This is a genomic window from Micropruina sp. (assembly GCF_047602085.1).
GTDB lineage: Bacteria > Actinomycetota > Actinomycetes > Propionibacteriales > Propionibacteriaceae > Micropruina.
This window is the reverse complement of record NZ_JASGID010000007.1, coordinates 171,083-286,425: the sequence shown is the minus strand read 5'-3', so window position 1 is coordinate 286,425 and position 115,343 is coordinate 171,083. Positions and strand designations below refer to the sequence as shown.

104 protein-coding genes, 3 tRNA genes and 2 pseudogenes (2 of these 109 running past the window's edge) are annotated in these 115,343 nt (G+C 67.6%); 35 read left to right on the top strand and 74 right to left on the bottom strand.

Annotated features, from left to right (window positions below):
• Positions 1–190 carry the start of a PrsW family intramembrane metalloprotease gene (locus QM721_RS13865; protein WP_415122983.1) on the bottom strand. It extends 1,229 nt beyond the left edge of the window, so only the first 190 of its 1,419 coding nucleotides appear in the window; its start codon is at positions 188–190; the stop codon falls past the left edge of the window.
• Between the two features lie 429 nt (positions 191–619).
• Positions 620–693, bottom strand: a tRNA-Arg gene (locus QM721_RS13860).
• Positions 694–852: 159 nt separating this feature from the next.
• Here QM721_RS13860 and QM721_RS13855 point away from each other — a divergent pair.
• A complete protein-coding gene (locus tag QM721_RS13855; protein ID WP_415122981.1) occupies positions 853–2,040 on the top strand; it encodes an MFS transporter in 1,188 nt (395 codons plus the stop codon).
• 38 nt (positions 2,041–2,078) lie between these two features.
• Here the strand turns inward: QM721_RS13855 and ppk2 are convergent, their stop codons facing one another.
• Complete coding sequence (ppk2, locus tag QM721_RS13850) at positions 2,079–3,002, bottom strand: polyphosphate kinase 2 (protein ID WP_415122979.1); 924 nt, start codon at positions 3,000–3,002, stop codon at positions 2,079–2,081.
• A 166-nt stretch (positions 3,003–3,168) separates the two neighbouring features.
• On the opposite strand from ppk2, the gene orn reads away from it, so the two are divergent.
• Positions 3,169–3,801 (top strand): oligoribonuclease, encoded by a 633-nt coding sequence (orn, locus tag QM721_RS13845; protein WP_415122977.1) that lies wholly within the window; start codon positions 3,169–3,171, stop codon positions 3,799–3,801.
• 78 nt (positions 3,802–3,879) lie between these two features.
• Positions 3,880–3,952: transfer RNA gene (locus tag QM721_RS13840), tRNA-His, on the top strand.
• Here the strand turns inward: QM721_RS13840 and QM721_RS13835 are convergent.
• The 25 genes from QM721_RS13835 to QM721_RS13715 all read right to left on the bottom strand — a co-directional run bounded on the left by QM721_RS13835 (position 3,948) and on the right by QM721_RS13715 (position 28,660).
• Positions 3,948–5,630 (bottom strand): recombinase family protein, encoded by a 1,683-nt coding sequence (locus QM721_RS13835; RefSeq protein ID WP_415122975.1) that lies wholly within the window; start codon positions 5,628–5,630, stop codon positions 3,948–3,950. The genes QM721_RS13840 and QM721_RS13835 overlap by 5 nt on opposite strands.
• A gap of 381 nt (positions 5,631–6,011) precedes the next feature.
• Positions 6,012–6,599: a hypothetical protein gene (locus QM721_RS13830; protein WP_415122973.1), complete on the bottom strand. Its 588-nt coding sequence runs from the start codon at positions 6,597–6,599 to the stop codon at positions 6,012–6,014.
• 10 nt (positions 6,600–6,609) lie between these two features.
• A complete protein-coding gene (locus QM721_RS13825; RefSeq protein WP_415122971.1) occupies positions 6,610–7,071 on the bottom strand; it encodes a single-stranded DNA-binding protein in 462 nt (153 codons plus the stop codon).
• A gap of 76 nt (positions 7,072–7,147) precedes the next feature.
• Complete coding sequence (locus QM721_RS13820; RefSeq protein ID WP_415122969.1) at positions 7,148–8,926, bottom strand: type IV secretory system conjugative DNA transfer family protein; 1,779 nt, start codon at positions 8,924–8,926, stop codon at positions 7,148–7,150.
• Positions 8,923–9,444, bottom strand: a complete 522-nt coding sequence (locus tag QM721_RS13815; protein ID WP_415122967.1) for a hypothetical protein — start codon at positions 9,442–9,444, stop codon at positions 8,923–8,925. Before QM721_RS13815 ends, QM721_RS13820 begins: the two co-directional genes overlap by 4 nt.
• A 31-nt stretch (positions 9,445–9,475) precedes the next feature.
• Positions 9,476–10,423, bottom strand: coding sequence for a hypothetical protein (locus QM721_RS13810; protein ID WP_415122965.1), 948 nt, complete (start codon positions 10,421–10,423; stop codon positions 9,476–9,478).
• A gap of 103 nt (positions 10,424–10,526) precedes the next feature.
• A complete protein-coding gene (locus QM721_RS13805) occupies positions 10,527–12,002 on the bottom strand; it encodes a VirB4 family type IV secretion system protein (RefSeq protein WP_415122963.1) in 1,476 nt (491 codons plus the stop codon).
• Positions 11,999–12,436, bottom strand: a complete 438-nt coding sequence (locus QM721_RS13800; RefSeq protein WP_415122961.1) for a hypothetical protein — start codon at positions 12,434–12,436, stop codon at positions 11,999–12,001. Before QM721_RS13800 ends, QM721_RS13805 begins: the two co-directional genes overlap by 4 nt.
• 33 nt (positions 12,437–12,469) lie before the next feature.
• The gene (locus QM721_RS13795; RefSeq protein WP_415122959.1) at positions 12,470–13,276 is read right to left on the bottom strand and encodes a hypothetical protein; all 807 of its coding nucleotides are present in this window, start codon (positions 13,274–13,276) and stop codon (positions 12,470–12,472) included.
• Between the two features lie 63 nt (positions 13,277–13,339).
• The gene (locus tag QM721_RS13790; RefSeq protein WP_415122957.1) at positions 13,340–14,809 is read right to left on the bottom strand and encodes an SCO6880 family protein; all 1,470 of its coding nucleotides are present in this window, start codon (positions 14,807–14,809) and stop codon (positions 13,340–13,342) included.
• A gap of 3 nt (positions 14,810–14,812) precedes the next feature.
• Positions 14,813–16,144 (bottom strand): conjugal transfer protein TrbL, encoded by a 1,332-nt coding sequence (locus QM721_RS13785; protein ID WP_415122955.1) that lies wholly within the window; start codon positions 16,142–16,144, stop codon positions 14,813–14,815.
• Positions 16,145–16,199: 55 nt separating this feature from the next.
• Positions 16,200–16,469 (bottom strand): DUF6112 family protein, encoded by a 270-nt coding sequence (locus QM721_RS13780; RefSeq protein WP_342373025.1) that lies wholly within the window; start codon positions 16,467–16,469, stop codon positions 16,200–16,202.
• Between the two features lie 114 nt (positions 16,470–16,583).
• On the bottom strand, positions 16,584–16,850 hold the full coding sequence (locus QM721_RS13775; protein ID WP_415122953.1) for a DUF6112 family protein: 267 nt from the start codon (positions 16,848–16,850) through the stop codon (positions 16,584–16,586).
• A complete protein-coding gene (locus QM721_RS13770) occupies positions 16,850–18,460 on the bottom strand; it encodes a M23 family metallopeptidase (RefSeq protein ID WP_415122951.1) in 1,611 nt (536 codons plus the stop codon). Before QM721_RS13770 ends, QM721_RS13775 begins: the two co-directional genes overlap by 1 nt.
• A gap of 13 nt (positions 18,461–18,473) precedes the next feature.
• Positions 18,474–19,169: a hypothetical protein gene (locus QM721_RS13765; protein ID WP_415122949.1), complete on the bottom strand. Its 696-nt coding sequence runs from the start codon at positions 19,167–19,169 to the stop codon at positions 18,474–18,476.
• 30 nt (positions 19,170–19,199) lie between these two features.
• A complete protein-coding gene (locus QM721_RS13760) occupies positions 19,200–20,186 on the bottom strand; it encodes a ParB N-terminal domain-containing protein (RefSeq protein ID WP_415122947.1) in 987 nt (328 codons plus the stop codon).
• Positions 20,186–21,118: a hypothetical protein gene (locus QM721_RS13755; RefSeq protein ID WP_415122945.1), complete on the bottom strand. Its 933-nt coding sequence runs from the start codon at positions 21,116–21,118 to the stop codon at positions 20,186–20,188. The genes QM721_RS13760 and QM721_RS13755 overlap by 1 nt, the downstream gene beginning before the upstream one ends.
• Before the next feature lie 17 nt (positions 21,119–21,135).
• Positions 21,136–21,534, bottom strand: a complete 399-nt coding sequence (locus QM721_RS13750) for a hypothetical protein (protein WP_415122943.1) — start codon at positions 21,532–21,534, stop codon at positions 21,136–21,138.
• Positions 21,531–22,178 (bottom strand): helix-turn-helix domain-containing protein, encoded by a 648-nt coding sequence (locus QM721_RS13745; RefSeq protein ID WP_415122941.1) that lies wholly within the window; start codon positions 22,176–22,178, stop codon positions 21,531–21,533. Before QM721_RS13745 ends, QM721_RS13750 begins: the two co-directional genes overlap by 4 nt.
• 50 nt (positions 22,179–22,228) lie before the next feature.
• Positions 22,229–23,146, bottom strand: a complete 918-nt coding sequence (locus QM721_RS13740) for a bifunctional DNA primase/polymerase (protein ID WP_415122939.1) — start codon at positions 23,144–23,146, stop codon at positions 22,229–22,231.
• Positions 23,146–24,210, bottom strand: a complete 1,065-nt coding sequence (locus QM721_RS13735; protein ID WP_415122937.1) for an ArdC-like ssDNA-binding domain-containing protein — start codon at positions 24,208–24,210, stop codon at positions 23,146–23,148. The genes QM721_RS13740 and QM721_RS13735 overlap by 1 nt, the downstream gene beginning before the upstream one ends.
• 233 nt (positions 24,211–24,443) lie before the next feature.
• Positions 24,444–25,280 (bottom strand): helix-turn-helix transcriptional regulator, encoded by an 837-nt coding sequence (locus QM721_RS13730; protein ID WP_415122934.1) that lies wholly within the window; start codon positions 25,278–25,280, stop codon positions 24,444–24,446.
• 140 nt (positions 25,281–25,420) lie between these two features.
• Complete coding sequence (locus tag QM721_RS13725) at positions 25,421–26,569, bottom strand: ABC transporter permease (RefSeq protein ID WP_415122932.1); 1,149 nt, start codon at positions 26,567–26,569, stop codon at positions 25,421–25,423.
• The gene (locus tag QM721_RS13720; protein WP_415122930.1) at positions 26,569–27,702 is read right to left on the bottom strand and encodes an ABC transporter permease; all 1,134 of its coding nucleotides are present in this window, start codon (positions 27,700–27,702) and stop codon (positions 26,569–26,571) included. The genes QM721_RS13725 and QM721_RS13720 overlap by 1 nt, the downstream gene beginning before the upstream one ends.
• Before the next feature lies 1 nt (position 27,703).
• Complete coding sequence (locus QM721_RS13715; RefSeq protein ID WP_415122928.1) at positions 27,704–28,660, bottom strand: ATP-binding cassette domain-containing protein; 957 nt, start codon at positions 28,658–28,660, stop codon at positions 27,704–27,706.
• Positions 28,661–28,769: 109 nt separating this feature from the next.
• On the opposite strand from QM721_RS13715, the gene QM721_RS13710 reads away from it, so the two are divergent.
• Positions 28,770–29,378 (top strand): TetR/AcrR family transcriptional regulator, encoded by a 609-nt coding sequence (locus tag QM721_RS13710; RefSeq protein WP_415122926.1) that lies wholly within the window; start codon positions 28,770–28,772, stop codon positions 29,376–29,378.
• A gap of 151 nt (positions 29,379–29,529) precedes the next feature.
• Here QM721_RS13710 and QM721_RS13705 read toward each other — a convergent pair whose 3' ends face one another.
• Entirely contained in the window at positions 29,530–30,642 is a 1,113-nt protein-coding gene (locus QM721_RS13705; protein WP_415122924.1) for an MFS transporter, read from the bottom strand.
• 50 nt (positions 30,643–30,692) lie between these two features.
• Complete coding sequence (locus tag QM721_RS13700; protein ID WP_415122922.1) at positions 30,693–33,125, bottom strand: PEP/pyruvate-binding domain-containing protein; 2,433 nt, start codon at positions 33,123–33,125, stop codon at positions 30,693–30,695.
• A 41-nt stretch (positions 33,126–33,166) separates the two neighbouring features.
• Here QM721_RS13700 and QM721_RS13695 point away from each other — a divergent pair, with 41 nt between their 5' ends.
• Positions 33,167–33,754, top strand: a complete 588-nt coding sequence (locus QM721_RS13695; protein WP_415122920.1) for a TetR/AcrR family transcriptional regulator — start codon at positions 33,167–33,169, stop codon at positions 33,752–33,754.
• 189 nt (positions 33,755–33,943) lie between these two features.
• On the opposite strand, the gene QM721_RS13690 is transcribed toward QM721_RS13695, so the two are convergent.
• Positions 33,944–35,044, bottom strand: coding sequence for a DNA cytosine methyltransferase (locus QM721_RS13690; protein WP_415122918.1), 1,101 nt, complete (start codon positions 35,042–35,044; stop codon positions 33,944–33,946).
• A gap of 309 nt (positions 35,045–35,353) precedes the next feature.
• Between QM721_RS13690 and mobF (QM721_RS13685) the strand changes: the two genes are divergently transcribed.
• Complete coding sequence (mobF, locus tag QM721_RS13685; protein ID WP_415122916.1) at positions 35,354–37,915, top strand: MobF family relaxase; 2,562 nt, start codon at positions 35,354–35,356, stop codon at positions 37,913–37,915.
• Positions 37,916–38,107: 192 nt separating this feature from the next.
• On the top strand, positions 38,108–38,824 hold the full coding sequence (locus QM721_RS13680; RefSeq protein ID WP_415122914.1) for a hypothetical protein: 717 nt from the start codon (positions 38,108–38,110) through the stop codon (positions 38,822–38,824).
• A 4-nt stretch (positions 38,825–38,828) separates the two neighbouring features.
• On the opposite strand, the gene mobF (QM721_RS13675) is transcribed toward QM721_RS13680, so the two are convergent.
• Positions 38,829–42,284 carry a MobF family relaxase gene (mobF, locus tag QM721_RS13675; RefSeq protein WP_415122912.1) on the bottom strand — a complete coding sequence of 1,152 codons (3,456 nt, stop codon included), beginning with the start codon at positions 42,282–42,284 and terminating at the stop codon, positions 38,829–38,831.
• A 184-nt stretch (positions 42,285–42,468) separates the two neighbouring features.
• Positions 42,469–42,933 (bottom strand): winged helix-turn-helix transcriptional regulator, encoded by a 465-nt coding sequence (locus QM721_RS13670; RefSeq protein WP_415122910.1) that lies wholly within the window; start codon positions 42,931–42,933, stop codon positions 42,469–42,471.
• A 102-nt stretch (positions 42,934–43,035) separates the two neighbouring features.
• Between QM721_RS13670 and QM721_RS13665 the strand changes: the two genes are divergently transcribed.
• Complete coding sequence (locus QM721_RS13665) at positions 43,036–44,373, top strand: MFS transporter (protein ID WP_415122908.1); 1,338 nt, start codon at positions 43,036–43,038, stop codon at positions 44,371–44,373.
• A gap of 333 nt (positions 44,374–44,706) precedes the next feature.
• Entirely contained in the window at positions 44,707–45,411 is a 705-nt protein-coding gene (locus tag QM721_RS13660) for a hypothetical protein (protein ID WP_415122906.1), read from the top strand.
• A gap of 298 nt (positions 45,412–45,709) precedes the next feature.
• On the opposite strand, the gene QM721_RS13655 is transcribed toward QM721_RS13660, so the two are convergent.
• The gene (locus tag QM721_RS13655) at positions 45,710–47,278 is read right to left on the bottom strand and encodes a recombinase family protein (protein ID WP_415122904.1); all 1,569 of its coding nucleotides are present in this window, start codon (positions 47,276–47,278) and stop codon (positions 45,710–45,712) included.
• 35 nt (positions 47,279–47,313) lie between these two features.
• Between QM721_RS13655 and QM721_RS13650 the strand changes: the two genes are divergently transcribed.
• Both QM721_RS13650 and QM721_RS13645 read left to right on the top strand, forming a co-directional pair.
• The gene (locus QM721_RS13650) at positions 47,314–48,336 is read left to right on the top strand and encodes a C-terminal helicase domain-containing protein (protein WP_415122902.1); all 1,023 of its coding nucleotides are present in this window, start codon (positions 47,314–47,316) and stop codon (positions 48,334–48,336) included.
• 66 nt (positions 48,337–48,402) lie between these two features.
• Positions 48,403–49,533 (top strand): hypothetical protein, encoded by a 1,131-nt coding sequence (locus tag QM721_RS13645; protein ID WP_415122900.1) that lies wholly within the window; start codon positions 48,403–48,405, stop codon positions 49,531–49,533.
• Between the two features lie 14 nt (positions 49,534–49,547).
• Here the strand turns inward: QM721_RS13645 and QM721_RS13640 are convergent, their stop codons facing one another.
• Complete coding sequence (locus tag QM721_RS13640; protein WP_415122898.1) at positions 49,548–50,552, bottom strand: DNA-processing protein DprA; 1,005 nt, start codon at positions 50,550–50,552, stop codon at positions 49,548–49,550.
• Between the two features lie 209 nt (positions 50,553–50,761).
• Between QM721_RS13640 and QM721_RS13635 the strand changes: the two genes are divergently transcribed.
• From QM721_RS13635 to QM721_RS13615, 5 genes are all read left to right on the top strand, one after another.
• On the top strand, positions 50,762–51,142 hold the full coding sequence (locus tag QM721_RS13635; RefSeq protein ID WP_415122896.1) for a hypothetical protein: 381 nt from the start codon (positions 50,762–50,764) through the stop codon (positions 51,140–51,142).
• Entirely contained in the window at positions 51,139–51,384 is a 246-nt protein-coding gene (locus tag QM721_RS13630) for a hypothetical protein (protein WP_415122894.1), read from the top strand. Before QM721_RS13635 ends, QM721_RS13630 begins: the two co-directional genes overlap by 4 nt.
• Before the next feature lie 470 nt (positions 51,385–51,854).
• Positions 51,855–53,123 carry a DNA cytosine methyltransferase gene (locus QM721_RS13625; RefSeq protein WP_415122892.1) on the top strand — a complete coding sequence of 423 codons (1,269 nt, stop codon included), beginning with the start codon at positions 51,855–51,857 and terminating at the stop codon, positions 53,121–53,123.
• Between the two features lie 335 nt (positions 53,124–53,458).
• Positions 53,459–54,271, top strand: coding sequence for a hypothetical protein (locus tag QM721_RS13620; RefSeq protein WP_415122890.1), 813 nt, complete (start codon positions 53,459–53,461; stop codon positions 54,269–54,271).
• A gap of 27 nt (positions 54,272–54,298) precedes the next feature.
• Entirely contained in the window at positions 54,299–56,881 is a 2,583-nt protein-coding gene (locus QM721_RS13615) for an AAA family ATPase (protein WP_415122888.1), read from the top strand.
• Between the two features lie 46 nt (positions 56,882–56,927).
• Here the strand turns inward: QM721_RS13615 and QM721_RS13610 are convergent, their stop codons facing one another.
• Complete coding sequence (locus QM721_RS13610) at positions 56,928–57,182, bottom strand: hypothetical protein (protein ID WP_415122886.1); 255 nt, start codon at positions 57,180–57,182, stop codon at positions 56,928–56,930.
• A 601-nt stretch (positions 57,183–57,783) separates the two neighbouring features.
• On the opposite strand from QM721_RS13610, the gene QM721_RS13605 reads away from it, so the two are divergent.
• Positions 57,784–58,044: an SDR family oxidoreductase gene (locus tag QM721_RS13605; RefSeq protein ID WP_415122884.1), complete on the top strand. Its 261-nt coding sequence runs from the start codon at positions 57,784–57,786 to the stop codon at positions 58,042–58,044.
• Positions 58,041–58,682 carry an NmrA family NAD(P)-binding protein gene (locus QM721_RS13600; RefSeq protein ID WP_415122882.1) on the top strand — a complete coding sequence of 214 codons (642 nt, stop codon included), beginning with the start codon at positions 58,041–58,043 and terminating at the stop codon, positions 58,680–58,682. The genes QM721_RS13605 and QM721_RS13600 overlap by 4 nt, the downstream gene beginning before the upstream one ends.
• A 146-nt stretch (positions 58,683–58,828) precedes the next feature.
• Here QM721_RS13600 and QM721_RS13595 read toward each other — a convergent pair whose 3' ends face one another.
• The 4 genes from QM721_RS13595 to QM721_RS13580 form a co-directional block, all read right to left on the bottom strand.
• Positions 58,829–59,392, bottom strand: coding sequence for a hypothetical protein (locus tag QM721_RS13595; protein WP_415122880.1), 564 nt, complete (start codon positions 59,390–59,392; stop codon positions 58,829–58,831).
• Positions 59,393–59,494: 102 nt separating this feature from the next.
• Positions 59,495–60,154 carry a hypothetical protein gene (locus QM721_RS13590; RefSeq protein WP_415122878.1) on the bottom strand — a complete coding sequence of 220 codons (660 nt, stop codon included), beginning with the start codon at positions 60,152–60,154 and terminating at the stop codon, positions 59,495–59,497.
• A complete protein-coding gene (locus QM721_RS13585) occupies positions 60,147–60,476 on the bottom strand; it encodes an excisionase family DNA-binding protein (RefSeq protein WP_415122876.1) in 330 nt (109 codons plus the stop codon). The genes QM721_RS13590 and QM721_RS13585 overlap by 8 nt, the downstream gene beginning before the upstream one ends.
• Positions 60,477–60,604: 128 nt before the next feature.
• Entirely contained in the window at positions 60,605–61,120 is a 516-nt protein-coding gene (locus tag QM721_RS13580) for a hypothetical protein (protein ID WP_415122873.1), read from the bottom strand.
• A 735-nt stretch (positions 61,121–61,855) separates the two neighbouring features.
• On the opposite strand from QM721_RS13580, the gene QM721_RS13575 reads away from it, so the two are divergent.
• Positions 61,856–62,590, top strand: a complete 735-nt coding sequence (locus QM721_RS13575; protein ID WP_415122871.1) for an NYN domain-containing protein — start codon at positions 61,856–61,858, stop codon at positions 62,588–62,590.
• A gap of 864 nt (positions 62,591–63,454) precedes the next feature.
• Entirely contained in the window at positions 63,455–63,823 is a 369-nt protein-coding gene (locus QM721_RS13570) for a hypothetical protein (protein WP_415122869.1), read from the top strand.
• Positions 63,824–63,986: 163 nt separating this feature from the next.
• Here the strand turns inward: QM721_RS13570 and QM721_RS13565 are convergent, their stop codons facing one another.
• Positions 63,987–64,301 carry a hypothetical protein gene (locus tag QM721_RS13565; RefSeq protein ID WP_415122867.1) on the bottom strand — a complete coding sequence of 105 codons (315 nt, stop codon included), beginning with the start codon at positions 64,299–64,301 and terminating at the stop codon, positions 63,987–63,989.
• Positions 64,302–64,582: 281 nt separating this feature from the next.
• Between QM721_RS13565 and QM721_RS13560 the strand changes: the two genes are divergently transcribed.
• Entirely contained in the window at positions 64,583–65,233 is a 651-nt protein-coding gene (locus QM721_RS13560) for a hypothetical protein (RefSeq protein ID WP_415122865.1), read from the top strand.
• 642 nt (positions 65,234–65,875) lie between these two features.
• A complete protein-coding gene (gene glsA, locus QM721_RS13555; protein WP_415122863.1) occupies positions 65,876–67,075 on the top strand; it encodes a glutaminase A in 1,200 nt (399 codons plus the stop codon).
• A gap of 42 nt (positions 67,076–67,117) precedes the next feature.
• On the opposite strand, the gene QM721_RS13550 is transcribed toward glsA, so the two are convergent.
• The 5 genes from QM721_RS13550 to QM721_RS13530 all read right to left on the bottom strand — a co-directional run bounded on the left by QM721_RS13550 (position 67,118) and on the right by QM721_RS13530 (position 71,868).
• Positions 67,118–67,720 carry an HdeD family acid-resistance protein gene (locus tag QM721_RS13550; RefSeq protein WP_415123446.1) on the bottom strand — a complete coding sequence of 201 codons (603 nt, stop codon included), beginning with the start codon at positions 67,718–67,720 and terminating at the stop codon, positions 67,118–67,120.
• Positions 67,721–68,124: 404 nt separating this feature from the next.
• Positions 68,125–68,730 (bottom strand): response regulator transcription factor, encoded by a 606-nt coding sequence (locus tag QM721_RS13545; RefSeq protein ID WP_415122861.1) that lies wholly within the window; start codon positions 68,728–68,730, stop codon positions 68,125–68,127.
• Positions 68,727–70,049, bottom strand: a complete 1,323-nt coding sequence (locus QM721_RS13540; protein WP_415122859.1) for a sensor histidine kinase — start codon at positions 70,047–70,049, stop codon at positions 68,727–68,729. The genes QM721_RS13545 and QM721_RS13540 overlap by 4 nt, the downstream gene beginning before the upstream one ends.
• Positions 70,050–70,087: 38 nt before the next feature.
• Positions 70,088–70,912 carry an ABC transporter permease gene (locus tag QM721_RS13535; RefSeq protein ID WP_415122857.1) on the bottom strand — a complete coding sequence of 275 codons (825 nt, stop codon included), beginning with the start codon at positions 70,910–70,912 and terminating at the stop codon, positions 70,088–70,090.
• On the bottom strand, positions 70,909–71,868 hold the full coding sequence (locus tag QM721_RS13530) for an ABC transporter ATP-binding protein (protein WP_415122855.1): 960 nt from the start codon (positions 71,866–71,868) through the stop codon (positions 70,909–70,911). Before QM721_RS13530 ends, QM721_RS13535 begins: the two co-directional genes overlap by 4 nt.
• Positions 71,869–72,073: 205 nt before the next feature.
• Between QM721_RS13530 and QM721_RS13525 the strand changes: the two genes are divergently transcribed.
• The 4 genes from QM721_RS13525 to QM721_RS13510 all read left to right on the top strand — a co-directional run bounded on the left by QM721_RS13525 (position 72,074) and on the right by QM721_RS13510 (position 75,074).
• Positions 72,074–72,874 (top strand): SGNH/GDSL hydrolase family protein, encoded by an 801-nt coding sequence (locus QM721_RS13525; RefSeq protein ID WP_415122853.1) that lies wholly within the window; start codon positions 72,074–72,076, stop codon positions 72,872–72,874.
• 5 nt (positions 72,875–72,879) lie between these two features.
• A complete protein-coding gene (locus QM721_RS13520; protein ID WP_415122851.1) occupies positions 72,880–74,208 on the top strand; it encodes a MurT ligase domain-containing protein in 1,329 nt (442 codons plus the stop codon).
• A complete protein-coding gene (locus QM721_RS13515; protein ID WP_415122849.1) occupies positions 74,205–74,936 on the top strand; it encodes a type 1 glutamine amidotransferase in 732 nt (243 codons plus the stop codon). Before QM721_RS13520 ends, QM721_RS13515 begins: the two co-directional genes overlap by 4 nt.
• Positions 74,937–75,001: 65 nt before the next feature.
• Positions 75,002–75,074, top strand: a tRNA-Lys gene (locus QM721_RS13510).
• A gap of 218 nt (positions 75,075–75,292) precedes the next feature.
• Here QM721_RS13510 and QM721_RS13505 read toward each other — a convergent pair.
• From QM721_RS13505 to QM721_RS13485, 5 genes are all read right to left on the bottom strand, one after another.
• Complete coding sequence (locus tag QM721_RS13505; protein ID WP_415122847.1) at positions 75,293–75,757, bottom strand: RpiB/LacA/LacB family sugar-phosphate isomerase; 465 nt, start codon at positions 75,755–75,757, stop codon at positions 75,293–75,295.
• A gap of 193 nt (positions 75,758–75,950) precedes the next feature.
• Positions 75,951–76,718, bottom strand: coding sequence for a carbohydrate ABC transporter permease (locus QM721_RS13500; RefSeq protein WP_415123444.1), 768 nt, complete (start codon positions 76,716–76,718; stop codon positions 75,951–75,953).
• Positions 76,719–76,861: 143 nt separating this feature from the next.
• Entirely contained in the window at positions 76,862–77,923 is a 1,062-nt protein-coding gene (locus tag QM721_RS13495) for a carbohydrate ABC transporter permease (RefSeq protein WP_415122845.1), read from the bottom strand.
• Between the two features lie 84 nt (positions 77,924–78,007).
• Positions 78,008–79,312: an ABC transporter substrate-binding protein gene (locus QM721_RS13490; RefSeq protein WP_415122843.1), complete on the bottom strand. Its 1,305-nt coding sequence runs from the start codon at positions 79,310–79,312 to the stop codon at positions 78,008–78,010.
• Between the two features lie 345 nt (positions 79,313–79,657).
• A complete protein-coding gene (locus tag QM721_RS13485; protein WP_415122841.1) occupies positions 79,658–79,963 on the bottom strand; it encodes a DUF3618 domain-containing protein in 306 nt (101 codons plus the stop codon).
• A gap of 236 nt (positions 79,964–80,199) precedes the next feature.
• Here QM721_RS13485 and QM721_RS13480 point away from each other — a divergent pair, with 236 nt between their 5' ends.
• Positions 80,200–80,691: a peroxiredoxin gene (locus QM721_RS13480; RefSeq protein ID WP_415122839.1), complete on the top strand. Its 492-nt coding sequence runs from the start codon at positions 80,200–80,202 to the stop codon at positions 80,689–80,691.
• A gap of 14 nt (positions 80,692–80,705) precedes the next feature.
• Here QM721_RS13480 and QM721_RS13475 read toward each other — a convergent pair whose 3' ends face one another.
• The 5 genes from QM721_RS13475 to QM721_RS13455 all read right to left on the bottom strand — a co-directional run bounded on the left by QM721_RS13475 (position 80,706) and on the right by QM721_RS13455 (position 86,510).
• Positions 80,706–82,748 (bottom strand): MDR family MFS transporter, encoded by a 2,043-nt coding sequence (locus QM721_RS13475; RefSeq protein WP_415122836.1) that lies wholly within the window; start codon positions 82,746–82,748, stop codon positions 80,706–80,708.
• The gene (locus tag QM721_RS13470) at positions 82,745–83,167 is read right to left on the bottom strand and encodes a MarR family winged helix-turn-helix transcriptional regulator (protein WP_415122834.1); all 423 of its coding nucleotides are present in this window, start codon (positions 83,165–83,167) and stop codon (positions 82,745–82,747) included. Before QM721_RS13470 ends, QM721_RS13475 begins: the two co-directional genes overlap by 4 nt.
• 101 nt (positions 83,168–83,268) lie before the next feature.
• The gene (locus QM721_RS13465) at positions 83,269–84,675 is read right to left on the bottom strand and encodes a hypothetical protein (protein WP_415122832.1); all 1,407 of its coding nucleotides are present in this window, start codon (positions 84,673–84,675) and stop codon (positions 83,269–83,271) included.
• 34 nt (positions 84,676–84,709) lie between these two features.
• The gene (locus QM721_RS13460; protein WP_415122830.1) at positions 84,710–85,480 is read right to left on the bottom strand and encodes a TIGR03943 family putative permease subunit; all 771 of its coding nucleotides are present in this window, start codon (positions 85,478–85,480) and stop codon (positions 84,710–84,712) included.
• A complete protein-coding gene (locus tag QM721_RS13455; RefSeq protein WP_415122828.1) occupies positions 85,470–86,510 on the bottom strand; it encodes a permease in 1,041 nt (346 codons plus the stop codon). Before QM721_RS13455 ends, QM721_RS13460 begins: the two co-directional genes overlap by 11 nt.
• Positions 86,511–86,602: 92 nt before the next feature.
• Between QM721_RS13455 and QM721_RS13450 the strand changes: the two genes are divergently transcribed.
• The 4 genes from QM721_RS13450 (at position 86,603) to QM721_RS13435 (ending at position 91,357) form a co-directional block, all read left to right on the top strand.
• Positions 86,603–87,070, top strand: a complete 468-nt coding sequence (locus QM721_RS13450) for a toll/interleukin-1 receptor domain-containing protein (RefSeq protein ID WP_415122826.1) — start codon at positions 86,603–86,605, stop codon at positions 87,068–87,070.
• A 462-nt stretch (positions 87,071–87,532) separates the two neighbouring features.
• The gene (locus QM721_RS13445) at positions 87,533–88,279 is read left to right on the top strand and encodes a glycerophosphodiester phosphodiesterase (protein WP_415122824.1); all 747 of its coding nucleotides are present in this window, start codon (positions 87,533–87,535) and stop codon (positions 88,277–88,279) included.
• Positions 88,280–88,673: 394 nt separating this feature from the next.
• Positions 88,674–89,372 (top strand): DUF5995 family protein, encoded by a 699-nt coding sequence (locus tag QM721_RS13440; RefSeq protein WP_415122822.1) that lies wholly within the window; start codon positions 88,674–88,676, stop codon positions 89,370–89,372.
• Between the two features lie 689 nt (positions 89,373–90,061).
• Complete coding sequence (locus tag QM721_RS13435; protein WP_415122820.1) at positions 90,062–91,357, top strand: IS110 family transposase; 1,296 nt, start codon at positions 90,062–90,064, stop codon at positions 91,355–91,357.
• A 1,096-nt stretch (positions 91,358–92,453) separates the two neighbouring features.
• Here QM721_RS13435 and QM721_RS13430 read toward each other — a convergent pair.
• The 5 genes and pseudogenes from QM721_RS13430 to QM721_RS13410 all read right to left on the bottom strand — a co-directional run bounded on the left by QM721_RS13430 (position 92,454) and on the right by QM721_RS13410 (position 100,325).
• Positions 92,454–94,253: a YcaO-like family protein gene (locus tag QM721_RS13430; RefSeq protein ID WP_415122818.1), complete on the bottom strand. Its 1,800-nt coding sequence runs from the start codon at positions 94,251–94,253 to the stop codon at positions 92,454–92,456.
• Positions 94,250–96,466 carry a YcaO-like family protein gene (locus QM721_RS13425; RefSeq protein ID WP_415122816.1) on the bottom strand — a complete coding sequence of 739 codons (2,217 nt, stop codon included), beginning with the start codon at positions 96,464–96,466 and terminating at the stop codon, positions 94,250–94,252. The genes QM721_RS13430 and QM721_RS13425 overlap by 4 nt, the downstream gene beginning before the upstream one ends.
• Positions 96,467–96,769: 303 nt before the next feature.
• Positions 96,770–97,276: an ATP-binding cassette domain-containing protein gene (locus QM721_RS13420; protein ID WP_415122814.1), complete on the bottom strand. Its 507-nt coding sequence runs from the start codon at positions 97,274–97,276 to the stop codon at positions 96,770–96,772.
• A 103-nt stretch (positions 97,277–97,379) separates the two neighbouring features.
• Positions 97,380–98,420, bottom strand: a pseudogene (locus tag QM721_RS13415) (ABC transporter transmembrane domain-containing protein); the annotation flags it as partial.
• Between the two features lie 141 nt (positions 98,421–98,561).
• A complete protein-coding gene (locus QM721_RS13410; protein WP_415122812.1) occupies positions 98,562–100,325 on the bottom strand; it encodes an ABC transporter ATP-binding protein/permease in 1,764 nt (587 codons plus the stop codon).
• Positions 100,326–100,421: 96 nt separating this feature from the next.
• On the opposite strand from QM721_RS13410, the gene QM721_RS13405 reads away from it, so the two are divergent.
• The 3 genes from QM721_RS13405 to QM721_RS13395 are packed head-to-tail and all read left to right on the top strand — an operon-like array spanning position 100,422 to position 103,310.
• On the top strand, positions 100,422–101,477 hold the full coding sequence (locus tag QM721_RS13405) for a FecCD family ABC transporter permease (protein ID WP_415122810.1): 1,056 nt from the start codon (positions 100,422–100,424) through the stop codon (positions 101,475–101,477).
• Positions 101,478–101,523: 46 nt separating this feature from the next.
• Entirely contained in the window at positions 101,524–102,522 is a 999-nt protein-coding gene (locus tag QM721_RS13400) for an ABC transporter substrate-binding protein (RefSeq protein WP_415122807.1), read from the top strand.
• Positions 102,523–102,527: 5 nt separating this feature from the next.
• Positions 102,528–103,310, top strand: coding sequence for an ABC transporter ATP-binding protein (locus QM721_RS13395; protein WP_415122805.1), 783 nt, complete (start codon positions 102,528–102,530; stop codon positions 103,308–103,310).
• Positions 103,311–103,791: 481 nt separating this feature from the next.
• Here QM721_RS13395 and QM721_RS13390 read toward each other — a convergent pair.
• A pseudogene (locus QM721_RS13390) lies at positions 103,792–104,532 on the bottom strand (MFS transporter); the annotation flags it as partial.
• Positions 104,533–104,699: 167 nt separating this feature from the next.
• On the opposite strand from QM721_RS13390, the gene QM721_RS13385 reads away from it, so the two are divergent.
• Complete coding sequence (locus tag QM721_RS13385) at positions 104,700–105,950, top strand: MFS transporter (RefSeq protein WP_415122803.1); 1,251 nt, start codon at positions 104,700–104,702, stop codon at positions 105,948–105,950.
• Between the two features lie 209 nt (positions 105,951–106,159).
• On the opposite strand, the gene QM721_RS13380 is transcribed toward QM721_RS13385, so the two are convergent.
• The 12 genes from QM721_RS13380 to QM721_RS13325 form a co-directional block, all read right to left on the bottom strand.
• Positions 106,160–106,552, bottom strand: coding sequence for a Fur family transcriptional regulator (locus QM721_RS13380; protein ID WP_415122801.1), 393 nt, complete (start codon positions 106,550–106,552; stop codon positions 106,160–106,162).
• A gap of 25 nt (positions 106,553–106,577) precedes the next feature.
• Positions 106,578–107,471, bottom strand: a complete 894-nt coding sequence (locus QM721_RS13375; protein ID WP_415122799.1) for a metal ABC transporter permease — start codon at positions 107,469–107,471, stop codon at positions 106,578–106,580.
• The gene (locus tag QM721_RS13370; protein WP_415123442.1) at positions 107,468–108,295 is read right to left on the bottom strand and encodes a metal ABC transporter ATP-binding protein; all 828 of its coding nucleotides are present in this window, start codon (positions 108,293–108,295) and stop codon (positions 107,468–107,470) included. Before QM721_RS13370 ends, QM721_RS13375 begins: the two co-directional genes overlap by 4 nt.
• Positions 108,296–108,351: 56 nt before the next feature.
• Entirely contained in the window at positions 108,352–109,293 is a 942-nt protein-coding gene (locus QM721_RS13365; protein ID WP_415122797.1) for a metal ABC transporter solute-binding protein, Zn/Mn family, read from the bottom strand.
• Between the two features lie 244 nt (positions 109,294–109,537).
• Positions 109,538–110,518 carry an ABC transporter substrate-binding protein gene (locus QM721_RS13360; protein ID WP_415122795.1) on the bottom strand — a complete coding sequence of 327 codons (981 nt, stop codon included), beginning with the start codon at positions 110,516–110,518 and terminating at the stop codon, positions 109,538–109,540.
• Positions 110,515–111,330: an ABC transporter ATP-binding protein gene (locus QM721_RS13355; protein ID WP_415122793.1), complete on the bottom strand. Its 816-nt coding sequence runs from the start codon at positions 111,328–111,330 to the stop codon at positions 110,515–110,517. The genes QM721_RS13360 and QM721_RS13355 overlap by 4 nt, the downstream gene beginning before the upstream one ends.
• The gene (locus QM721_RS13350; protein ID WP_415122791.1) at positions 111,327–112,424 is read right to left on the bottom strand and encodes a FecCD family ABC transporter permease; all 1,098 of its coding nucleotides are present in this window, start codon (positions 112,422–112,424) and stop codon (positions 111,327–111,329) included. Before QM721_RS13350 ends, QM721_RS13355 begins: the two co-directional genes overlap by 4 nt.
• The gene (locus QM721_RS13345; RefSeq protein WP_415122789.1) at positions 112,421–112,717 is read right to left on the bottom strand and encodes a hypothetical protein; all 297 of its coding nucleotides are present in this window, start codon (positions 112,715–112,717) and stop codon (positions 112,421–112,423) included. Before QM721_RS13345 ends, QM721_RS13350 begins: the two co-directional genes overlap by 4 nt.
• A 13-nt stretch (positions 112,718–112,730) precedes the next feature.
• Positions 112,731–113,618, bottom strand: a complete 888-nt coding sequence (locus QM721_RS13340; RefSeq protein WP_415122787.1) for a fructose bisphosphate aldolase — start codon at positions 113,616–113,618, stop codon at positions 112,731–112,733.
• A gap of 52 nt (positions 113,619–113,670) precedes the next feature.
• Positions 113,671–114,387, bottom strand: a complete 717-nt coding sequence (locus QM721_RS13335) for a helix-turn-helix domain-containing protein (RefSeq protein WP_415122785.1) — start codon at positions 114,385–114,387, stop codon at positions 113,671–113,673.
• A 54-nt stretch (positions 114,388–114,441) separates the two neighbouring features.
• A complete protein-coding gene (locus QM721_RS13330; protein WP_415122783.1) occupies positions 114,442–115,098 on the bottom strand; it encodes an SAM-dependent methyltransferase in 657 nt (218 codons plus the stop codon).
• A 16-nt stretch (positions 115,099–115,114) separates the two neighbouring features.
• On the bottom strand, positions 115,115–115,343 hold the 3' portion of the coding sequence (locus tag QM721_RS13325) for an ABC transporter substrate-binding protein (RefSeq protein WP_415122781.1). Its footprint extends 761 nt past the window's final position; only the last 229 of its 990 coding nucleotides appear in the window; its start codon lies off the right edge, out of view; the stop codon is at positions 115,115–115,117.

The window sequence follows — 115,343 nt, the reverse complement described above, 5'->3', positions numbered from 1 at the left end:
GCACGGGTGTGTCAGCGGTCATCAGGGCGTACTGCGACCACAGCGCCACCGCATAGAGCAGGGTGAAGACCAGGCCGATCCAGGTCCAGGCATTGGCAAGTATGCGCTTGGGCAGCGGCGCCGACAGGTCGGGTTGTGACGGAATGCCGTTCAGCATCCGGCGGTGCCGGTTGATGGTGTCCGTCGACATAGGGGCAAGACTACCGGGCGGCCGGAGCGCCCAGCCTCGCCGCACACGGGGCCAAGGTTGCGCCAGCGCATCGCAGACGCGCACCTCACTCGGCCTCGACCCACCGATCTGCGGCTTCTTGGCGCGCCTGCCGAGAAACGTGCGTATTGAGCAGCGGCAGCGCCGCAGTTCGTTCCCGCCGCGCAGATATGCGCTTTATGGCCCGCCATGATGGCCGACATAACCCTCGTTTCGGCGCACGAGGCTGCACGGAGGGCACCGTTGGGCCCCATAACCCACAAATCGCCGCGCACACCCCCGCAACCGGGTCGCCCTCACACGGAGCTCGATGCCGCTCGCTGCGCCGCCCACCGGTGGATCGAGGATCCGATCACCACCGCGACACCCCGGCCGGCTGATGCGCCGAAACGCAGCCGCACACCCCAACGGCGCCCCGGGCGAGACTCGAACTCGCGACCAACCGCTTAGAAGGCGGCTGCTCTATCCAACTGAGCTACCAGGGCACGTGGCGGCTCGCTGCAACCACTCTCGGCCAAAGTCTAGGACCGGAACGCCATCGAGCCGCACGCGCCACGGCACGCCGAGCCCACCCTCGCGGCGGGCCGACCCCGCTGGCGCGATCCGCCGGGGCGGCACCGCGGCGGCGGTATAAGTTGCCACGAGTGACCGACCACAGCCCCGCCGCACTGCCCTGGCGGCAGCTGGCGGCGTCGATCTACCTGCCGACCACCCTGTCGTTCATCGGTTTCGGCGCCATCGTGCCCCTGGTGCCGCTGACCGCTCGGGCGCTGGGGGCATCGGTCGCCGAGGCCGCCCTGGTGGTCGCCCTAATGGGCATCGGCACTTTGATCGGGGCACTGCCCGCCGGCGTGATCGCCAACCGGTTCGGCGAGAAGCGGTCACTGGTCGGGGCGATGCTGCTCGACGCAGTGTGCCTGCTGGTCTGCGCCGCAGCCAGCAGCGAATGGGTGCTGGCCGGCGCCGTCTTCGTGATCGGGCTCAGCGGCGCCATGCTCAGCCTGGCCCGGCAGTCGTATCTGACGGTGGCCGTCCCGTTGGAGTACCGGGCCCGGGCGCTGTCGACCCTGGGTGGGGTGTTTCGGGTCGGCAACCTGGTGGGCCCCCTGCTGGGTGCCGCGGTGGTCAGCCTGTGGGGACTCCAACCGGCCTACCTGGTGGCCGCCGGCACCAGCCTGATCGCGGTCGCGGTCACCCTGGCCCTGCCGGACCTGCCAGAGCACGAGCCGTCGGCCGGCGAGCAGCCGGTACGCATGCTCACGGTGTTGCGCGAACACTCGCGCACCTACGCGACCGCCGGCCTCGGGGCGTCCGCGCTGATGCTGGTGCGCGCCTCCCGTGACGCCCTGCTGCCGCTGTGGTGTGAGCAGATCAGCCTGGACGCCGCCACCACCAGCCTGATCTTTGCGCTCTCGTCCGGTATCGACATGACGCTGTTCTACGTCGGCGGCTCGGTGATGGACCGGTTTGGACGGCGGTGGGTCTCGGTGCCGTCCATGGTGATCATGGGCCTGTGCTTCGCGCTGCTGCCGCTGGCCCACAGCACACTGGCTGTTGCGATGTTCGCCGCCGCGCTGGGGCTGGGCAACGGCATTTCGGCCGGCGTGGTGATGACCATCGGCTCCGACTTCTCGCCCCGGCTCGGACGGCCGCAGTTTCTCGCCGGCTGGCGGCTCACCACCGGCATCGGGCGGGCCGCTGGGCCGCTGCTGATCACTGCGGTAGCTGCGGTCGCACCGCTGGGCCTGGCCGCCGTCGCGATCGGCGCGATCGGGTTCGCCGGCGCGGGCTGGCTGTGGCGCTGGCTGCCCTCGACCCTGGGCCCCGGCTGACCACCGGGGCTGACCGACAGCAGGGTGCAGACCCCAGGTCAGTCGTCGTTGCTCTCGCGCCCGCGCCGCACGATCAACGGATCGGGATCGTAAACCACGGAATGGTCTTTACCGTCGTAGTCGAACTGGTTGAGGAAAGCCCGCATGGCGTTCAGCCGGGCGCGCTTCTTGTCGTTGCTGCGCACGGTGATCCAGGGTGCGTGCTTGGTGTCGGTGCGCTTGAACATCTCTTCTTTCGCAGCCGAGTACGCCTCCCACTTGTCGAGCGACTCCAAGTCCATCGGGGAGAGCTTCCAGCGTCGCACCGGGTCGATCTGGCGAATGGCGAACCGGGTGCGCTGCTCGCGCTTCGACACCGAGAACCAGAACTTGGTCAGGTGAATGCCCGACTCGATCAGCATGCGCTCGAATTTGGGCGCGTGGTTCATGAATGTCTCGTACTGCTCGTCGGTGCAGAAGTTCATCACCCGCTCGACGCCGCCCCGGTTGTACCACGACCGGTCGAACAGCACGATCTCACCGTTGGTGGGAAAGTGCTTGATGTAGCGCTGGAAGTACCACTGCCCCAACTCGCTGCTTGACGGCTTATTGAGCGCCACCACCCGCGCAGCCCGCGGGTTGAGGTGTTCGATGAAGCGCTTGATCGTGCCACCCTTGCCGGCCGCGTCGCGTCCCTCGAACAAGATGATGTGCTTCAGGTCGTTGTCTTGGCCGTAGTACTGAAACTTGAGCAGCTCGATCTGCAGCAGGTACTTCTCCTGCTCATAGTCGTCGCGGCTCATCAGCTCGTCGTAGGGGTAGTCCTCGCGCCAGGTTTCGACGGCACGGCCCCCCGGGTCGATCAGTTCGGGGTCGGGCCCCTCGCTGTCGGCCACGGTGTAGCCGGCGGCAACCAGTTTGTCGATGAACTCTCGAAGGTTGTCGTCGGCATCTGGCTGGAGCTCGTCCAGGTCCGTTGTCATCTGTCCTCCCGCTTCGGCTGAGCCCAGCCTACGGGCATCGCAAGCGCCACCGCGAGAGCGACGGGCCGCCACTGGCCCCGCGTCGTCCGCCACGGTGAACATCCGCCGAACGACGCGTGAAACATCGGTGAACGACCACACCGGCGACACCACTACAGTTGGCCACGTGGGTGACCTTCTGGTGTGGATCGATTGCGAAATGACCGGACTCGACCTCACCAATGACGTGCTGATCGAAGTGGCCGCTCTGGTCACCGACGGACAGTTGAACGTACTGGGTGAGGGCGTCGACGTGGTGATCAAGCCCCCCGACCGGGCCCTCGAACAGATGGGCGACTTCGTGCGCGAAATGCACGCCAAGTCGGGCCTGCTGCCGCTGCTGGCCAACGGCGTCGACGTCGAGACCGCCGAACAGCAGGTGCTGGCCTACATTCGCGAGCACGTGCCGAACCCGCGCAGCGCTCCCCTGGCCGGCAACACTATCGGCACCGACCGCTCGTTTCTCGCCCGCGATATGCCCACCCTCGAACAGCACGTGCACTACCGCAACGTCGACGTGTCGAGCATCAAAGAGCTGGCCCGGCGCTGGTTCCCACGGGTGTACTACAACACGCCGGCCAAGTCGGGCAATCACCGAGCGCTGGCCGACATTCGCGAGTCGATTGAAGAGCTGCGCTATTACCGCGACGCGTTGTTCGTTGCGCCACCCGGACCCTCCACGGTGGACCTGAAGCGCATCGCCGCGGTGCACCAGGGTGCCCTCAGCACCCCCGAGCCGGACGAGATCGAGAACGACTGACCCTCTCGACGTCGATTGGCGCCCTTGATCAGCGGTGGCCTAGACTGTCTCAGTCGTGACGACGGTTCACGGCACATGGTGGGTATAGCTCAGCTGGTAGAGCACCTGGTTGTGGTCCAGGATGTCGCGGGTTCGAGTCCCGTTACTCACCCTGATGTGGCGAGGTTCAAACCCTCGACCAGAGTCACCGCTCTGGTTCCGGTTTGAACCTCGCCCTTTGTTTTCGCCTCGGCAGCCCAGTTCAGGGCGTTGGCCTGCACCTCGGGATCGCACAGCGTGTCGTAAGGCCGCTGGTACGTGACGCGGGGCTCGCCGTCGTCGTCAATGAAGATGGCGGTGAAGAACGCCTGGTTGCACAGACGACGGTTCGCGTCGTCGCACCGCCGGTAGATGTCCGCCGCGTGTGCGAGCAGCCCGATCGAATCCTCCAGGTTCGTGCGAGCCTCGGCGTACTGGTCGTGGTGGGCGACGATCCGGTTGTTGATCGTCTCCAACTCAGCACCGATCCGGGCTTGCTCCTGCTTGAGCAGGTCCAGCGGCACGGCGTCGGCGTAGTGCGCTTGCAGCAGCTTGACCCGCTCGTTGTCGAGACGGTCACGGTCAGCGGCGAGCCCAGCCAGCTCCTTGACATCGGCAGCCATCAGCCGGTCGAACGTGGCGTGGAGCATCCCGGCGACGTTCTGCCGTGTCTGTCCGTCGATCTGGATGGTCTCGTAGTAGCCCTCGATCAGTCGCTCCACGTCTTCGATGAGCACGGCCTGCCGGGTGCAACCGCTCGTGTCACCGTGCCGGCCCGAGCACACGAAGTACGGGTAGACCTTGCCGTGCCTGTTACGGGAATGGCAGATGAGCAGCCGGCTGCCGCACTGTCCGCAGTAGACCGTGCCCTTCAAATAGTGGTCGTGAATCTGGGTGGCGTCGGCGGCAGACCTGTGGGCATCGAGTACGGACTGGACTTGGTACCAGACCTCGCGCGGCACGATCGCTTCGTGCGTGCCCTTGTACGTGGCCCCCTTGTAGCGGATGTCGCCCTTGTAGTACGGGTTCGTGAGAATCCGATGGACGCTCGACAGTCCGATGGGTTTGGACGGCCGGTTGGGCGACGGCGGCGTGTTCAGGCCACGCCGCACGAGTTCGCGGTGGAGCTGGGTGGTCGTCCACTGCCCCGAAGCGAAGACCTGGAACGCCCACGTCACCAACTCTGCCCGCTCAGGATCGACCTGCACGGTGCGTATCTCACGGCCGCGGTCGTCACGGACTCCGACGTTGAGGTAGCCCATCGGTGCCCGGTTGATCGTGCCTCCTTGCGCCGCCTTCTGCGACAGGCCCTTGATCGTCTCGGTGGTAAGGTTGCGGGAGTAGAACTCCGCGATCGAGGACATGATGCCGTGCAGCAACATCCCCGAAGGAGTCTCATCGATGTTCTCGCTGGCTGACACCAGCATCACGCCTGCGTCGCGTAGCGCGAGATGGATCGTCACGTCGTCGGCGCGGTTGCGTGCAAGCCGGTCGACCTTGTGGACGATGCAGTAGTTGACCTGGTGCTCGGTGACGTACTGGATCATGCGCATCAGTTCGGGTCGGTCGGCCTTGCGTGCCGACTCGCCAGCGTCCACGAACTCTTCGATCACGGTTGCGCCGAGCTGTTCGGCCTTCCGGCGGTTCGCTTCGCGTTGGGCAGGGATGGAGTATCCCTCGTCCGTGCCGCCCTTCTCCGCTTGCTCCTTGGTGGAGACGCGCAGGTAGGAAACGGCCACGGCACCGCCCGTAGGCACCGATGAGGACAGCAGGCTATCGAACGCGGCCCGGTCGACTGTAAGGGTTGTCATGGCTCTTCTCCGCGAGTGGTGGTCCAGACGCCCACCGCAGAGCTGTCAACTGCGAATGTTGATTGTGAGAAGAGCCCGAAGGCTGTAGGACGAGGCCCAGGTCGGCCAAGTTCGCGTGCCCGCCGAGACGGCGGGGTTTAGGACCACAACATCCACCTCTACGGCGGACACCTTCATTCTACGACGGGTCGCTGACACCGGCCATAGCCCGGTGTTCCCGCGCCCGTGTGGCTCGCTGTTCACCAGAGTTTTGGAGCGCGAACCGGATCAGCAGCTCGGTCAGCTTGTCGAGGTCGGGGGTCTCTCTGTGCACAGCGCGCACCGACAGGTTCCGCTCCTCTCGTGACCGACGGTTGGTCTTCCTGACGTACTTGCGCGGCATCAGTCCTTCACCTCACCCGTCGCAGGATCGACGCCAGCGAAGAACGCTTCCTCGGCGGCCTGCCGGATGGCGACTTCATCGAGGACGTACCGCACAAAGTCCTCGTCGCGGTCGGCGATGGGCACCTCTTCCACTGGTTCGGCCGGTGCTTCGCCGGGCCAGGCGGTCTGGCGGGTGGGGCGGTCGCGGTCCAGGCGGGTGCCGCTGGTGGCTACCCAGTCGCGGAGGCGCTGGCGGGCGTCGGCGAAGTCGCGGTGCCAACCCAGCGGTGCTGAGCCGTTCTGCTCGGGGTCGTAGGCGCACAGCCAATGCAGGTGCAGCGCGGATAATTCCCAGAGGAGTTCGGGATGGCGGTGCCACATCGGCGGGATCACGCTGGCTGGAAGTCCGTAGGTGTGGCGGAGCCAATCGACCCAGCGGTTCAGTTCGAGCAGTTCGGCTTCCAGATCATCGGCCGACAGCAGGTTCCAGTTGATCGGCCTCGGTGGCCCGGGCAGATCGTTGCCGGGATCGAACACCGGGCGGTCATCGAACTCGTCGGGTGCTTCCGATCTTGCCGTGGGATCGGGCTTGTCGATGGGGGTCATCTCGGTCCCCTCACATTCCGACTGCCGGCGCGGTGGTCGCCTGCCGGCTCGGTGCGGGACTGGTGAACGCCGAGGCATCCCGCGCCGGCGCCTCTTGCTCAGGTCCGTTGCGCCGGGGCGAGCGGTCGACGTCGTAGCGTGTCCGGGCGGTGTCGTGGCCGATCTTCCTTGCGGTGAACTCTTCGCTCTCGACGGCCTGGCCGTCGCGCTCGTAGTTGACCGAGCGGGTGTAGCCCTCGGCGATGAAGTTGTCGCCCTTGCGGAAGCGATCATGTGCGTGGTTGGCGGATCGCCCGAACATCACCAAGTGATGGAAGGTGGGCTCCAACTGCGTGAAGGAACCGTCATCCTCCTTGCGGAAGTGCTCCTGCCCGAAGCGGAAGTAGAGCCTTGCGTCGCCCTTCTCGGTCTGCGTCAGTTGCGGGCTCGAAGCGACGAACCCGGAAACGGACTCCTGGGTGTGAATGGTCATGATCGCGTCCTTGTCTGCTCAGGCAGCCCGTCATGCTCGGGCCGCTGTGGCGGGAAGGTGCGCGATCGCCTCCTGGTCAGTTCTCAGTGCGACGCAGGAGTGCTTCGATCTCCTTGCGATCACTGGCGAGCTGCCCGGCCTCTGAGCGGCTGGGCCACGGGTGCAGGTCGGCGACGATGGGTGGTGCGGAGCGCAGCAGCACGACCCCGGTGCCGAACGGCAGTCGGCGGATGCGGTCGGGTGGGAAGATCGGGACGCGGCGCACAGATCGCTGGTTGGAGCGGGTGCCGTGATCGCCTAGCGTCACCGAGTCGGTGTACTCGTCGCGTTCCCCGACCAAGGCACTCAGGTCTTGCAGGTCGCGGGAGTTCGACGCGCCACCAAGGATGACTTTCACGATGCTCGCGTCCCAGATCGCGTTGGCTTGGTGCTCGTTCCACTTGTCTCGCGCTTGCGCGAGCGACTGCAAGACGGGCATGGTCGTGATCCCCGACCCACCGCCTTCAGCCATCAGCGTCGGCAGCGACGGCAGGGGTGAGAGGTTGGCTATCTCGTCCAGCGCCAGCAGCATCGGCGGATCGAGCCGGGCACCGGGTGAGCGTGCGGCGAGACGGCGGGCAGTCTCGATGAGGTCTTCCACCAACGCAGCCACCAGCGCCGCAGATGCTCCGGCACCCGAGCCGGTCGCCAACAGGAACAGGGTGCCGCGATCGCGGATGAACGCTTCGGGGTCGAACCCTTCTCCCTCGGCTGGCGATACGGCGTCGAGGACGCGCGGATCAGCCAGCGACCCAAGAGCGAGGGACACACCTTGCCAGATGGAGTCGCGGGTGCGGGGGTCGGAGTCGATCATCGCCTCCAAGGACTCGGCCCATCCGGTTGCGGCGCGAGTGGAGCCGGTCAGAATTGCCACCGCATCCGCGGCGGCGATGGGGTCGAGGGTCCAGCGGAACAGTTCGGCGGGTGGCCGGTTGTCGATCGCCGCCGCGTGTAGGAGCGCCTGCAACGCGGCGCGGGTCTTGCCCTCCCAGAACCCGCCGGAATCAACGCCGCCCGCCGACAGGCCGGTGCCGGCCGCGAGGCCAGTGGCCCGGATCATCGCGGTCTGTGGCGACTCGCAGCCCCGGATCGGTGACCAGCGCAGCCCGGCGGGCAGACCCTCGGCCAAGTGCTGAGGGTCGAAGATCGCCACGGGACCGATCCGGCGGCGGGCGCGCATGGTCGCGGTCAGGTTGTCGGGCCGGGTGCTGGTGACGACGACGGCGCCGGGTGCGTCGAGGATCGTCGGGATCACCAGGTGCAGGCCCTTGCCGGAGCGAGGCGGGCCGATGACCATGATCGAGTCCTCCACCGATGCCCACACCCCCACGCCCTTCGAGGAACCGAGCCGGTACCCGACATCGGTTGGTTTCGGGTCGCTCAGGCCGGGGCGGAGGTTCCCGGCGCGTCGCAGTAGCGCCTTCTCCGCTGCCGCGGTGGCGACTTCGTGGCGGGTCGCGATCCCGGCCATCCGGCGCGGGTCTTGCTCGGCCCGGTGCGTGAAGCGACGCACCCGCACCCACACGAACACCACGAGTGCTATGAGGAGCGTGAGCATGGCTCCGGTCACGACCCAGTAGACGACCGGGTTCAAACCATCCGCGTCGAGCGCGGTGCCGGGGTCGCCGGGATGTACCAGCACCCCAGCTCCGGCCGCGAGTCCGCCTTCGGGGTGAGGGGTGCCGGTGAGCCAGGCGGTGATCGTGCCGGCGGCGCGGAGGACGAGCGCGACTCCGAAGAGGGCGACCAGGCCGATCATGGCGGCGTTGGTCAGCTCGTCCCCGAACGATCCGGTCTGCCGGCCTTCGCCGGTCATGGCAGCCGCCGGATCACCGTGGCGCCCGAGATACGTCCGAGCAGCAGCACCTCGAATCGCCCTGTCGTCTGCTCCTGGAACAGGTTGGTGGGGTCGATGAGGGCGCGGGCGGTGCCGGTGTGTGCGGCATCGGTGTGGCCGGTGATGATCGCGACCGCGACATCCTCACCAGGCACGAACCCGTCGCCCTCGACCTGATGGAACACCGGCAGGGACGGCGTGGGCTTCACCTCGACCGTCTGCTCCGGTTCAGGGAGGGCGCGGCGAGGCCGTGCAGTGATGAGGTCGGTGAACACCGAGCCGTCTGCTTCGCGGACCTCGACGCGGATCGGGCGGGTGCGGTCGTTGCTGGCCTGGTCGATGATCTGCGGGAACGACTCACGCCGCCACGGCGGCGCCGACTCCGGCGGGGTGAGCGGTGCGCCGTCGAGAGTTGCGGTCAGCGTGCCGTCGTCGTGGACGATCAGCAGGACGGTCGGGAGCGCGACAGGCGTGGGATCGGGTTCAGTTCGCTTCATGCCCGGCAGGTGCACGCCCACCGGTCAGGAGCTATCGAGAGAAGACGGCTTCACCTTCGATGGCTGGTCGACGCCACGGCTGAGCATCGAGCGAATCAAGTATGGCTCGTGGGTCGGTAACGAGTCGGGCCAGCCCAACAAGTTTTGAGGGGAACACGGCGGGGGCCGCATTGAAGCCGGCCTCATCGAATCCGACCGTGAATCGCTCCCTCAATGCCAGCGGCAATCCGGTGGCAATCTCTGATTCGAGCCTGCGCGCCTCCGTCGCCAGTGCCGAGACCTCCCTGAGCCGATACCGCTGGAGTTTCCCCTTCGGCCTTGGCGCAGGCTTGGACGTGGCCTCCGACAACCGCGCAGTCGCGTCCGTCACCCACGGGTCAGTCGCATCGACGGCAAGGGGTATCGGAATCCCTTGAACGGCTCGTACTGCATCTGGTTCGATGGCCAGGGAGACGCTTGACGCGTCCTCATGAACGTTCACGTACCTGAACACATTGGTGCCGGGAGCGCACACTTCGGCCAGGTAAGCGTCGCCCACGAAGTTTGTGGGCTCCTTGTGTACGCCCGGTTCGATCACGCAGTTGGGATCGAGCTGTAGGCGGTAGAGGTAGAACTGGTCGTCAGAGCTGCCTTGGTCGTCCATGCGCCGGAGCATGTTCTCGATCGCCGCCTCGTAGGTGCCGACGTGGAGCGCCTTGGTCTTCTGCCGGCTCGCCCAGGCTCCAACTCCAGAGCCCATCGCTTCCATGCGGCGCTTGGTCACATCAGTCAACCGTGCCGCCGGGCCGAACTGCCGGTCTGGCCAGTTCTCGTGGGTGGATGAGTGATACCAGTAGAACTCCCGCACGGCCGAGTCTTCTTGCGCGGGGTCTTGAGGGTCCGCGCAGAAGTCCGGGCGGTCTTCACCTTGGCAATCAGTGCCGCAGACAGGACAGACTTCACGAGCCTGGTTGAAGCGGTCAAGCCACTGAGCGGTCACGAGCCATTCATGGCGACATGATCCACAACGCATTCGGCGGGGCCGCTCGAAGTTGATTGCTCTCTCGATCACCGCTCCAGCATCACACGAGCATCCGACATCCCTAGATCATCCGGGTGGTGGTGTCGAACAAGGCCAACTCATCGGGGTGCATCTGATGTTGGACGACGAAGGAGCGTTCTTTGATCCTCCACAGCCCTTGCCCGGTGCCGAGTCCGGGCAGGAGGTGCTGTTCGGTGCCGGTCAGGCCGAGAGTCTTGGCGGTGAGGGAGAGCTGGTCGGACTCTTGCCGGTAGATCACGCGCGTCTCGGCGTTGGCGAGCAGGCTGTTCGCCAACGAGCGCATGGCCGAGCCCTGATCGCCCACGTTGTCGAGGTCGGAGAGCTTGTGGAAGACGAGCATGTTCGCCAGCCCGTAGTGGCGGGCGAGCCTCCATTGCGCATCCATCCGGCGCAGCAGTGCGGGGTGGGCCATGAGTCGCCAGGCTTCGTCATAGATCATCCAGCGTTTCCCGCCATCGGGGTCCATCAGCGCCGCTTCCATCCACGCCGACGCGCAAGTCATCAACACGCTCAGCAGGGCGGCGTTCTCCGCGACCCGGCTCAGGTCGAGGCTCACCATCGGCAATGACGGGTCGAACCGCACAGTCGAGGGGCCATCGAACAGGCCGGCCAGGTCGCCGCCAACGAGGCGGCGCAGCGCGTGAGCGACGAGCCGGCCGTCTTCCGCCAGCCGCCCGTCCTCGTCAACGTCGGGTGCTGGGGTGAGTAGACGGTCAACGACCATCGGCAGGATCGGCACCTCCGCATCTCGCACCGCCGCCGTGAGGGCGGTGTCGATGGCGGTGTGCTCCAACGGCGACAGACCCCGCCCGAGCACGGTCTCCGCGAGCGCGCCCAGCAGCTCACGACGCCGCGATGCCAACGTGGACGCCCATTCCCGATCCGACAGACCCGAGGGCCGGTGGCCCTCATCGAGCGGGTTCAACCGGGTGCGCAGCCCGTGGCCGAGAACGATGGCCTTTCCGCCGACCGCTTCCGCGACGGCGGTGTGCTCACCCTTGGGGTCGCACGGGACATAGACCCTGCGACCGAATGGCAGTGACCGGGTGTAGAGCGACTTCGCGAGGCTGGACTTCCCGGAGCCGACGATCCCGGCGAGGATCATGTTCGGCGCGGTGATGACACCCCGCCGGTACAACTCCCACGGGTCATAGACGAAGCTCCCGCCGGAGTACATGTCCTGCCCAACGAACACGCCCTGGCTGCCCAGGCCGCCTTCGGCGAGGAACGGATACTGCGCCGCCAGCACGGCACTGGTGTCCTGATGGCGCGGAAGCCGGAACCTGCCCGGTGTCCTGAGCGCCGCCGGGCCGGGTTCGCCGGACTTCGGCAGATACGTCGTGGCCCGCCGCTCCGCCCGCTCAGCCTCGGCCTTCGCCTTGGCGGCTTCGACCTCGACGCGGCGTTGCTCGGCGACGAGCCTGGCGGCAGCCTGCCGGCGCTGCTTGCGGTACTTGCGCCGCTCCGACGCGGGAGCGACGAGCACCGAGGTGTGCAGCTTCTCCCGCTCGTTCACAGCGACCACCCCCGCGAGCGAGCGTCCGAACTGGTCGCGGAGCGATCGAACCAGGACGGGTCCGGTTCCGGGCGCGGCGGTGGCGTCTCGCTGAGGAGGGCAAGCTCGTCGGCGTTCTGCCGTGCGGCCTCGGCCGCCCACTCAGGGAACAGGCCGGCGTGCTCGACGCTGTGGCCGGGGTGGTCGATGGCGTGCTGCCGGGATTCACCGGCGGCGGCGAGATATCCGGCGAGGTCGCGCAGCGCGCGCTCGGGCGCGACGGGGGCACCGGCGCCGGTGAACAGGTCCCGGCCTTCGAGGCTCTGCCCCGTTTCTGCATCTTCCAGGCGGTAGCCATACCGCTGATGTTCACCGACCGGGCTCTCGGGCCAGACGGCCAGAGTGAGCGTGCCGGTCTGCCGGGATATGCGCGGCGTGGGGTCTGTGGTGTTCATGCCTGGCAGGTGCACCCCGGGGCACCGGCGGGCTCAGAGCGAGAGCCTGCCGCTCTGCTTGAGCGTCGTGATCGCTGCCGGCTCGAACCACGGCCCCTGCGCCTGCCGGGGCGCGACCGCTGGTTTCGGCGCGTTCGGTGACGAGTACGACACCAGCAGTTCCGGCCCGTCTTGTACCGGCCCAGGCGTCTCAGCCTCTTCGGGTTCGGGCACGGTGTGGCGGCGGAGCAGGGAGACGTGGCCGAACTGGGCGTTGACGACCAGGGCGTAGTCGCCGGAGTGCATCACCTTGTCGTACGGGCCGGCCGGGGGTTCGTCGTAGACGTATCCGTTCTCCATCGCCGCGTCGGTGGTCTCGTCGCCGTAGTCCCACTGGGCGAGGAAGTCCACCGCGTCGACGTGCCCCAGTTCCCCGAGGATGCGCAGCGGCCGGTCGGCCTCATCACCCTGCAAGAACACCACACTGATCCACCGCTCGACATCGGCGGCGGGTTGGGGGTGCCAGACGATCTTGCCGGACTGGACGAACGCGGCACTGAGCTGATCGTGCGCCTGATCCAGCAGCACCGCAGCCTGATGAAACCCATCAGCCGCGCTCAGGGCCGCAACAGCCCCGGTCGCCCGGTTGCCGTCGTCGGTGCTCACCCCGTCTTGGTGGCGCAGGTGGACACCGGCGAGCTGGTCGAGGACTTGCCCCAGGCACCGGATGCCGGCGACGACCTCGCCGATGACGCGGTAGGTGTCAGCGGGCTCGTCCCAGTCCCGGGTCGCGTGGGCCAACCCCCGCAACGCTTCGTAGGCTTCCGCGGCATCGGTGACGGGGTTCTCGTAGGTGGGCATAACGGGCCTCCTTCAGCGGGGTTCAGACACCCACCAGGTGCACCACCCACGCCCGGCGAGAGGTCAGACGGTGCGGCACAACGGCAGAGCAGCAGCGGTGAAACCGGCGGCTTGCTGGCCAACGAGTCGTCTCGTCTCGCAGGAGCTTTGGATGGCGGCTTGGGTGATCGCGGCGACGGCGGCTTCGAGGTCGTCGATGCTCGGTGCCGACACGCTGATGAGGCCGGTCACGCGCAAGACACCGTGCCCGGCGGTGAGGTCGGCTTCCTGTTGCAGCACGTCTTGGAACTCCGCTGATTGGGAGGCATCCTCGATCTGCCCGAGACGGGCACGCTGTGCGGCATCCGAGATGTATTCGACCTTCTTGCGGCGGATGTCGCGGGCGGCCTGGTCGGAGCGCATCGGCGTATAGATCAGTGAAACGGCCCGCTGAATGCCGGTGGAGAGCAGGATCGGAGCGGCGAAGCCGGGATAGACAAGGCTTCGCGGCCACTCGGAGACCCAGAGCACGGCGTGGTGGGCGGAGTCGGTGCGCAGGTTGCCCCAAGTTTCGGTGACTGCGACCGGGCCGGCGGTGGCGAGGTCGCGGCCGATCTGCCCGTGCCGCTCCAACGCGGAGGCGACCGCCGGGTCGTAGGCGGAGCGGAGGATGACGGCGATCTGACCGGCGTCGAGCCAGCCGGACGGGGCGAGGTCGGACGACCGCAACGCGGATACCAGCGTGGACATCTCCTGCCGCAGCACTCCGGCGGCGCCCTTGATGCCGCCACCGGCGGTCCTGATCTGCCGGGCGGCGGCCTTCATGTCCAGCGACAGGCTGATGGTGGTGGCGTGCCGTTCCCCGGCAGGGCCGGCACGCTCGATCAGCTCGGCGTAGGTGTCGGCGGCCCACGAGCCGTCCGGGGTGCCGTGCGCGGTCCACCACTCCGCCAGCCCTGTGCCCGAGTCGGGCAGGGTGCGTTCGAGGACTTGCAGGGTCGCGATCCTCCCGGAACGGCACACCGTCGCCAGCGCACGGCCCCAGGTCGTGACACGGCGCTCCTGCTCGCCCGGATCGAGGAGCACGAAGGCGGGGTGCGTCACCTCGCATACCACCGTGAGGGTGGCGGCGTGGGGGTCGTGGATCATGCACGCCCCAGTCTCTGGGTCGGCGTACTCGCGGAGCCTCGCCATGTCGCCGGGCAACGCGAGGGTACCGGCGGGACGAGGCCGGACGATGCGGCGGCGGTAGAGTAACTGCCCGCCCGTGACCCGCCACAGCCACCAGAACGTGACCGGCAGCCACTCCACGACCGGACGCCCGCCGACAGGTATCCAGGTCAATGCCGCGCAGAGCACCCAGACGGGGGCGGTGTAGGCGAGCAGCATCCCGCCGCCGGCGTAGAACGCGCCGATCAGGGTGAGGCCGCCGATGCCGAGGGTGACGAGTTGAGCGACCGACAACCCCAACAGGACGCCCCGGCGGGTGAGGCGGCTGAACTTCACCGGCACCAGCTCGCCCGGCGCAGCGGTCTCTTTCGCGTGGCTGGCCATCGGTCACTCCTTCGTCGGCTTGGGTGGGGTCGGGGTTGCCGGGCGCGGGCTCGGTGGAGCGGTCGGCGCAGGTGTCGAGGGCGGTGGCGGTGCGCTGGCCTGCCCGGCCCCGGCGGCGGTCGTCTCGGCGTCACCCGCCAGCATCGTCCCGGCCTTCGGCCCCGCCGTGGCGGCACTCTTCACCACCTGCGCACCGACCACGACCGCAGCCGCCGGACCCGCAGCCGCAGCGCCCGCCCCGGCTCCGGCGCCCGCGCTGGCTCCAGCTCCGGCACTTCCGCCCGCGCCAGCTCCTGCACCGGCAGCACTTGCGCCGCCGCCACTTCCCGCGGTCGGGGTGGGCTTCGGTGGTGCACCGGCACCTCCCCCTATGCCGCCGTTGGTTTGGCCGTCGAGTACCTTCTTCGGTCCGTCGCCGGACGGCTTGGAGGGAACGGGGATGGGCCGGTTCAGTGCCCGCTTGGCGTCGTCCTCGGCGCCGGCCTGGCCGTAGTAGTCGGTGCCGACGAACGCGAGGAACCGATACGTCAGATACGGGGCGAACCCCGCCAAGGCCATGAGCACGATCCCGGATAGCGGATCGGATACCGAGGCCAGGTCGAGGTCGATCGGTGCGGCGACCTGGGTGATCGCGACGAGGAAGATCACGACCAGCACGAGCTTGGACAAGATCAAGGCGATGACGAACATACCCCACTTGCCGACCCAGCCGCGTGCCGCGTCCCACGACGACCCAGAGAATGCCAATGGGGCGAGCGCGACCGCGACCAACAGCAGCGACTTGCGGATCAGCAGCGACAGCCACACGATCGCCGCTGATGCGATCGCCAGGCCGGCGAGGAAGATCATGATGATCGCTCCAACACCGGGTGCGGCGATGGACAGGCCGGACAGGGCCAGGACGAGGGCGGCGATCTTGTCGCCCATCGTCTCGGTGGTTTCGCCGGCGGCTTGGATGATGCCGACGCAGAGCTGGTCGGTGATTTCCAGCAGCAGCGCGGTCAAGGTGATGACCACGAAGGAGCCGAGCACGGACTTGCCGAGGCCGAGCGCCGCCCTGGTGAGAGCGGTGGGGTCGCGGCGGATCATGCCGGTGATGAGCTGCAAGGCGAAGAACAGCAGCATCACGAACACGGCGATGCCGAACACGAGATTGAACACCGACACGAAGCCGGGCCGCTGCACGTCCACCAGCGTGGTGGTGTCGAAGACCGACCAGACGGCCTCGAACAGCCATCCTGCCGCGCCGCCCATCGCGCTGGCGAGCCAGTCGAACGGGGCCGACACCAGCGTGGCGGCGGCTTCGCCGGCCACGTCGCAGACGGTGGAAATCACCGGGACATCGCAAATGCCCATGACAAAGACCTACCTTCCTCGCGGACGTTGCGAATCAGACGGCTTGACCGACGCCCCAGAAGAAGTTCACGAGTGCGACGCTCGCGCCGCAGATGATCGCCGCACCGCAGGACACGAGGACGCCGATCTTCCCCCGCCCGGCGAGGTGCGGGTTGCTGGAGTTGGCGCCGTAGGCCCACACGACCGCTGAGACGATCAGGGCGAGGACGGCCAGGATCAGGCCCACCGTCATCACGGCACCGACGATGGTGCGGAGCTGTTCGATACCGGGAAGGCCGGTGCCATTGGGGTCGATGTCGATCACGACGGTTCTCCATTCACGCTGAGGGTTGCTTCTGCCCACAGGTGCACCCCGCCCACCAGCGCCCGGAGAGGCGGAAGGCCCGCCCCCGAAAGGGGCGGGCCAGGAGGTCAGGGGTCAGAGTCGTTGGCCGAGAGCGATGAGCCAGTTCATCCACGCCACTCCGCCGCCGGCGAGCACCGCAGCGCCGAGTGCGACGAGCACGCCCACCCTGCCCTTGGCGGCGGCGGAGTAGTTGCCGTGCGCGGCGGCGATCGCCCAGCAGACCGCTGAGACGATCAGCATGAGTACGGCGATGATGAGCACGAACATGAACAGCGCGCCGACGACCTGTTTCAGATCGCCGATCCCGGCCAGGCCGTCGAAGTCGGGAAATACGTTCATCACGCACCTGCTTTCACCGTGACGTGCAGGTGGTCAAAATGGCCTCCGGTGACGTTGCCGGGATCGTGCATCCCGCCGCCGTTGTACGGTCGCCAGCCTTGGTCGTCGCGGGCGAGCGACCAGATTTTGCCTTGCCAGATCAGGTACTCGACGCCGAGCAGTTCGGCGTTGTCCTTCATCCAGTTCGTCACCTGCCAGCCGGCCTCCAACTGCGCCGGCGTCGGGTAGTGACCGATGGCGTTGCCGAAGGTGATGTCACACGCCCTCCCCAGCGGATGCTCGGACTTCGTGCCCGGCCTCGGCGAGTAGCAGCCCCACCCGGTGTCCGGGAACGCGGCCTTGGTCTGGGCCATGAGGTGCGCGAGCCGGGCAGTGATCTGCCCGCCACTGGTCGGGTCGTCCACCATCTGGTCCGGGTCGCCCGTGAGCGGCGACGGCGCACCCGCACTCCTGCCCTGACAACCGCTGCCCAGCCCGCCGGCGGGTTCGGGGAGGTTCGCGGCGCCGTGGGCGTTGAGCCACCCGGCTGGGTCGATCACTTCAGCGTTGGTGCCGCCGGGGCGGACCTCGAAGTGCAGATGCGCGCCCGTGGACATGCCCGAGCTGCCGACATCGCCGATGTGCTGCCCGGCCCGCACCCGGTCTCCGACCTGGACGTGGATGCCGCTCTGCCACATATGCGCGTACGCGGTCGCCACGGTCTGGCCGTCGATGGTGTGCTCGATGACGATCAGGCCGCCATAGCCACCGCTGTACTCCGCGACAGTGACGGTGCCGTCTGCGGCGGCGAGGATCGGGGTGCCATCGGCCGCGCCGAGGTCGAGTCCGGTATGAACCGAGGGCTCACCAGTAATCGGGTGGATACGCGGCCCGAAGTCGTCGGTCTTGACCCACGTTCCCTCCGGCAGCGGGAACACCACCCGCGACGACTCCGCCACACCAATGACGGGGCCGCCCCGCCCGCCGGTGCGGGTGAGAGTGTCGAGGATCGCATCAGCGACCGGCGCGTAGTTGCGATACCTGTCCGGGAACGCACTGACCTCGACCGCCTGGGCAGCCTCCCCGGGGTCCATCCGTTCCCAGCCGGGAATGTCGAGCAGGCCGCGCGGGCTCGGATAGTTGGGGCCGTCCGGGCCGCCGAAGAACGCGGCGGCTTGGTAGTTCGGGTCCATCAACTCTGCGACGGTGCCCCACCCGGCGGCGGGTCGCATCTGGAACAGGCCGAGCGAGTCGTGGTCGCCGCCGTTGCCATCGTTGGGATAGTTCGCGGACTCGGGGTAGGCGCTGGTGTTGCTGAGCATCCGCAGCGTGGACTCAGTGAGTGCCGCCATCAGCGCGACCTTCACCCCAGGCCGGCCCACGCCGTCGATCCGACCGCCGACCGTGATGATCGTCGCGGCATGGGTGAGCTGCCGCTTGTTCAGGGTGAAGGTGTAGCCGTCCGAGGTGGTCACCTGGAGGCTGTCAGGGACGTTGCCGACCGAGAGTGTGCCGGTGGTGGTGCAGGCGGCGATGGCGGCGGGGTTCATCAGCACCCCGATCGCCAGCAGCAGCATCGCGGGGCCGAAGAACAGCGCGGCGAGCGCGAGGACAGCGAACTTCTTGAACACGACAGGCCCGTCCTCATCGCAGCGGGTTGTCGAGCTGGGACAGACGTAACAGGTGACAGGTCGGATGGGTCGGGGCGCAGACGATGAACGCGGTGAACGACACCGCGTGCTCGCTGGACACGGGGTCGCCGTTCCAGAGGCCGTCGCGGTGCCGGGTGCCCTCGATCGTGTACGCGGCCGTCCCGGACGCGATCTGACCGGGTTGCGCCTGCGCCACGGCATCGGCCCACGCCTCGGGGATCACCGCGCGGTCGATGACGAGGTGTTGGCGCGTCTCGTGCTTGCGCAGCTCGATCCACGCCTCCCGCGTCGGCAGATACATCGCCAGGTCGGAGGCGAGACCCGCCTGCTCGGTGCCGGACGGGTCACCGACATCAAGGATCGCGGCCGTGTAGTCCAGTGGCATCAGACCGCTGGTGGTGTCCCACGCGAAGATCGCCTCCGCTGCGTTGCGGGCGAACGTCTCGGGGTCCGCCGACCGCGGCATGACCGGCAGCCGTGGCGACGATGGTCCGGGCGGTGTGAGCGTGTGAGACGGTGACGGCGCGGGGTCGGGTGTTCGGGTGTTGGTGGTGCGCGGGCCGAGGATGAGGCCGTACATGCCGACCCCGGCGAGGATCAGCAATACGAGGCCGGCGGCGATCAGCGCGATCAGGCGGCCATGCGGAAACGATGGAGAGGGAGAAGTCTTCATGCCCGTCAGGTGCACCCCGACCGACCACGATCCCGGCGCAAGAGGTCAGAGGGCGCGTAGGCGCGGAACCTTTGACTCTTGTTGCCGTGCTGCGTGGAGGTCGGTGGCGAACTGGCGGGTGCCTTCGGCGGTCGCGTAGAACGCTTCGGCTTGCTCGTCGGTGAGCTGGGCGGCGAGCTCGTCCAGGTCGTAGTGCAGCCACCACGAATCGAGTTCGGTCCAGGTCAGCACGAACGCCCGCACCGCATACCGGGCGTCCGGCACCACCGGCGCAACAGGCTGGGGCTTCTTCGGCTTCTTCTTGCCCTTCTTCGCCTCGGCGTCCACGCGGGCGAGGGCCTGTTCGGCCAGGTCGTGCAGATGAGCGTCGTCGCTGGCTCGGTGGATGTCGCGGATGCGCTGATACACCGGATCGACCGGCCCGCCGGCCTCGATCTTCACCAACCCCGCCTGCGCCTCAGCGCGCAACGGGTCAGGAGCGTCGGGGTCGGTGGCGAGGTGTTGCAGGTAACCGATCTTGTCCATCGTCTTGTACGACGGGGCGCCGGGGATCATCGCGGCGGCCTGCTCGCGGACCTTGCCCGGCGGGGTCAACGGGGGTGGAAAGCTTCCACCCCCGTTCCAGCGGGGCTGATTCTCGGACGAGAACTGCGTCGCCTGATCGCGGCGGGCGGCGTCCTCGGCCATGAGTTCCTTGATTTCGCGGTAGAGACCGGCGGCTTCCAACGGGGAGAGGGTCTTGTGGAGCTGGTTGTCGTCCTGCTCGGCCAGCAGGTGGCCCAACCTGTCCGAGATGGACGATCGCACCCATACGCTGACGGTGCGCCAGCCGAGCTGTCTGATCGCAGCGAGTCGCCGCACCCCGCACACCAGCAGCCCGTCTGGGGTGATGGTGATGGGTTGCAGCAGCCCGTCGCGCTCGATCGAGGCGGCGAGGGCGTCGAGGTCCCCGAGGTCTTGGCGGTGCCGGCGGCCGACCTGGATCGACTCGACGGTCCGGTCGAGTTCGATGTGTCCCGTCGCCGCGCTCATCACGCACTCCTACGTCGGGTGTGAGGCGCAGCGTGGCTGATGGTGGCCACGAGTCCGTCATCGCCCAGCAGAACGGGCAGGCCCTCGCCGATCAGCAGCCGCAGCAGGATGCCGCGTCCTTCGCCGGTCGCCCCGTAGCCGGGGGTGGTGCGGCCCAGCAGTACCCGCAGCAGTACCGTCCACGAGGCGGCGGGCACATCGAGCAGGGCGCGGGCGTGCCGGTCGCGGCGCAACGCCTCATAGGTGCCGGTGCGTGACCCGATCCGGCCGAGGGCTTCGCAGACGTGCTCGATCGCTGGGCGGGCGGTGCCCTCGGGCCAGCCCAGCAGCATGAACAACAAGATCGCGTCTTCCACAGCGCCGGTGACCGACGCCGGCTCACCGGCATCCGCATCCACCACGTCGTCGTGGTCAGGGTCGGTGACATGGAACGCCGGGTGGTAGTCCGACAGTGTGTTCTCGCGTTCAGAGAGCCGTTCGGGGTCGTGGAAGCAGGAGACGTGCGGACGCCTCGCCTGATGCACCGAGCACAGCAACCCTTGGCCACGCTCTTCGGCAATGCAAGTGATCCGCACCGCATGAGTCACGACGCCCCAAGGGTCGTCGGCCTCGCGGGCGGCGCGGGTGCGCATCACGTCGAACGCCGCCGACGCGGCCTCCCACGGGTCCAGGCCGTGCTTGCGCGCCAGCGGCGTGTACTTCTGCGCCGCATAGGTCATCAGCTCGGCGGCTACCGGGTCGTGCTCCCACGCCCCGGGGCCGGCGGGGTGGAGCCGGTTCAGCAGGGCGCGCAGGCCCTCGCCGCTGGTGTAGTCCTCACCCGCAGGATCGGTCGCCGTCGTTGTCGTCGTGGTCATGGTCGAGGCACCTCCTGGCAGGCAGGTGCGCCGGCCGCCCCGGGCGACCGTCACCCCGTCGTGCTGGGTGTCCATGACTCATCACCACCCCGTTACCTCATCCCGACCCCGGACCGTGCCGGCCCCTCGACGTGCTGACCGCGACGACCAAACGCCGACAACGGCGGCAACCGCTTCGCCCGCTCCGACACCGACCGCGCACCGACCGCCAGGGTCGAGCGGAAACGGCGGCCCTGTTCGCTGTTGAACTCGATCCCACGCCCCGCGAGCGTTCCGCTACTGCGAACGATCAGATCGGTCGGGCGCACCCACTCCACGCCTCGGCTGCGCACCCGATCCAGCCGTTCGCGCACCGCCAGCAGGCGGGCTGTCTCCTGCTTGACCGCATCCGGCGTCCCCGCCCGCTCTACCGCTTCCGTGTCGGGCTTCTCTGCCTGTGCGGGTTCGATGCGACGGGGTGGTTGCTCCCGCATCAGGTCGTCGGTGCTCATGGTGTCGCTCCCTCCAAGATGGCCTCAGAGCGTGGCGGCTCGGGCTCATCAGGTTGGTGCGCGCCGGCGAACCAGCGGCCCACCGTCGAGGGGTGCACATCGAGCGACCGGGCGATCTTCTTGTTCGACCACCCCGACTCCCGCAGTTCCGCAGCCCGCACCCGACGATCCAGCACTTCGACGGGAACGAGCCGCGCGAGCTCAGGAGTTGGCGACGCCACGGAAGGCGGTTCAGTCGGCGCCGCTTCGAGCGCGACCGATTCACGAACGCTGGCGACCCCGGCAGCCGGCTGGGTGGTGGTGCGGATGAGGACGACGGTCAGATGGGTCGAGGCCAGCAGCACCACCGGCGGTACGGCCGCGACCGCCGCCGCGAGCCCGGCGGGTACGTCGGCGTCAGCGGCGACGATCGCGTGCAGCGCGTTCGCGGTCACCGACACCGCCGCCCCGCCGATCAGCAGCGTCCACGGATACCAGGCAGCCCGCTCGCCCGCGAGCGCGACCACGGCGACGGTGGAGACGACGATCACGCCATCGACGATCAACGGCCACGCCCACGCCTGCCCGGCACCGATCCCCGCCCGATGCGCCAAGTCCGCCAACGCCGTGAACGACAGCCAGAACGCGCCAGCAGCGATGAACACCGTCCCGACCACCGACGTGACAACAGCCCACCGGCGGCCCCGCCACCCAGTCACGACAACCCCCGAACCGGAGCCCGCTGCCGACCCCCGCCAGACCGAGGGAACGAATCGCCGCTATCGCGGACTGCCGCTCCGGCATGGACGCGCCGGTAGGCACTATTGACGGTGCGGGCGATCTCCCGCTCATCGAAACCCGGCTGCCGTGCGGCGGCCACCAGCACATCCCGCGCATCGGACGCCGCCACGCCGTTCTCTGCCAGTCGGCAGGCAGCCCAGAACAAGCTCCGGTTCCGTTCGCCCTCACCCTGTCCAGCGACCCAGGACGCCAACCGCTCCACATCTCCGACCCGCACCAACGCACGGCCAGGACGCAGAACCGGGCCGGGACGCGGGTCAAGGAAGTCCCGCAACCGGGCCGAATCCACCCCAGCCGCACCGCCGTCGCTGATGTCGGTGATCTCGTAGCGGATCGGCACGTCATCAATGACGCGTACCGAGGGCACCACGATGATGTAGCCGCCATCACCGCGGAAGTCGATCCCGGCACGGGCAGCCTGCCACGGCCTCTGCTCCACCCCCGGCCTCGCCCGGTAGTAGGCGTGCATCCCACCCGTCGGGGTCCGCACCAGCAGACTCCACCCATCCACCAGACCGGCCTCCACGGCGCTCTCGAACGCGCGCCGACCATCGGCCGGGCCGTGGACGTCCACATCGACCACGACCATCCCGGAGACCGCGCCGGTCGGGACACCGAGGTTCGCACCCGGGATGCGCGCCCACCACGCTTCGACCTGATCTGGGTCGGTGCTGGCGTCGTGGAACCCGCGCGGCGTGTACGGATGCTTCCCCAGCGGCGCGCACGGGAACACCGGCACCCCTGCCACCGCAAGATGCCGAGCCGCAGCGGCGAGCGTCGACGCGCCACTGGCCCGCAGCAACGCTCTCGTGAAGTCCGTGGTCTCGGGCATCACAGCCCCCGTCCCGTCAGCACGGGCATCCCGGCTCGCTTCGGCATCGGCTCGACCCGTAGGAGCTCCTTTGCTGGGGTGTCTCGTTCAAGGCCGGGCGGGGTGCCATTGCCGGCTTGGTGGGTGTCGAGCTGGTCGAGGATCGCCAGCGCCGTCTTTCGCACCCGTTCCCCGGTGGCCTTGATCACTTCCGCAGGTTCGGTGTCCTTCACCGACGACGCCCATCCGGCGACGTAGCGGATGGTGTAGCTACTGGTGTCCATCCCGTGCGCGGCGCCGATCATCAACGCCACGGACTCGGCCTCCACTTCCCGGATACCGCGATGCTGCCGCGCCTCATGATCGGTGGGGTCGTGCATCAGCACGTGCGCCAGCTCGTGCACCAACGTGGCGACCTGATTCGCCTCCGTCACATCGATACGCACCGACACCTGCCGGGCCGTGTAGTCCGTCAGGCCGTCAGCGCCGCCAATCTGTCCGGCGTCCGGCACCCGCAGCACCTCGAACCCCGACACCTCAACCTGCGCCACCAGCCCGTCCCACAACCCAGCCGGGGCTCCGCCGTCCAGGAGCTTCGGCGACGGTGGCTCTGGGATCGGGTCGCCGGCGGTCTGGGAGATGTCCCAGACGTAGGCCGGGCGGGCGCCAACCATTCTTGCCCGCACCGTCTCGCCAGGCTTTGGCTTCTCCCGCGGTCCCAGCCGGCGCCACGACCCCGAATCCGCTGGTGTGGAGGACGCGAACCGGCCCGTGACCGGGGCGAAGATCATGTAGCCCGGCTGGCCCTTCTGCACCTGCCGCCCCAACTGCTGCCACTGCCTGTAGCCGGCGACATAGGTCGGCACCGGCTCCGGCACCCGCCCGGCCTCGAAGTTCGCCTCGTGCTGGGTCCAGATCAGCAGCGTGTTGTTGAACGACCTGCTTCGGAACCTGGCGGCGAACGCCAACGCGCGCACCCAATCTGAGCCAGTGACCAGCGTTTCCACAGCACCGGTCAGCTTCTCGTGCAACTCATCGAGCTTCGCATCACGCGCAGCCCGAGCATCCTCCTTCGTCGCGGCCATCCTTCGACCTCCCTCCGCCAGGGGCCGCTCCAGGACAGGAGCGACCAAGCCACTGCGAGGTACGCCGAGAGCATCACGAAGGTGAAGAGACAGGTCAGGGGGTACGACCGAGACCGCCCAGGTTCGAGTCAGCCTGGCGAGTCCTTACCGGTCTACCCGAGCAGAGACGCAGGTGGGTCGGACAGCGTCCGACGGTCACGAAATCGGGAGCGTGGATGAACAGATCGGGAGCGTCAGGCCACCTGGACGCTCAACCTTCGATACTCGACAGGAGTGATCCCCACGTACTGGCGGAACAACTGCGCGGCGTGGCCTCGACTGTGCCACCCGACCTGCCGCATCGCCGCCTCTATAGGCAAATCGGTATCCCTCAACAGCTTGGCGAGCTCTTCCGCGCGGATCATCGTCAAGAACGCCAGCGGCGTTTTACCGTACGCCTCCGTGAACACCCTGACGAGCTGGGAGACGGACATGTGAATCCGGTCCGCCAGCACACCCAAAGTCCAGTGGGCCTGCGGTGAGGCACGAAGCAGATCAGCGACCTTACGTGCTTCCTCCCGTAGCGGGCAGAACTCGCGGTGCCGCGGTGAGGTTGGACGGACACGTGACCGCTGTGATGCGGTCAGGCGCACGGAAGAGACCTTCACGAACGGGGCGATTACGTCTGCGAGGGCGAACCACAGGGCCTGAATCCTGTTGAACCTACGCATGTACTCACCCTCGACGCTCAAACGCACCAATTCATCGAGCCACGGCATGATCATCCCGACGCGCCCTTCTCCGAGGCAAAGGACTTGGGTTGGTTCGAGGTACATCCTCTTCGCGAGGTCGCGGGCATCGAGCCGGTCGCACAGCATCCCGACGTGCTGCCAGAACACCTGATCGATCAGGTAGTCGGTGTCCATGTAGACCGTGGTCACGGTGATGTGTCCCTCGGGCTCGCTGCCGCACAGCGTGTTGGCGCACAGCAGGATCACGTCTCCCACAGCAACCGGCTTGTGTCCGAACTCGCTGAACAGGAAAGCCGAGCCGTCGCGGACCACAATCACCTTCACACAGTTGTAGGCCACCGGCCCAACGGGACGGTGGAATGTGCGGGTGGACGCAGAGATCGGCCCGGAGCGACCGAGTTCTCCTTCTGGGCGTCCACCCGCCACTCGCTGTCCCATTGCCATGGTCGGTCGGCCATCCAGCGCAGACTCTCCCTATCTCAGAGCTGCCGGCGAGCTGCTGTCGCGCCGATGGCTACTCCCGTGACGGCGAACAGGCTGAGCAGGATGAGCGGTCGCGTGGGGTCTGGTGGGGTGGCCATGAAGGTGTGGTTGTTGATGATCTCGAAGGCCCAGGAGGGTGGCCAGTACTGGTCGAAGGTGCGGACGGCGGCGGGCAGGGTAGGGACGCTGGAGAAACCGCCGGCGGCGAAGAAGCTACCGGCCAGGGTAACCAGGATGAGTGGCTGGACGGCTCGGTAGTCCTTGAGCCACGCGCCGACTGCAATGCCGAGGCCGGCGAACCCGATCGCGACCAGTCCGGCGTAGAGCAGCAGCATGGGGATGCGTTCGGGTGGGATGCGTAGCCCGAAGATGGTGGTGGCGAACAGCAGCGTGATGGCGGTGGAGACCATTCCCGCAAGGAGTCCGGCGACGATCTTCCCGGTGATGATGCCGGTGCGGGCTCGGGGCGCGAGCTGGAGTTCTTTGGCGGTGCGGTGTTCCCATTCGCGGGCCATGATCAGGGCGCTATTGAGCGCGGCGCCGACCATGACGGCCAGCACGACGGCGGAGCCTCCGATGAAGGATCGTCGCCAGATGTCATCGGGGCGCGTCGTGATCTGGTCGATGGTGATCGGTGATTGTCCGAGTTCGGCACCCCAGTCCTGAATCACGCGGTCCAAGCGCAAGCGGGCGTTCTTCATCATGTCGGTGTTGATGTTGTAAACGCTGGTTTCCAGGGTGGGTGTCTGTCCGTTCGCGATCGCCTGGTCGAAGCCTTCGGGGATGGTGATCACCAGGTGGACCCGTCCCTCGTTGACGAGGCGCTGGGCTTCGTCCTGATCGCGGGTGACGATGTTGAAGTACGGGGTGATGTTGCTTTCCGAGTCCTCGACTGCCTGGGTGAGGGAGGCGGCGTAGGAGCCGCCGGATTTGTCGACCAGGCCGATGTTCCACTGGTCGCCGCCGAAGCCGAACAGCACGGTGGCGATGAACATCAGCACGATGGGTAGCAGCAGGGGTGCGAAGAGCGCTTGGCGATCACGTGCCCACTGCAACATGTCCTTGGACAGAGTGCCAGTGAACTGGTCCAGGTCTACTGATCGCATGTGCTGCGACAGGGTGTTGGTGGGAGTGATGGCGTTCATTACTGGCCTCCGGAGAGATTGTTGTAGGCGCGGCGCAGGGCGACGACGGCCAGGGAGAGGAGTGCGGCCGCAGCTGATGCGACGATGGCGAGGTCGCGGATCAGCGTGCTGGTCTCACCGGTCAGGAACAGGCTTCGGGCGGCACCGAAGGCGTAGGTGGGTGGCAGGGCGAGGGAGAACTGCCACAGCGCGGTGATGGGCTGACCCCAGGCCAGGCCGCGCATGGAGTCCTCGTTGCCGGAGACCAGGAACAGCAGGATCGCGACCGTGATCAGGCCGGATGTGACCGCGAGGGTCTTCTTGGACAGCACCCCGGCCAGCACGCCGATGCCGGCACCGAGCAGCATCGTGAGAAGGACGATCCCGGCCATCAATAGTGGGTTTCCGCGTGGCTGGAAGCCGAACCCGACGATCAGCACCAGTAACACCAGAGCGATGCTGAGCGCGCTTTGGCCTAGGCCGGACAGGACTTTGCCGGTGACCAGCGCGCCGCGCCCGACGGGAGCCAAGAGGAGGTTCTTCACGGTGCGGTCATTCCATTCACTGGCGACGTTCAGCCCGGTGTTGACCATGGAGGCGTAGAGCACGCCGAACAGCAGCAGGCTGGTGGAGATGTAGCCGAGCATGGTTGGATCGACAGGCAGCCAGGAGGTCTCCTTGATTTCGACGACGGGTCCGGCGAGTTGGTCGTTGACCAGGCGGGTGGCGTAGTCGAGCCGTAGCCGTAGGTTCTTGGAGTAGTCGGAGTTGATGTTGTTCAGGTGCAGTTCCACCTGCGCGCTGCCGGCGGCCAGGTCGTCGGCGAAACCGGCGGGGATGACGACCATGGCCAGCGCGGTCTGATCATCGAACGCCTCACGAGTGGTCGTGGCGTCGGTGGTGATGATCTCGTAATACGGAGCCTCGACACTGCGGATGTCACGCATGGCGTCGATGAACTGTGCGGAGGCTGGGGTGTGATCCTCGTCGGCGATCATGATCGGGTTGGTCGCGCTGACCGGGACGATGAGGGAGTAGAAGAAGATGAAAACCAGCGGGATGATCACGCTGATCACCATGAAGAAGGGCTGACGGAAGAATCGCGTCCAGTCCTTGACGACGATCGCGCCGATGGCGGCCCAGGTCTCGCGCATGTCAGGCCGCCTGATCTCGCAAGGTGGTGCCCGTCAACGCGAGGAATACGTCGTTCAGGTCGGGCTGGCGCACCGAGGTGATCTGCGCCGTGATGCCGTGGGAGGCGGCGAAGTCGAGCACGGTGCGCACCGGGTCGTGGGAGCCGGTGGCCTCCACACGGACCTGATCGCCGCTGATCCGCACCCCGGCAACGCCCTCGGTCTGTTCCAGCTCGTCCCAGCGGGCGGGCGCATCTGAGTGAAGTTCGACGTAGTGGCGTCCGAGCGTGGCGCGCAACTCGTCAGGGGCGCCGGTGGCCACGAGCTTGCCGTGGTCGATGATCGCCAGGTCGTCGGCCAGGGCTTGGGCTTCCTCCATGTAGTTGGTGGTCAACAGCACCGTCCCGCCGTCGTCGGCCTGGGCTCTGATGCGCTCCCACAGCGCGTTTCGCGACTGGACGTCCACACCGAGGGTCGGCTCGTCCAGGATGATGATGTCGGGGCGAGTCAGCAGCGCCCGGGCCAACGCCAAGCGTCGCTGCATGCCCCCGGAGAACGTGCCCACCCGGTCCTTGCGCCGACCCGACAGGCCCACCAGGTCCAGAACCTCGTCGATCCGATGCTGCCGCTCGCTCCGAGGAGCCCGGTACAGCCGGGCGTGGAACTGAAGGTTCTCCAGAGCGGACAAGTCGTTGTAGAGCGCGGTCTCCTGCGGCACAACGCCGATCCTCGACCGCACCATCGACGGGTCCTTGCGCACATCAACACCCATCACCCAGCAGGTGCCCTCCGTCGGTGGTAGCAGCGCGCTGATCACATTGACTGTCGTGGTCTTGCCCGACCCGTTCGGCCCTAACAGGCCATAGACCTGGCCCATCGGGATCGTCAGGTCGAAGTCATCGACGGCCACGAGATCGTCGTTGCCCTTGCGGCGGAAGCGGCAGGTCAGGTGGTCAAGGTGTACGGCTGGCTGAGACATCATTCCTTCTCTCGTTGACTGATTACTCAATCAATGATGCCTGGATGTCGGGGCCGTGTCAACGCAGCAGCTCCGGTAACGTTGGCTCTGCAAGGACAAGGGGAGGCGCATGGCACAGTCGAAGCGACAGCAGCAGGCGGATGCTCGTCGAGAGCAACTGCTCGATGTCGCCCTCGACCTGTTCGCGACCCAAGGCTTCAAGGCCACCTCTACCCAGCAGATCGCCACGGCTGCCGGCGTGACCCAAGGATTGGTCTTCCACTACTTCGGGTCGAAGGAGGGGTTGCTGAGCGCAGTGTTGTCTACACGGCATTCCTTCGCCTCCGGGATGGCCCACTTGCTGACCGAAGCCGAGACATCGCCGATGCCGCTTGAGGAGGTGCTGCGGACTCTCTGTACAGGCTGGCTCGACACCCTCCGCCGCGAGCGCAGCGTCACACTGCTCCTCGCAGGCCTCGCCCTCACCAATCCCACCTTCGGAACCCAGCTCAACGAGGCGATCGCCACCACCCAGAAGATGCTCGTCACAGTCCTGGAACGACGCCGCGATGCCCGAGAGGTCAGCGAGGATGCAGACCTCGGGATCGCCGCACACGACATCCTCACCCCGGTGATCATGTTCTTCCTCCTTCACCACACATCTCCGCGTTGGAACACTGAAGCAGCCCGATTCGTTGAAAATCACTGCGCCTTTTGGCAACGGGCGCTCGCCCGTTGAAGCGTGCACGTGCGACTGGCTGTAGGTGTGGTGAGTTCGTTGACCACGGTTCTCATATCGCTCGGTGCAGATCGTCGGAGGTTCTCCGCGTAATCCAAGTAGCCCAGTGCCACTTTCACTGTGGAGAGTCGTTGACGGGCTCTGGCTGCTCCTACCCATCGCGCTGGCGCTTTCTGGCAACGAGGCCCGCGAGGGAAACGAGGCAAGCCAAGCCGAGCATCATGGCAAACGCGCACTGCGCTCCCGTTTCGGATGTCGCGCCCAGTTGGAGTGGGATTCCGAGGAGTGCCACGCCGAGTGCGCCGCCGATGTTGCGTGCCCCCTGGATGGTTCCACCTGCTTTGGATGCGTGTGCGGTGGTGGCGATACGTTCAACGGCGATCAGTTGGGAGGGTAGACCGATGCCGACCCCAGCGGCAGCGATCGCGCTTCCGGCAGCCGCCACTGTCGCGATGGGTATCCAGGCGAAGAGTAGGCCGCTCAGGACGGTGAGCCAGGCAATGTGAGTGGTGTCGCGCCGTTCGGCAACGATACCGCCGACGACAGAGCCGATAGCGACGCCGATGAGAGTGGGTGTGGCGAGCAGCGCGGTGCGGGCAAGGTCGAGCTGGAACTGCGATTGCAGCAGAAGCGGTAGGTAGGTGGACAGTCCGAACGCGATGACGGCCAGCAGCATGGTCTGGGCGACCGCGTGTCGCACTGGCGGCGATCTCAGCAGTCGTGCAGGTCGGCGGGCGGCTGGCTGCCGGGTGGTGGGGAGGGTGAACCAACCGAGCAGGATCGGGATGCCCGCGATGAGCGCGACGATGTGGAGGGAGTCTCGCCAGCCGAGCCATCCGCCGAGCCATCCGCCGAGGGGTCCGCCGGCGAGGGTGACGCTGGCCTGGACGGCTCCCATGAGGCCGATGAGTCTCCCGTAGCGGTCGTGGTAGACGACGGTGATAGCGGCGAACCCGGCTGGGACGACGGCGGCTGCCCCGATCCCTTGGACGGCGCGGGCTACCAGGAGCCAGGTCGCGGAGTCGGCCAGGGCGACAGTCCAAGTGCCGAGTGCCCAGATGCTCATGCCTGCCACGTGGACGGTGCGGGGGCCGATCCGGTCGGACAGAATCGCCCAGGGCGGGATGGACAGGGTCGCGGTGGCGAGGTAGATGCCGGTGACCCAGCCGTACCAGGCGATGGCGTCGAGTTCGGCGGTGACGGTGGGCAGGCTGACGGTGAGGAAGGTCTGCATCAGGCTGGATGCGGCGGTGGCGAGAAGCACCGTGAGAACACACAGCCTCCTGCGGGTGCTACCGCAACCGTCCGTCGTACTCATGTCCGGTCGATGATGGTGACGGTGCCGCCGGTGCCGTCCACGAGCAGGGTCGCGTCCTCGGGCAGGCCGGTGGCGTGCCCGACGCCGAGTACGGCGGGGATGCCGTACTCGCGGGCGACGATGGCGGCGTGGGACAGCGGCCCACCGGTATCCGCGACCACGGCGGCGGCCAGGGCGAACAGTGGAGTCCAGGTCGGATCGGTGTACGGGCACACCAGGATGTCGCCGGGCTGGAGCCGATGGAACTCTTCCGGCGAGCGGACCACGCGAGCGGTTCCGGTCGCGCGGCCTGCGCTCGCGGGTAGTCCGCGCAGAGCGCTCTCATCGTCGTCGGCCTGGCCGCGGTCCCACCAGATTGCCTCGGCCGTGCCGCGCTTGCGCTTGCGCCGCGCAATGACCGACTGGAGCTGTTGCTGATGGTCGCGGAGGGCTTGTTCGACCTCGTGGACGTATAGGAAGCGAGCGTCGCTGGGATCGTCGAGTTGGTGCCGGTCCGCGAGGCGGCGGGCGATCTCGTCCATGGCAGCCCGGGCGAGGCAGAAGAACTCCTCGATCAGGTACACCGTCCCCTCGCGTCCGACGTGGCGGGCACGCAGCCGAGCGGTGTTGGTACGCCACCGCTTGCGCAGGAAACGAGGCAGCCGCTGCTCGATGTTGTGCGCGGGAGAAGTAGCGTTGGCGTGTTCGAGCGGCGCACCCCGCAATGTCGCGGCCAGGAGGGCGTAGAAGACTTCCGCGTCCTCCCGCCAGGAACGGTTGGAGAACGGCAAATACAGCCGCGCGGTCCGGGCACCATGCGCCGCAAGGAACGCCTCCACATGGGTCTGGAACTCCCGCCCGGACGGACTGGCCGCGAGCGCCTGACCAACGCTGCCTTGCGGGGCCGACGCGATCACGTCGGCGACGCCGTTCTCGCGGGCCATGGCGGCGAGGCCGGTGATCGCGGCCGTTATCTCGGCGGACTTGTAGGCCAAGCCCGTGTAGAGGTCTTCGGGTGTCCGGGCGGCCTCCGGTCGGGAGAGTCCGATCAGCCAGGACGCCAACGAGCGGTTGACCATCATTGGGGCGAGGTAGTCGAGGAAACGGTCGGCGGTGATGGAGGCTGCCTGTCCGACGGCCTCGTACACGACCCCGAGCGCCGCATCGTCGCCGGCCGAACCCAGCTCGTGGACCTGGCCTGCGAGACGGTCGAGATGTCCGCGCAAGGCGGCTTCCTCGTCGGGCCAGGTCGAGGGATCGTGGCGCATTCCCTTGACGAACAGCGCGGGCAGGCGCCAGAGAATCCCTGCGGTAGGGCGGGGCTTGGTGATCGCGATGCGGATGATCCCGTCGTCGTCGCCGTGCAGCAGCGATGTGGCGGGGACCGCCCGGAGCCCCGCTGCGCCCATCAAGTCCTGGATCACGCCCTGCACCTGGTGCACGGCGAACAGATCGAGCGGGAAGGGTGCCGGGAAGTGCTCGATCAGATCATCGCGCAACGTATGTTCGAGACGCCCGCGGACCGGTGCATGTCCCGCGACGGTCGAGGTGCTGGTGGTGATCGGCCGCGCCTGGAGCAGATACAGGTCCGGGCCGACGAAGGCCCACTCGATGTCCTGACCCGTCCCGTAGTGGGTTTCGACCCGCTCGCCAAGCTCGATCAGCCGCATCAGGTCGGCATCGGTGACGCTCTGCCTGGCCCGGTCGGTCTCCGGCACGTCGGTGGTGACCGTTCCACCGTCGAGCCTCTGGTCGATCCGGGTCTGCTTCGAGCCGATTTCCCTCGCCACGACCCCCGCCGGATCGCGCGAGAGTGTGAACGTGTCCGGAGTCACCAAAGCCGCGACCACAGATTCACCAAGCCCGTAGGAGGAACTGGCCAGCATCGTCGCATCGTCCCCGGTCACGGGATCACGGGTGAACAGCACCCCGGCGGCATCGGCGGACACCATTTCCTGCACCACCACAGCCAGCGCGAGGCCCTCGTCCGAAACACCCTGCCGGCGGCGGTAATCCACCGCGCGGTCGGTCCACAGCGACGACCAGCACCGACGCACCGCATCCAGCACCGCCTCAACACCGACGACACCGAGATAGGTGTCCTGCTGACCGGCGAAGCTCGCCTCCGCCAAATCCTCCGCTGTCGCCGACGACCGCACCGCCACAGGCGGTCCACCCAACCGCAGATAAGCCGCTTCGACCGCTGAGCGCACCGACTCCGGCAGAGGCAGCGACAGAACCCGCTCTCTCGCCGCTGCCGCATCGCCACGCGCAGCGTCCGCTGCCAGCGCGCCCATCAGACCGCCGGTGGCCTCCCGATAGGCATCGGTACTCAGGCAGAACCCTGGCGGCACAGGCAGGCCCGCACGCGCGCACTCACCAAGGTTCGTGCCCTTGCCTCCCACCCGCGCAGTGTCGGCCGCCGTGATCTCCTCAAACCAGACGATCACTCAACCTCACCCCATTCCTCTATGATCATAGAGACCCGAAAGTGACGGCCAGCAAAGGAGGCGCCGTGAGTGATCGTCGTATCCAGATCGCGGAGGCAGGCATCCGCATCCTCGCCACGCGTGGGGCCCATGCCCTGACCCACCTGAACATCGACCGCGACCTCGGGTTCGCTCAGGGGTCGACCTCGTACTACGCCCGCACCCGCCGTGACCTCATCACCCTCGTCGTCGGACGCCTGGCCGACCACACGAACGACGACCTGGCAGCCCAACCCATTCCCGACGAACTGACGCCAGAGATGGTCGCGGCAACGATCGTCGCCGGTCTCGACACCACCATGCAGCGCGCCGACGATCATCGAGCGAGGCTTCTTCTGCTCCTGGAATGCCGCAGCGATCCCGAACTTCACGCCGCCCTTGCCACGCGCCCGGCAATACGCGACTCCGCCATCGCCCTGGCCGGCAGGGTCCTCGACCGGCTCGGCGTGAACGACCCCACATCGCACGCCGGCGACCTCGTAGCCCTCATGGACTCCCTGCTGATGCAACGAGTCATCCGCACGGCACCAATCAACGAGACGGCAATCCTCACGGCCTATCTCAAAGGACTCCGACCCGGCGGCGGATGAACGGCCCACCGGGTAGGAACCGGAGCGTGTCATCATCCCCGAGTCCCATGGTCAGTGAGCATCCGACGGCTCCGGCTCACCGGTCAGGTGCCGGTCGATGGTGGGCCTGAATCGGTAGATGAGGGCGAAGTTGGCAGCGATGAGCACTGTGGAGGCCGCCGCCCAGACGGCCGCCATCCCGCGCGTAAGTCAACGACGGGTCCCGTCGGAGCCCATGGCGATCTGGAGTGCCGTAGAGGCTTGCAGTGGAAGCACGCCGTTGCCCAGCGTCGTGATCTGTTGGTTGGCGGTCAAGGAGTGGCCTGGAGCAGTGACCCATCCTGGCGGTAGGCCCATGACCCACTCCACGAACTCCGGCGATGGCCTCGGCCCAACGCTCTCGCTCAGGAGAGCGGGCGCTGGCGCGGGTCGGCCAGTGATGTGTTCCCACCGGGCGATGGCCTCGGCGTAACGTCCCCAGCGGTGAAGATGCCCTCGACCAGTGACCACAGCGTCTCCGAGTCGTCGTTCTTGCTCGGCGAGCCACCCGGTCCGTTGAGCGCAAGGTCGATGACCTGGTGGGACAGCGCGATCGTCCCTCGTCTGGCCCTCACCTGGTCCAGCGTCTCGCCGCCGCGGGTGGAGTCGGTTGCTAGCGGTGTCCTGAACAACGTCTTGGCGGTGGGCGAGCATGAAGATGCGGAACCTGGGGTGGGGAGCGCCAAAGAGGGATGCTGGTAGGCCGATCCATCGTGCATCCATCCCGAGGTCGGCCAGATCGCCGAGTACGGCGCCGGCAGCCCGTAGAGGTCGGGTTGCGTCGTCTCCCAGATGCCACGGGTTGGGTTCCAGGTTGCGAAGGGTTGCAGGGTCGGGGTTGAGTTGTTCATCGTCGTCTCCTTTCAGGGATGTGCGGATGGCTGGGGATGAGAGCAGCCCGCGCACGTTCTCGATGACCACGAACCGTGGTTGCAGTGCCCCGATTGCTTCGGCCATGTGCGACCAGAGGCCGGAGCGTGTGCCAGGTGCCAGACCGGCGCGCTTGCCGACGGTGGACACGTCCTGGCAGGGGAAGCCGCCGCACAGCACATCGACCGGCGGGACGAGGTTCCAGTCGATGGTGGTGATGTCGCCCAGGTCCGGAGCCTCGGGCCAGTGGTGGGCGAAGACGCGGGCAACGGGCTCGTTGATCTCCGAGAACCAGATCGTCTCCGCATCGAAGACGTGCTCCACGGCGAGGTCGAGCCCGCCATAGCCACTGAACAGGGAGCCGACCCGAAGCGGTCGGTGGTGGTCGTTAGGGTCGTGCATTGGGGCTCCGGCCGATGGGTGGTCCCCGGCCAGAACTCGCGCGGAGTCTCGTTGCCGGGCTGGTCACCTGCCAGGTGCACGAGGCGTCCAAGAGCCAACCCGTGCAGGTCATGAGCAGGCACCGGTAGTCCGTCGCGACAGCACCTCGTCTGGACGCGGCGACTCTCTCCGTGCCAAGTTCGTTCATTGACCTGCTTCTGAGTGACCACACGTCTTTCTGTAGAGGCGCGTCCGCCAACAGACCGCGCATTCTCGCGGTCGGCGCCTGCGGCTTCCGGCCCACCTTGCGGGCACGGAAGGGAGGCTCTGGTGACGGTTTCGATGCGCGTGATGACGGCCGGGGATGGTTACAAGTACCTGCTCCGCTCGGTCGCGGCCGGCGACGGTGACCGCTCCCTCTCAACCCCGTTGACCCGCTACTACGCCGAAGCGGGGAACCCTCCCGGCTTCTGGATCGGCCAGGGCCTCGCGGCCCTCGGGCACGGCGAACTGATGACTGGCTCAGAGGTCTCGGAGGCACAACTCGAGCTGCTGATCGGGTCCGGTCGTGATCCGATCACCGGCGACCCACTCGGCAAGGCGTACCCGACGTTCGCACCCGTGGCCGAGCGGATCGAACGCCGCATCAAAGCCCTAGACGCTGATCTGGGACCGGCGGCGCGGGCGGTCGAGACGGCACGGATTGAGGCCGAGGAAACTGAGCGCGGAACCCGGCGTGCGGTGGCAGGGTTCGACTTCACCTTCTCGGTGCCCAAGAGCGTGTCCGCGCTGTGGGCAGTTGCTGATGCCGGGACGCAAGCGTTGATCGCGGACGCGCATCATGCGGCGGTTGCCGAACTGGTTGCGTTCCTCGAACGCGAGGTTGCAGTCACCCGCACCGGCGCGGACGGCCCCGAGGGCACGGTTGCACACGTCGATGTCCTCGGCGTCGCCGCAACCGCGTTCGACCACTACGACAGCCGGGCGGGCGATCCGCAGTTGCACACCCACGTCGTCATCAGCAACAAGGTCAAGACAGCCCAAGACGGGAAGTGGCGCGCCCTCGCGGGGCGGCCGATGCACGCCGCGGTCGTCGCGGTCTCCGAGCTCTACAACGCCGCCCTGGCCGACCAGCTCACCCGCACCCTCGGCATCGAATGGGACACCCGCGACCGGGGACGGGACCGCAACCCCGCCTGGGAACTCGTCGGCGTCACCGAAGAACTGATCGGTGAGTTCTCCACCCGGTCACGACACATCGAGGCCGAGAAGGATCGCCTCATCGCCGAGTACGTCGCCACGCACGGAAGGCAGCCCTCGGCCCGGGTCGTGTTGAAACTCCGCGCCCAGGCAACCCTGGCGACTCGGCCTGAGAAGCACATCCACTCACTCGCGGACCTCACCCGCCAATGGCGAGAGCGCGCTGCTCGGGTGCTCGGGCAGGATGCGACGGGCTGGGCACGCGCCCTCACCCATCAGTCAGCAGGTGCACCGGCTCGGGTATTGCGGGCCGACGACGTGCCGCTGGATGTCGTGCGCGAGGTCGGCGTGTCGGTGATGGCAACGGTGAGCGAGAAGCGGTCGACGTGGACGCGCTGGAACCTGCACGCCGAGGCATCCCGGCAGTTGATGGGCTGGCGGTTCGCCTCGATGCTGGATCGGGAGGCGATCACCGGGCTCGTGGTCGATGCCGCCGAACAAGCCTCGCTGCGCCTGACCCCACCCGAGCTCGCGTCCAGCCCGGTGCAGCTCCGGCGAGCCGATGGCACCTCACGGTTCCGGCCGCACGCCTCTGTGCTGTTCTCGTCCGAAGCCCTGCTCGCCGCCGAAGACCGCCTCCTGGCCCGCGCGGAGTCGATCACTGGGCCGGTGGTGTCGTTGGAGACCGTCGAGCAGATCACCAGCCGCCCCGACGCGCAAGGCCGGATGCTCGGCGAGGATCAAACCGAAGCACTGGCGGCGATCGCTGTCTCCGGCCGCACCCTCGATGTGCTGGTTGGCCCCGCCGGTGCAGGCAAGACGACCGCTATGTCAGCGTTGCGCCGCGCGTGGGAGAAGGAGCATGGCCCCGGCTCGGTCGTCGGGCTCGCACCTTCCGCCGTGGCGGCGCAGGTCCTCGCAGACGATCTGGAAATCGTCACGGAGAACACGGCGAAGTGGTGGCAGAACCACCTCATGCACGGAACCACGTTCGAGGCGGGCCAGCTCGTCATCATCGACGAGGCATCACTGGCCGGCACCGCCTCCCTCGACCGCATCACCGCCGAAGCCGACCAAGCCGGCGCGAAAGTCCTGTTGGTCGGTGACTGGGGACAACTCCAATCGGTCGACGCCGGCGGAGCATTCTCAATGCTCGTCCACGCCCGCGACGACACCCCCGAACTGCTCGACATCCACCGCTTCACCCACGAGTGGGAGAAGACCACCTCCCTCCAACTCCGCCACGGCCGTCCCGAGGCGATCGACACCCTCATCAACCACGACCGCATCACCGGAGGCGACCAAGAAACCATGATCGACGCCGCCTACACCGCATGGCGGCACGACCTCGCCACCGGGCGAGCATCGATCCTCGTCGCCGAGACCCACGAGACCGTCACCGCCCTCAACGCCCGCGCACGGGCAGACCGGATCATCGACGGCACCGTGCACGGCACCCGTGAAGTCGGGCTGCATGACGGCACCGCGGTATCGGAAGGCGATCTGGTCATCACTCGCCGCAACGACCGCCGCCTACGCAACGGCCGATCCTGGGTGCGCAACGGCGACCGCTGGACTGTGACCGGCGTCCACTCGGACGGGTCAGTCAGCATCCAACCCGTCGGCCGCCGGCTTCGAGGCGGGATCGTCCTGCCCGCCGACTACGTGGCCGAACACCTCGACCTCGGCTAGCCGAGGTACCCCAAACGCACTCACCCGTGATCGTGCGCGTGTGCGCGGTTCCAGTCTACCGATGCCTCGGGACACCGGGCTCGCGGCACTCCCTGCTGCCGTTGCTGGGCAGAACAAAGCCCCGCGGTGCCTAACTGGCCGGAGCCAGACAGAGGACAGTTACCGCGGGGCGATGTTCTTAGGATAGCAGGTATGACCGATGGCCCGCCCTCGCTGGACGCCGCACAGGCGGAGCGGTGGCTGAGCGCGCCACGGTACCGGCGCTACCTCGGCGTGGCCGGTGGCGACCATGCTGCGGCGATGGAGACGTATCTGTGGAACTCGCGGGTCGCTGCCGCCGGGATCGTGGATGTCGGGCACTTGGAAGTCGCGGTGCGCAACGCCTACGACCGGGTACTCACGCGGCGGTTCCCGGACTGGGCCATCGACCCGCAGTCGCCCCTGTTCGCTCTGGAACAGGGCGTCCAGCGCGCCCGCGCCCAGCAGCGCCGTCGCAATCAGGCGAGCCTGGCCCGGATCACCGACGCCAAGCGCGGGCTGAGTTCGGCACCGACGCACGCGGAGGTCGTGGCGGCTCTGACGTTCGGGTTCTGGTCGAATCTGACCGTGGGTGAGCGGACGCCGACACTGTGGAACCCGGTGCTGCACAGGGCGTTCCCCAAGGGCACCGGGCGAGCACGAGTGCATGACTTGGTGGCCCGCGTGGTGAAGTTCCGCAACAGGCTGGCGCACAACGAGCCGGTGTTCTCCACCCGCACCGGGTTGGCGGACCGCCTGACCGAGGTGCGAGAACTGTTCGAGCTGATCGACCCGGATGCCTACGCCTACGTCGCCGAGCACTCCACGCTCGGTGTCGCGATCAGTTCCTGCCCGATACCGGGTCTGACGAGCGCGACCGGCCTGCGCTGACCACTCACCGGCTGAGTCCCGGCCCGTCACGGCGCGGGCCGTTGCGGTGGGCCTCGTGGTCGAACGGGTCGAACTGCCGTGCCCGCTGTGCGGCCTGCTGTCGGGTCTGCTCCTGCTCGGCGCGCTTGGCCTCGATACGCCGTGCAGCGTCGCCAGTGGGGAGGCTGCGGAGCGCGTCAGCCTCGGCGCGGAACATAGCGGCTCGTGTGCGGGCGTCGGCGGCGTTGCGGTGTGGATTGGTCGCGCCCATGCCGAACTCGGCGCGGCGGGCCTGCTCGGCCCCGACCTCGCCGACCAGCAACGCCCTGCGCTCACGCTGGTGCCGCTGCCCGGTCGCCTTCTGCTCGGCGCGTGCTGCCTCGACCGCGCGGTCGGCGTCACTCACGCGCGGGTCGATCTCGGCTCGCCCTGCCGCCGCCTGAGCCACCCAGGCGGGTAGCGATTTGGCAGTGCGCGGCGGTTCATCGCCCCAGACTTCGCGCACCTGCGCACGGGCGGTGCGGGTCTGTTCGGTCGCGGTGTGGCGCTCGGCGCGGGCCTTGCGCCTGCCGAACCGCCCCACCGTGGCGAGGCGAGCACTCGCGGCCGCCTCGGTCTCGATGGCGGCGAGGTAGGCCGCACCATCCGCCTGGGCCTGGACGGTCAGCGGCGCGGTGACCTCAACGCGCACGCGCTCGGCTTCTGCCTCGGCGGCGCGAAGCACATCTGTGTTCTCGTCGTCCTCGGCCCGGTGCGTCGCACGCTGGTTGTCGAGTCGATTGGCGGTCTGCTCCCAGCGCTTCGCTTGCCGTTCGGCTCGTTCGGCCTCCTGGTCGAGCCGGGCGAGTTCATCCGTGACGAGCCGAACCGGACCGTCCGCGACGAGGCCGCGCACGGCTTCGACGGCCTGGGCGGTGGCGTGGTCGAGACCACGGTCGGCGGGGTCGCGTTGCATCGCGTCGATGAACTGCGCCCGTGCCTCCGCGAGGTCCGTCGCGACGACGTGGAGGCGGTTCTGCTCGCGGCCTCGGGTCATGCCGACGTAGACGCCTGCCGCGCTGGTCGCCTCGCTGAGCATCGTGTGCGAGGCGTTGACGGTTGCGCCTTGGACGCCGTACGCGGTTGCGGCATAGGACAGGTGCGCATGCTCACTCACGTACTCGGGCGGGAGGGTGACCGTGCGCAGGTGCTTGCGTTCGCTGCCGACCTCGCGGGCGTAGACCGTGCCGTCCTCAGCGACCTGTTGCACGATCCATTGCTGCCGGTTCGCCACGCCCAAGTCGCTGCTGTTCTTGCGGGTCTGGATGAGGTCACCGGCCCCGATGCTCAGCCCGTCGCTGCCGGTCACGATGGCGGTGTCGTCGACCTCGCCACGCTCGACCCGGCCAGCGCGGATGCGTTCGTTCAGCTCGGCGGCTTCGTCGTTGGTGGCGACGGTGATCGCCTCACCTTCCTGGGCGTGTGCGGTGATGTGCCCCCGCCCCGCGTCGTCGCCTTCGTGCAGGGTGACGAGGTTCATCGCGGCGAGCCGGTCGAACACCGCGCCGGGGTTCTTCCGGTCCCGCATCGCCAACGTCAATGCCGCGTACTCGGGATCAGTGAAGCGGTGGAGTTCGGTCATGTCGTATGTGCGGCCCCTGATCTGCGCAGCCATGTCCAGCACACCGCCCTGACCGACCGCGGGGAGCTGCGCGCGGTCGCCGACGAACGCGACCGTCGCCCCGGTCTCGGCGGTGACGGTCAGGAGGGCGCGGGCGGTGTCCTGGTCGAGCATGCCCGCCTCGTCCACGATCACGCGCATCCCGTTGTGCAGCCGCGCATCCTCGGGCGGGCCGGTGTAGGTGCTGCCGGTTGCCGGATCGGTGTCACCGACTGCGAGGCGTGTCCATACGCCGTCATCGTTCCACCGCCACCCATGCGCATGCACCAGTGCCGCAACGCTCGTTGCGGGCACGCCGAGTTCATCGTGCGCGACCTGCGCGGCCCGCAACGTCGGAGCAACCACCCGCGACGCTCTACCGTGCTTGGCCGCGACCTCGATAGCCGTGCGGAGCATGGAGGTCTTCCCGCTGCCCGCCGCGCCTTCCACGATCACCAGCGGGTCGGCCGAGGCGACCGCGGCAGCCGCGACCGCCTGACCGGCATCAAGTCCTGCCGCCTGCGCTGCATCCGTAACGTCGGGGTGGTTCGGTTCCCACTCCGGCCTGCTCGCTGCGAGTCGGTCGCGCAGCGCAGTCTCAGCGGCCACGACACTCAGGCTGGTCAGATGCGCCACATGCTCCGGCGCCGCCGCACCCGGTGGGAGCACGGAGAGGCAATCGTCGGTTGCGAGTCCGGTTGCGAGTGCGATGAACTCCCGCAGCTCCGCAGGGTTCGCCTGCACGCCGTGCTCGGTGGTGATGCGGGTGACGTGCTCGGCCACCGTGTGCGGTGTCCAGGTCGATGCGGCAGCGGCGCAGCGATCCAGCGCACGGCTCGCGACCTCCTGCACAGCGATGTCATCCAGCGACACAGGGGTGGGCGTCTCGCGTCGCTGGAGGCGGGTGGAGTTATATCCGGCGTCTCGGAGTTCCTGCTGCCACCATTGCTCGTTCTTCAAGTCCGCGGGCTTCTTGCCCGGCCGCTCGTGCGTCCACGCGATCCCTTGCAACCTCGCAGACATGACCGGACCGAGTGCCTCGCCGGGATGCACGGCCTCCCATTCGGCTTCGAGGCGGTCGAGGTTGCGCCTGATCTGCGCCGACCGCTTGCTCATGACGGCGTTGAACGGCTCCAACTCGACCACCTCGCCTGACACGGGGTCGAGAGTCAGACCGTGGCGGTACAGGGTCTCGGCCAACTCAGGGTGCGCAGCGATCACCGCCGTACCCAGTGCGCGGATCGCTCCCTGCTGCTTGAACAGTGCGGCGGTGTCCAGTGCCCGCCACTTCCCAGCCGCCCACACCCGAGTGCCGATCTGCATATGGATATGCCGATGCGGATCGCCCGCCCGCGAAGTCTTATGCCCGATGCCGACAACCTGCATCCGCTCGATAGGCAGTACCTCGCGTGCGTCGCGCGGCCCGACCCTTGTCACCGAGTGCTTACCGACCCAGCGGCGAATCTCGGCAAGCGCGTCTTGCTGCGCTTGGTCGAGGGCGTCGGAGACTTCGGGGTGGAGAGCAGCGGCCACCGACAGCGACTTGGGGGCGTTGATCGTCATCTCCGCGAACAACGGCGACCCCTTCGACCTCTCACCAGGCTTGCGCGGTGTCCCCATCGACTCTCCGGTCTCGGGGCCGATCCAGTCCACCCAGCCCTCGTATTCCTCCGCCGAGAGGGAGCGGCTGACTGCGACCTCGCCAGCACGGTTGAGGACGGCGTACTCGGCCACGGCGTCGTCCGCTCCGAGGTAGTACTCATCGGCGCGCGAGCGGTCGGCCTCGACATAGCGGCGCGCGGCCGCACCGCTGCCGCGGAACAGGATCACCCCGCCCTTCATCCCGGCCTCCCTCATGAGTCGTCTCATGAGGGAGGTGCGCACGCCCCACCAACGGTGGCATACGTGCATGACTTGATGACTTGATGACTTGGATAGCGAGGGTGGGGAAGGCGTGGGCAGGCGAAACTGTGGCGTACAGTTCGGCGATCAGGGGTGAACCTGAGCAATGGACGCTTGGCGTTCGTCAGGAAGTCGTAGTTGCGTCGAGATGTATGTCGTTGGGTTTCAAGGACTGTCCGGTGGTGGTTTGGATGGTGACCCGGAGGGGTTCGCCATCGGGACCTGTCAGGCGAAGCCCCGTGTCGGCTTGGTCGAGGTACTTCTGACCCCAGATGAACAGGCCCAGGATGACCGGAAACAGTTCCTCTCCTTCGGCGGTTAGTTCGTATTCGTACCTCAGGCGAGAGCCAGGCTCCTGGTAGGGCACTTTTCGCAGTGCGCCAACCTCGACCAGCTCTTGGAGGCGTTTGGCGACGGTGGCCTCAGAGATGCCGGTGTGCTCGACGAACGCGTCGAAACGGCGGTCACCGTAGAACGCCTGCCGAAGCAGGAGGATCGATGCCCTCGACCCCAAGGCCTCCACAGCACAATCGACCGGACAGCCAGGTCCGGGCGAGACGAGCAGTTCAGGGTCGACGTTGAGGGGCATGCACTCATCGTACCCTGACTTGAGCTAGTTCGAGTCAGCCCGGTATGCTCTGACTTTATGAATCTAAAGTCATCGCGTTCGTGGCCGTGGGCCACGCTCTTGGTGGCGGGGGCCGCCCAGTTCCTCGTGCTGCTGGAATCCACGATCATCACCGTCGCGATCCCGCCCATCGGGGCCGCTGTCGGGGACGGCGGCTGGCTTGCCTGGGTGCTCAGCGGCTACCTGCTCGCGTTCGGCGCGCTGCTGTTACCTGGCGGGGTCTGGGCGGACCGGTACGGACAGCGCAGAGTGTTTCTGGCCGGATTGTCCGCATTCGCCGTGACGAGCGTGCTGTGCGCAGTGTCACCGACCATCGAGATTCTCGTAGCAGCGAGAGCACTTCAAGGCGCATCGGCCGGCGTACTCGCCGCAAGCGCACTTGGGGTGGTACTCACTCGATATGTAGAGGCCCGCGAACGGGCGATTGCACTGACCGTATGGAGTGCTCTCGGGGTGATCGGGGCTGTCGTCGGCAGCCTGATCGCGGGACCGCTGATCGTGTGGCTGGGATGGCCCGGAGTGTTCTGGGTCAACGTCATCGCGGTCGCCGTCCTCGTGCCGTTTGCGCTCAAGCTCATCCAGGCACCTGCGACGAAGACGGCAGCGCAGGGTGTGTGGCCAGCTTTCGTCGCTGCTACCGGAACGGCAGCGATTCTCGCCGGGCTCAGCGTCGCTGAACGTGCGGTAGTCCCTGGCGTCGTCGTGACACTACTCGGAGCGGCTGCGGTGATCGGTGTCGTGGTGGTGCAGGGCCGGGCGAGGTCTTCGATCCTGCCTGTGCGCTTGTTCCGGCTCCCCAGCTACCGGATTGCCGCGTCCGGGCTGTTTCTCGGCAACGGCCTGATGATCGCCACCATGTTCGCTTACTCGCAGCATCTTCAAGACCATTACTCGGTCTCCGCTTCGACCGCTTCGTTCGCAGTCCTACCGATGGCACTGGCCGCACTGGTCGTCGCATTCCTCGCCGATCCACTCATCGCTCGGATCACGGAAACGGTCACGTTCCGGTTGGCCGCACTCAGCCTGATCATCGGCTCCGCGGTACTCCTGGGCGTCTCACTGATGAACGCTCCCTGGGGGTGGCTGATCGCCGGAGGAGTGCTGATCGGTGCAGGTCTTCCGGCGTGCTTTGTCATCCTCAACCGCAGAGCATTCGCCCAAGTTGACGCAGGCGAGGCCGGGACCGCGTCCGGGTTCACGAACATGCTCACCACCGTTGGTGGGGCCGTCACCGTTGCCATCACTGCACTCTCAGCCAGCCTGTTCGGACAAGCCGGAGCCTATGGCGTCCTCCTGGGCTCGGGAGTCATCATCGCTTGCCTCAGCTTGGCATCAGGAGCGGACCCGGCGGAAGTCGCCGCCGACGACGAACCAACCAGGAACGTCGCCGAGGGCGTCTAAGCGAGAGGTGAGGGGCTACCAACTCCACCGCTGTGACGTTCCGCCCCGCGGCGAGAGCTGGGCCATCTTTTCGAGCTGTGCCCCCGCTTGCTGGTCGGCCTGCATAGGCATAGGAATAGTCGGCGTCTTGGATTTGGGTGCTGGTGACGCACCTCCCTTTTGGGAGGCGTCACCGTGGACGAACACACCTCACCCGCTACCAACGTCGCTGCGGGAACGACTGGTCCGGCCAGCGGCAGTTTCGAGAGCCCAGAAGGTCTACGCGCCCTACTCAACCGCTTACACGACGCCGGGCCGGGAGCATGGCGGGCTGACCGTGAAGCAGCAGAACTCATGCGCTACACCGCGACCAGATACCGGCCACTCGCACGTAAACATGGCCTGGATGCCTGGGCGGTCGCGTCCGCCGCGTTCGAGGTGATGCTCGCTCCCTCTACGCGTAACGCGAGGAACCCGTGGGCGGTGGTGACGCGCGCTGTGCAGATCACCTGTCACGCGGAGACTCGGGCAGCCGGGATGCTGACCTCTGCCAGCAAGGTGCACCATGCCTCCCGGATCGTCGGGTTCCATGATGCCGTGCGATTCGCCGAGCGTGAGCGCTTGGCCGACTATCACCCCGCGTTTACGCACCACGATGACGGCGACGCGGACGAGAGTGAGCATGAGATGCGGGTCGCTGCGCTGCTGTCGGCCACGGTCGCGCTGTTCGAGTCTGCGGGTTGGGATGCTGCGCTGGTCTCCGAGTGCGTTGAGCACGTCGCCTATCGGCTTGCCGATCTCCCCTCTCGGCAGCGTGGGGTCGAGGTACTGCGCCGTGACCGCGCAATCCCGACGCTGCTCGGCATGCCGCCCCGCGCATGGTCGGCCTTGCTGCGGATCGTGCTCGGGCATCCCGACCCAAAGCACGCGGGCAGCCCGGTCGGTGATGGAGTGCTGCTGCGAATACTGAACGGCGAAACACTGGGCAGTCTGCGCGGCGACGAGGCGCTGATGAAGCTGATCCGCGCAGCCAACCCCGATCAGCGCACCGCGCCTTGATTTGGGGGTAGGGCTCCGCACCTAACGGTATGAGCACCCGCACCGTTACCCCCGCCGCTACGTCCACCGCCCCGATTCCTCCTGTGCGCCCGTCCGCTTCGACGCTCGGCGCTCGGCTTGCCGCTGCCTCCCGGCGCGCGCAGGGCTTCACCACCGTCGTAGATGATCCTGTCGTTCTGGCCGAACTGCGCGAACTCTGCGCCACCCCGCGCTCCATACGCGCGCTCGTCGCCGAGAAACGCGAAGGCCCCGCCCCCTGAACGACTCAGGTTGCGGGGCCGGTCACGGATCGTCGGGGTTACGCGCGCCAGACGAACTCGACCCGGCGCGCGAGCACTGCTGCGCGGTGCTCGTCGCGGCGCACGTGGAAGTCCTCTGTGCTCTCGTTACGGCGCTTGGGCACGGCGGTCATCATGTCTGCGGGGTGAGCGTGTACCAGTACCGCTTGCAGGATCAGGCCCGCCGCTTGGTACTGCCACATCGGGGTACGCCCTTCCCACTCAGCAGCGACCGTCGTGACATCGATCTTCAACCCGGCGGGTTGTTCGGGCATCGTCGCGGTGTACTCGCGGCGGGTCGCCTCGATCCGCTCCGCGATCCTCGCGCGCTGCCGCACCCACATGGCCTTATCGATCAGCCCGTCGTAGTAGTCATCATCGAGCCGCGCCAGCCGTTCCCGATCCTTATCGAGCGTCGCTGCGAGCCCGACCCTTGCCACAAGGTCACTGCCCGAGGATCGGTGTTTCGTAGGGTGGAGGGTGATCTGCTCGAACGTCGCCAGCACCGCCTCCTCCACGAGCCTTTCGATTTCGGCAGAGCGGATCGAACGGGTACACCCGCCTGGGGTCGGCTGTAAGCACTGGTACACGCCGCCCCGGTGAATCATCGACGTGCCACACAGGGAGCAGCGAATCAACCCCGAGAACGGGTACATCCGCACCGCGGCACCGCTGCCGGGTTGGTGGAAGTTCCGGGCTTTCTTCCTCGCGTCGAGCACGTCGGAGACTTGCTGCCAGGTGTCCTCGTCCACAATCGCGGGCCATGCCGCTTGTACTTGCATCTTCGAGGTCTTCGCGCGGCTCCCGTCCGGCATCACGGGTCGATACTCTCTGACTCCTTTGTTGGAGGGGTTGTAGAGCACCATCTTGAGTGTCCGATCTGACCACGCGCACCCGTGGGTGGTGAGAATGCCGCGCGCGTTCCAGTCCTTGCGAATGCGGTACAGAGACTCACCGGCGAGCACCCGCTGATACATCTCGACCACCAGCGGCCCCGTCACCGGATCGATCACGAGCGCACCAGCCTCTGCCCGGTATCCGAACGGCACCCGTCCGCCGTGCCAGGAACCCTCGATGGCCTGCTGCTTCGCCGCCCGAGCGACACGGCGGGCAGTGTCAGCGGATGACTTGTTCGCCATCGCCACCAGCACCCTGGCCATCGCCACATCAGAATCCGTGTCCAACCTGAGTGAGCCGGTCACGGAGCGGACGGTGAACCCTCCGAGCACCTTCGCATCAATGAGGTCTTCCAAGTCTCTGGGGTCGCGCACCGCCCGATCCAAGTCATAGGCGACCATCACCTGCGCCTGCCCCTCGGCAAGGTGTGTCAGCATGGCACGGAACTGCGGACGGAGCACCCGCCGCACCCGCTCACCAGATGGCAGCGTGATCGTGCGCTGCTTGAACGCCGACGTGTCGTTCTCCCGAAACACCGCTGCGACTTCCCACCCGTGGGCGGCGGCGTATGCGCGGCAATCGGCCTCCTGCCGATCCACACCGCGTTCGGTGCCCTCGGGGTCGTCACTGATCCTGACGTACACCACCGCCCGCAGCGGCTCCGTGCTCTGCTTCTGCTCGTTGTGGCGCATCTCTGGCCCCACCTTCCTACTCGTGTGAGAGGTAGGTGCGTTTACAGAACCTCGGCTACGCCATCACCGCCCACCGCGCCCAAGGCGTGACCACCGATACCGCGCACGTCATCACCACCGTGACCACGACGCGGGAAAACTTCTACGTCGCCATGACCCGCGGCGCGGACGGCAACTACGCCTACGTCGTCCTCGACCGGCCCGACGACGGCCACGGGGTGCCGCACCCCAGCGACAACCCGGACACCACCGAGCGGTCGGTGCTCTACGGCGTGATCCAACACATCGGCGCCGAGCTGTCCGCGCACGAGACGATCACCGCCGAACAGGAACGGTGGAGCAACATCGGCCAGCTCGCCGCCGAGTACGAAACCATCGCCCAAGCCGCCCAACATGACCGCTGGGCCACACTGTTCGCCGCTGCTGGCCTCACCGGCGAGCAGGTCGATGCCGTGCTCGACTCCGACGCGTACCCAGCCCTATCGGCTGAGCTGCGGCACGCCGAAGCCAACTACCACGACCTTGACATCCTGCTGCCGCGCCTGGTCGCCGCGCGTGGCCTGGACGATGCCGCGGACGTCGCTTCGGTGATCCACGCCCGCGTCGCCCGTGCTACCAGCCGGCCCGCCGGGTCCGGCCGCACCCGCAAACCACCTCGACTCATCGCCGGGCTCATTCCCTACGCGGACGGGCCGATGGCCGACGACATGCGCCAAGCCCTGGACGAACGCCACGAACTGATCGAAGCCCGCGCCGAGGCCATACTCACCGGCGCGCTCGCCGACAAGGCACCCTGGACGGCACGGCTTGGCCCCGAACCGAAAGTCCTGAACCAACGAAAGGCGTGGCGTCGCGCCGCCGCTGTCGTGGCAGCGTATCGGGACCGCTACCAGATCACCGACGACCGAACCCCACTCGGCCCACCGCCGCAGAACACCCGGCAGAAAATCGACCGCGCACGCGCCGAAGCCGCACTGAGGGAACTCAGCGCCGGCGCACCGTCGCAGGAGACCGGGCACCGGGTGACGCGTGCCGCGACTCGCGGTCCTCGTCTCTAAACGCTGTCCGTCGGGTCTGCGATCCTGGACGTAGAGCATTCGATCACTGAGAGACGAGGTGGGAAGGTGGCGCAGTCAGAGCAAGCGCGCGAAGTCGCGCGACGCCTCGGCGTAGTTAGTCATCCCACTCTCGACCAACTGGCCGAAGCCGTGGCTCTCTTCGCTCCGTTGGGGTGGGCCATGTGCGGACGCTGGCACATGGAAGGCACCTTGCGCGTCCTCCGACAAGCCGGGAACGGCGCCACCGACGACGAGCTGGATGAAGCGATCACCGATGTGTGGAACAACGAGAACGCGACCTTGCTGAAACACGCCGCGGCGCCGATGCGCCGATGGTCGAACTCTCACTACCCCTTCAAGCAGCTCGTCTGGGACCGAGTCAGTCTCATCGAGAAGGCCATCGAGCATCACTTCGCAGGTGCCTATGAGGCATCGACCCCGATCATCTTGGCTCAGATCGACGGTATGAGCCGGGACCTCACCGGGCAATCCTTCTTCTCGAAAGGGAGCAACGACCCGTATCTGGATGACGAGACGATCGCTGGCATGGAAACCAACCTCCCGGTGGTGCGCGCCCTCTTCTCCGAAGACGTAAGGCCAACCGGCGACTACGGCAAGGTGTCTCGACACGGCGTGCTCCACGGCCGTGACCTCGGCTACGCGACCCGCGTGAACTCCACCAAGACCATCGTCCTCGTCGCCGCCCTCGCTGAGTATCTCCCCAAGATCGCCGATAACGCTGGTGCCCAACTCCGACGACAGCATGAGGATGAGGTTGCCGGCTCCACCGAAATCGATGAACTTGGGCGCCTTGTGGACGACTGCCATGTGCCCGAACTGCTGAACTTCGCCTACGACCTCGACACTGAATACCTCAACGCCATCCTGTTGATGCCAGCCCCGTTCAACGCGCGGCGACAGTTGGCCGCAGTTGCGCGCAAGCACGGTCTCGACCCGGAAGCGTTCGCGCTTGACGAAGATCAGACCGGCTGGCGATGGCACTACACAATCCCGGCCGGACAGACCCTCAGCTATGCAGCCCGTCCAAGCACCAGCAGCGAGCGCCGCCACCCCGACGTGTGGCGATGTGACGACCCCTCCACTCCCGACACGTTCCCGTGGAACGACTCAACGGGTTGGCGCTCCGACGATGACTTCCCACGATCCCCGAACTGGGAACCCAGACTCGTCATGTAGCCATCGTCAGCTCACTAGATCGAACGCCCAGACCCGCCCGGCGCAGAGCGATAGCCGCCGAACTCGCGTCCAGAAGCGGATCGCGTCAGGTTCTTGCCGGTTGGCTCAGCCCCGTCGAGCAGTGCGATGACATCGCCAGCCTGGGTGACGACGGAGGCGACTCCCTGCTTGATGAGTTCGTTCGGTCCGCTACTCGCGACACTGGTCACCGGACCGGGCACCGCGCCGATGCCCCGGCCGAGGTGATGCGCGGTGCGCACGGCCGCGATCGACCCGGAGCGCACGCCAGCCTCGGGGATGACGACACCACCCGAGAGTGCAGCCATCAAGCGGTTCCGTGCGACGAGCCTGTCCCGCGTCGGTGTGGTGTCCGGTGGGAGTTCGCTCACGAGCAGGCCGGTGTCGCCGATCCGATCCAGCAGCTCAATGTGTGCGGCCGGGTAGCGGCGATCCAAGCCAGTTGCCAGGACAGCGATTGTCTGACCGCCGGCGGCAAGCACGCCCCGGTGCGCCGCATTGTCGATCCCGTAAGCGCCACCGGCGATGACCACTCGTTCCTCATCGGCCAGACCCGTCGCCAAGTCCTTGGTGACGTGCTCGCCGTAGTGGGTGGACGCGCGAGCGCCCGTGATCGTGACCCGATCACTCAGCGCCGTCGCCAGGAACGACGACGCGCCCTGCGTCCACAGCACATACGGGGCACGGTCACCCAGCTCGTCCAGCCCGGCGGGCCACTCCCGATCCGCCGGAATCAGCGTGCCGAACCCGTGCTGCTCGACCTCGGCCACGCGCTCCATCAAGTCGGGCGCGATCCGCGCCCGCAGGCGCTCACGCCACAACAGAACGTCGGCGCGGCCCAGCCCCGTCACGTCGTGATCGGACTCGACCAGGCTCAGCGTCGCAACGCCGCCGTGGCGACCCAAGACGTACCCGGTCGTCAGATCGTCCGGCTCAGCGATCATCGACAGCACGATCCGCGCCATCCGTTCGCCATGCACCTGCTCCGCCAAACTCGCCATGATCGGTGTCCTTCCACTCCAAGGTCACCGACCAGGTGCACACCCGGGCGCTACCGAAGGGGTTCCTTTCGTCGCAGCCCAGACGTAGAGTTGAGGACGAGGCAGGTTCTCAACTCTGCGGGTCCTTCGGGACGGCCCCTCGTGGGCACTCATTCATAGCTGCCTCAACGGTCAACTGCGCCGTTGCTATGACAAGACGAGGCCCCGACATGAGTCAGTTCGCACTCACCACCATTTTCAGCATCCGATACCGGCTGCTCAGGTACGCACCGACCAACATCCTGCTGATCCGCACTCACGGTCGTCACGGAGTGAGGTGGTTCCTGCTCGCGCTCGGCCTGGCCGCGATGTTCTTCTACGCCGCCGCGATCTGCACCACGATCCTCAACCACGACGGCCCCGGCTGGCTCAACGCACTGGTGATCCTGTTCACCTGGAACGGCTTCAAGATGCTTCGGATCGACCCGGTGACGCTCGTGCTCCGGCGCTACATCCGCGTCACCCAGCCTGACCGAAGCGCCAACGCAGACACCAACGGCGAGGAAGCGCAGGCTCAGTACGAGGTCGATCCAACTGGAGCGACCCGATGAGCGCCCGCGAAGTCGACCGCTCAGACGACTCGGCAGCCACGAGCACCCGCCGCAAGGCCCCGCCATCCCGGATGCGCAACTATCGCATCGTGGCCGAACCGCGCACCGACCCGGACCTGCACAAGCTCGCCCAACTCTTCATCGGCATGGCCTTCGCACGCGCCGATGCTGAGCGAGAGGCACAGCGCAACTCTGGTCGGCACGAGGCACGGAGCAGCCAACCCCCGACACCCGCCGACTGACTTCGACCACAGGAAACGACGACATCAAACCGTAGGGCCACCTTCGTCCCAGGCCGCCATCGACCCCTGACAAGCCTGTTCACCGCGGGGCTGCGCGGGAGCGCCCCCCGAGCCACCGCAGTTCCTGTGATTGTCGGTGGTCTCGTGCAGACTCAGAGCATGGCAGCATCGACCTCTAGCATCCACAGGGTTCCTACCCAACTTCGAGACCCCTCGCGCACCCGATCGTCGCGCGTCACCGCGCGCCTCCCTCACGGTGACCGGAACCTGTATCAAGATTGGTCCGTGGCAGAGAATCGACGTAGGCCCCAGTGGCGCGGTGAACGCAAGGCGGTGCTCGTACGGCTCCCCGTCGAGGTCGCCGACCAGCTCGTGAAGGCCGCAGAAGTGTCGCACCTGTCAGTTTCGGAAGCAGCCAGCAGGTACATTACGGCTGCTCTGACTTCCGCCCCCAACGGTGGTGGTGCCAGGTGACCGAGCAGCTAACCGCGGCGGACCTTTTCTCAGGGGCTGGTGGTGCGAGTTTGGGCATCGTCCAGGCCGGCTTCGATCTGCGTTTCGCCGTCGAGATCGATCCCTACGCCGCTCGCACTCACCACGAGCACTTGCCGGGAGTCGTGGTCGACACTGACATCCAGCAACTCGATGAGCGTGACTTCCTTGGCGTGTCCGGGGTCGGCGTCGGCGAACTTGATCTTCTCTTTGCCGGCCCTCCCTGCCAAGGCTTCAGCATGATCGGACCACGCGAGATATCGGACTTACGCAACTCGCTCTTCCAGGAGGTTCTACGATCAACAGCAGCGCTTCGCCCGAAAGCTGTAGTGATCGAGAACGTTCCCGGGCTGCTCACGCTCGACGATGGCCGGTACCTCGCGTCCATCATGTCGGGTCTTCGAGCGGAGGGATACCAGGCCGCTTGCGCGGAACTGCTCGCGGCGCAGTACGGGGCGCCGCAGATGCGTTGGCGCCTAGTCATCATTGCGTGGCGCAACGATCTGGGCATTCCGGCCGGGTATGGCTTCCCCCAACCGACACATGGGAACTCCCAGATCGGCGAACTCGTACCTAACTCAACCATCCCAGATGAGTTGTATGAGGGCTTCTTGACTACCCGCGCAGCAATCGGTGATCTGCCACCGATTCGTGCCGGTGAAAGTGCGCCGTCATATGACGGGCGTCCCCGACACGACTTCCAGGTGACCGCACGCACTGAACTCGACGGTCGCCGCATGGCGACAAGCGAGCTCCATGACCACTACGCTGCCGCGCTCAGCCCGTTGACCCTGGAACGGTTGCGAGTCCTGGCACCTGGTCAGGACTGGCGCGACCTTCCCTTCGAGTTGCTTCCGCCGAGTATGCAGCGGGCGCTCCGCAAGGACCACACACGTCGATACCGCCGGATGACGTGGGACGGCGTACCTCGATCGATCATCACCCGGTTCCGCGACCCAAAGTCTGGCGAGTACACCCATCCCGAACAGGATCGAACCATCAGTATCCGAGAGGCTGCTCGCATTCAGGGATTCCCCGACTGGTTCTCCTTCTCCGGGCCGAACACAAGCAAATACACCCAGGTAGGGAACGCGGTGCCCGTTCCTCTTGCCCGTGCGATCGCATCGGAGGTGCGTGCGTGCCTAAAGGGGTGTGAGGATCGGGAGCGCTTGCTCGATCCCTTCCGCCGCAAGCCTCTCACACTGCTCGACCGTCATGGCCGACTAGTCGAGAGGCTCGCCGCATGACGGCACCGCGAGTCCGACGGACCGCGGCAGAAAGGGAGGCACTCCGTCCGCACATCGCTGAGTGGTTCGGGCACCGCGTATACCCGACTGTTGCCGATCACGCCCGTGCTCGGCAGGACCAACGCGCGGAACGCTGCCCCTTCCTCTCCGAAGTTGCCGAGCGCGACACCGAGTGCGTCAAGAGCGCTAACAGCCGCGGGGTCTGCACCATCAGCGCGGGAAGCAACGGAGTGCGGCAGGACTGGCTCGTCTGCCCCCACAGAGCGCTCGATGACGACCTTCTGCATGCGATGGTGCGTCGACTCTTCGGACTCGCTGAGGGCGAAGCAGTTCACGTGCTACCGGTCACGAACCTGGCAGATGACCGCATTCGCGAGCGGCTCATCGCAGATGCTCGAAACCCCATCGCACCGCGGCAGTTCCTCACGTTTCAGCAACTCTTTGGCGGGGAAATCAGCCTGCCACGGTCTCCGAACAGCCCCGAGTTGTCGTTTGACGCCACAGTCGTTGAGGTCGTCCCCACCGAAGCTAATGTCGGAGTGAGACTCGGCCGGTACGGTGTGATCGAAATGCAGACCACCGACACTCACGGAACCTATCGTCACGCTGTGGATGCTCTGCGCAGCGCCCTCGACCTTCACGCTGACGACTTCGGTGAGCAGGTCTCCGCTCATCCCGACTGGCCGGGCCGGCGAGTCGAAGGGCCGAACATCAGCAACGTGTTCAAGCGCACCTTCTACCAAGTGATGTTCAAGTTCCAGATCACTCGCCGCGCATCTTCTTCGGGCTGCATCCTTGCCCTGCCACGCCCAGTCTGGGACTCATGGCAACCTTTCCTGGGAGCACCCGAACTCGTTGACATGCAAGACGGCACTCATCGCCTTCGCGCTCGGGATGACGAAACCGTCGACCTCTCGAACATGGCGCCAAACTGGATCTACGTCTTCGACATCGCAGACGAGCCACCCGCAGACGGCTCGACAACACCAATCGAACTCCAGCTCGTCATCGCTACAGACGCGCCCACCTTGAGTCGTCTCGCACTCGATATCGCACCGAACAACGCTATAGGCGAAGCCGACGCTGAAGACACCGTCATCAACGCCCTCCGGCGTCGCACCGGCACCTTCATGCCGGGAATCGAATAGTCCGCCTCGTCTTTCTGATGGATGCCAATGACCACCGAACTCACAGTAAATCTCGGCGACACGACGCCCCGGCGGCTCCTGGTCGACTGGGCCAACTCGCAGGACGCCTGGGTGCGCCAACTGACCGCCGAGACGATCCTTTCGAGGCAGACGCCCGGTGAAGACTTTCTCGATGTCGTCTACGAGACTTTTCTCGTGGAGAAGGGCCTAGCAGAAGGCGACTCGCCAGACATCCCCAAGCTTGAGGTCAGCTCCGTCGATACCTCGGAAGAAGAAGTCTTGGAGCTTGCCGAGCTCAGTAACGTGCAGGGTGTCAACGCACTCGCCAGCGACCAAAAGTTGACGTTTGACCCAAGCCTGACAGTTTTGTTCGGACAGAACGGGTCTGGCAAGACCGGCTACGCACGAATCATCAAGCGAATCTCCGCGGTACGCGCCGCCGAAGACATCCTTCCGAATGCTCACGCTACATACATCGACCCGCCACCGGCGCCATCAGCGCAGATTACATACCGACTTGCTGGCCAGGATCGGGCCGCCCAATGGAGCAATCAGGCTGGCCTGGCGCCTTTCACGCGGATCAGCGTCTTCGACTCCAATGCTGTCCAACTCCATGTCGACAGCGAGTTGGGATATGTGTACACCCCGGCCGAGCTAGCCCTGTTCGGGCATGTCGCGACTGGCATACGCGCGATCCAAGACCGTATTGCGGGTGAAGCATCTGGCCTAACTCCAGGAACAAATCCCCTGCTTTCCAAGTTCGCGCGTGAGACGAAGGTCTACCCGATCATCGAGACGCTTGGCGCCACAACTGACCTCGCCGAACTAGACGCGCTGGCATCGGTGGAAGCCGATGCCGAAGCCACGCATGAACGCCTCCAGTCCGAGATAAATGCGCTTAGGTCAAACACCGTCGACGCCGTACTGGCAAACACTCTGCAATTTGCCGGAGACCTCAAGCGCCTCCACGCTCTCCTGAGTCAGTTCCGAGGGTTCAACGGCGAGAACTACAAGCAGGCGTTGGAAGCCGTGGATGCAGCAGAACTCCGGCGAGCACAGGCACGCGAGGAACTGTTCGCTGCGGATGAACTACCCGGTCTTCCTGACGATGAATGGCAGGATTTCATCACTGCTGGCGACCAGTATCGCCAGCACCTCGGGCGCGATCACTATCCGCAAGCCGGGGACGCCTGCCTCTACTGTATGCAACCCCTTTCACCTGCGGGTCTGGCGCTTGTTTCTCGTTACCGCACTTTCCTGGACGAGACGCTCATGCAACAGGTCAGCACTTCCCGCAAGGCATTGGAGCAAGCTCGTCTCGTCGTCAACGACACCGAGGTTGCGCGTGTCCGTGACTTCCTTCAGACCCGAGACGGTCATGCCAGCGATGCCGACTGGGTCGCACGAGCCCACACCCTCCTGAATGACGGTGTGGCTACATCTGCTGAGACGTATGAGGGAAAGGCTCTGACTGATACAGACCTCGGTGCACGCGTGGAGCCTGTACTCGCTGAGGTTGCTGCAACACTTACGGCGGCGACCGAAGCCGCCGAGCAACTGGCTATCGACAAGCAGAACGCTACGACGACGATCGCCACGAAACAACGCGAACTCGCCGAACTAGGTGCCCGCATCGACTTGAAGAACAACTTGGCAACGGCCAGAGAATACGTACGACGAGCGAAGCGTGCGGTACAACTCGAACGACTGTCAAAGGTGATTTCAAACGGCGCAGCCAAGCAGCTGACCGTACAGTCAAAGCTCGCAAGTGAAGACTTGGTTAACAAGAGCTTCGAGTCTCTCTTCGCCGAGGAGTGTGAACGCTTGCAGGCGCCCCCTGTCGCGCTCCATTTTCAGGGGCGAAGCGGCAAGGCGCAGCGCAAGAAGGCGGTGGCGAACTATCGACCTTCTGCTGTGCTCTCCGAGGGTGAGCAGAAAGTTCTAGCCCTGGCAGACTTCCTCGCAGAGAGTCGCATGAGGGGGACGAAGGCACCCCTCATCTTCGATGATCCAGTGACTAGCCTCGACTATCGGCGCCTAGACGAGGTGGCAGCGCGCATCCAGGGTCTAGCAGAGACACATCAGGTGATCGTACTGACGCATAACATCATGTTCGCCTCGGCGCTGATATCCGTGCGCCAGAACAAGAGACTTCGGGTGAAGATATATGAGGTTCGTGACGGCGGAGAAGCCAAGGGAGTCCTCGCACCAGACGTTGAACCCCAACTCGATACTCCGGCGGATCTCGCTAAGCGAATCAATGTGAAGCTAGAACACATACCCAAAGCTGACGCAATTGTGCAGGACGCCCTCATAAAGGAGACCTACGATCTCATCCGGGCTTGGTGCGAGGCCTTCGTTGAGCAGGAACTCCTATGCAACGTCACGCAGAGGTATCGCCACAACATCATGATGACGAAGCTCTCCAAGATAGATGCGACGAAGCTTGATGCAGCCGTAGCTGTGATCGAACCGCTGTTCGCTCGCGCCTGCGACCGCATGACCGGACACTCCCACGCCGCAGAGAAGATGAGCACCAAGCCCACATTCGCAGAGCTCAAACAAGACTGGGAGAACGGTCAAGCGGCCCGAAAGGCGTACATCGGGTAGAAGGCGGATCGGCATCCCACTATGCGGCAACGTCCGATCGCCACCTTCATCCACTCATGGCCGATGCCTCAACGAGCGCACGCCGCACGGCTTTGCGATCCACGCCCATGCTCTGCGCGATCGCCCTCATCGAGACGCCGCCGAGGTAGAGCCGCACCGCTTCGGCCGCTTCTTCTACTCCGAGACCCGGACGGCGGCGCCCGACGCGGCGCCGCGTGAGGTGCGCCGACACGGTGGCGCGATGCACGCCGTACCTGTCTGCCAGCTCGTTGACCGTCGTACCGTCGAGGTAGTCGTCCACAAGGCGGTCGACCTCAGCAGCGGTGAGAAAGGTTTGAAGATGTTCAATCCTCCGAACCACGGTGCCCCGAGAGTCCTCCATCGGGGCGGTTTCCGGGCGCTGGGACACCCGGTAGACACCGCGCTTCCAGCGTGTGACCAGGGTCTTTAGGCGCGGGGTAAGGTTTGCGAACGTACTACGCAGGGACCCTGATGGGACGGCCCCGGTTCTTGGATCGGGGCCGTTGCTCTTCTCGCTTAAGCCCTGGTCAGATCCAGTTTTGCGAGTGGTGCGCAATGCTGACGCAACTACCCCTGGAACGCCGGTCGGCCCGTCGGCTCACCGCAGGCGTGCCCTCCGTGGTGGTACCAAGAGGCGCCGATCAGCCCTTCTGGGCCGACCGCCTCACCGTGCTCCGGGTGGCCACCACCGCTGGCCCGTGAGCACCTGGACGCCGGCAGCCCCACCCGAGCACTCGGTGAAGCAACAACCGACGAGATGCGTGACCGAGCTGCTGAGTTCGCCCGCAAACTCGCCAACGAGGACGGCTGCGCCCGCGCGGTAGCCGTCATCGAATCAACCGTTCGCGAGACAATCGAGGCTCGGGCTGGAGGAGATGGGCATGGGTGAGGCCGAGATCGTGCTGGTGACCGGCGCGACGGGGAACGTCGGCCATGTCGTGGTCGAGCAACTACTGGACGCGGGGGTTCCAGTGCGTGCGGCGGGACGGACCGCCGAGTCGGTGACTGCGGTCTTCGGTGACCGAGTAGAGGCTGTGGGTGTGGATTTCGAGGACTCCCAGACGTGGGAGGCCGCATTCACCGGGGTACAGCGGATGTTCCTGATGCGGCGCCCCACCTCGGGAAACCGAAGAAGCAGATGATCCCATCGCTGGAGTACGCATCGGCGTCGGGGGTACGGCAGGTGGTGTTCCTCTCGCTGCAGGGTGCCGAGAAGAACCCGGTCGTCCCGCACGCGACGATCGAGGCGTGGCTATGTGCCAGCGGGCTCACGTTCACCTTCGTGCGGGCTTCGTTCTTTCACCAGAACCTCTCCACCACCCACGCCAGCGACATCCGCGATCGGGACGAACTGGTGGTTCCAGCAGGTGGTGGAGCCACCGCGTTCGTCGACGCGGAAGACGTGGGCGCGGTCGCCGCTGTCGCGCTCCGGGAACCGGACCGCTATGCGGGCGCAGCGCTCACGGTGACCGGCGACGAGGCACTCACCTACCAGCAGATCTGCGACACTCTCACAGCCGAACTAGGGCGCACCATCCGCTACCCAAACCCGGGCATCCTTCGCTATCTGCGACATGCCAGGCGGACGTTGGAGATGCCGCGGGGCATGGTGCTCGTGACGGCGGCGATCTACACCACCGCACGGTTCGGCCTGGCGGCCGGACTCACCAGCACCGTCGCCGACGTCCTGCACCGGCCCCCGATCCGGTTCGCCGAGTTCGCCCATCGTGAGCGACAGGTCTGGAAATCTGCCGACCTTGTCGGGAAGGACGTCCCATGAGAATCGCTCTCCTCGGCGCCACCGGGCGCACCGGCCAACTGGTGCTGGCAGAAGCAGCCCGCCGCGGTCACGAGGTATCCGCCCCCAGGAAGTCCCCATGAACAACGTGGTGTGGGTCACCGGCGACATCCGCGATCCACACGCGCTCACCCGCGCGATCGAGGAGACGGACACGGCCCGATGACGTGGGCGATGCTGAACCACAGTGCTTGCATCCGGTAGAAGTGGCGGATGAAGCCGCCGTCGAGGCTCAGCGCGAACAACTCGTCAAGCCACGGCATCAGCATCCGCGCCCTGTCTTCACCGAGACGGAGAATCTGTGCAGGCTCGGTATACGTGGCTTCGGCGAACCCAACCGCGTCGAGCCGGTCGGCCAGCAGGCCTGAGTATTGCCAGAACACTTGATCGATCACGTAGTCAGTATCGAGATAGACCGTGGTGACCGTGATGTGGCCCTCGGGTTCGCTGCCGCAGAGGATGTTCGCGCCGAGCAGGATCACATCACCGACCTTGACCGGCTTCTGACCAAACTCGCTGAACAGGATCGCGGAGCCGTCGCGCACGACGATGACGTTCACGCAGTCGTAGGCAATCGGTCCGACTGGTCGATGCACGGTGCTGGTCCGCGCGAGGATGGCCGACAACGCGCTCTGATCGCCAAACAGAGTGAGAGGCCCCTCTGTCTGGTCAGTTGTCGCATAGTCGGCCATCTTTTGCTATTCCTGACGAAGGAGTCCACGCGGATCACGGTTATGGCCACATCCGTGAAGGTGGTGAAGAGAGCATCCAAGCCGCCGACAAGCGATGCCCGGTCAGACCCGGTGCTCGGGGCACAGTCCGTGTTGTAAGCCGACTGCGTCGTCGAGATGCGTCTCGCAGCGGATGCAGGCGATGCCTCGGAAGATCGTGCTCGGCTGGTCTGGGTCGGCCCGGACCGGTGTCGCGTCGTAGGCACCAGCGAACTGTGCGACCAGGCGGGGATGTCTGCGGCCGAGCATCCGGTGAACCTCGGCCGCTGTGCGCGACGGGTTCTTCTGCACGGCCGCGAGCAGATCGACGCCTTCTCGGTACGCCTGCTCGGTGAACCGTAACGCTATGAAGTAGTCCGGGCTGACCGCGCTCATCCCATGCGCCGCGAGATCATCGAATGCGAAGTCATCGACATCGGTCGTGATCAGATGCCTGGCTCCCGCGCGGATCGCGTCGGCCACCACGTGCCGGTCCTGGACTGTGTCAGTCGCCAGATCCTCAATGACCTGCGCGGTCGGTGACAACTCCGTGCCCAGAATCGTCTTGCGCACAATCGATGTCCGCGATGCCTGGCCCCGTGCATGCCGATCGGCTTCGACCTCGACGTGCCTCGACCACGTCCACCTCAGACCATCCGCACGCGCCCCGGCGATCAGCAAGGTGCGGGTCACCGGCGAAGCGAGCGCATTGGCATCCAGGAAGAGCAGCGGTGCCTCACTCACCGAACAACTCGGCCCCGATATCGGCAGCGGACGCCTCGGCCATGCGGCGCACGAGTTCGCGGCCGTATCGCTCGTACTCGTTCAATGGTATGCGGTGGTGAGTGCCGACCTTAGTGGCCTTGATGTCGCCGTCGGCGATCCGACGCAACACCGTGGACCGAGACATTCCCAGCCGCCGCGCGACCTCGGCAGGGGTCAGCAACTCCACCCGAGTGGAGAAGTCGACGACCTCACCGCGCTGCTTCGCCGAGTCCAGGAACGCGCGCACACGCCCCCAGTCCTCATTGGACAGGTGGGCCGGGTCCACAGTCATGCTGCTCATGTCCCCAGCATACTCCGCTGTGACCACTTACGCATCGATAAATGTCCACACTGCTCGACGGGCGACCGGGGCCAGGCATGCCGAACCTGTCCCTGCGATGGTCGCTCAAGCCCCCTCGCGGCAGCGGTTCATTCAGGCTCCCCGATTGCGCTGGCTTCGACCAGAGCCCTCCGGACGGCCGTCCGACCCACGCCCATGCTCTGCGCGATCGCTCGCATCGAGACACCGCCGAGGTGGAGCCGGACCGCTTCGGCCGCCTCTTCTACTCCGAGTCCCGGACGGCGACGCCCGACGCGCCGCCGCGTGAGGTGCGCCGACACCGTGGCGCGATGCACGCCGTACCTGTCTGCCAGCTCGTTGACCGTCGTACCGTCGAGGCAGTCGTCAACGAGGCGGTCGACCTCAGCGGCGGTGAGAAAGGTTTGAAGATGTTCAATCCTCCGCACCACGGCACCCCGAGAGTCCTCCATCGGGGCGGTTTCCGGGCGCTGAGAGACCCTGTAGGCACCGCGCTTCCAGCGTGTGACCAGGGTCTTTAGACGCGGGGCAAGGTTGGCGAACGTGCTACGAAGGGACCCAGGGTCCAGCCCCAGCATCTCGGTGCTGGGGCTGGTTTTATTCTTGCGTTTGTCCTGGTCAGACATGGTTTCCGTGCTGGTGCGCAATGGTGATCGCCGTGCCCGGATCGTCGTCGTCGAGGTCCGCGACCCCGCCTTGGTGGTGCGCGATGGTGATTTCGGTGTCTCGTGACGATGTGCCAATGATCGGGCCAGTGTCGTATGCGCGACGCCAAGTCCGCGGGCGATCTCTCTGACGCTTGCTCCCTCGCCTGTCGCGACCCGAGCCGCCCGTATCTCGTCGTCGTTCAACGCCCGGAGACGGATGCGTGTGTCAACGCCAGCGGCGATGAGCCGCTTCCGAACCGTCTGGACATGGATCCCATGCTTCTCCGCGATCTGAACCTGAGTCAGACCGTCCGCGTAGCCGGCCGCAAGCGGCGCAAGTATTGCCTGCGTGGTCCCTGCCGGGAGCGGAAGTGAATGCCGCTGACGCGCACCTCGCCGACCGCTCCGGTGAGACCCCGTCCGTCCCTCGATACCGTCTCGTTGCCGGCTCCCTACAGCGCGATGTCTCTCTGGCTTCTCTCCGGAAGCCAAGGGTTCATCGGGCTTCGGATCACGTCGCGAGAGCTCGACCATCCATACCTGAGCGGGTGAGAGATGAGCGAGGTCGTCGACCAGCTTCCTAACCATTGCGCGATCGACCGCCGTCGCGGGATCGTCAACCACTCGGTCGTTCATCGCTCCATTCTTCTTCCCGCGTGCTGCATGCCGGTCGAGCCTCGGCGAGTGTCGGACCCTCCGCCTAAGGTCTGAGTCATGCGAGTCGGCGTCTACATCGACGGGTACAACCTGTACTACGGCGGTCGCGGCTTGTGCGGTCGCTCGACCCCCGGGTGGCGTTGGCTCAACCTGAAGGCGCTTGCCTCCGACCTGATCACCACGCACTCCCGCTGGCAAGGCACAGTCATCGAGACGGTCACCTACTGCACAGCACGCGTGAGCGGAGCCAGCAACTCCACCGGACAACGCGAACAGGACGTCTACCTCCGCGCGCTGGAACGATCAGGCTCGGCCACTCGAATCAGCTACGGCAACTACGTCGCACGGGTTGCCACGGCGCCACTGGCGACCGCTGGCCGGAACGGCAAGCCGGTCATCAGTCATCCCCAGTGGCCGCTGATGGTGCAAGACGGAGCCGAGCAAGACGTCCCGGACGCCAGGTTCATGGCATCCGTTGCGCGCCGAGAAGAGAAGGGCTCAGACGTCAACGTTGCCTCGCACCTGCTCATCGACGTACTAACCGAGGCGGTGGATGCCGCGGTGGTGATCTCCAACGACAGCGACCTGGCCTACCCCGTCACCTTCGCACGAAGCCGAGTGCCGATCGGCCTCATCAACCCCACCAAGGGCTACCGCGCTGGCAAGCTGGCCGGCGAGCACACCGACGGCGTCGCCAACCACTGGTGGTATCAGATGCAGCCTTCCGACTGGTACGCACACCAGCTCCCGCCGACTGTCAACCCGCGCATCATCAAGCCGCAAGAGTGGTAGCCAGAGCCACTGCGCTGCTACACTAGGGCCATACCACCCGGCCCCTCTGGGGCCGGGTCTTCCCCTTCTTGGATCCTCAACCACGCCAGCGGGCTCAGCGCACCCCACTTGCACAAGCAGGGGAATGATGCCCCGGACACTCCGGCACAGAATAAGGAAGATGGCTAAGGACCACTTCATCCCGGCAAGCCTGATTGCTCGGTTCTCCGAAGAGCCAGACGGCGAAGCACGGAAGCGCAAGGTATGGACAGCGCGGAGCAACGGCAGCCGCGCAAGAGTCCGAGCGGAGGCCTTGGGCTATGCCAACAATCTCTACGACGTGGATCAAGACATGTTCCCCACACGTGGACCACGCGCAGTCGATGATGTTTGGGGATCCTACGAACCCCGACTCCCGCAGGTATTGGACAGCCTGATCAACGGAACCGTGACAGCCGCGGAATGGATCGACACGCTACTGCCGTTCGTTGCCGCTCCCTTCGGCAGAGATCGCGGGTACAAGGCCCGCGTCGTGGGTCGTCTTACGAGACACATATCGGGTGACTCCTGGCTTGAGGACCTCGACGTGTCGGACTTCATGCTCGCCGACACGAACATCGCGCTCAACCGGCTACTGGAGCTGGAGCGATTCGCAGCTCGCGCGCTCGCGAGCACCTGGGAGGTTATCGAAGTTGATGGTGACCTCGTCTTGCCTGATTTGGGCTACGGATTCGACCTCATCCACGAGTACCCGGACGTCCTCATGCTCCTCTACCCGATCGGACCACGGCATCTACTCGCTCTGACGCCGTGCCCCAGGCGCCACATCTTGCGAAGAACGGCTGATGGTTGGACTCCAGACATCTCTTACGCCAGGAGAGTGTCGTGTCATCGAGTGACATCAATCGCTTGCTGGCCAGTACCGCGCAAGGTTTCGTCGTGGGCTCAAGCGCAACGATCGAGGAGATTCGAACGGAGGACTTCGCCCTCTTCGACTGGAACGGCATCGATCAAGTGCTTGAACAGTGGCCGTTCAACATCGACACGCTCAAGCTCAGTGGCCTGCACAGAGTCGTGCAAGACGTGGTCCATGGTGGACTCACGACGTTAGATGGCGTCGTGTTGAGCAAGCACCGGTCGCTATCCGAGCTTGAGCCGAACGGTCTCTTCGTGGCTCCGCCCGGTCGTGTCCGAGCCGATCAGGTGCTGGCGTTCGATGAGATCGGGCTGCTTCTAACGGCACATCGCTGGTAGCCGAGCCGCCCGTTGGCGAGGGGGACCAAGAGAGGACCAGAACCATGCAACCCCTGCATCCCATGCCTCCCAGGGCAACCTCTGACACGCAGAACCACACGGAACCCAGCTCAACCGGTCTGGTCTTACGCCTGAAGGTCAAGTGGGTGTCTCCAAGCGCCGCTCAGCGGCCTACATCGACGTCGGCCTCGACAAGCGCGGTCCTAACCGCTTCGCGGTCGACGCTCATGCTCCGGGCGATCGCTCGCATCGCGACGCCCCCGAGGCGGAGCTTGACCGCCTCTGCGGCTTCCTCGACTCCCAACCCCGGACGACGCCGCGCCACCCGGCGGCGAGTCAGGTGCGCCGACACCGTGGCCCGATGCACGCCGTACCGTTCGGCCAGCTCGTTGACGCTCGCGCCGCTGCGATAATCGTCTACGAGACGGTCGACCTCGGAGGCGGTGAGAAACGTTTGAAGATTTTCAATCCTCCGCACCACGGGGCCTCGGGAGTCCCGAATGGAGCCGTTCTCCGGCCTCTGCGAGACCCGGTAGACACCCCCCCTTCCACCGCGTGACCAGGGTGTTTAGCCGAGGGGAAGAGTTGACGAACGTACTACACAGGGACCCTGATGGGACGGCCCCGGTTCTTGGATAGGGGCCGTTGCTCTTCTCGCTTAAGCCCTGGTCAGATCCAGTTTTGCGCGTGGTGCGAGACGCGGATGGTGATCGACGGCAACAATCCTGATCAAAGAGGCCGACTGATGCGAGGAGACTCATGAAGGATGCCAACTGGCCCGGCGTTACCGATCCCGACGCGTTGAACGCGCGCCATGTCGAGAACGTGGACCGTCTCGCCGACGCTGCCAAAGCAGGAAGGTGGGACGAGGCGTTCCGGCTGCTCGAGTCCGACCAGTGGCTCAGCGCCAACCACTGGCGGATCACGGGAAAGTCCTGGTTCGCCCCGCTGCATCAGGCCGCTTGGCTCGGCGCGCCCGTTGAGGTGGTGGAAGAACTCATCCGACGCGGTGCGTGGCGCTCTTTACGAAACGCAGATGGGTCTCGACCGGTTGAAGTTGCCCAGCAACAGGGACACGCGCATCTCATCGAGACTCTGGCCGTACATGTGCCGAGCGAGCATGAGCAGCAAAGGTACGCCGCATGGGATGCTCACTTGGCCCGCCTCATTGCGGAACGCACCGAGCGGATCAACACAGTAAAGATGCGACAGATACCGACCGAGGTCATCGCGCTGGAGCAGTTGGGGACGCTCCACTTCGGCTATCCCGGGATGTATGGCGGCTTCTCCATGTCGATCCACAAGGAGCGGCTCTTCGTTGAAAGCTGGAGCCGAGTCGTCGGCGGTTCGGGCCAGGCGCACGTGATCACCGAAAGCGGGTGCGTGCTCGTGGAAGAAGGGTTCGTTTGAGTCTTGACACGCCGCTGAATCACCCTGGCCAAAGACCCTGCGGAAACGAGAGCCGCACGAACTGGCTGGCGATTGACCCCAAGGGTACGGGCGATCGCACGCACCCAGGCACCGCCGCTCTGCAACGTGACAGCCTCGGCCACATCTGTGCTTCCAGGGCCGCTTCGACCACGACGAACCACGACGAGGCGGGTGAGATCCTTCGACACGGTCGCGCGGTGCACGTTGTACTTGGCAGCAAGCTCGGCAACGGTCGCTCCAGCCAGGTAATTGTCGACAAGACCCTCGATCTCAGGGGCGCTCAGAATGGTTTTGGGGAATTGCAATCGTCCCCACGACTGGCCCCCGGACGTCACGAATCGGGCCCCCAGCGCCGCTCCGCGAGAAGCGGTAAACGCCACGCTTCCACCGCTTGACCAGAGAGTTCGGCGACGGGGCAAGGTTTGTGAACAGTCCACGCAGGGACCCCAGATAGAATGTTGTCGTGACTAGGTCATACGCGGGATTCGCCAGCGGCTGCCCGAGTTGTGCCAACAGCCACAGCCAACAACCACACCCTGGACGGGACATGGCCTTCCGGAGAAACCCGTGACCCCGCAACGCAGACCAGGACAAGTCCAGGTGGATGAGCTCACTGATCCCGTGAGCCGCGCGTTCGCCACCGTCATCAACCAGGTTCGTGCCCAAGGCCTGCACGGCAGGGTCGCCGACTACATTCCCGAGCTCGCGAAAGCCGACCCCGACGAGTTCGCGATTGCCGCGACCTCGGTGTCCGGGCACACCTACCAAGCAGGCGATTCCGCGAGCCGGTTCACCATCCAGTCCATCTCCAAAGCATTCACCTACGCACTCGCGCTGCAAGCCTGCGGCATCGACACGGTTCTTCGGCATGTCGGGGTCGAGCCGAGCGGCGAAGCGTTCAACGCCATCAGCTTCGACGACCGCCATCGGCCCGCGAACCCGCTGATCAACGCCGGAGCCGTGGTCACCACCTCCCTGATTCCGGCCGCCACCGGTGATGAGCGTTTCGAACGCATCCGGGCCGGGTTGTCGGAGTTCGCCGGACGTCAGCTCGAAGCCGACGAGACCGTAGCGGCTTCGGAGTCCGCCACCGGCGACCGCAACCGGGCGCTCGCCATGCTGGCCCGGTCACACGGAATGCTGGGCAGCACCGTCGACGATGCCGTGGAACCATACTTTCGGCAGTGCGCGCTGCTGGTCGACTGCAGCGATCTCGCAGTGATGGGCGCCACCCTCGCCAACCATGGCGAGAACCCGATCACCGGCCAGCAAGTGGTCTCCCCCACCATCGCACAACAGGTGCTGTCGCTGATGTCGAGCTGCGGCATGTACGACCGCTCCGGCCAGTGGCTCTTCGAGGTCGGGATGCCCGCGAAATCGGGTGTCGGCGGCGGAATCGTCGCCGTCGCGCCTGGTGAGTACGGCATCGGGGTCTACAGCCCACCGCTGGATGAGGCGGGCAACAGCAGCCGCGGCGTGGTCGCGTTGCGCACGCTCGCGCAGGAATTCGGGCTGCACCTGTTCAACCATCCAGACCGGCCCACCTCGCCGATAGCGGGAATGGTGAACGACCACAGTGCCGACACGATCACCCTGCACCTGCGCGGCACGATCGACTTCATCGCCGCCGAGCAGGTGGCCTACGCCGCCGCCGAAGCCCTGCACGAGGCCGGGCGTTCCATGCTGCTGCTCGATCTTGCCGACGTCACAGCGATCACCACCGTCGCCGGACGCCTGATCAGCGACCTCTGCGAAGACGCCGGCACCGCTCGGGCTTGGCGGGTCATCGTGCGTGACCCCGCGCGCATCATGACCAGTTGACCCGGCCCGAGTAGTAGCGGGTGTCCAGTGGCGTTCGATCGGCTACGACCCGGCCAGGCCGCGGAAGACGTTGATCACGCCGAGCACGACCAACGCGATACCCACCAGCCACCACAGCAGCAGCGCGCCCCACAGCGGGCTGGTCACCAGCGTTACACCGGCGACGACCGAGACGACGGCGAGCACGACGGTGAGGCCCCGTGACCCTTGGCTGTCACTGAGCGAGAACAACGCGAGAAACCCTTCCATGATCCACAAGAGGCCGACCATGACGGTGACGAAGATCGCCAGGAATGCCGCGGACTGATGCAGTTCGGAGAACGCGACGACCCCCGCAACCAGGTACAGCAGGCCGAGCAGAGCGTGCGCAATCCTGAAGCCGACCCCCAGCTCTTTGGCAGTGATCGAGATCACTAGGTAGGTGAGGCCGGCGATCACGGCCCACACGGCAATCATCACGGTCAGCACGACGGCTGTCTTCATCGGCCAGACGAGCACCGCGACACCGATGACGGCGGCGATGATCCCGCCGAGCAAGAGAGCGATACGGGTGCTTCGAGATGCTTGAGTGGCACTGGCTGGGGACACGTCATCCTCCGTTTTCATTTCAGTTGTTTCGGTGTTCAGCCTAAGCGCTGGGGTCACCGGCAACCGGCTAAACGCATCCGTCAGGAATGAGGGATTTGCTCATGCACCAGCGAGCGTGGTGGCCTTCGGAGCCGACATCACGGGCGCTGAATCATTGGTTTTCCGAGCGTGTCGAGACCTCGGCCGTATCGCTCTTGCAGGGGTTCGACACGCTTAGCCAGCGTGGGTCGAGCCTGTCGAGACTTCCAATGATCAATGCGCCTACCCGCTGGTTGAGCCTGTCGAAACCTCTTGCCACCGCCTGATGACCGAGGTCTCGACAAGCTCGACCCGCGAGAGTTCAGCGTTTCCCTGAGGTCCCGCTCTGGCACAGGGGTTCGCTGATCACCGTCCCCACCCCGACCAGCGGTGGGTGCGTTGATCAGCGCGTCCAAGCGGCAGAGTCATGGGGAGCGAGTGGCTTAGATCCAGCCGCGGTCGCGGGCGATCCGGACGGCCTCGTGCCGGGTGGCCGCGTGCAGCTTGCCGATTGCCGAACTGAGATAGTTGCGCACCGTGCCGGGCGAAAGGTTCACCCGAGCGGCGATCTCCTCCACGGGCGCTCCGCCGTCGGCAGCCAGCAGCACGTCCGCCTCGCGCGGGGTGAGCGGTGAGTCACCGGCGGCGATGGCGTCAGCGGCCAGGGCTGGGTCGACGTAGCGCCCGCCGTCGCGCACCACCCGGATCACCTCGGCCAGTCGGGCACCGCTGGTCGTCTTGGGCACGAAGCCGCGCACGCCCTGGGCCAGCGCCTGCTTGAGGTGGCCGGGCAGTCCATGACTGGTGACGATCAGGCAGGCGCACCCCGGCAGTTCGGACGCAACCGCCGCAGCCACCTCGATGCCGGACGCCCCGGGCATCTGCAGGTCGAGCACCGCCACGTCGGGGGTGAGCTTGCGGATCATGGCGAGTGCCTCGTCGCCGGACTTGGCCTGGCCCACGACCTTGATGTCTTCGGTGAGTTCCAGCAGGGCGACCAACGCCTCCCTGATCAGATGCTCGTCCTCGGCGAGAACCACCCGGATCATCGTTCGCCCCCCGCGTTCGCTGTTCCGGACGCCGCCCGCAGCCGGCTCAGTGCGGCATCGGCCACCTCGGCGGTGATCGTGAACTCGTTGGCGGTGTGGTCGATCGACAACCGGCCACCCACCTCGGCAAGTCGCTCGCGCAACCCCGCCAGCCCCGATCCCGTAGCGTCCCTCGACGGGTGCGGATGATCGTTTCCGAGCACCAGGCGGGCCCGGCCGGGTTCGCTGCTCAGCACGATCCGGACCCGGGTGGCGTCCGCGTGGCGCAGGATGTTGGTGGTGCCCTCACGGACCACCCAGGCGAACACGCGGGCGACCGGCGCCACGAGCAGGTCGCGGCCCTCGGTCACCGTGGTCACCTCGATTCCGGACGCCTCCAGCAGTGACCGGGCGCCGTCGATCTCGCCGGCCAGGTCTGTCTCTCGATAGCCGCGGACCACCTCCCGCACTTCGCCGAGCGCCTGAGTGGCGAGCGACTGCACCTCGTGCATGGTGGCCACCGACTCCGGCCGTCCGCGACGGGCCTGCTCAGCGGCCAGTTCTGCCTTCAACGCGACCGCCGACAGGGTGCGTCCGAACACGTCGTGCAGGTCACGCGAGAAACGCAGCCGTTCCTCGGCCACCGCCAGCCGAGCCGTGTCGAGCCGGGCTCGTTCAAGTTCTCGCGTCGTGGTCAGCACATTGAGGAACATCACCGCAAAGCCAAGCAGCAACCCGGTCACGAAGGCCGACCAGTAGGCGATGACCACCCGGGGCGTCTCGTCCACCGCCCCCGGGTGCGGGCCGACCCACATGCCGATCTGGCCCAGCGCGATGCCGATCGCGCCGACCACAACCGGCCGGATGCGTAGCGACCCGAGCATCGGCATCGCCAACACGCTGCCGAGCGTCGCGCTCGCGATCGCCAACAGGAAGGTCTCCGACGGCAGCACGAATCCGGCGGTTCCCGCGCAGGTCAGCCCCGCCCCGATCCACACCAGACGCACCGGCTCAACCCGACGCACCCGCACCGTGTCCCAGCCGCTGGCCGGCAGCAGGTCGGCCTCGCGCAGCCGGGTGTGCAAGACCGCAAGCCCAGACCATGCGGCGACCACCGCCATCGCGGCCCACGGCAGCGCCCATGGCAGCGGCGCGTCGCCGGTCACCACAATCAGCGCCACCATCGCCAGGATCGGAAACGCCCAATGCAGCGAGTTGTAGACGTAGCGCTCGGTGCGCCGGACGCCCGACTCCGAGCGGGCCTGCGGCGTGCTGCCCTGCGGCGGACTGCCCTGCGGCGTGCTGCCCTGCGGCGGACTGCCCTGCGTGGTGCTGCTCACGAACACCTCCTCTGCCTCGCCCGAGCCTAACCGGCGGCTCATGAACGCGCGTCCCAGCGGAATCGCCGCAGCCCCAGCAGCAGAGATCCGGCACTCCACAGCAGCAGTGGCAGCAGCATCCCGCCGACGCCCGGCAGCACCTCGGACGGACTGGTCAAGACCCGACCGTCGACACCGATGCCGGTGTACGCGAAAGTGATCAGGTCGATCACCGGCGTCATCGGCATCAGGTGCGCGACCCGCGCCACCGGCTCGGGCAGCCAGTCCAACGGCACCGAGAACCCCGAGAGCAGCAGCGAGATCATGATCAGCGGCAGGGTGCTGATCTGCGCCGATTCAACAGTGCGGGTGAGGGCCGCGCTGACGATCGCCAGCGCCGTCCAGGCTGTGGCGCCGCCGAGCAGCGCGAGCAGCAGCGCCCACGGGTGCAGCACCGGCGTCCCCAGCAGCAGCGCCCCGCCGATCGCGATCAGCGACTGGACGGCGAACAGCACCCACAGTGGAACGGCGGGTGCGGTGAGAATCTCCAGCGGGGTCGGCTCCCCGGCCAGCAGACGCTTCAGGACCAGTTGCTGACGGCGTCCGACCAGCGAGGTGACCATCGTGTAATAGACGACGAACATGAGTGCGGTTCCGACCAGCACCATGGTCAGCATCACCCCCAGGCCGCCGCGATTCTGGCTCATTCCCGAGAACGCGAAGCCGACCACGAACGGCATCCCCACCGCGGTGAAGATCGCGGTCGAGTTGCGCAGCAAGATGGTGGTCTCTGCCCTGGCCAGCGCAGCGAAACGACGCAACGGAGCGGGACCGTCCGGCCCGGCTTCGAGCCGGTGGGCGCCCTGGGTGTCGAGTGCGGTCATGACTGCTCCACGCCATCGGCGATGGTCAGGAAGACCTGCTCCAGCGAAGCCGAACGGGCCTCGAGCCGGCGCAGCGGTGTGTCGCCCGCCCAGTCGAGGACGGCCCGCAGCGTCGGTTGCAGACAGCGGGTCTCGATCAGTACCGAATCCGACGCCGTGATGTGGGCCAGGCCGACGTTCAGGTCGGCCAGCACAAGATCGGTCGGGCGGTCGAAACTGATGCGGGCGGGGGCGTCGGCGACGATCTCGGCGACGGTTCCCTGCCGGGCGATCAAGCCGGCGTGCATGATGGCGACTCGGTTCGCGAGCTGCTCGGCTTCCTCCAGGTAGTGAGTGGTGAGCAGCACCGCGGTACCCTGCTCGACCAGCCCCCGCACCAGCGACCAGATGGCGCGCCGCGATTCGGGGTCGAGCCCGGTGGTGGGCTCGTCGAGCACGAGCACCTCGGGGCGGCCCATGACCGCCAGGGCGATGTCGAGGCGGCGGCGTTCGCCGCCCGACAGCTTCGCAGTCTCGACGTCGGCCCGCGCCTCGAGCCCCACAGCCGCCAGCGCCGCGTCGGGCGAGGCAGGGCGGCTCAGGGTGCCGTGCCATAGCCGGGCCATCTCGCCTACGGTCAGCCCGGGCGGGAATCCCGAGCTCTGCAGCACCACCCCGGTTCGATGGCGGACGTGCCGGCGTCCGGCGACGGGGTCATGGCCGAGCACCCGGATGCTCCCCTGGCTCGGACGCCCCAGGCCCTCGATCAACTCGACGGTGGAGGTCTTGCCGGCGCCATTGGTGCCGAGCAGGGCGAACAGCTCGCCTCGCGCCACCCGCAGGTCGATGCCCCGGACCGCCTCGAAGTAGCCGGTGGGCTCGCGCCGTCCGGTGAGCAGGTTGAGCCTGGTGCGGGTCACGTAGCGGCAGTGGACGCCGGTGGCGACGATGGCGTCGTCTTTCGTGTCTGTGGTCATGCCTCCAGGCTTCCGGCAGACGGCGCGCGCGGGCAGTGCCCGGCCGCACCTGTTGCTGTGACATCGTCCGCGCTCGACCATGACTTTTGTCAGACGGCGGTCACCTGCGCTGCTCTGCCGGCCCACGCACAGGCGGCCCGGTTGCGCGAGGTAGGGTGAGCCGACGTGCTCGACAAGCATCACTACTTCGCCTCAGGGGCGCACCATGGCTGATCAGACCCATCACTGGCGCCGCTACGTCGCCCTGGGCGACTCGCTCACCGAGGGCCTGGTCGACCCCTACCCGGACGGTAGCCCGCGCGGCTGGGCCGACCGCTTCGCCCATCACCTGGCCAATCGCGCTGGCGCCGAGGTGCAGTACGCCAACCTGGCCATCCGCGGCCGGCTGCTGGGCCCGATCATTGCCGAGCAGCTCGAACCGGCGCTCGCCCTGAAACCCGACCTGGTCAGCCTGTGGGGCGGCGGCAACGACACGCTGAGGCTACGCGCCGACGTCGATGCGCTCAGCGCCGAGCTCGAGCGCGCTGTCGTCCGGTTGCGCGAGGCCGGCATCGATGTGCTGCTCGGCACCGGCGTCGACGCAAAAGGATCGCCGGTGCTCGAACTCACCCGGCCCCGCACCGCGGTTTTCAACGCCAACGTGTGGACGATCGCTCGCCGACACGGCGCCCACGTGATCGACGTGTGGGGCATGCACTGTCTCAAGCACTGGGGCATGTGGCACGACGACCGGCTGCACTTCAACAGCATCGGCCACGAGCGGGTGTCGCAGGCCGCACTGGCGGCGCTGGGGCTAGAGCCGCGCCTAGGTTGGGACGATCCGTTGCCCGACGAGCCGCCCAAGAGCCGCAAGGAGTGGCTGGAGTGGCAGGTGAACTGGGCCCGCGAGCATGCCGGGCCCTGGATCGGACGCCGTATTCGCCGCACCAGTTCGGGTGCCGGCCGGTCGGCGAAGTTCCCGCAGTACGTGCCTGTGCCGCCCAGCGCGCCGAACCCGGCAGAATAGACGGCATGCCTGCCGAAACCCTCCGGCGTCGCGCGACTCCGGCCGACCTGCGCGTCGGCGACCGCGCGCGACTGTTCGCCGCTGTCGCCGCCGGCAACCTGGCCGCGCTGGGTTCGCGTTTGGCCAACCGCGGCTCGGGCGCCTCGATTCGCGGGCAGGTGCTCACCCGGCTGGCACCCGACGCCTTTCGACTGCTGCTGCAGGGCCGGCGTATCGCCAGCGTGTCGGGCACCAACGGCAAGACCACCACGACCCACCTGCTGGCCGCGGCCGTCCGCGCGGGCCTGGCCGGCGAGTCGGGACGGCTGGTCACCAACGCCGACGGCGCCAACCTGCACTACGGCATCGCGTCGGCGCTGAGCCAGGCACCGTCGTCCGACATCGCGGTGCTGGAGACCGACGAGCGGGTGGTGGCCGACATGATCGCGCACGGATGCCCCGAGGTGCTCGTGCTGCTCAACTTCAGCCGCGACCAGCTCGACCGGCACCACGAGATCAAGGCGCTGGGACGTTCGTGGCGCTCAGCGCTCGACCGCGCGGGCCAGGCCGGGCCCACCGTCGTGGCCAACGCCGACGACCCGCTGGTGGTGTGGTCGGCCGGCACCGCACCGAAGGTGGTCTGGGTGAACACCGCCACCACGTGGACCGCCGACGCCGCGCTGTGCCCGGCCTGCGGCTCGGTGCTCAGCGCCGATGGCGAACGGTGGGACTGCCCCGGCTGCGACCTCACCCAGCCCGAGGCGACCTGGCGCGTCGACGGCGAGTCGATCGTGCTGCCCGACGACTCGCGCGTGGTTCCCGAGCTGCGGGTGCCGGGCAGCTTCAACGTGTCGAACGCCGCGTGTGCGCTGGCCGCCGCGGTCGAGCTCGGGGTGAGCGTCGACGACGCCCTGCGCGGCATGCGCACCGTCACCTCGCCCGCCGGACGCTTCGCCACCGCCACCCTGCACGGCACCAGCGTGCGGCTGCTGCTGGCCAAGAACCCGGCCGGCTGGGCCGAGGCGCTGCCGCTCGCGGCGTCCGACCCGGTGATTCTGGCCATCGACTCGGTGGCGGCCGACGGTCGCGACGTATCGTGGCTGTGGGACGTCGACTACGAGCAGTTGCGGGGCCGCGAGGTGTTCGCCACCGGGCCGCGCGCTCACGATCTGGCGGTGCGGCTGACCTACGCCGAGGTCGAGCACCGGGTTATTCCCGATCTGGCGGACGCCCTGGCGTCCGCCGCGACCGTGCAGGCGTCCGCCCCGGAGTTGGGCACCGCCGCCGCACCGCTCGACCTGATCGCCACCTACACACCGTTTCAGAAGCTGCTGAAGATGGCGGGGCTGCGATGAGCAATCCGGTAGAGATCGTGCTGGTCTACCAGTCGCTACTCGGCATCTACGGCGACCGCGGCAATGCGATGGTGCTGCTCAAGCGGCTGCAATGGCGTGGCATCGATGCCACGCTCACCGTGGTCGAGCCCGGCGATACGGTGCCGGCGACCGGCTCGGTGTACCTACTGGGCGGCGGCGAGGACGCGGCTCAGGTGTCGGCGGTGCGGGCGCTGAAGGCCGACGGCAATCTGTTTCGAGCCCTGGACGATGGCGCGGCGCTGTTCGCCGTATGCGCCGGCTACCAGATCTGCGGCAACACCTTCACCATCGGCGAGCACGACGAGGTGATCGAGGGGCTGGGCGTGCTCGACGTCGACACCCGCCGCGGGTCGGTGCGGGCGGTCGGTGAGATTTTGAGCCGCTGGACGCGCAGCGACGGTGCCGAGGTACTGCTCACCGGCTTCGAGAACCACGGCGGCTTCACCACCCTGGGGCCGTCCGCCACGCCGCTGGCCAGGGTCGAGATCGGGGTCGGCAACGCCAACGACGGCACCGAGGGTGCCGTGCAGGGCCGAGTGATCGGCACCTACCCGCACGGGCCGGTCCTGGCCCGCAACCCGGCCCTGGCCGATCACGTGCTCTCGGTGGCGCTCGAGCGCGATCTCGAGGCGATCGAGCGTCCCGAGATCGACGAGTTGCACCGGCAGCGGGTCGCGGCCGTGCGCAGGCAGGGTCTGCGGCGCTGATCTGAGCGGGCGTGCCCGCTGCCGATTTCTCCTCTGCACGGCCGTTCGGTATAGTTCTTTCTCGCGCGCCGCTAGCTCAACTGGCAGAGCAGCTGGCTCTTAACTAGCGGGTTCGGGGTTCGAGTCCCTGGCGGCGCACAGCAAGCCCCTCGTCATCGGCGAGGGGCTTTGTTGCGTCTGCGTCCCAGAGAAACGCTGACCAACGCAGCCATCGCTGGTTGAGTCTGTCGAAATCCATGGCCAGAGTGCTAACTCTGAGGTCTCGACCAGCTCGACCAGCGAAAATCCCCACCGTCGACATTCGACGTCCGACAACAACGCCGATCAATCACCGCGGCGGGATCTCTTCCCTCATCTCAGAGCGGACGAACGTGACGCTCGGCGATCTCGATCACCTTGGCGACCCGGCGGGCGTACTTCTCTTCGGTGGTGCCCAGCCAGTCGGTGGTCATCCATGACTTCACCACCTCCATCGCCAGCGCCGAGCCGATGATCTTGGCACCGATGCAGAGCACGTTCGAATCCGAGTGCGAGCGGGCGAGCCAGGCACAGAACGGGTCCTGCGCGACCGCCGCGAAGATGCCGGGCAGCTTGTTGGCGATCATCGCCGAACCGTAGCCGACCCCGTCCACGAAGATGCCCCGCTCACATTCGCCCCTGGCGAGGGCCAATGCCGCTGGGTAGACATGGTCGGGCAGGTCACAGGCCTGGTCGTCGTAGGCCCCGAAGTCGACCACCTCGTGGCCCTCGGATCGCAGCCACGCCGCAATCTCGTTCTTCTGTGCCGTCCCGGCGTGGTCGTTGGCCATGGCGATCCGCATGCCGCAACGGTAGTACCGACCGACCGGCCGCGACAGCTATTCGACCAGAGCTTAGAGTGCGATCTGCCGGTTGATCCGCGGAAGCTGGGAACCAACCGGAACCGTCCCCTGAACCAACCGGAACCGTCCCCTGAACGCAGATCGTGAGGGGCGCCCGGTTCCCCGGACGCCCCTCACGATCATTGCAGTGGAGCTACTTCACGCCACCGGCGGTGAGGCCGGCGACGATGCGGCGCTGGAAGATCAGCACCGCGATCAGCAGCGGCACGGTGATCATCACACCGGCAGCCATGATGGTGCCCCAGGGGGTGTCGAAGCCGTACTGGCCGGTGAACTTCGACAGGGCCACGATCGAGGTGTACATCTCGGGCTTGGTGCCGAACTGCAGCGCGATCATGTAGTCGTTCCAGACCGCGATGAAGGTGATGATCGCGGTGGTGAACACGCCCGGCGCGGCCAGCGGAAGGATCACCTTCGCGAAGGCCTGGCCCGGCGTGCAGCCGTCCACCATGGCGGCCTGCTCGAGCTCGACCGGCAACTGCCGGAAGAACGCGGTCAGGTTCCACACACACAGCGGCAGGCCGAACGACAGGGTAGGGATAATCAGCGCCTGGTAGGTGTTCATCCAGTTGAGCCATTCGAAGCCCGGGTAGTTGCCGCTGAACAGCTTGAACAGCGGAATGACCAAGGTGATGCCGGGGAACATCGAGCAGCCGATGATGATGCTCAACACGATGCCCTTGGCGGCGAACCGCAGCCGGGCCAGCGCGTACGCGGCCAGGATGCCGAACACCAGGGTGAGAACGGTGGTCGTCGCCGACACGATCAACGAGTTGACCAGGGCGGTGCCGAACATGTTCTGCGGGGCGAACACCGCGATGTAGTTCTCGACCGACGCCGGGTTGGGCCAGAAATCGGTACTGCGCCCGTCGGTGGGCAGCCGCAGCGACGAGACGATCATCCAGTAGAACGGCAGCACGCAGTAGATGATGATGAACGCGATGCCGGCGATTCCGCCGATGGCGCCGGCCCAGTAGCTGCCGTCGCGCCTGGGCTTGTTCAACTGAGCCAGTTCTGCCTGGCTCGTCTGTGCCTGTGCGGTGGTCATGATGATGCACTCCCCGAGGTGACTGTGGTCTTGGCCAGTGCGGGCTTCGTGCCGGCAGCCTTGGCCGCCGCCTTCTGCCGCTTGCGCTGCGCCGCGATCGCCTTGACCTCGTCGTCACCGACCACGTCGGCACCCAGAAGCTTCACGAAGAGGAACGCCACGAACACGATGTAAATGAACAGAATGATCGCGTACGCGGCAGCCGCGCCGTAACGCAGGTTGTTGTTCTCGACGTAGGCCAAGATCGAAACGGTTTCGACGTAGTACTTGCCGAAACCGATCATGCCCGCGGGCAGGTCGAACATGCGCATGGTGTCGAGGGTGCGGAACAGCACCGCCACCACCAGGGCAGGCTTGACCATCGGCAGGGTGATCCGGGTGAACTGCTGCCAGGCCGACGCTCCGTCGACCTTGGCCGCCTCATACACCTCGGCCGGAATGGTCTGCAGCCCAGCAAGGGTCAGCAGGCCGATGAACGGCGCCGTCTTCCAGACGTCGGCGATGATGATCGCCCACTGCGACTGCGGACCGTCGGCCAGCCACAGGATCTGCTGGCCGAGAACCTTGTTCATCACGCCATCGGCGTCGAAGATCAGGCCCCACATCTTCGCCGACACGATGGTGGGAATGGCCCACGGCACCAAGATGGCGGCCCGGACCAATCCCTGACCCTTGAACGCCTTGGCCATGATCAGCGCCATCGCCACACCGAGCACCGTCTCGCACAGTACGCAGACGACGGTGAACCAGGTGGTGTTCAGAAACGAGTTCAGCAACCGGTCGATCTGGCCCCAGTTGCCGTTGACCAGTTGCGGGTTGGCGAAGATGTCGGTGAAGTTCTGCAGGCCGACGAACGTCTCCCCGCTCGCCACCATGCCGGTGTTGGGGTCGATACCTTCGTTCTTGCGGAATACGGATTCGCGCAGAGACATCAGAATGGGAATGCCGACCACGAACAGAATGACTGCCATGGTCGGTGAGATCAGCAGCGCGGCCAGACTGTCCTGGCCGTCGCTGAGCGGGTTCTTCTTCGGGTTCTTGGTTGGCGTCTCAGCCACCGCGACACCTCCTTGTGCTAACAGCGTGGAAGCGAACCACGAGGGTGGCGGGTTGAACCGCCACCCTCGGGCTCGACTATCAGGTCACTTGACCAGGGTCTCCAGCTTGGTCTGAAGGTTGTTCAGCGCCGTGGTCGGGTCGACCTGCATCTGCAGCGCACTGTATGCGGCGTCCTGAATGGCCAGCGTCACGTCGCCGTACTTGACGGCCTTCGGCCGCGGCTTGGCGTTCTTGATCGACTCGCCCAGAGTGGCCAGGTAGGGGAACTTCTTGTTCAGGTCCGCGTCGGCGTACAGCGACTCGAGCACCGGCGCGCTCGACGCAGTCTCAAGCCAGCGCCGCTGGTTCTCTTCGGTGAGCATCCAGTTGATCCACTTCATCGCGGTGCCCTTGTTCTTGGCGAACGGCGAGATGCCGTAGCTGTGGCCACCCAGGGTGGAGACGCCGGGGCCGGTCTTGCCCGGAATCGGAGCCACCGCGAATTTGCCGGCGAACGACTTGTTCTTGCTGGATACGTTCCAGACGTAGGGCCAGTTGCGCAGGAACAAGATCTTGCCGCTCTCGAACGCGGTACGCGACTCCTCTTCCTTCCAGGTGATGGCTTCCTTCGGAATCAGGCCGCTCTTGAAGCCGTCCACCATCCAGGTCAGGCCGGCAACCGCCTCGGCAGAGTTGACCGCAGGCTTGCCCGCCTCGTCGAGAATAACGCCACCTGCGGAGTTGACCGCTTCGGCGAAGTTGCAAGTCAGACCCTCGTACTTCTGGTACTGACCGGCGAAGCAGCTCATGCCCTTTTGGTCGGGCAGCACCTTGTCGCACACGGCCTGCATCTCGTCCCACGTGGTCGGGGGGGTGAGGTTGGCCTTGTCGAGCAGATCCTTGCGGTAGTAGAGCATGGCGCCGTCAGACGTGGACGGCATCGCGTACAGCTTGTTGAAATAGGTGGCCGAGTCGACAGCCGGCTTCAGGTAGCCGGTGGTGTCGAATTTGTCGGTGGGTAGTTCGGTCAGCCAGCCGTTGGCGGCGAACTCGGCGGTCCACACGACGTCGACGCTCATCACCGTGAACTCACCCGATTTGGCCTGACCGCGCTGGATCATCGCCGCGCGCTGCTCGTCGGCATTGTCCGAAAGCTCGCGGAAGGTGACCTGCTCGTTCGGGTTCGCCTTGTTCCACTCGTCGATCTTGTCTTTCAGGTTGCCCGAGGTGTCCTTGCCCTGGGCGTACACGATGGGGCCGAACTCGTCCCAGTCAGCGCCAGAGGCAGAGGCAGAGGCAGAGGCCGCGGGCGAGGCAGCGGTGCCGGAGGAACAGGCGGCGGTCGCCAGCAGGGCACCGACGGACAGCGCCGCGGCGATCACCCGCCGCGTGGTGCGTGGTTGAGTCATTAATCCTCACTTCTTTGGGGGACGGCCCCAACTGCGCGGGACCTGGACCCCGCCTATGGGGCCTGGCAGGGACTCTAACCATCACCATGGACATACGCCACCGGCTCGCCACACATCGTTATCAACCGTTGACCTGAACGGCCCCCAAACACACTGCGGCAAGGCAGAGCAGTCTCAAGCGCACACCCTTTGCGGTGTTGCGTTCAGCACCAACTCTTGCCTCGACCCAGGCCTGAGGAAGCCCTGAACTTTCGTTGGTCGAGCTGGTCGAGACCTCGGATAGGGTGCGCCCACTAGGGGTTTCGACTCGCTCAACCAACGGCGGGCGGGCTGATCATCGCAAACCTAGGCGCTCCGCATGCTCTTCAGAATACCCCGCACCAACACAACGAAGGTCACCAGGCCGGTGATCGCTCCCCCGATGAGCAGCACCCGGTCGGTACGCACGTGCCCCTGGTCATCGATCACCTGGGACTTGGCGTTGGCGAACTCGGCGGCGGCGAAGCCGCGAGCGTCGTCGATTCCGCGCTGAACGACCGCCTTGGGGTGCACCTGATTGATCAGGCCGGCCACGTTATCGGCCAATCGCGCCCGGGCGGCAGCGATCTCGGCCTCAATGTCGGCCTTGCTGCGGGTGGTGGTGTCGGCCACTGGATGCGTCCTTCGCTGTCGGTGGAGCTCCAGCCTATGCCAGCCGGTGTTGGCGCGGGCACCCCCCAGGAAACGCTGACTCTTGCTGGTCGAGCTTGTCGAGACCTGGTCAAGCCCCTGACGCCCGTTCGCTGGCAAGGGATTTGATGGGCTCGACCAGCGAAGCCTGCGCTGATCAACACTTCCCTCGCGGTCTCGTGATTGGCAGTTGCCCGGCGCACCCTAGAGTGGGCCGCATGACGAAGCTCGCCGTGGGGGACGTTGCCCCCGCCTTCACTCTGCCCGACCCGGACGGCCGACCGGTCTCGCTGGCCGACTACGCCGGCCACCGCGTGATCGTCTACTTCTTTCCCGCCGCCATGACGCCCGGCTGCACGATTCAGGCCGTCGACTTCTCGGCCGCGCTGACCCAGATCGCCGCCGCCGGTTTCGACGTGATCGGGATCTCGCCCGACACGGTCGAGAAGCTGGCCCGGTTTCGCAGTCAAGAGGAACTGGGCTTTCCGCTGCTGGCCGACCCTGACAAGACCGTGCTGGGCGCCTACGGCGCCTTTGGCCGCAAGGTGCTGTACGGCAAAGAGATCGAGGGCGTGATTCGCTCCACCTTCGTGGTGAGCGTGGACGAGTCGGGTGTCGGTCGCATCGACGTGGCCCAGTACAACGTGAAAGCGACCGGTCACGTGGCCAAGCTGCGCCGCGAACTCAAGATTGCGGCACTGGACGACTGACCCACGTGGTTCGGTCAGCCTCGGCGGTCCTGTGCCAGGTCGACCAGTAGTGCCGCCATAAGGTCGTTGGCCGCGAGGCGCAGCTTGCCGATGTCGACTGCCTCGTACCGCTCCAGCACCGGTTTTTCGATCTTGTCGAGCACGATGTGGTGGGGTGCGCTCGCCGCTGCCACGGCGATCGCCCGCCGCAACTCGTCGCTCATGGTGTCGCCGGCTGCACTGACCCGATCGGCCAAGGCGCAGGCATAGCGTTCGGTGCTGGCAGCGACCTCCGGGTCGTCCGAGGTCAGCATCTCGGCAGTGCACTGCAATAAGGTGAGCCCGTGGTTGAGATCGCCCGAACCTAGTTCGCCGACGGCTCGCGCCAACAACGGACGATCCCCGCGCGCTGCGCTCTCGGCCACGATCGCCAGTTCGATGCCCAGCAGGCGTTCGCGAGTCCGCTTCCCGACGCCAGACCCGGACAACTCAGGCCCCACATCGCCGGACTGCTGGGCCATCGTGTCGAGCAGCTCGCGACCGGCATCCTCAGGCGTGTTCACGGTGTCGCGCAGTTCCATCGGCTTGATCAGCACCGTGCAGACGAACACCAACACCACGATCGGCACGCACGCCCAAAAGATGGTGGCGATCTGGTCGGCCAGCCCCGCCCGAACCGCGGCGATCACCTCCGCGGGCAGCGAACCGATCACTGCCGGGTCGAGTACCGATCCCGCGTTGATCGTGCCGTGCGGCATGATGGCCACGAGTTCGGGCGGCAGGTGACGAAAGATGGCATCGTCCAGGCCCGAGCTGAGCACGGTGCCGAAGATGGCCGTCCCCACCGTTGCACCGACGTTGCGGAAGAACTGCAACGCGGCGGTCGCGACCCCGAGATCGCGACGTGCCACGGCGTTCTGCACTACCAGCGTGTACTGCTGCGACAACGCGCCCAACCCCACCCCGATCAGCCCGACACCGCCGACCACGTCCCAGGCCGAGGACGAGGCGTTCAACCGCACCAACATCAGCACTCCCACGCCGAGCAGCACCGCACCGACCAGCATCAGCTCCTTGTAGCGGCCGGTGCGGGTGATCAAGATGCCGGCCAGCAACCCCACCAGCACCAGGCCCAGCATCAGTGGCAAAGTGATCAGGCCCGAGGTCGACGCGTTCACCGCCAGCACCCCCTGGGCATAGATCGGCACGTACAGGATTGCGCCGAACATCACCATCGACATGCCGAAGGCGCCGAGGTTGGCGAAGGTGAAGATCGACGACCGGAACAGCCGCAGCGGCACCACCGGTTCGGGCACCCGCAACTCGATGAACACGAAGAGAGTGAGCAGCAGCGCGCCCGCTCCCAGCAGGCCGACGATCATCGGCGAGGCCCACGGGTAGGTGGTCCCGCCCCACGACACTGCCAGCAGGGTTGAGGTCACCCCGAGCGACATCGTGACGATGCCCCAGGTGTCGATCACCGCCACTCGAGGTTCATGCGGCACGTCGAGAAACCGGGCGATCACGACCAACGCGATCACTCCCACCGGAACAGCCACGAAGAACAGCCAGCGCCAGCCCAACGCGTCCGTGATTAGGCCGCCGGCCAATGGCCCGGCGACGCTGGTGACTCCGAAGACAACGCCCATCAAGCCCTGGTATTTGCCGCGCTGACGAGGGGGAATGATGTCGCCGACGATGGTCTGTGACAACGGCATGATGATGCCCATGCCGAGCCCCTGAACGGCGCGGGCGGCGACCAGCCACCAGAAGCTCTGCGCCGAACCGGCCAGCACGGAGCCAATAATGAAAATCGCGAGGCCACCCAAATAGAACGGACGGCGGCCGTACAGGTCGGACAACTTGCCCACCACCGGCACCGAGATCGCCGAGACCAGCATGGCGGCTGTGGCGACCCACGAGTAGTGGTCCATGCCCCCCAGCTCGGCCACGATCCGGGGCAGGGCCGGGCCGACGATGGTCTGCGAGATCGAGGCCACCAGCATGCCTAGCAGCAGCCCGATGAAGATGCGCCGGGACTGCGGGCTGAGGGTGAAGGGGGCTGGAGAGTCAGTCACTGGGCGATCCTCTGCTGAAGCGATTCGTTAAGTTCGTGCAGCAGCCGCACGAGCTCGGCCAGCTCGGGTGCGGGCCACTGTGTCACCGCATCGGTGACCAGTCGGACGCGGCGCGCCTGTTCGGCCTCGAAGGCGGCCAGCCCGGCCTCGGTGAGCCGCAGCAGGTGTGCCCGACGGTCGCCGGGGTCGCTCTGCCGCTCGACCAGGCCGCGCTCGGCCAGCCCGGCGATCCGGCGGCTGAGCGTCGACTGATCGAGCCCCTCGAGTTGGGCCAGGTCGCCCGGGCGCAGCCAGCCCGAGCGCCCGAGCCGGGCAAGCACCAGAAAGTCGGGCCGGGCGAGCACTGCGCCGCGCTCGTGCTCGGAGGTCACCCGGGTCAACAAGGTGAACAGCCGGGTCAACTCCTCAGATAGTTGCATGCTGCAACCATACAACTTTCAGGGAGAGCAGCCCAGCGTCGGTCGGGCGGCCGAGGCCACGCACGGGCCGCGGGTCGACAGGCTCGACCAACGACGCAGGGCTACAGCGCCCAGACCGGCGACGAGCCGGGCACCTCGGCCACCTGCCGTGCCGTCGCGAGGTCGAACACCAGGGTGCGCGCATGATCGGACGCACCCGACGACAGGTCGGCCACCGGGGCATCCGGGTCGAGCAGCACCGCCCAGGCGAACTGGCCGTTGGGCGAGAGCCCGCTGTTCGACAATTGGCCGTCAGCGGGGCCGAGCACCAGCAGTTCGGTGGATTGTCCGCCGGCCAGGTGGGTCAGCCGGGTGGTGAGCTCGCTGGTGTTGCCCGTGCGAGTGAACTGATTGAACTCGACCAGATAGTCGTCGGGGGCCCGAAAATTGCGCCGCCCGGCAAAGACGTCGCTGCTCGGCTCCTCGGTGTTGGGCACCTCGGTGGTCTTGCCGGCTGAGAGGTCGAGCAGCAGTTGCTTACCCCCGGCCTGCGCGAGCAGGGTGGTGCTGCCGGGCAGAAACCCCACGAACTGCGCCACGCTGCCGAGCGCCACCGGAGCGGTGTCGCCGTCGAGATAGATCAGGAACGCCTTCTCTTGGGGGGTGATCACCACCACGGCATTCACACCGGGCACGAACAGCCACTCCTGCACCGACAGCGCGCCGCCGAAGGCGTCCACCCGCCGTGGGGCGGCGGTCAGGTCAGCGGCATCGGCGATGAACAGCGCGCCCTCGTAGCGGTTCTGGGTGTCGTCGTCGACTCCGGTGGCGAGGTAGCCGAAGCGGGTGCCGTCCGGCGCCGCCTCGAGTTCGGTGAGCAGCGGCACCTGAGGCGTTGCAACCGGAGCAGACGCGCCATCGGAGCGGGTGGTCGCGATCAACTGTGATGTGTCGAGGCTGGGGTGGCTGAGCGCGATCAGATGCTGGCGGGTGGCGACGAAGGTTTCGATGCCGGGCCCCGAGAGCACCGTGCGCCGGTCGGCACCGGTGACGACGGTGTCGTCGGCGGCCGGTTCGTCACGATGGGCGATCAGCGAGTACATCGTGACCGGCGGGGTGACGAACCGGTACGACCAGTCGGCGGTGGTGCTGGTGTATTCGCTGCGCACCCCCGCGACGGTGACGGTGTAGTCGGTGGCGTAGCCGAGCGGGGCGCCGAAGGTGATCGTGAGGGTCTGGTCGCGGGTGCCGAGGGTGTACGGCGCGGCCGGAGTGATGCTCACCTGATCGGCGCGCACCTCGGCGATCGGCAGCCGCGAGCGCAGCACCAAGCGCGCTCCGGCAGCCCCCACGGCCCGGTCGGCGGCGAAGGTCGCCTCGGACAGGTCGGGGCCGCGCAGCAGTCCGCCGACGCCGACGCCGGCGGCCAGCAGCGCCAACACCACGCAGAGCGCGAGTCCGAACCGCCAGAACCGTCGCTGAGCGGCGCCGCCGGGTGTGGCGGGCGACACCGCTCGCCGGGGCGGCATCTCAGCGCTCCCCTGTGTTCGGCCGGAGTCCGATTCAGTACTCATAGGGCTGGTCGGGTTGGTCGATGGGGGTGATCTCGGCAGGCTGCAGCATCAGCACCGCCTCGCCCGGGGCGTTCTGGGCGGGCACCATGCGTCCGGTGATCCGCACCCACTGATCGGCCTTGTGCTGGTCGGCCCAATCGGGCAGCGCCACCGGCACGGCGACCGGACGGGCGTCGACGGTGCAGCAGGTGACGACGAACCGGGCTAGATAGAACACGTCGACGTCATCCCCGTCGACCGGGGTGACGAAGCCGGTCAGCGTCACCTGCTGACCGGCGTAGGCGGCGACGCTGCCGGGGTCGTCGACCAGAGCGGCCCAGTCGCGCAGCGTGAAGCTGGACGGGTCGGCGCCGGCCAGCCGGGTGATCTCGGCCGGGTCGACACCCGCGGCCGGCGAGCGGTTCTGGGCAGTGGACGAGCTAAGCGTGGCCGGCGGCACCACGAACAGGGCCAGCACCATGGCGATGGCGGCCGCTGCCGCCCCCCAGGCGCGTCCGCGGCCGCCGGAGCGGGCACGCACGGCCCAGGCGGCCAGGCAGGCGATGATGCCGAACCCCGCCATGACCAGGGTGAACAGGTTGTAGCGCGGGTGAATGTAGAGGCTGAGCTGGCCGGTGGCGCCGAGCCAGCAGATGCCCACAGCACCGATCAGGCCGAGCAACAGCCCCCACGAGAATCCTGCGGCTCTGGGCTCGTCGCCGTGAAGGTGCGGGGCGTGCACGGACGAGTCGTGGGCGTGCAGGTGCGGGTCAGAAGACAAGGTTCAACCCCAATCCGATGACGAGGGTGCACAGGCCGACCACGGCGGCGATCAGCGCAAGCGTGCGGGTGGTGAACGTGGTGCGCAGCAGTGCCAGCATTTTGATGTCGATCATGGCCCCGAAGATCAGAAAGGCCACGATGCCGCCGGGGGCGAAGGTGGCGCTCAGCGCCAGAATGAAGAAGGCGTCGACGTTGGAGCACACCGACACGACGAACGCCAGGGCCATCAGCACCCCGACCGAGACCACCGGGTTGCCGCCGATGCTGACCAGCCAGTCGCGTGGCACGCCCACCTGAATCGCCCCGGCGATGAACGATCCCGCCACCAGCGCGGGAATCATCGCCGCCGTCTCGGCTGCGAAGCCGTCGGCGCTGCGTTGCCAGCGTCCGTGCTGCTGCTCGTGGGGGTCGTGGCAGGCAGCCTCGAAGCTGGGCGTGAGCAGGGTGCCGGGCTCGGGGTGCCGGGCGAACAGCCAGCCCAGCAGGTTGGCGATCGCGAAGGCGCCGACGATGCGCGCGACCAGAATGCCGTTGTCGAAACCGAAGGCCTGGTAGGTGGTGATGATGGTCACCGGGTTGAGAATCGGCGCTGCCATCAAGAACGTGATCGCCTCGCCCACCCCCAGTCCGCGCAGCATCAGCCCTCGCGCCATGGGCACGTTGCCGCATTCGCACACCGGAAACACCACACCCAGCACCGAGAGCACCAGGCGCCGCAGCACCGGGTTGCGCGGCAGCCAGCCCCAGACCCGATCGGGCAGCCAGATCTGCACCACGATCGAGATCGCGATGCCCACAAACACGAACGGCAACGACTCGACCAACACGCTGACCGAGAGCGTGACGAAGTCTCGGCCCGCGGTGGGCAGCCATGAGGTCCAGGCGGGGTCGGCGGCGATCCGCAGCCCGACCAGGGCCGCGACGACCACCAGCCCGATGCCGAGGCGTCCGGCCAGCACCCGGGGCGATAGCGGCTCCGGACGCGGGCGCGCCGACGTGCCGGCGCTGGTCGCGAGCGGGGTCGGCACCCGTTCAGGCTAGCCGCACTGTGCCCGCGAGCTCAGCCGGCGGTCACTCAGCACTGCTGCCCTCTGTCGCGGAGGTGGCGCGACCTCATAGCATGGGCGCCACTTCGGCGAAGGGGATCGGCAGGTGGCGAGCGGCGGCATCACCCATCAGCTACCGGCGCGGTGAAACGGCCTGGCCCGCCCGGCAACTGTACGAGGTGCTGGTCGCCCGGTTCGGCGCCGGCTCGGTGTTCAAGGACGTCGACGCCATCGAACCCGGCGAGGACTTCGTCGAACGCATCACCGAGGCGGTGGCCGGGTGCGACGTGCTGCTGGCCCTGATCGGACCGCACTGGCTCACCATGACCGACGCCACGGGTGCGCGCCGGCTGGACGATCCGGACGACTTCGTGCGGCTCGAGCTCGCGGCGGCACTGACCCGGGGGTGCGGGTGGTGCCGATCCTGGTGGACGACGCCACGATGCCCCGGGCCGACGAGTTGCCGCCCGACCTGGCGGCGATCACCCGACGCCAGGCGGTGGAGATCAATCCGGTCGGCTTCAACACCGAGCGGCTGCTGACGACGTTGGGCACGCTGCTGGCCAAGCCGTCGGCCAAGACTGCGACAGCCGACCCGGACGACCCGGTCACGGCCACCGACACCGTTCCGGCGACCCCACAGACCCCACCCCTCGACCCGGCCACGCCGACCGATTCCGGGGGGCCCGCCAACACGCCGGACCAGACCGCACCGCCGTCCGAGGCCAGCCCAACGGGCGGGACTGCACCGCCGTCCGAAGCGAGCCCAACCGACCGGACCCCACCGCGTTCCGAGTCGGGCGATCAGAGGCCACCGGGGCCGAACCGGCGCCTCCCGATGCTGATCGGAGCAGGCGCCACCGCGGTCGCCCTGGTCGCCGGCGCCCTGGTCTGGCACCCCTGGGCCGGCCAGGGCGCGGCCGGCGGCTCAACGTCACCGTCCGGCGCGATCAGCACGTCGTCGAGCACCGGCCACCGACACGCCCGGCGTCACGTCGTCCGAGGTGCCGGCAGACCTGCCGAACCCCCCGATACTGGCTCACCGCGGGGGCTTCGAACGACACCAGCTCGAGACCCTGCAGGCCATGGAGGACGCCGCGCGACGCGGTTTCGCCATCGAGACCGACGTGCGCTACACCTCCGACGGCGTGGCCGTGCTGGTGCACGACGAGGCCGCCACCAAGGGCCTCGACTGCGGCGACAAAGAGGTGCAGGTGTCGAAGACCACCTGGGCCGACCTGCGCGAACAGTGCCGCAGCAAGCCCGTCGCAGGCGACGACAAGCGCTACCAGATACCCACCCTCGACGCCACGCTTGAAGCGATCGCGGCCGCCAGCCCGACGGCGTGGGCGTTTCTCGAGATCAAGACCGACGAGAGCGAAGCCAAACTGAAGGCGCTGCTCGCCACCCCGGCCAAGTACGGGTTGAGCGAGCGCACGGTGTGGACGGCCTTCAGCCGCGACCGGCTGGCCCGAACGGCCACCGTCGACAAGGACTCGCGGCGCATGCTGTTCGTCAGCAAGCAGGTGGTGAAGGCCTCCACCATCGCCAAGGACGGCCTGCGGGGCGTAGCGGTCGAGCACTCCATCGCGAGTGCCGAGTACGTCAAGAGCCTGCAGGCGGCCGGGCTGCGGGTGGTGCTGTGGACGGTGAACGACGCCGCCGCCTGGGCCGAGGTGACAACGTGGGGCGCGGAACTGCTGATGACCGACACGCCCGAGAAGTATCAACAGTGGCTCGCCAACCGCTGAGCTGACCTTCGAGCGGAAACAGAGAGCCGTGGTTTGCTCATGCGGACCACGAAGTTGTCATTGTCCATTTGTCGAGTGCTGCTGTGACAATCCATCGACGCACCGCCCTCGCATCCGCAGTGTCAGCTTGAGGAACTGACGTTCTGCATGGAACTACGTCCCGGCGGGCCGGGGTCCTTCCGTCGAAAGGGACGTCCGATGGTCGCGCGGTGCGGGGAACTTCGAGGTTTTTCGGCGATATCGGGACGAGCTGAGCGAGGCGAGAGGCGATCCGGGCAAACCTCTTGTGGTTGCCGCGGCGGCGATGGTCCAATGATCGACCATGAACCGACTCGTGAGCATCCTCACTCAAGCAAGCGCGTGGCTGCGGGCACGTACCCGATCAATCGCGCCGGTGCCGCCCGGCCAGCTCCCCGACGTCGCCGCGGTCATCGCCCGGCTACGCGAGCTGCAGGGCCAGTTCGCCCCTGACGACGGGGTTGGGGCGTTCAATCGGATGTACCTGCAGGTGACCGAGCTCGTCGGCGAGCGGATCGAGGACGGCTTCTTCGCTGACCCGGTGTTCCTCGCCCGTCTCGACGTCGTCTTCGCGGGGCTCTATCTCGACGCGGTGGACGGGCGGCCGGCCAACGCCGCCGACCCTTGTTGGCAGCCGCTGCTGGAGTCCCGCGGCAACCATCTCGCCTCCATTCAGTTCGCCATCGCGGGGATGAACGCGCACATCAACCACGACCTCGCAGTCGCGCTGGTGCGCACCTGCCGCCAGCTTGGGCTGAGCCCGAGCAGCCCGGGGGTCAAGGCGGACTACGACAAGGTCACCCAGTTGCTTGCCGAGGTTCACGAGCAGGTGCGCCAGTCCTTTCTCGACGGGCTGGCGTTGCGCGTCGACCAGGAGGTCGCGCCGCTGCTCACCCTCGTCGGCGCATGGAGCATCGGCCGCGCCCGAGACGCCGCCTGGGTCAGCGCCAGCGTGCTCTGGGAGCTGGGCCGCGACCCCGGGCTCGCCGAGGAGTTCCGGCGCAATCTCTCCCGCTCGGTCGGCCTCGCCTCCCGCACCCTACTCACGCCGGTGGCCGTCCCGACGCCGGCGTGACCACTGACGGTGACTCATTTGCCGCGTCGGTCTGGGCCGGGAGCCTTGCGTTCAGCAACAGCACGCCGAGAAGGAGGTCCGAGCTGAGTGCCACCGTTCAGCGCGGCGTCTTCGGGCAGACCATCCCCTACGACACACCAGAGTCACTGGACGATCGATCGATGACCGCCGGAACGGCAGGCGCATCTGGCCTCGGTATGCCTCGAACTCCGGCCCCATGTTGCGCAAATCTTGAGCAAGACCGCTGCAGACTGGGCTGACTCTCACTGAAGTACCTAGTGGCACGTAGATGAAGTAGACTTACGGTTTTGTTGGATTCCTGACAGCTGACGCATTTCCCTTAGCCAGCTAGGGGCAGCACTACCAATCAAAGGTCTCCGACTTCCAGCCTGAATGACATTCCGCCAGGTGCGCTGTCGTTGTAGTACAAACGACTACCAGTCTAGTCAAAGTGGCCCTGTTGGGCCGCCCGTTCCGGGCTGAGAATGGTGGTGCGGCCGCCCGGTGACGCCGTTGTTCCTATGGTCCCTTGAGGCCGTCGTCTAGCCGGGTGGGGGAACCGCGTGGTGGGCCTTTCAATGCTGCCGATCCAGTCCACCAGAAGGGGTCGGCTGGTGTGAGCGCGAGGACTAGATTCGCTGTTTGCCCTGGCGGTTCCCCCGGGCGGTCGCTTCTACCAGGAGTCGATCGTGAGGAGGATCGAGGTGTTCGCGGAATCTGAAGACGATGAGCAGATCATCGAACGTGTCGCAGCGTTGGACATCGGCAAGGCCGAGGTCGTGTGTTGCGTTCGCTTGCCGGCACCGGCGGGCAAGGTGAGGCGGGTCCAGGAGGTGACCACGCACTCGGCCATGGTTGGCTCGTTGAGCGACTTGGCGAACCGGTTGGTGGACTTGGGGGTCGAGCGGGTGGTGATGGAAGCGACCAGTGACTACTGGCGCCCGCCGTTCTATCTGTTCGAAGCCCACGGGCTGCAGCCGTGGTTAGTCAATGCCAAGGACGTGCGGCATTTACCTGGACGGCCGAAGACTGACGTGCTGGACGCGGCGTGGTTGTGCAAGGTCGCCGAACGTCAGATGCTGCGCCCCAGCTTCGTGCCCCCAGCCGATATCCGTCGGCTGCGGGGCCTGACTCGTGACCGGGTCGATCTGGTCAACGCCCGCAACGCGACGAAGAACCGGGTCGAGAAACTCCTGGAAGAGGCCTGCATCAAGCTGTCGGTCATCGCTTCTGACATCCACGGCGTCTCAGGTCGAGCGATGATGGACGCGATGATCGCCGGGGAACGTAATCCCAAGGTCCTCGCGGACCTGGCCAGGTCGCGGATGCGGTCCAAGATTCACCTGCTTGAGGATGCGTTCGCCGGACTCAAGGTCGGAACCTTCGATGACTCTCACCGGTTCCGACTGAAGATGATGCTGGAACGGATCGACCGCGACAACGCTGACATCGCTGCCATGGAGGCACAGATCGAGGTGTTGTTGGCCCCTTTCGGTGACGCGGTCGCCCGGCTGGACGAGATCCCCGGGGTCGGCCCGAAAGCGGCCGCGGTCATCATCGCCGAGGTCGGCCTCGACATGTCCCGGTTCCCCACCCCCGGTCACCTGGCCTCATGGGCCAGGTTCGCGCCCGGGATCAAGTCGTCGGCGGGCAAGTCGAAAGGCAACGGAACGACCGGGCACGGCAACCGGTACCTCGCCCGCGTGATCGGCGAGGCCGCCTTGTCCGCAGGCAAGACTGATACCTTCCTCGGAGCCCGCTACCGGCGCATCGCTCGCCGACGCGGGAAGAAGAAAGCCATGGTCGCGGTCGGCCGCTCGATCCTGACCATCGTGTGGCACCTCCTAGCCGACCCCGACGCCCAGTTCCACGACCTCGGCCCCGACCACTACGACAAACGCGTCTCGACCACCGCCAAACGCCGCAGCCACATCCGAGGCCTCGAAGCACTCGGCTACAACGTCACCCTGCAACCCGCCGCCTGACCCACCTCACGCCTACCCGGCTCCGCCGGGTGCTGGCGCGCGCGTGGCCGAGTTCATTCTCGGACTAGTTATCGAAACGCTGGAGCGACAATCACTCTTTCAACGAACCTGGCCGCGTCGGTCCAGTTTGGTATCGACTTTCCGGCTTGTTGGGCTTGGCGTCGTGACGCCGATGCAATTTGACACAGGAGCGGCATGTGATACTTGAGAGGCATCCCGATAGCAGCACTCAACTCAGGCACGTCCAGCCTACCGAGGCTCGCTAGATAGTGGATTCGAATGAGGAATCCGATGTAGGCTTCAATATGTTGATGCTCATTCATATCCTTGTATAGGTCCCCTTGGTACGAGTTTCCGCCTCCAGGGAACCAGTAGCCGCGCGCCAAGTCTTCGATCGAGACCTGATCGTCGTCATGCTTTCGTCGCGTTCGAGAAACCGAAATTCGGTGCGCCAGAAACTCATCTGAGAAGAACTCCGTTACGAGCCTTGTCGTTGATTCTCGACGTTCGGCACGACGGGCGAGATACCAGGATGTGGCAAGACCGAGCACGGCGCCGACCACGACCCCGATTACAGCGTTTAAAAGTTCCACGGTTGCTCACTCAATTCTATTGACGTCCGGATCCTGACAGGTGTTTCTGGCACAGACTGTCGAGGATGTTGAGTAGCCTACGTCAGCACTGCGCTGTTCGGCGGCATATCGATCGGTATCGGCGGATAGCAAGCGGAGTTCGTGCAACTCGACCCTGGCGCGGGCACCGGCGACACCGCTGATAGTCGGTAGAGTCTCGGACTGAGATATTCCGAGTGAGCGGCCGCGCACCGCTCCAGTTCCGAGTCACGCCTTTGGTCTGTGCGCTGGATGACATGACTGCTCCCAAAGTCAACTGGGAAGGGCGCCGCGGATTTGGAACGACACTCACGATGGGGACGCCGAGTTGCCGAAGCGTCGTCGATCATCCGGTCCGCGCCCTTGAAAGGGTCAGTCATGTCTTCGGCGCCACTATCACTTCCCGCGGGGTCCGGTAGCCGAAGGAGCACGTGCAGCATTGCGCTAGTCCCGGCCGCTCAGTGTTGGCCGCGAGATCACGTCGCTCACCAGCCCGGATAGGGGAGATGCTCCGGCCTGTTGCCGACCCCGGCCCGGATAGGGAGCGCGGCCGGTTCGAGCCGGAGACAGCCTGGGACCAACACCCGGACGGCGTGCCAGCCGCTGTGCCGCAGCGGCGGCGGGGTGAGAGTGACGACATGGACTGGTACACCGCGGTGCACCAGTTCGGCGACCCCGGGCCAGGACGGTGGTCGGGCAGGCGGCGGATCGCCCAGCCGGGTGTGGAGCCGGCGCTGCAGGCGCGGGTCGAGCCCGACCTGCAGGTGTGCCATCGCGTCGGTGAGCGCGGGACGGGCTGGGATCGCGGTCCCGGACGACCGTGTCGGCGCGCAGTTGAGGTAGTCGCGTCGAGGGCGATGCTCCAGCAAGCCCGGGGCGGTCCCGGCGCCCAGCGCCGCCGAGTGCCGGATCAGCCCGTCTGGGTCCAGCAGGTCGCGGGCCGAGGCGAGTTGCAGCAGGGCCTCGGCGGCTGCCTTCATCGCAGCCTCGATTGGGTCGCCCGCGGCATGACCGAGGGTGGTGATCGCCCGCTCCCGATCGCGCACGACGGCCAGCACCACGGGCACCTCGAAGCGGGAGGGCAGCAGCCGTAGTTCGAGCTCGAGCATCGCATCGCCCCAGGCGTCCCGCAGCCGGGCCGGTACCGCGAGCGCCGGAGGCGCAGGGGCGTCGCAGCTGCGCCACCAGCGGGCGACGGCGTCCAAGCTGAGTACGTGTCGCAGGCCCGCGCTCACCGCGGCCGGGACCGTCCTGGCGGCGGCGGCGCCGGCCAGGTTGTGGTAGCCGAGCACCGGTTGGTCGGGCAGCGCCGGCGGGTCGGAATAGGTGTGGGTGAAGGCGATTGGTGCCCAGACCGGCCTGGGCTGGCTTAGTCGTCGGGCAGGCACCCACCACTGCTCCTGGTCGCCGCGGATGGGCGGCAGCGGCGAGTCGGGGTGGGCACCGAGCGCCGGGTCGGCGACCGTCAGGAGCGCCGGGTCCAGGACGCGGACGCCGGCGGCGCGCAGTTCCTCCGGGCTCCCCCGCCGGGCGATCGTCGCCCGGCACCATGGTCCGGCAAGGTGCGCGACCGCCGAGGCCACCGCCCGTTCGCGCAGCTCACCGTCTGCGCAGCTGGGGGTCACGAGCAGGGCGGCGGGCGCGAGCCGGTCGGCCTGCCATTCGGGCCAGTTCAGCTCGGTTCGGGGCAGCGTCGCGTGCAGGTGCCGGAAGGTGCTCGGAAACCCGGGTTCGGGCGGGCGGTCGCTGATCCGTCTACAGATGCCTGTGATCGGGTCGAGGTCGGGCCAGGGCGCAATCCGGTGCTGGGTCACGGCACCGTCGCCGTTGCGCAGCATCCACCCCCGCTCCAGGTCGTCGACGGCCTCGGCGAGCCGCTCGATCCGCACGTCCTGCAGCGTGGGGAGTCCGATCCGCAGCGAGGGCGACTCCCAAGTCTGCGCCACCGCGCGATCCGAGGCGCCGGTGCGCAGCACCGCCATCGCGGCGTCCACGTCGTCGCCGCGGGCGGCGTACCAGGCTCCGCCGTACCACCAGACCGCCGGGCAGGTGCGTCGACGCGGCTGGCCGGGCAGCAGGATCTCCGCGTGCGGCCCTGGGGGCTCCGCCGAGGGTGGCGCCCAGTCGACCGGGTCGTCGACGACCTCGGCGAGGGCTTTGCGCAGCGTCTCCCGGGCGGTCGACGAAGCGAGTCGTGCTGCCGGCAGGTCGATGGCGAACCGGGTGTCGGCGGTGGTCGCCAGCAACCCTCCGTCGGCCGCCGCGGCGAGATGGAGGTGGGTCATGCGTGCGGCAGCGGGAAGTAGTTGAGTTCCTGCTCTGGCAGTGGCGTCGCGCGCCAGCCCAGCTCGACGGCGAGGTTCTGGACCCGGCCGCGGCCCAGGAACGGGAAGGCCGCGGGCGCGTTGCCGACGGTGCCCGGAACGATCACCCGAACGACCCGCAGCCCGGTGCTGGCCACGTCCGGGGAGGTGATGTCGACGACGATCACCTCCAGCCCGAGTGCCTCGATCCGCTGCCGGTAGGCGTCCACCGTGCGCTCCGGCACCGACGGCACCTCGGCCGCCGTCCGCGTGGCCGGACGCTCAACCAGGTGCCGCACCTGCTCGATGGCCCGCGGGTCGAGGTAGACCTGTTGCTGCACCATCAGGTCGTCGCAGTCGTGCATGTCGGGACGGAAGTCGTCCAGGTAACGGCGATCGGCGCGCCACGGCTTGAACGATCGTCCGTTCAGTTCTCCGCGTCGCATCGCCGCCCAGTGCCGGCCGTCGGCGGGCAGCAGGTCACGGGCACCCTCCTGCAACGTAAGCGACTCGGTCCAGGCCTTCAATGAGGCCGCCACGATGCCCGGACGCGCCGAGAAACCGATCGTGAGCAGGCGCTCGGCATCGTGGGCGAGCACACCGGCGGCCACCGGGACGCCGAACTCGTTCTCCAGCGGAATCACCGAAGGACGCTGCCCGGAGTCCGGAGCCAACTCCTGCCAGGGTGCCAGCAGCTCGGTGGTGAGCCGCAGCGCCGGCAGCGGCTGGGCGTTCAGCCACCAGACCATGGTGGCGTGCCGCTCGATCACCTCCTCCAGTGCGCTGCAGACGGCGTAGTCCAGGGTCGGTCCGGCGGCGATCCCGGCGAAGGGACAGAAGTTGGTCACCGCGGCGCCGGCGTGACCGGCGGTGAACCAGTTCACGTACACCATCGACGCCGGCACCCAGACGTCCTCACCGCGGGTCAGCGACCTGCCGGGCACCCAATGCACCGGCAGGTCGGCGGTGAGTTCTACGAATGGGAAGCCGGGGGCCGCGTACTGGTCGGCTGAGTACAGCACCAAGTCGCGCGGATCGAGCAGCCGACCGATCGGACGTCGCGACAGCGCGGCCCATGACCCGTGCTCGATCGGCAGGGTGTCCAGGATGTTGCCGCAATAGCGTTCGGCGGCTTCCCCGATAGCGGCGGCGCGAGCGGCGTCAGGGTCGCCGAAGGAACTGCCTTGGCACGAGGTGTTGTTGGCCCAGCGGGAAACCCGGCGCAGCGTGCAGACGTCCGCCTGCACGGTCTGCAGCGAGGCTGGCACGCTGGGGTGGTGGGTGATCCGGCGGGTGCGCAGGATCAGGCCTGTCTCCGGGTCGATCAGATCCTCCGGACGGTGCGTCCGCGGCCGCGCGGTGCTGCCGGGCAACGGCAGCACCGGGTGCTGCCGCACCTGGCCGGACTGGACCTCGATGGCCAGGTCGCCGGCCCGGAAGCCCGGGTCGGCAAGCCGGCACACCACTTGGTCGAAGAGCCCGGCCAGCCGGTCGGGGTCGGCGCCGCTGTCGCTGGTCAGCGACGGACGTCCCAGTGCCTGGTGGCTCTCCGGGTCGTCGGCGGCGGCCAGCCGACGGGCCGCCAGATCTTCGTAGCCGGCGCCGTGGCCGGGCGTCACGAAGGGACCGAGCCAGATCCGGGAGCAGTGCAGGGTCAACGGCACCCAGCCGACCCGGGCGTCCGAGCAGAGCCGGTCGAGGGCGATCAGACCGGTCTCGTCGCCGCCGCGAACGGCGTGCAGCAGCGTCGCACCACTGGCGAACGCCTGATGGACGGCGGTGCGCGGGTCCGGGTCGGCCGCGACCCAGCCCGCTGCGCCGAGCCGTCCCGCGGCGGCCAGCAGTTCGGCCACGACGTCCGTGTCACCGCCCACCAGGACACCGTCCAGCCCGGCGACGGACGTCCCTGCGCCGGACGCCTCGGCGGCGGCGCCGACCGCCTCAGGCTGCTCGTCGAACGCGCCGTCCGCGGTCAGCACCCGCTCCAGGTCGGCGGCGGCCGCCTGCCAGCCGGCGGGAAGCAGCGGCGACGGCCGCTCGGGCGCGGCGATGGCGTCCAGCAGCCGCAGCACGTCGGTGCCCGCCAGGTCGACTGTGTAATGCCGTCCCCGTGGCGTGCTGATCAGCGTCCGGTTGCCGCGTAGCGGGCGCACCTCGACGCGAATCTTCCGGACGGGGGCGGGAGTGAGGGTCATGGCTGTTCCAAACCGGTAGGGGGAGCTGACGAGTGGCGGGAGAATGAGGGACGGGTCCGCTGCCGGTGTCCGCGGCAGCGGACCCGCCATTCTTGGGCCGGGCCATCCGCGCCGTGGCCCTCGGTCCTACCTCAGTTGGCCCACGCGAACGCGGTGGACACGTGGCCATGGTTGTGCGAGTTCGGCGCCAGGATCTTGTCCTGCGCCTGCTGGGTGGCCACCTCCTTGATGGTGATCTGCATCGGTTTGCACCTCCTTTCCGGATGTCGGGGGTGGAACCGGGGCCGGACGGACCCGGTCGGATCAGGCATACCGGGTCAGGATTGTCTCCGGGTTGGCGAGCAGGTCGGCGTACGCGCCGGACGTCGCCAGCAGGTCGTCGTGGACGCCGTCGGCGACCACCCGTCCGGCGTCCAGCAGCACCACCCGGTCGGCGGAGCGGATGGTCGAGGCCCGATGCGCGATCAGGATCGTCGTCCGGCCCCGGCGCAGTTCCCGGACGGCGGCGTTCAGCTCCGCCTCGGCCAGCGCGTCCAGGTGGGCGACCGGCTCGTCCAGAATCAGCACGGCGGGATCGAGCAGCAGCGCCCGGGCGATCGACAGCCGCTGCAGCTGGCCGCCGGACAGCGTGGCGCCGCCCTCGCCGATCGGCGTGTCCAGCCCGTCGGGGAGGGCGTCGAGCAGCTCGCCGAGGGCCGCCTGGCGCAACGCGGCGATCATCGCGGCGTCGGTGGCGTCCGGCCCGGCCAGGGCCAGGTTGCTGCGCAGCGTGCCGCGCATGGCGTAGGCGGTCTGCGGGACCAGCACCACCCGGCGCCGGACCTGGCTGGAGTCGACGGTGCGCAGGTCGCTGGCCGCCCAGCCGGACGGTCCCGCGGGTCGGGTCGGCGAACCGGACCAGCAGGTGCGCCAGCGTCGACTTGCCGGCGCCGCTCGCCCCGACCAGCGCGAGCGTCTGGCCCTCCGGGACGGCCAGGTCGATGCCGTGCAGCACCGTGGCCTCCCCGTAGCCGGCGTCGACCCCGCGCAGTTCGAGCGTGCCGCGGCCGTCGAACGGCTCGGCGGACGCCGCGGCGTCGTCGACCGGGGATGGTGCCCGGGAGACGTCGTGGACGCGGCGGGCCGCCGCGGCCAGTTCGCCCAGCCGCTGCCACATCGCGAAGACGCCGGCGACTGGCGCGAAGGTGTGGAAGACCAGCACGACGGCGACCGGCACCACCTCTGCGGGCAGCTCACCGGCCCGCACCTGGCCGCCGAGCACGGCGAGCATGCCGAGGTGGGCGGCGGCGATCACGCCGTCGGCCAGCGCCGATTCGGCCCCGGCCCGCAGGTTGAAGGTGCGGCGGCGGCGCTGCAGTGCCTCGGTGCGGCGCACCACCCGGGCGATCTGCCGTCCCATCGCGCTCAGTGTGAGCAGGTCACGCAGGCCTTGGGCGCCCTCCAGCGTCTCGGCCTTCAGCGCCGAGAGCTCGGCCCGGATCGCCTCGCCCTGCCGGGCCTGCAGCGGCGCCAGCAGCCACAGCGGCACCAGTAGCACGAGCAGCCCGGCCAGCAGCATCAGTGCCGGCGGGCCGACCAGCGCGACGCTCACACCGGTGAGCACCAGCGGTGAGATCACCGCGGCCAGCGAGGCGCCCGCGGTGTGCGCGTAGAACCATTCCAGCTGTTCCACGTCGTTGACCGCGGCGCCGGCCACCTCCCCGGTGCGCCGGCCGGCGAGGCCGCCGGGCGCGATCCGGCCGATCGCGGCATGCACCAGCAGCCGCAGCCGGGCCAGCACCCGGTAGGCCAGGACGTGCGACCACCAGGATTCGAGCCAGGTGAGCACGCCCAGCAGTGCCACGGCGATCGCCAGGATGGCGATCCACAGCCCGATCCCATCCAGGTACTCAACGGCGATCCGCGCCGAGAGGTACGCGGTCAGCGCCGACACCGAGGCCGCGCACAGCTGCATGCCGACAATCAACGACACCGAGGCGACGAACAGCGGGCGCTGGTCGGCCAGCACTCCGCGCAGCGACAGCACGCCGTCGAGCAGCTCCCGGCTACCGCCGGGTATCCGCCGGGTCTGGGCGTCCCGGATCAGCTCGCGCGTTCACCGGGCGGTCACCGCCTCGGCGCCCTGCCGCCGCGCCATCGCGGCGAACAGCCCGTCGGCGCCCAGCAGTTCACCAGCCGACCCCTGCTCACGGACGCGGCCGTCGGCCAGCACCACGATCCGCGGCAGGTCGGTCACCGCGGCGAGCCGGTGAGCGATCACGATCAGGGTCTGCCCGGGATGGAACGCCCGCAGCCGGTCCAGTAGCGCCGCCTCCGATCGAGGGTCGAGCGCCGAGGTCGCCTCGTCCAGGACGAGCACCGGCGTCCGGCGCAGCACGGCCCGGGCGATGGCCACCCGCTGCCGCTGCCCGCCCGACAGCAGCGCGCCACGTTCGCCGACCGACCGGCTCAGCGCCGCGGTGGCGGTGCCGTCCGGGCCGAGTTGCTCCAGGCCGGTCAGCCGGATCACGGCCAGCAATGCGGCATCGTCCGCGTCCGGATCGGCGTCCAGCAGGTTCTCCCGCAGCGTCCCGTGGAACAGCACCGGGGTCTGCGGCACCACCGCGACCCGATCGACGCATTCGGCGGCGCTCAGCCCGGTGGTTGGGACGCCGCCCAGCCGCGCCTCGCCGCCCTCCGGCAGCGCGAACCGGGCCAGCAGTGCGGCCACGGTGGACTTGCCGGAACCGCTCGGCCCAACCAAGGCGATCCGCTCCCCCGCCCGGACGCGCAGGCTCACCTGGTCCAGCGCGGGTGCGTCCGCCCCCGGGTAGCGGTAGCGGACGGCGTCCAACTCGACGTCGATCGCCCGGGTGCCGGCCGCCAACGGCTCGGCCGGGCGGGACGGCTCCGGCGGCACGGGCTCGCTGAGCACGTCGAGTAGCTGCTGCCCGGCGAAGACACCCAGGTAACCGGCGTGCCAGTACCCGGAGAGCTCCCGGAACGGCCGGAACATCTCGAAGGTCAGCAGGGTGATGGCGAAGATCGCCAGCGCCGGGAGTACTCCGGCGCCGATCCGTTGCAGGCTGACCAGGATCGCCACCAAAGGTCCCAGGACGAGGGCGAACGCGCTGATTCCGGACTCGATCAGGGAGACCTTCAACTGGTTCATGGTGGCGGCCAGCAGCCGGTCGGAGGCCTGTTCGAGCTCCTGCTGCCGACGGTGGACGGCGCCGAGCGCCTTGAGTGTCGTCATCGCCTGCAGCGAGTCGACGAAATCGGCGTGCAGCTCAGAATAGGCGGCCCAATGCGAGGAACCGCGCTCGGCGAGGATCCGGTCCCACAGCCGCGGCAGCACCGGCACCAGCAGCGCGGTGGCACCGACCACCAGCGCAACTGGGACGTCGATGGCTGCCAGCAGCGCGACCCCCACGACGGTGTTCACCACGACGATGCCGACCTGCGGCAGGTAGCGGCTGTAGTAGGCGTCCATGTTCTCGACGCCGTCGACCAGCAGCGACTGCACCGTGCCGCTGCGTTCCCGGGTGAGCGGGATCGGGCCGCGCCGGGCCAGGCGGGTGAGCACTCGCTCCCGGAGGTCGACCTTGATCGCGGTCATCGCCCGCACCGCGGTCAGTTCCCGGACGATGCCGGCCAGCGGGCGGACCAGCAGCAGCACCGCCAGCAGACCGAGCCAGCCGGCCAGCCCGTCCCCTGCCGTCTCGGCGGGCGCGAACAGCAACACGAAGATCTGCGAGGTGACCAGCGCCTGCGCCAGCAGCAGCCCGGAGATCGCCAGTCCGCACAGAATGGGCCAGACCAACAGGCGCAACCGGCCACCTGGCAGCCCGAGCAACTTCAGGTGAACGGACGAACCCACCACGCCTCCTGTTCCGGCCGGCCCACGGCCCGCCGAGTCCCGCCTCGCCGAGGCCACCTTGCCACCTTTGATTGATAATGATTATCATTTACTTCTGTGTTTGTCCACACCCCATCGAGGATTCGCCCGCGCGTCGCCGGCGTCGTCCTGCTGCCTGCCCTCGGCGTGGCGCTGGCCGTGTCGATGGTGATCAGCGTGGGCGTCGGGCCGGTATTCATCCCGCCGGAAACTGTGGTGAGCGTCGTTGCCGCCAAGCTCGGAATGCTCGCCGATCCGGGCACCTGGACTGCGGCGGAGAGCAACATCGTCTGGCTCCTGCGCCTGCCCCGGGTGGTCGCCGGCGCCTTCGTCGGCGCCGCGCTCTCGGTCGCCGGCGCGGCCATTCAAGCCCTGGTCCGCAACCCGCTGGCCGACCCGTACCTGCTGGGCATCTCGTCCGGAGCCTCGGCCGGCGCCGCCACTCAGATCCTGTTCGTGGCCTCCGCGGCCGGCGCGGCCGCTCTGGCCGGGAGCGCCTTCCTCGGCGCCCTGCTGGCGATCGCCCTGGTCTTCGCGCTGGCCCGGATCGGTGGCCGGTTGGTGCCCAGCCGGCTGGTCTTCGCCGGCATCGCGGTCGGCTTCGCGCTCGGCGCCCTGACCAACCTGCTGGTCTTCCTCTCCAACTCCCGCGACGGCATCCGGGCCGTGCTGTTTTGGATGCTCGGCTCGCTGGGCCAGTCCCGCTGGGACACCCTGGGCCTGCTCTGCCTGAGCACGCTAGTCACCTTCGTGCTGCTGCTCGGCTGGTCGCGCCGGCTCGACGCAATCGCGCTGGGCGACGACACCGCCCGGGCACTGGGCACCCACCCGATCCGGTTCCGCGCGCTCGCCACCGCCACCGTCGCCCTCTGCGTCGCCGTGGCCGTGTCGGTCTCCGGCGCGATCGGCTTCGTCGGCCTGGTGGTCCCCCACGTCGCCCGACGGCTGGTCGGCGCGCCGCACCGGCTGGTGCTGCCGGCGTCCGCGTTGATCGGCGCCCTGGTGCTGATCTGGTCGGACGCGCTGGCCCGCACCGCGTTCGCCCCGGCCGAGCTGCCGCTGGGCGTGCTGACCGCCCTACTCGGGACGCCCCTGCTGGTCGCCCTGGTGCACCGGATGTCCGCCGCCCGCTAGCCCCCGATTCTCCACCAAGGAAGACCTCCTCATCGAAAGGAAGCCCGTGATCACATCCACCAAGCTCGCCGCACTCGGGGCGGCGACCCTGCTCGCGCTGGCCGGCTGCTCAAACTCGGCACCCCCGGCAGCCGACCTGTCCGCGACGCCGAGCTCGGCCGCCGTCAGCTACCCGCTGACCGTCCCGGACTGCGGCAAGGAGGTCACCTTCAAGGCCGCCCCGACCAAGGTGATGACGATCGGCAGTGACGCCATAGCCCTGCTGGACGCGGCCGGAGCCGCGGACAGGATCATCGCCCGCTCGGGCGAATTCGGCGCCGAACTGCCGGGCGGACTAAGCCATCCCCCGAGCGGTGCGACCATCATTGATCCGTCCGACCCGACCACGGAGAAGATCCTCGGCAGCGGTGCCGAGACCGTGGTCGGCTACGGGTTCTTCAAGGCCGATCCGAAAACGCTCGCCGATGCCGGGATCACGCTGCTGACCATCAGCGGCGAATGCGGCCACGACGCCAACGACGAGGTGAAACCGGTCACCTTCGAGGTCATCCTCGGCGACGTGACCCGCTTCGGCCAGATCTTCGGCACCACCACCGTCGCCGAGCAGTCCGTGAGCCGGCTGAACGCCCGGATCAAGGCGGTACAGGACGGCAAGCCAGCCAGCACCCGCAGCGCGGCCGCCGTCTACTACTTCTCCTCTTCCGCGCCGATGAGCGCCTACGGCGGCGCCGGCATCCTACAGACCCAGCTAACCGTGAACGGTCTGAGCAACGTGTACGGCAACCAGCCGAAGACCTACCTCGAGGTGTCCACCGAGTCCCTACTGAAGGCCGACCCCGAGGTGATCGTGCTCGCCTACGGGCTATTCGGCGAGAGCTTCGAAACCGCGAAAAAGCGCCTGCTCGCCGAGCCGGGCGCCAAGGACCTGCGGGCGGTCAAGGCCGGCCGGATCATCCCGCTGCTGGCCAACCAGACCTCGGCATCCCCGGCCGCAATCGACGGGCTGGAGGCACTGCACCAGGCCGTGGCCGGACTCGGGAGCTGACCGGAGTGCTGCGTGGCACGGACCTACGGGTCCACTACGGCCGGACTCCCGCCCTGGCCGGGGTGAGCTGGACGGCTCACCCCGGCCGGGTGCTCGGGCTGATCGGACCCAACGGCAGCGGCAAGTCGACGCTGCTGCGCGCCGTACTGCGGGCCGTCGACTCCGCCGGGAAGCTCTGGATCGACACCGACGATCTGCGCCGGCTGTCGACCCGCGAGCTGGCCCGCCGCACCGCGGTGGTCGCCCAGCAGGAGGAGGGCGTACCGGAGATCACTGTCGCCGAACTGGTCCTGCTCGGGCGCAGCGTGCACCGCTCGGACTGGGCGAGCTACACCGACGAGGACCGCGCCATCGCCGGGGAGGCGATGACGCGCACCGGCGTCACCCAGCTGGCGGACCGCACCCTCGGCCAGCTCTCTGGCGGCGAGCGGCAACGCGTACTGATCGCCCGAGCACTGGCGCAGCGCAGCCGCTACCTGCTATTGGACGAGCCCACCAACCATCTGGACGTGCACTACCAGCACGAGGTACTGACCCTGGTCCGGCACCTGGGGTTGACCAGCGTCGTCGTCCTGCACGACCTGAACCTGGCCGCCCGCTACTGCGACGACCTGGTGCTGTTGCACGACGGCCGGGTCCGGGCCGACGGCCGGGTCGACGATGTCCTCACCCCGGAGATCCTGGAGCCGGTGTACGGGGTGCGGGTGACCCCGATCCGGGTGGACGGCGTCCTGCAGCTGGTCCTGGCGCCCAGATCCAGGGCCGACCGATCATCCCCGCCGACATGACCGGCAGCGCGGCCAGCACCAGCCAGGGCACCGCGGCTGCCGGCCGAGGCGTCGCCGCCGCACCCAGCAGGGCCCCGATGCCCACATTTCCGAGCAGCACGGCGACCCCCCCGAAGCTGGCCAGCAGCCCGAAGTACGAGCCGCTCGGCCGGACGCCGGCGAACCCGCTCACCGCGCAGAGAGCGGTGGGCAGCGCGAACAGATGGCTGAGCGCCAGCAGGGTGACCGCCACGAACATCGGCAGCAGCTCATAGCCGGGCGGCGGCGCGACCAGGGTGCAGGCCGCCAGGACGAGGAACCCGGCGGCACTCAGCAGGTAGCCGATGCGCAGCGCCGCCCAGGGCGCCAGCCGGCCGCACCAGCGCGCGATCGGCAGTTGCAGCGTCACGGTGAGGATCGACACCCAGGTGAAGACGAATCCGAGCACCAGCGGCCCCGCGCCCACCCGGCGCAGCTCGACGGGAAAGGCCAGGTAGAGCTGGTTGTAGGCCAGCAGGTCCACGCAGTGCAGCGCGGCGAAGGCCATGAAACGGCGATCCGACAAGGCAGAACGTCCGGTGCCGGGCCGGCGCGCCGGGGCGTCCGCGGCTCGGGAGTCGCCGGCTCGCGTATCGGCGGGCAGCCGCCACCCGAGCAGCAGTCCGATCACGGCGAACAGTCCGGCCCCCGAGGCGGCGACGACGGAGAAGCCCCAGCCGAACAGCAGCGCGCCCGCCAGGGGACCGATCGCGGCACCCGTCTCTCCGGCCACCGTGAGCCAGGCGAAGAGACTCGCCTTCGGCGCGGCCGGGCGCCGTCCCTGGTCGGCGCGCGCGACCAGCGTGTTCAGCGACGGCGAGAACATGGCCCCGCCGAGCCCGGTGAGGACGGTGCCGACCACGAACCAGCCCAGCGCCGGCTCCGCCGGCCACAGGGACGCCGACAGGGTGAGGAAGCCGACGGCCCGGACGCCGCAGCCCAGCAGGATGACCGCCTTCGCGCCGAGACGATCCGCCAGCAGTCCGCCGACCAGGAACATGCCCTGCTGGGCGAACGTCCGGACGCCAAGGACGACGCCGACGGCCGCCCCGCCGAGCGCGAAGTCGTCGGTCAGGATCACCGCGATGAACGGGACCACCGCGTAGAACCCGACGTTGAACAGCAATTGCGTCCCGAGCAGGGCGCCGCCGGCGATCCCGCGCCGCACCGCCGGCGGTCGGCGGGACGAGATTTGGAGACTCATAGACGCCTAATCATAATGAGATTCATTATGGGGCGACCGACATGCATCTCGCCCGAGACGACGTCCGGGCGCAGTTCGAGGAGGCGCTCACCCCAGCCGACGGACGCCCGGCCGCCGCGTCCGCGCGCCGGCTGCTCCGCTATCGCAAGCTCAGCGCGTAGGCCGCGATGACCGAACGGACGCTGCCGAAGCTGGCCACCATTCCCGGCTACCCGCGCTATCTGACCGCCCGAATCGCCGCCTGGACCGGCAACGTGATGAGCCTGGTCGCACTGCCGGTGCTGATCTACCAGTTGACCGGCAGCGCGGCGCTGACCGGCTTGCTGGCGGCGGCCGGCGCGTTGCCCTATCTGCTCCTCGGCCTGCCCGCCGGGGCCCTGGCCGACCGCTGGGACAGCCGCCGCACCATGGCCGGCTGGAGCACGGTCGCCGGAGTCGCGATGCTGTCGGTGGCGATCGCCCATGTGCTGGGCGTGATCACGGCCGCTCACGTGATCGTCACCGCCTTCGTGGTCGGAACGGCGTTCGTCTTCGCCGACGCCGCCGGCTTCGGCGCACTGCCCCGACTGGTCGGACGCACCAACGTGGGCCGCGCGACAGCGTCCCAATCGGCGATCTACACGGTGATCAGCATCGCCGGCCCGGGCGTCGCGGGTGTGCTGATCACCCTGGTCGGTCCGGCCTGGGTGGTGGGCCTGGACGGCGTCGGCTATCTGGTGGAGGCGGTGCTGATCGCCCGGCTGCCGCTGCCCCGCGTTTCCTCCGAGGCGTCCGGACGGCCCACCCTGCTGGCGGACGTCGCCGAGGGCCTGCGGTTCGTCTGGGAGCAGCATGCCATCCGGGTGCTGACCCTGGTCGGCCTCGGCCTGGCGCTGACTGCCGGCGGTGCGGTCTCGGCGCTGACCGTGGTGGTGGGCGTGGAGGCGTTCGGCTTCACCGACGACGACCCGCGGCTGGGCGTGCTGTACATGGCCGCATCGGTGGGCAGCTTCGGCGGCAGCATGCTGGTCACCCGGTTGCAGCGACGGTTCCGGGTCGGCACGATCACGCTGGCCGGGCTGGCGGTCACCGCCACCTTGGTGACGGCCCTGGCCCTGACCGGCGACTGGATCGCCGGCGTGGCGCTGCTCGCCCTGCTCAACGCGGCGATGATCGCGGTGACCCTGAACGCCATCGTGGTGCGGCAGACCCTCACGCCGATGCGGCTGCAGTCGCGGGTGAACACGACGGCCCGGATGATCTCCTGGGGCGGTTCGCCGGCGGGCACCATGCTGGGCGGCCTGATCGCCGGCGCGGGCGGCATCCGGCTCGCCCTGCTGGTCTGCGCCGCCGGGGTGCTGGCCAGCCTGCTGGCGGGGGTGGCGATGGGTGCCCGCCGGATCGACCGGCTGGACCTGCTCAGCCCGGTGGAGGACTGAACCAGGATCGCCCCGCGGCCCGCACGGTTCTCGCCGACTGGTCAGGGAACCGCTGATCGACCTGACCACCGCTGATCGACTCCTCCGTTGCCGGTCGGGCTCGTCGGAACCCGAGGTCGGCGATCTCGACGACGCCACCCAAGGGATGGATACCTCGCCGGCCGATCCGGACGCCTTCGGCCCGGCGTCCCGCGGCCGACGAATCCCGCTCAGCCCGAGCAGTCCGGGCACACGGCGGTGATGTCGACGGTGACGGTCACGTCGGTGAAGCCCCGCGCGGTCGCGGTGGCGGCGACCCGGGTCCGGGTCGATTCGGTGCTGATCGGGACGGCGACGCCGCACGAGCGGCACACCAGGTAGCTGTGGTGGCCGTCGCCGCGCAGGTGGTACGACGTCTCGCCGGTGGCGGCATGGGTGCGGTCGACCGTCCCGGCTTCGGTGAGTTCGCGCAGCGTCCGGTACACGGTGGCCAGGCTGACCGGCCGCTCCGACGCGGCCAGTTGGTCCCGGATCGTCCGCGCGGACAGGAAGTGATCAGCGGCGGCGAGCAGGGCCACGACGGCGTCCTGCTGGGGGGTGGGTTTCCGGATGGAGCTGACCATGGTGCCGACCGACGCAACCGGATGGCTAGTGCGCGGCGAGCAGCGGGCGCGCCCGGCCGTCCCGGCCCCGGCCACGACGGCGGACGACGCGGATCAGCTGGCAGACCAGGTAGATGGTGAACGAGATCGTCGTCACATAGGGACTGATCGGGATCGAACCCCCCAGTGCGAGCAGGATGCCGCCGACCGTCGAGGTGACCGCGAAGCAGACGCTGAGCAGCGGCACCAGCAGCGGCGAGGACGACACCCGCAGCGCCGCGGCGGCAGGTGTCACCAGTAGCGACAGCACCAGCAGCGCCCCGACGATCTGCACCGAGACGGCGACCGCGAGCCCCAGCAGCAGCATGAACACGATCGACAGCAGCCGGGTCGGGACGCCGCGGGCGGCCGCCACGTCGGCGTCCGTACTGGCGAACAGCAGTGGCCGCCAGATCAGCAGCAGCCCGGCCACCACGATGGCCGAGATCGTCAGCAACGCCCCGATCTGCGGGTCGTCGATGGCGACGATCTGCCCGGTGAGCAGCCCGAATTTGTTGGCCGACCGGCCCGGGTAGAGCGCGAGGCAGAGAATGCCCAGGCCGAGACCGAACGGCATGATCACCGCGGTGATCGAGTTGCGGTCGCGCGCCCGGGCGCCGAGGATGCCGAGCAGCAGCGCGGCGAGGACCGAGCCGGCCAGGGCGCCGGCGACCACGCCGATGCCCAGCAGCAGGCCTGCGGAGGCGCCGGCAAAGGACAGTTCGCTGATGCCGTGGACGGCGAACGGCATGTCCCGGGCGATCACGAACACCCCGATCAGGCCGCCGACGACGCCGAGCACGGCGCCGGCCAGGATCGAGTTGTGCAGCAGTGCCAGCAGCTCCCCGTAGTGGTCGAAGACGAACAGCTGCGACCACCAGTTCTGGTCGATCTGGGTCATGGTCGTCCGGCTTTCGTTGTGGCGTCAGGATCGCCGGCGTCCGGCACCTCGCGGTGGCCGTGGGTCGGGTGGCTGTCGGGGGCGCCGACGATCACGATCCGCCCGTGGGTGCGCAGCACGTCCACCGGCGCGCCGTAGAGGTCGCTGAGCACATCGGTGCGCATCACCTGCTCGGGCGTGCCGAGCCTTACCCGTCCGCCGGCGATGTAGAGCACCCGGTCGACGAAGCCGAGCACCGGGTTGATGTCGTGGGTGACGAACAGGACGCCGAGCCGGTGGCTCCGACGGCTGGCGTCGACCAGTTCGCTCACCGTGGCCTGGTAGGCGAGGTCGAGTGACAGCAGCGGCTCGTCACAGAGCAGCAGCCGGGGTTCGCCGGCCAGCGCCTGCCCGATCCGCAGCCGCTGTTGCTCCCCGCCCGACAGCGTGGACAACGGAGCCCGCCGGTAGCCCTCGGCATGAACGTCGCGGAGCAGCGCGTCGACGGCGGCGCGACGCCGTCGGCTGGGCAGCGGAATGCCCCATCGGTGGCCGTCCAGGCCGAGGCCGACGAGATCCTGAGCGCGCAGCGGCACCCCGTCGTCGGCGAGCTTCTGCTGCGGCACGTAGCCGATCCGGCGGTTGCCACGCCTGATCGGTTGGCCAAGGAACTCGGCGCTCCCGGCGGACAGCGGCAGTTGGCCGAGAATCGCCTTGAGCAGACTGGACTTACCGGAACCGTTCGCGCCGAGGACGGCGATGAACTCGCCCACGTGCACGTCGAGGTCCAGGCCGTCCCAGAGCACGCGGTCGCCGAAGCGCAGGCCGGCACCGCGCAGGCTCAGGACCGCCTCGCTGCCGTGGGCGGGCAGCGAGGCGGCCTGGGCCGTGAGGTCGGTGGTCACTTCGCGAGGGCGGCACCGATGGCGTCGAGGTTCTTCGTCATCCACGAGACGTAGTCCTCACCGCTGGGCAAGGTCTCGGTGACGCCGACGACCGGGATGTTGTTGTCCTTGGCCGCCTTGAGCACCGCTTCGGTCTGCGGACCGGTGGTCTGCTCGTTGTAGGCCAGCAGCTTGACCGCGTGACCGCTGAAGAGCTTGAGCGTGGCCTGCAGCACCGCCGGGGCAACGTCGGAGTCCTCCTCGATCGCCTCGGAGAATGCCTCGGGCGTCTTGTTCTTCAGGCCGATCGCCTCGAGCATGTACAGCGGCACCGGCTCGGTGATCGCGACCGGCTGCCCGTTGTAGGTCGCCTTCAGGTCGCCTTGCTTCTTGATCAGGCCGTCGATCGAACCTTTGAGTTGCTTGGCGTTGTTGGCGAAGGTGTCGGCGCTGGCCGGATCGATGCCGGCGTAGGTGGTCTGGATCTGGTCGATCACCTTCTGAACGGTCGGGAAGTCGTACCAGACGTGTTCGTTCAGCTCGTCGCCCGCCGCGGCCTTCTTGCCCGAGATGGTGACGGCGTTGAGCACCGTGGCCGAGGTGTTCTTGGCGGAGGCGAGCATGGTGTCGACGAAGTCGTCGTAGCCGCCGCCGTTCTCGATCACGACCTTCGCCTTGGAGAGTGCCAGCTGGTTCTGGGCGCTCGCCTCGTACTCGTGCGGATCCTTGTCGGGGTCGTCGATGATCGACGTGACGCTCACCTTGTCGCCACCCACCTTCGCCGCGATGTCGCCCCACACGTTGGTGGACGCCACCACCTCGATCGGTGCGGCGCTGGTGCTCGCGCTGGGACTGCCGGACGCCGTGGGCGAGGTCGTGCCCGCCGGTGACGAGCAGCTAGCGAGGGCGAACGCCGCCAGCGACGCCGCGAGTGGAAGGGCGAATCGGGTGAGCTTCATGGTTGTCCAATCTGATCGGGCCGGCGGTCACCACCTGGGGACGGCTCGGCTGCAGCTCGTACTACGACGGTAATGATAACTACTCTCATAACAGACTGTTGGCGGTTGATCACGCCTCGGTGGTCGAGTTGGTCGAGACCCAGGCCGCCCACCGCTGGTTGAGCTTGTCGAAACCCTCGGAAGGATCTCGACAAGCTCGATCAACGGCTGGCGGGGTTTCGACAAGCTCGATGGGCGGCGGCCGTCACAACTTGGCCAACTGGCCGGCGACGTCCTCGAGTTGGCGGATCACGCTGATGCCGCCGGCCTCGAAGTCGCTGCCGTTGACCGTGAGCACATGGCCCGCCTCGACCGCCTTGGTGCCGGCGAGCGTCTTGGTGATCTCGGCGACGGCAGCCTCGGGTTTGCCGTCGGAGACGCTCACGATCAGCACGTCGGGCTTGCGGCGCAGGGCGTCCTCGCGGCTGATCTCGGCCCAGCTCTGCTTCAGATCGCCGAACTCGTTGACCTGGCCGAGCGTCTCGATGATTGTCGCCGCCGGATAGCCGCTGAGCGCGTAGAGCTTGCCGTTGAAGGACTGCACGTAGGCGATCCGTAGCTGCTTGCCGGCGAGCGAGGCCTTGGCCCTGGCCACCCGGGTCTCGATCTCCTGGTTGAGTTCGCGGGCCCGCTCGTCGACTCCGAAGATGTGGCCGAGGTTCGTGACGTCGGCTTCGATCGTGGCCAGGGTGCGTCCCGCCGGGGTCTTCGCGCAGTAGCCGCCCATGATGTACACGCCGGAGCCGATGCCGGTCAGGTCGTCGTAGCTGACCTTGCCCTCGCCGGTCACCTGGCCCTCGTCGTTGCCGAGGAAGAGGTCGGGCTGGGCACCCAGCATCGATTCCCGCGACGGCGTGTAGTCGGGCGACACCTCGACGATGCCCTCGGGGGCGCCGGCCGGCAGCGCGCCCTGCGAGCCGAGCACGTAGCCCCGCACGCTGTTCTGGACGCCGAGCGCGGTCAGGGTGTCCAGCGTGCCCGGGTAGCCGAGCACCACCCGGGTCGGCGCCTTGGCGTAGCTGAAGTCGCGGCCGCAACTACTCACCGTGACCGGATAGCTGCCGGCGGATTGCGGCGTGGCGGAGGCGGACGGCGCGGGCGCCGTGACCGGCGCCGCCGGGCTGCTGCAGGCCACCGCGGCCAGCGAGACAGCGGCGGCCAGCGCACAGCGGAGGATGAGCTTCATCTGGTGTCCCTTTCGACGGTGACGGGCGCGGCCACGGTGGCCGGCCCGGGTGCGGGTGCATAGCTGAGCGCCAAGCGTCCGGTCAGCGGGTTGACGCCGCGATGGACGGCGACGCCGTAGACCGAGCCGATCAGTTCCGGTGTGAGCACCTCGTCGGTGGGGCCGTCGGCCACCACCCGGCCGGCGGCCAGGACGACGACGCGGTCGCAGTAGGCGGCGGCCAGGTTCAGGTCGTGCAGGGCGGCGAGCACGGTGACCGGCAGCGAGCGGAGCAGTTCGAGCAGCTCCACCTGGGCGCGAATGTCGAGGTGGTTGGTCGGCTCGTCGAGGACGATCACCGGGGTGGCCTGGGCCAGCGCGCGGGCCACGAACACCCGCTGCCGCTCGCCGCCGGACAGGGTGCCGACGCCACGCTCGGCCAGGTGCGACACCCCGGCGGTGGCCAACGCTTCCTCCACCGCCTCGCGGTCGTCGTCGCGGAGCCGCTCCAGCCGGCCCAGGTGCGGCACCCGGCCGAGTTCGACCACCTCGCGAACACAGAACTCGAAGTCGGGGACGTCGTCCTGCAGCACCGCGGCAGTGCGCCGGGCCGCCTCCCGTGCGGGTAGCTGCCACACGTCATCGCCTCCCACCGCCACCAACCCCGAGGCCGGACGCAGCGCCCGGTAGATGCTGCGCAGCAAGGTGGTCTTGCCCGAACCGTTCGGTCCGACCAGCCCGACGAACTCACCATCGGCGGCCGTCAGCGCGGCATCGTGCAGGACGCGGCTTCCGGCCAGATCGACCCGCAGTCCCTCGACGTCGACCCTCATCGCGCCGTCCGCACTCCACGGCGTCCGCTGGCCAGCAGCCAGACGAAGAAGGGTGCCCCGATGGCAGCGGTGACCACACCGACCGGCAGTTCGGCGGGTGCCAGCACCAGCCGGGCGATCAGGTCGGCGACCAGCAGCACCGCGGCGCCGATCAGCAGCGCGCAGGGCAGCACCCGGCGGTGGTCGGTGCCCACCAACTGGCGGGCGATGTGCGGCACCATCAGGCCGACGAAGCCGATGCCGCCCGACACGGTGACCACGCAGCCGGTGACCAGCGCGGCGAGCAGCATCAGTTGCAGTTGGAAGCGGCCGACGTCGACACCCAGCGAGCGGGCCAGGTCGGCGCCAGAGACCAGCGCGTTGAGCCGGCCGCCGGCGATCACCAGCCAGCCGGCGCCGAGCACGACCACCGCGGTGAGCAGCGGCAGGTCACGCCACTGCGCGCCGGAGACGCTGCCCAGCGACCAGTACAGCACCCGTTGCACCTGGCTGGGCGTGGCCAGGATCTGCAGGAAGTAGGTGGCCGACGAGAACACGTAGCCGACCGCGACGCCGGCCAGCACCAGCCGGGCCGGCGGCCACTCGCCGCCGCTGCGTCCGAGCAGGAAGACGACGGCGAAGGCCAGCAGCGCACCGGCGAAGGCGGCCGCCGCCAGCGGTGCCCCACCGATCGCGTCGCTGCCCAGCACGATCACCAGGACCGCGCCGAAACCGGCCCCCGGCGTCACACCGATCAGCTGCGGGTCGCCGAGCGGGTTGCGGACCACCGCCTGGATGACGGTCCCGGCGACGCCGAGCCCGGCGCCGACCAGGATGGCCAGCAGGGTCCGCGGCAGCCGGACCGTCCAGACGATCTGGTCGGCGACGGTGTCGGCGGTCGCGCCGGCCAGGCCCAGGTGTGCGACGACGATCCGCCAGACCTCGGCGAGCGACAGCGGGACAGAACCGACGGAGACCGAGACGAGCGCCAGGGCCACGACTCCCAGGGCGAGGCCGAGCAACAGCAGCCCGAAGGCCGGTGGCCGGGGCAGCGTCGGCGGCGGCTCGTCGGCCGGGTTCACGCCGGCGAAGACGACCGTCCGAGATGGCGTCACCCCGCGGCCGATCCCGGCGTCGCCGCGTACTGCAGCCGCTCCACGGTCGCGCCCGTCTCCTCCAACACCTCGCGCTCGGTGCGCCCGGTCGCCGCCGCCAACTCCATGGCGAGCAGCCGAGCGATGGTGGCCAGTCCGACCGTTACCTGGCCACCATCGGGCTCATACCGCAGCGCCCGGCTGAGCGCCGCCTCGGGGTCACGGGAGGGCCGCGTCCATGCCGACAGCACCCGTAGCCCGGCCCGAATGCAGCGGTACTGAGCGTCGCTCACCCAGCGCCGATCCGTACTCACGAGGCGATACCGGTCAGGCCACCGAGGCCGCATAGATCGACTCGCTCGTGGCTGCCAGGGTGGCGTCGAACTCGTCGTCGCCCTGCTGCGCCGTCAGGCCGTCGAGCAGGGCGCGGCTGAAGCTGGCGATCAGGCCGGGGTTGCGGGCCAGCCTCTCATTCGCCTCGTCACGGCTGTAGCCGCCGGACAGTGCGACCACCCGCGCCACATTGGGGTGCTCGATCAGGTCGGTGTAGAAGCCGTCGACGGTTGGGATGGACAGCTTGAGCGCGATCTTCTCCTCGCCCAGGCCGCCCAGCCGGGCCAAGATCGCCGCCTTCAGCAACGACTCCGCCTCCACCTTGTCGGGCGCGCCGATGTTCACCTCGGGCTCGAGGATCGGCATCAGTCCGGCGTCCAGCACCCGTCGACCGACCTCGAACTGCTGGGCGACGATCGCGTCGATGCCGCGGGCGTTCGCGGCGTGGATCACCGAGCGCTCCTTGGTGCCGAAGACGCCGAGGCCGCGCGCCTTGGCGAGCAGCTCGTCCAGACCGGGGATGTCACGCATCGGCTGGACGTCGTCGGCGCGGTCGGCCAGGCCCTTGTCGATCTTGACGAACGGGATGATGCCCTTGCGCTGCCACAGGTAGGCGGCCACGCCCTCGCCGTCGATCTGCCGGTCGAGGGTGGCCTCGAACAGGATCGCGCCGAGGATCCGATCGCTGGTGAAGGCGGCGCTGGTGATGATCCGGGCGCGGGCCGCCTGGATCAGGTCGTACATCTCGGCGTCGGTTGAGTAGGCGGACTCATCAATGCCATACGACTTCAACGCCTTGGGCGTGCTGCCGCCACTCTGGTCCAGGGCGGCGATGAAGCCGTCGCCGGTTTCGAAGCGGGCGAGCATCTGCGGGTCGGACATGAACAGCCTCCTTGGTCGGCTCTCGCCGGCTCGGTCGTGGGTCGGCATCAGACTAACGCAATTCGGAATGATTCTCATTCTTATTAAGTGGTGACTTCTGACCCACCCGTGGGTCGAGCTTGTCGAGGCCGCGGAGTGGACCGCGGCGTGGGGTTTCGACAAGCTCAACCAGCGGAGCGCTCACCGGCGGGTCTTTGGGGAGGCCGAGACGTTCACCGCTGCGGTTGAAGATGGTGAGGATCTCCAGCGGCTCGCGACCGAGGGCGGCGACGCCGTGCGGAAGCCGGGTGTCGAACTCGGCGGCCTGGCCGGCCTCCAGCACGAGTTCATGGTCGCCGAGGACGACGCGGGCGCGGCCGCGCAGGACGTAGCACCACTCGTAGCCGTCGTGCGATCGGGTCCGGATGGTTTCGTCCGACGGGGTGAGGGTCATCTTGAAGGTCTGCACGGGTGCACTCTCGGGTGAGAGGTATTCCACGGTGAGGTTGCCGAACCGTCGGGTGCGGGCGCGGATGCGGGGGTCGGGCGTCGTCCACATCAGCAGGTCGTCGACGCTGAGCCGCAGCGCGCGGGTGACCGGGAGGAGCAGTTCGAGGTTCGGGGCACGCTTGCCCGCTTCGAGCCGGGACAAGGTGGACGCCGAGATGCCGGTGGCCTCGGCAAGTGCTTCGAGGGTGAGATCGCGCTTCAGCCGCGCCGCCCGCAGCCGCGGTCCGACCTCACGCAACACCGCGCGGGTCAGGTCGGCCCCTTGCTCCCACTCGGTCACGGAGCCGCTACCCGCGCCGGACGAAGACGGGCCCGACCCTGATCGCCCGGGCCCTCATCGCACGATCCTGCGGACGTGTAGGACATGGTCCTGGCGAGCGCCCGGCTGCCCCTCGGGACCGGTCAACTCGATCGTGTCGAGCTCGTCCCGGACGATCTCCCACTGCCCATCGGCGAGCTGCAGCGCGGCGCGGTTCTGCTCCGGCGATTGCAGGGCGAGGTTGACCGGATGATCGACGGCGGGCAGGCCCTGATGCCAGGGCGGCACGCCCCAGTGCGAGACGACCAGCAGGTGCCCGCCGGGAGTGACCGCCTGGCCCGCCCGGCGCAGGATCCGCTCCCGCTCGTCGGGTGCGGCGACCGGCGAGTGCAGGAATTGCGCCGACACCAGGTCGAACTCCCCCGCGGGGAAGTCGCTGCCGAGGTCGTGCTGGGCGAAGTCGATCCGCTCACCCAGGCCGAGACGGACGGCGTGGGCGCGGGCCCGCGCCAGCGCCGTCCGGGAGGCGTCGACGGCGCGCACCGTCCAGCCCTGTTCGGCGAGCCAGATCGCGTCCGCACCCTCGCCGCAGCCGAGATCGAGCGCGGTGCCAGGTTCCAGGCCGCTGACCTCGGCGATCAGGTGTCGGCCCACCGGTCCACGCTCGGCGTGGGTGTGGCCGGCGTAGAAGCCGTCCCAGAACTGCGGCGCGCTGGGCATCGGGTTCGTCATCATCAGCTTCTTCCGGTCAGCGACGAGCGTTCTTGACGTCGGCCGCGATCGCCTCGAGCGAGTCGATGGCACCGACACCGCCGCCCTGGGCGAGGTTCTCGTCGGCCCCGTGCACGCGTCCGCCCTTAACGGCGGGCAGGTCCGGCAGCGCGGCGGCCAGTTCGGCGATGGCCGCCTTCTCATCGCCGACGTAGTTCACGAAGATCAGGTCCGGCGTCATCGCCCGGGCCTGCTCGGCGCTCAGT

What these genes read in the sequence shown, in the direction of transcription:
- ppk2 (WP_415122979.1), bottom strand. Translation starts at nt 3,002, where the DNA reads ATGACAACGGACCTGGACGAGCTCCAGCCAGATGCCGACGACAACCTT.
- QM721_RS13835 (WP_415122975.1), bottom strand. Translation starts at nt 5,630, where the DNA reads ATGACAACCCTTACAGTCGACCGGGCCGCGTTCGATAGCCTGCTGTCC.
- QM721_RS13830 (WP_415122973.1), bottom strand. Translation starts at nt 6,599, where the DNA reads ATGACCCCCATCGACAAGCCCGATCCCACGGCAAGATCGGAAGCACCC.
- QM721_RS13825 (WP_415122971.1), bottom strand. Translation starts at nt 7,071, where the DNA reads ATGACCATTCACACCCAGGAGTCCGTTTCCGGGTTCGTCGCTTCGAGC.
- QM721_RS13820 (WP_415122969.1), bottom strand. Translation starts at nt 8,926, where the DNA reads ATGACCGGCGAAGGCCGGCAGACCGGATCGTTCGGGGACGAGCTGACC.
- QM721_RS13815 (WP_415122967.1), bottom strand. Translation starts at nt 9,444, where the DNA reads ATGAAGCGAACTGAACCCGATCCCACGCCTGTCGCGCTCCCGACCGTC.
- QM721_RS13800 (WP_415122961.1), bottom strand. Translation starts at nt 12,436, where the DNA reads ATGAACACCACAGACCCCACGCCGCGCATATCCCGGCAGACCGGCACG.
- QM721_RS13795 (WP_415122959.1), bottom strand. Translation starts at nt 13,276, where the DNA reads ATGCCCACCTACGAGAACCCCGTCACCGATGCCGCGGAAGCCTACGAA.
- QM721_RS13790 (WP_415122957.1), bottom strand. Translation starts at nt 14,809, where the DNA reads ATGGCCAGCCACGCGAAAGAGACCGCTGCGCCGGGCGAGCTGGTGCCG.
- QM721_RS13775 (WP_415122953.1), bottom strand. Translation starts at nt 16,850, where the DNA reads ATGAACGTATTTCCCGACTTCGACGGCCTGGCCGGGATCGGCGATCTG.
- QM721_RS13760 (WP_415122947.1), bottom strand. Translation starts at nt 20,186, where the DNA reads ATGAGCGCGGCGACGGGACACATCGAACTCGACCGGACCGTCGAGTCG.
- QM721_RS13755 (WP_415122945.1), bottom strand. Translation starts at nt 21,118, where the DNA reads ATGGACACCCAGCACGACGGGGTGACGGTCGCCCGGGGCGGCCGGCGC.
- QM721_RS13750 (WP_415122943.1), bottom strand. Translation starts at nt 21,534, where the DNA reads ATGAGCACCGACGACCTGATGCGGGAGCAACCACCCCGTCGCATCGAA.
- QM721_RS13740 (WP_415122939.1), bottom strand. Translation starts at nt 23,146, where the DNA reads ATGCCCGAGACCACGGACTTCACGAGAGCGTTGCTGCGGGCCAGTGGC.
- QM721_RS13735 (WP_415122937.1), bottom strand. Translation starts at nt 24,210, where the DNA reads ATGGCCGCGACGAAGGAGGATGCTCGGGCTGCGCGTGATGCGAAGCTC.
- QM721_RS13725 (WP_415122932.1), bottom strand. Translation starts at nt 26,569, where the DNA reads ATGAACGCCATCACTCCCACCAACACCCTGTCGCAGCACATGCGATCA.
- QM721_RS13720 (WP_415122930.1), bottom strand. Translation starts at nt 27,702, where the DNA reads ATGCGCGAGACCTGGGCCGCCATCGGCGCGATCGTCGTCAAGGACTGG.
- QM721_RS13715 (WP_415122928.1), bottom strand. Translation starts at nt 28,660, where the DNA reads ATGTCTCAGCCAGCCGTACACCTTGACCACCTGACCTGCCGCTTCCGC.
- QM721_RS13710 (WP_415122926.1), top strand. Translation starts at nt 28,770, where the DNA reads ATGGCACAGTCGAAGCGACAGCAGCAGGCGGATGCTCGTCGAGAGCAA.
- QM721_RS13690 (WP_415122918.1), bottom strand. Translation starts at nt 35,044, where the DNA reads ATGCACGACCCTAACGACCACCACCGACCGCTTCGGGTCGGCTCCCTG.
- QM721_RS13680 (WP_415122914.1), top strand. Translation starts at nt 38,108, where the DNA reads ATGACCGATGGCCCGCCCTCGCTGGACGCCGCACAGGCGGAGCGGTGG.
- mobF (WP_415122912.1), bottom strand. Translation starts at nt 42,284, where the DNA reads ATGAAGGGCGGGGTGATCCTGTTCCGCGGCAGCGGTGCGGCCGCGCGC.
- QM721_RS13670 (WP_415122910.1), bottom strand. Translation starts at nt 42,933, where the DNA reads ATGCCCCTCAACGTCGACCCTGAACTGCTCGTCTCGCCCGGACCTGGC.
- QM721_RS13660 (WP_415122906.1), top strand. Translation starts at nt 44,707, where the DNA reads ATGCGCTACACCGCGACCAGATACCGGCCACTCGCACGTAAACATGGC.
- QM721_RS13655 (WP_415122904.1), bottom strand. Translation starts at nt 47,278, where the DNA reads ATGCGCCACAACGAGCAGAAGCAGAGCACGGAGCCGCTGCGGGCGGTG.
- QM721_RS13640 (WP_415122898.1), bottom strand. Translation starts at nt 50,552, where the DNA reads ATGGCGAGTTTGGCGGAGCAGGTGCATGGCGAACGGATGGCGCGGATC.
- QM721_RS13635 (WP_415122896.1), top strand. Translation starts at nt 50,762, where the DNA reads ATGAGTCAGTTCGCACTCACCACCATTTTCAGCATCCGATACCGGCTG.
- QM721_RS13630 (WP_415122894.1), top strand. Translation starts at nt 51,139, where the DNA reads ATGAGCGCCCGCGAAGTCGACCGCTCAGACGACTCGGCAGCCACGAGC.
- QM721_RS13615 (WP_415122888.1), top strand. Translation starts at nt 54,299, where the DNA reads ATGACCACCGAACTCACAGTAAATCTCGGCGACACGACGCCCCGGCGG.
- QM721_RS13605 (WP_415122884.1), top strand. Translation starts at nt 57,784, where the DNA reads ATGGGTGAGGCCGAGATCGTGCTGGTGACCGGCGCGACGGGGAACGTC.
- QM721_RS13600 (WP_415122882.1), top strand. Translation starts at nt 58,041, where the DNA reads ATGATCCCATCGCTGGAGTACGCATCGGCGTCGGGGGTACGGCAGGTG.
- QM721_RS13595 (WP_415122880.1), bottom strand. Translation starts at nt 59,392, where the DNA reads ATGGCCGACTATGCGACAACTGACCAGACAGAGGGGCCTCTCACTCTG.
- QM721_RS13585 (WP_415122876.1), bottom strand. Translation starts at nt 60,476, where the DNA reads ATGAGCAGCATGACTGTGGACCCGGCCCACCTGTCCAATGAGGACTGG.
- QM721_RS13580 (WP_415122873.1), bottom strand. Translation starts at nt 61,120, where the DNA reads ATGTCTGACCAGGACAAACGCAAGAATAAAACCAGCCCCAGCACCGAG.
- QM721_RS13575 (WP_415122871.1), top strand. Translation starts at nt 61,856, where the DNA reads ATGCGAGTCGGCGTCTACATCGACGGGTACAACCTGTACTACGGCGGT.
- QM721_RS13560 (WP_415122865.1), top strand. Translation starts at nt 64,583, where the DNA reads ATGAAGGATGCCAACTGGCCCGGCGTTACCGATCCCGACGCGTTGAAC.
- QM721_RS13545 (WP_415122861.1), bottom strand. Translation starts at nt 68,730, where the DNA reads ATGATCCGGGTGGTTCTCGCCGAGGACGAGCATCTGATCAGGGAGGCG.
- QM721_RS13535 (WP_415122857.1), bottom strand. Translation starts at nt 70,912, where the DNA reads ATGACCGCACTCGACACCCAGGGCGCCCACCGGCTCGAAGCCGGGCCG.
- QM721_RS13530 (WP_415122855.1), bottom strand. Translation starts at nt 71,868, where the DNA reads ATGACCACAGACACGAAAGACGACGCCATCGTCGCCACCGGCGTCCAC.
- QM721_RS13525 (WP_415122853.1), top strand. Translation starts at nt 72,074, where the DNA reads ATGGCTGATCAGACCCATCACTGGCGCCGCTACGTCGCCCTGGGCGAC.
- QM721_RS13520 (WP_415122851.1), top strand. Translation starts at nt 72,880, where the DNA reads ATGCCTGCCGAAACCCTCCGGCGTCGCGCGACTCCGGCCGACCTGCGC.
- QM721_RS13515 (WP_415122849.1), top strand. Translation starts at nt 74,205, where the DNA reads ATGAGCAATCCGGTAGAGATCGTGCTGGTCTACCAGTCGCTACTCGGC.
- QM721_RS13505 (WP_415122847.1), bottom strand. Translation starts at nt 75,757, where the DNA reads ATGCGGATCGCCATGGCCAACGACCACGCCGGGACGGCACAGAAGAAC.
- QM721_RS13500 (WP_415123444.1), bottom strand. Translation starts at nt 76,718, where the DNA reads ATGATCGTCTCGTCGCTGCGGCTGCCCACCGACGGGCGCAGTACCGAT.
- QM721_RS13490 (WP_415122843.1), bottom strand. Translation starts at nt 79,312, where the DNA reads ATGACTCAACCACGCACCACGCGGCGGGTGATCGCCGCGGCGCTGTCC.
- QM721_RS13480 (WP_415122839.1), top strand. Translation starts at nt 80,200, where the DNA reads ATGACGAAGCTCGCCGTGGGGGACGTTGCCCCCGCCTTCACTCTGCCC.
- QM721_RS13470 (WP_415122834.1), bottom strand. Translation starts at nt 83,167, where the DNA reads ATGCAACTATCTGAGGAGTTGACCCGGCTGTTCACCTTGTTGACCCGG.
- QM721_RS13465 (WP_415122832.1), bottom strand. Translation starts at nt 84,675, where the DNA reads ATGCCGCCCCGGCGAGCGGTGTCGCCCGCCACACCCGGCGGCGCCGCT.
- QM721_RS13450 (WP_415122826.1), top strand. Translation starts at nt 86,603, where the DNA reads ATGGGCGCCACTTCGGCGAAGGGGATCGGCAGGTGGCGAGCGGCGGCA.
- QM721_RS13430 (WP_415122818.1), bottom strand. Translation starts at nt 94,253, where the DNA reads ATGACCCACCTCCATCTCGCCGCGGCGGCCGACGGAGGGTTGCTGGCG.
- QM721_RS13425 (WP_415122816.1), bottom strand. Translation starts at nt 96,466, where the DNA reads ATGACCCTCACTCCCGCCCCCGTCCGGAAGATTCGCGTCGAGGTGCGC.
- QM721_RS13385 (WP_415122803.1), top strand. Translation starts at nt 104,700, where the DNA reads ATGACCGAACGGACGCTGCCGAAGCTGGCCACCATTCCCGGCTACCCG.
- QM721_RS13380 (WP_415122801.1), bottom strand. Translation starts at nt 106,552, where the DNA reads ATGGTCAGCTCCATCCGGAAACCCACCCCCCAGCAGGACGCCGTCGTG.
- QM721_RS13375 (WP_415122799.1), bottom strand. Translation starts at nt 107,471, where the DNA reads ATGACCCAGATCGACCAGAACTGGTGGTCGCAGCTGTTCGTCTTCGAC.
- QM721_RS13365 (WP_415122797.1), bottom strand. Translation starts at nt 109,293, where the DNA reads ATGAAGCTCACCCGATTCGCCCTTCCACTCGCGGCGTCGCTGGCGGCG.
- QM721_RS13360 (WP_415122795.1), bottom strand. Translation starts at nt 110,518, where the DNA reads ATGAAGCTCATCCTCCGCTGTGCGCTGGCCGCCGCTGTCTCGCTGGCC.
- QM721_RS13355 (WP_415122793.1), bottom strand. Translation starts at nt 111,330, where the DNA reads ATGAGGGTCGACGTCGAGGGACTGCGGGTCGATCTGGCCGGAAGCCGC.
- QM721_RS13340 (WP_415122787.1), bottom strand. Translation starts at nt 113,618, where the DNA reads ATGTCCGACCCGCAGATGCTCGCCCGCTTCGAAACCGGCGACGGCTTC.
- QM721_RS13330 (WP_415122783.1), bottom strand. Translation starts at nt 115,098, where the DNA reads ATGACGAACCCGATGCCCAGCGCGCCGCAGTTCTGGGACGGCTTCTAC.